Below are 115,343 nucleotides of genomic sequence, written 5' to 3'. Positions count from 1 at the left end.
GAACTGGATTTTTTTGGTTTAGCAGGATGGGGTAAGCATGTAATATCGATGGTTGGATTTAAAACGCCTTACCCTCAGGAATCAATCGAACAATGCGTCGCGCCAGCTCATTATCCCCAGGAAGTAAAAGAGCAAGTACGGGCAACCAGTGCAAATATTATTTTATATTATAAGGGGTATGATACTTCACCTTTAGAGCAATATGTTGCGTTGGCTGTGGTTGCAGGTGCATTAAGTAACATGGGGGCTGTCGCTGTATTAAATGAATCGGCTCACACTTCATTACCTGCGGGGGTATTTAAGTCTCAGGAGTTGGGTAAGCATAGTCTGGAGATGTTGCGTGAAGGTTTCCCGCTGACCTCTCTATTTTGTGGATTTGTGAAATATGAAGTTGAGGATATCGAAGGCGTATGGATGCGTACCTATGGTGCTGATTGCTTTGGGCTACCAGATTTCGCAGCACACGCACAAGGTCATCACGAAGGGCAAAAATATTCTGATATTTTCAATAATGTTCTGCGTTACCTGCTTGAAAGTGGAGCAGAAATGGCTGCCGGGCATACCATGCAAGTCGGTAAAACGACATTTATGAAACTGCGCGATCCCCTTGACGATGAATATTACTTACAGGGGCCTGGAACCACATTAGTGGTTGAACTGATTGAAGAAGATGAGTGTAATGCTCATTGAGAAATCGGGGCAATTGCCCCGACTCTCGTTAAAGTGTAAACGGCACTTTATTTTCCAGCACCGCCTGAATCACATTCAGTGCGCCTTCATGATTATTATTATCGGTAGCGTAACGGGCGATTTATTTAATGTTTTCTGCGGCATTGTCCATCGCAAAGGAATAACGCGCCATTTTAAGCATCTCTGCGTCATTGCCGCTGTCGCCAATGGCGACGACATTCTGTGGCGACAGATCCCAGCGTTTCAGTAACCGCGAAATACCGTTTGCTTTATGCAGGCCGGGAATAATCAGATCGATAAAGTCAAAACCACTTGTGACGGGCTTCATAATGCCATCGAGCGTAACGTGTAGTTTTTCGATCACTAACGGGATTTGTTCATCCGGTAGGTTGAGCGAAAACTTGAACAGTACGTCATCAATCTCCTGATAATCTTTTACAGGTTTCAGGCGATGGTAGTGTTTTGCCATCAGGGTAACGAGTGCTTCTGGCGCATTTTCGCTGACATATGCACTTTGCAGACCGCAGGCGACAAAATTAAGTTGCTTATCTTTCAGCAACTCGCCAATAACAATCCGCGGGTCAGTTCGCCGTGGAACAGTTGCTTGCCATGTTCGTAAACCAGTGCGCCGTTTTCCGCGACAAAAGAGATCTCATCCTTTAGCTCAGGAAAGAGCGAAATAAGCTGGTAATACTGACGCTGGCGACAACGAACTCAATGCCGCGCTTTTTCAGTTCCTGAAATTACGCCGGAGCGCGTGGTGGACTTCAGCGGCAACTACGACGATTATTTGCGTAGTAAAGGGATTGAAAGCTAAACACTGACGCCCGGTGGCGCTGTGCTTACCGGGCCAACGTATCCTGGCGCGTCGGTTCGGTAAGACGGGTGCGCCCAGGTAAAGGGCACACCGCAGGTGAGCGGGCAGGGCGGTACGACCGTCAAACGTCCATACCTAATGCCCGCTTGCCGTGAATATTCAGATCGCGCAGCGTGAAGCGCCCTTCCCAGGTGGTTTCATAGTCCTCGCGCGGGAAATCGCCCGGTGATGCGCCTGTCTCCAGCGCAGCTTTCACCTTACGCGCATAGGCCAGATTCTTCTCACACATTGGCGCGGCAGGAATGTACATCACATTGCCCCAGCCCTGCTGATTTTCGACGGGGGCGACGGAGTGGATGACATCGCAATGCCACCACACGGAATCCCCGGCTTCCAGTGGCGGAATGCTGGTTAACGCCGCCATCAGTAAAGGATGCCACTGTTCAGAAATCGGCAGCACCCGGCCCGGCGCGACGCCGCATAATTCATCTTCCGGGACATCATCCAGCAGCGGGCGCAGCAGAATATACGCCATCGCCTCCGGGATAGGGACGACATGAAGCAACCCCTGACCGGGCAGCATATCGGAGAGCGCGGTCCAGCCCTGGAAGGTGCGAAATACCGAGCATTTTGTGGTGTTATCCACCGTATACTCTTCAACTTCGGTACGGTGCGCCGCATTCCACGGATCGTACTGCTCGACGTTGCCGTTAAACACGCTGGCGAATACCTGCTGATAGGCTGGCAGCAGCCAGCGTTCCAGCGCGCCGGAGTCGGTATGCGCTCCCAGTCCTTTGGATGTGGTGCCCGGCGGGCGGCGACGGATGCGATCCGGGTAAATGATGCTGATATCCGGATTAAACCATCGCTTGCCGTCGTGCTCTACCTGCCATAGACGGTTGAGGAACGACTGCGCCAGCGCCATCTCTTCACTTTGGCGGGCCTGCATTTGCGCCTGCGACCAGTAGACAGGATAGATTTCAGGCCGGGAGGCGCTCAGCGTACCGAAAAAATTATCCCCCGGTCCTTTATACACCTCGTCAAAATGGTTCTTGTCCAGATAGTCGAGCATCGACTGGTCCCATGCCAGCGCCTGTTCGCGTGGAAAATGACCTTTAATCACCGCGCACCCGCGGCGCTTAACCTCGGCGCGGGTGGCATCGCTAATGTTGCCCATCGCCAGTTCGCTAAAAGGGATAATTGGCCATACCGGCTGTCCCTGCGCCTTCAGATCGTTAATTTCCGCCACCCGGGCTGCTATGGTGGCGCTCAAACGGTCGAACACCGCCTGTACGTCGCCGATTTGCGCGCGTAGCGCCTGCTTCATCTGACGAATGGCCGCTTTTGGGTCGGCGGGTAGCGTTTCGTGGGTAAAAGGAGTCGTCATATCAACCTCATCATCTTTCGTTCGAAAGTAAAATTAGTTACATGTGATACTTTAAGTTAAAATAAGGTTAATTCAAGTTTAAAATATTGCAGGAGCGCACAAAGAGGGAAGCGAGAGGAAAACGTAAGGTGGCCAGGACGCCTTAATGTCTTATGCGGCTATTCCTTTCGTTCAGCCACTTTTCATTCGAAATAAATTTGTGGTTCTGCTCACATTGTTATTAAAATGTTTCTGGTCGCAGTTACAGCCAGGAGCTTAAGTATGACCGTTAACGTTGTCGTTACCGATATGGACGGCACTTTTCTCGACGATGCCAAGCAGTACGATCGTGTACGCTTCATGGCGCAATACCAGGAACTGAAAAAACGTAATATCGAATTTGTGGTCGCCAGCGGTAATCAGTACTACCAGTTGATCTCCTTCTTCCCCGAGCTGAAAGACGAAATTTCCTTCGTCGCAGAAAATGGCGCGCTGGTGTATGAACATGGCAAACAGTTGTTTCACGGGGAGCTAACCCGGCATGAATCGCGTATTGTGATTGGCGAACTGCTGAAGGATAAGCAGCTTAACTTCGTCGCCTGTGGTCTGAAAAGCGCTTACGTCAGCAAAAACGCTCCCGAGACTTTCGTGGCGCTGATGGCCAAACATTATCACCGCCTGCAGCCGGTAAACGATTATCACGACATTGACGATATCCTGTTTAAGTTCTCCCTGAATTTGCCCGATGAACAAATTCCGCTGGTTATCGACAAACTGCATGTATCTCTGGATGGCATCATGAAGCCCGTCACCAGCGGCTTCGGTTTTATCGACCTGATTATCCCGGGACTGCATAAAGCGAATGGCATCAGTCGTCTGTTAAAGCGCTGGAACAGGTCGCCACAGAATGTCGTCGCCATTGGCGACAGCGGTAATGATGCGGAAATGTTGAAAATGGCGCATTACTCTTTTGCCATGGGCAATGCCGCAGACAATATCAAAGCGCTTTCACGTTATCACACTGATGATAATAACCATCAAGGCGCGCTCAACGTCATTCAGGCCGTGCTTGACGGCACCGATCCCTTCTGATTAACAGGCCTGCGCAGGCCTGTTAAGCGTAGCGCCATCAGGCAGTTCGGACATATTGCCGATGGCGCCAGGGCAAATTACAGCATATGTTCGGTACGGGCGATGATATCGTCCTGCGCATCCGGCGACAGCGCGGTGAAGAAGGCGGAGTAGCCTGCCACACGCACGACCAGATCGCGGTACTGGTCCGGATGTTTTTTCGCATCCAACAGCGTTTCGCGTGACACGATGTTGTACTGAATATGCCAGCCTTTATGCACCTCAAAGAACGTCCGTAGCAGAACCATCAGTTTCTGTTTGTCGGATTCGTTTTCCAGCGTCGTTGGGTTCAGTTTCTGGTTGAGCAGCACGCCGCCGAGAATAGAACCGGTAGGTAATTTGCCTACGGAACCGATCACCGCCGTCGGGCCGAGATGATCCGTACCTGATGCAGGGCTTGCGCCTTCCGCCAGCGGCGTATGCGCTTTGCGACCATCCGGGGTAGCCATAGTCGCGGCGCCAAATGGCACGTTTGCTGAGATAGAGGACGTACCGGCGTAATAGTTGCCGCCCACAGGGCCACGACCGTAGCGCGGGTTATGGTATTGCTTCAGCTCATCAATATAGGTCTGATAAGCGCGCGCCAGCAGGGTATCGACACTGTCATCGTCGTTACCGTACTTCGGCGCGCCGTTAATCAGACGCTGGCGCAACTGCTCGTGAGTCAGGCCGTCGAAGTCATCTGCCAGCGCGGCGGCAAGCTGCTGTTGACCGATAACGCCCTGTTCGAAGACCAGTTTTTTCACGGCGGCGAGGCTGTTCCCCAGGTTGGCGATACCGACCTGAAGACCGGATACCCAGTCATATTTAGCGCCGCCTTGCTTGATACTCTTCGCGCGTTCAATACAGTCGTCTACCAGCGCTGAGCAGAGAATATCGTGGACGTTCTCTTCCAGCATGGTGTCGACCACATACTCAATTTCGATCGATTTGCGCGTGTAGTAGCGAATTTGGGTATCCCAGGCGGCCATCACTTCGTCAAAATTGTTAAAGTTGCCTGCGGAGAGCGCCTTTTCCTGCGGCAGAAATACCTTGCCGCTGGTGGCGTCGCGACCGCCTTCCAGCGCCGCCAGCATGACGCGGGCGAAGTTAATAAAGCTCATGCCGGTGCAGCGATAACCCCATTTCCCGCCGACGGCGGTTTCGATACAGCCGATCGCCGCGTAATCGTAAGCGTCCTGCGGTTCGATCCCCAACTTGATAAATTCCGGGATGACGATTTCATCATTGTTAAACGCCGGCATCCCAAAGCCGCAGCGGATGACCTGGACGCAGGCGTCAAGGAAATCGTTACTCATTCCGGCGTGATAACGCACACTGAGGTTGGGCTGGGTAGAACGCAAACGTCCGCAGGACTCCAGAATGGCGTAAGACAGCGGATTCACTGCGTCCACTGGCTGACCGTTGATGAGATTCTGACCGCCAATGGTGACGTTTTGATACAGCGGGCTGCCCGCGGAAGCTTTAGAGTGCGAACCGGAGCGGATCTTGTTGACTTCCAGCAGTTTCAGCCAGCAGCTGTGCAGCAGTTCAATGGCGTGCTCACGATCCAGCGTCTGGTTTAGTTCGACATCGCGACGATAATAGGGGTAAAGATACTGGTCCATACGACCAAATGACACCGAGTGACCGTTAGACTCAATTTGTAGAATCAGTTGGATGAAGTAGCACAATTGCAGTGCTTGCCAGAAGGTCTGCGGCGGTTGGTGGGCGATCACCTCGCAGTTTTCGGCGATGGTAAGTAGCTCTTTACGACGGCTTTCACGGGACTCTTCGCCCGCCATCTGGCGCGCCAGCGCGGCAAAGCGCGTGATGTGCTGGCTTACCGCGTCCAGCACAATATCAATCGCCTTCAGGAACTGCTCGCCATGCAGATCTTCCAGCACGGTCAGGTTGATGCGTGAGCGGCGCTCGGCGACTTTATCGCGCAGGCCATCAAGCCCTTTTTCCAGCAGCAGCGGGAAGTTCACCGCCAGGTGCGCGTCACCGGAAGTCATATTGCCTTCGGCTTTGATAATGCCAGTCGCCAGAAGCCCTTTTTGTTCATCGGTAAACATGCCGTAGCAGCGATCCTGGACGGTTTGACCGCGCCACCACGGACAGACGTCGTGCAGAATACGTTTGTTTTCTTCACTTACGGAAAAACCTGCGCCGGGCCGGTCCGCCAGGTCGTCGATCTCTTTTTCAATCCACGAGACGGTATATTCCGGGAAAATCGGCGCGGCGCGGACTTCACTTGCCTGGTTGCCGACGATCAGTTCATCGTGTTTTATCCAGATAGTGCGTTCCGCCAGGTGATGGGCCAGCGCCAGCGCGCGGCGTACCGGAATCGGTTTATCCAGATGCTGCTGATACATTTCGGTATAATGCTGCGCGCGTTCGGTACAGACCGGCGGTTTCACGATATGTACCAGCGCGGTTTTGTGCGCCTTAATGCGGTCACTGAGCGTGTCCAGTTTCAGTTGGGTCATGATAATTATCCTCGTAGGGTCGCGGTTAAACCTTTTTGGCAGGCGTACTTCTGGGCAAAATCAAGTAACGCCGGCGCATCCAGTGGTTTATCCGGGGCATGATAGGGCTGACTGAGTAAGTGGTATTTATTGATGCCCAGCGTGTGGTAGGGCAGAAAATGAATTTCCCCGACGTGCAGTTCATCGGCGGCAAAGTCGGTAATGGCTTTAATGGTCTCCTCATCGGCATTAAATCCCTGAATCAGCGGGACGCGAATCACCATTTTTTTGCCCGCGGCGGCGAGTTTCCTGAGATTTTCCAGCACCCGCGAGGCGCTACCATCGGTCCACTGCTTAAACGGCCCGTCGGCGACATGTTTCAAATCAGCCAGAAACAGATCGATATAAGGCAGTGAGGGCGCAATGTATTTCCATGGAACATGCAGACAGGTCTCAACCGCTGTATGAATACCGGCGTCATGGCTGGCTTTAAACAGCTCTGCCGCCAGTTCCGGCTGCATAAACGGTTCGCCGCCGGAAAGCGTAAGACCGCCGCCGCTGCGATCGTAAAAAGGTTTATCGCGCAGTACCGTCGCCATGATCTCATCCACGCTTTTTATTTCGCCGCACACGGTTAACGCCTGTGTGGGGCAGCAATGCGCCAGGACTGAAAAATGGGCGTCGGTCAGTTTTTCGCGATGGATGAGCAGGCCGTTTAGCGCGCGCTCAATGACGTCCGGCGCGGCTTGCGCGCACAGGTCGCATCCTTCGAGACACAGCCGCGCGTCGTATAACAGATCCTGAGCGCGGGCGCGGCTTTCCGGGTTCTGGCACCAGCGACAGCCCAACGAACAGCCTTTGAGAAATACTACGGTACGGATACCGGGGCCATCGTGGGTAGAATAGCGCTGAATATTGAAGATCATAAACGGCCTCTCTTATTTCATATAAAGATTAAATTACTTTCGAATGAAAGTTGTCTTGATGTGCGTCAACGAATGGAGAGGTTCTGACAAAGAGGCGTTAAATGAGGTACAACATCACGGTTTGAGGCTGTGATATGGCGTTTAAGATGATGCCGCGCTGCTTGAGCCGATCGTCAGTCGGAGCTTGGGTAAGCTGGCTTTGCGTCTGATGACAGTAATTATCTGTTGATACAGCACGGCCATAAACCGTGCTTTGGTATGTTTATCCGTAAAGTGGCTACTGTCCGCAGACTTCACAGCCGGGGTTGCGCATTAACTTCATTTCGCGGAACTGACAGGTCATCGCATCGTACATGACGATTTTTCCGCTGGCAGGCTGACCGTAATGCGCCAGCAGCTTAATGGCCTCCATTGCCTGTAGCGAACCGATCACGCCAATCAGCGGCGCCATCACCCCTGCCTCTACGCAGGTCAGAGCGTTTTCGCCAAACAGACGGCTCAGGCAGCGGTAACAGGGTTCGTTTTCCCGATACGTAAAGACGGTAACTTGTCCTTCCATACGAATTGCCGCGCCGGAGATTAGCGGCACTTTCGCGGTATAGCACCCGGCGTTAAGTTGATTACGTACGCTAACGTTATCAGTACAGTCCAGTACCAGCGAATGCCCGGCAATCAGGCTGGTCATAGCGTCGTCGTCCAGCCGCGCGTTAACGGGCGTAATGGTAATATGCGGGTTGATTCGCGCCAGCGCGTCGCGGGCGGATTCTACCTTTGGCTGCCCGACCGTGGCGTCGCTGTGCAAGGTTTGACGCTGGAGATTGGAAACGGAAACGGTATCAAAATCGAGTAGCGTCAGTTGCCCGACGCCAGCGCCGGCCAGATACTGCGTTGCCGCGCAGCCGAGTCCGCCCAGCCCGACCACTAATACCCGCGCATCTTTTAACGCTTCCTGCCCTTCAAAATCGAAGCCGCGCAGAATAATTTGTCGGTTATAGCGCAGCATCTCCTGGTCGCTAAGTTCCGCCATTACAGGCCTCCGAACAGAGCATTAAACGGCTCGACTTCCACCCATTCTCCCGGCTCAACATTGCCGCGTTCACGCTCCAGCACAATAAAGCAGTTGCCCAGACTAAACGAGCTGAAAATATGTGAGCCCTGATGTCCGGTGGTCGTGACCTCCAGTTCGCCGTTGGCGCTACGTTGCAGGATGCCGCGCTGGAAATCGAGACGCCCCGGCGTTTTCTTCAGGCGAGATGTTGTGCGTACACGCTGGCGCGGCGGTACAGCGCTTGCCGTATTGCCGCCAAGCTTCGCCAGTAAGGGTTGAACCAGTTGATAAAACGTGAGTGCCGCAGAGACTGGATTCCCCGGCAGGCCACAGAACCAGCTATTACTGAGTTTGCCGAAGGCAAACGGTTTGCCTGGCTTGATAGCCAGCTTCCAGAAGGCGATTTCGCCCAGCTCCTCAAGGATGGTTTTGGTATAGTCCGCTTCACCAACCGAGACGCCGCCGGAGCTTATCACTACGTCGGCCTGGCTGTCGGCGTCGATAAATGCGGCGCGAAGCTTACCGGGATCGTCAGGAATAATGCCTAAATTGATCACTTCGCAGCCAAGCTGTTGCAGCATCAAATGTATAGTTAGACGGTTAGTGTCATAAATTTGTCCCGCCTCCAGCGGCTGGCCCGGAAGCTGGAGCTCGTCGCCGGTCGAGAACAGCGCTACGCGCACTTTACGTACAACCTGCGCATCGGCAATTCCCAGCGACGCCAGCACTGGCAGTTCGGCAGTAGTCAGGCGCGTACCGGCCGGAAAGACCACCGCATCCTGGCGAATATCCTCGCCGCGGCGGCGGATGTTTTGTCCGCAACGAACATCGGCGGTAAAACGCACGCCGTCATCGGTTTGTTCCGTCTGCTCTTGCATGACTACCGCCTCGCAACCTGCCGGTACCGGGGCGCCGGTCATAATGCGAATGCAGGTTCCCGCAGGCCACTCTCCCTGGTAGGGCTGACCGGCAAATGCTTTGCCGGCGACGGGCAGCGGCTTATCGGCGGACAAATCCGCCACGCGTACCGCATAACCATCCATAGCTGAATTATCAAAGCCGGGGACATCAAGGGGAGATACGATATCGGTCGCCAGGATGCGGCCAAAGCAGTTCACCAGCGGCAACGTTTCTACGGCGGTGAGCGGGGTAATACGTGAAAGCATCTGGGTCAGCGCCGTTTCAAGCGGCATCAATCCGGCGGAAAATTCCATGAACATACTCCTGCGAGGCAAAATCGAATCCGGCTATTATGTCAGAAAACAGTGGCGGGCAGTATGCTACCTCGGTCTTAGAGACGGCCTTGCGCCTTTACATACCTTACGCATCTTTCTATATTCAAAAATCGAATGAATAACTCACAACAATTCTGATAGTTATAGTAAAAGTTGTATGCCACCGTTAATGGACCCTAAAAATGAATAAAGCAGTGATTGCGATTCACGGCGGCGCAGGCGCGATTGCTCGCGCGCAAATGAGCCATGAGCAGGAGCTACGCTATATCCAGGCGCTGTCAGAGATTGTCGAAAGCGGGCAAAAGATGCTGGAAGCAGGTGACAGCGCGCTTGATGTAGTGACGGAAGCGGTGCGTCTGCTGGAAGCGTGTCCGCTCTTCAATGCGGGTATCGGCGCGGTCTATACCCGAGACGGAACTCATGAACTGGATGCCTGCGTGATGGACGGCAATACCCTGAAAGCCGGAGCCGTCGCGGGCGTGAGTCATGTTCGTCATCCTGTGCTCGCCGCCAGACTGGTGATGGAGCGCAGCCCGCATGTACTCATGGTGGGGGAAGGGGCGGAAAACTTTGCCTTTTCACAGGGGATGGCGCGCGTTTCGCCGGATATCTTTTCCACCCCGGCGCGTTACGAGCAATTGCTGGCGGCGCGTGCGGCGGGCGAAATGGCGCTCGATCACAGCGGCGCGCCGCTGGACGAAACGAAAAAAATGGGTACAGTCGGCGCGGTGGCGCGGGATAAATTCGGCAATCTGGCGGCGGCAACGTCTACCGGCGGGATGACCAATAAATTGCCCGGGCGCGTCGGCGACAGCCCGCTGGTCGGCGCCGGGTGTTATGCCAACAACGCCAGCGTCGCCGTTTCCTGTACCGGAACGGGAGAGGTCTTTATTCGCACGCTCGCGGCTTACGATATCGCCGCATTGATGGAATATGGCGGACTCAGCCTTGCCGACGCCTGTGAGCGCGTGGTGATGGAAAAATTACCGGCGCTGGGCGGCAGCGGTGGATTAATCGCCGTTGATCACGAAGGTAATGTCGCGTTGCCGTTTAACAGCGAAGGGATGTATCGCGCCTGGGGATATGCCGGGGATACGCCTACCACAGGAATTTACCGGGAATAAGGAGCCGCAGGTGCCGCACAGCGATGAACTGGATAGCCGCGATGTTCTGTCCGTCAGTGGCCTGAATATCGCGTTTCACCACGAAGGGCAACAGGTAGACGCCGTGCGTAATGTGTCATTACGCCTGAAGCGTGGAGAGACTCTGGCGATTGTCGGCGAGTCGGGCTCGGGAAAATCGGTGACGGCGCTGGCGTTAATGCGGCTGATTGAGCAGTCGGGCGCGAACGTGCGCTGCGGCGAAATGCTGTTGCGTCGGCGTAATCGCCAGGTGATTGAGCTGTCTGAGCAGAGTGACGCGCAGATGCGGCGTGTGCGCGGCGCGGATATCGCCATGATTTTCCAGGAGCCAATGACCTCGCTCAACCCGGTATTTACCGTTGGCGAGCAAATTGCCGAATCTATTCGTTTGCATCAGGGCGCCAGCCACGAAGAGGCGCTGGCGGAAGCGAAACGTATGCTCGATCAGGTACGGATCCCGGAGTCGCAGGCGATTTTATCGCGTTATCCGCATCAGCTTTCCGGCGGGATGCGCCAGCGAGTCATGATCGCGATGGCGCTATCCTGCCGTCCGGCGGTATTGATTGCCGATGAACCCACCACGGCGCTGGATGTCACTATCCAGGCGCAAATTCTGCAACTTATCAAAGTGTTGCAGCAAGAGATGTCGATGGGCGTGATTTTTATCACCCACGACATGGGCGTCGTGGCGGATATCGCCGATCGCGTACTGGTGATGTATCAGGGCGAGGCCGTGGAAACCGGCAGCGTAGAGCAGATTTTCCATGCGCCGACGCATCCTTATACCCAAACGTTACTGGCCGCCGTCCCTCAGCTTGGCGCGATGCGCGGCCACTCGCTGCCACGCCGTTTCCCGTTGATTTCCGCTGACGAACCGGCCCTTTATGAATCGCAGATTGAGCAAGACACGGTGGTGGAAGGCGAGCCTATTCTCCAGGTTCGGGGGCTGGTGACGCGATTCCCGCTGCGTAGCGGTCTCTTTAACCGCGTTACGCGTGAAGTTCATGCCGTTGAGAATATCAGTTTCGATCTCTGGCCCGGCGAAACGCTATCGCTGGTGGGCGAGTCCGGTAGCGGAAAATCGACGACCGGACGCGCGCTGCTGCGGTTGGTTGAATCCCGGCAGGGGGAGATTATCTTTAACGGCCAGCGCATTGACACGCTGTCTGCGGGTAAACTCCAGCCGTTGCGCCGCGATATTCAGTGTATTTTCCAGGACCCTTACGCCTCGCTCGACCCGCGCCAGACCGTGGGGTATTCCATTATGGAACCTTTACGGATTCATGGTCTGGGGCAGGGGGACGCTGCAGCAAAGCGCGTGGCCTGGTTGCTTGAGCGTGTCGGATTACGTCCTGAACATGCCTGGCGTTATCCGCATGAGTTTTCCGGCGGTCAACGTCAGCGCATCTGCATTGCTCGCGCGTTGGCATTGAATCCTAAAGTGATTATTGCCGATGAGGCGGTCTCCGCGCTGGATGTTTCCGTTCGCGGGCAGATCATTAATTTACTGCTCGATTTACAACGGGAAATGGGGATCGCCTACCTGTTTATTTCGCATGATATGGCGGTCGTGGAGCGAATTAGCCATCGCGTGGCGGTGATGTATCTTGGTCAAATTGTTGAGATGGGGCCGCGGCGCGCCGTTTTTGAAAATCCGCAGCATCCTTATACGCGTAAATTGATGGCGGCGGTGCCGGTTGCCGATCCTTCCAGACACCGGCCGCGGCGCGTTCTGCTATCAGATGATATACCCAGCAATATTCATAAACGTGGCGAAGAGACGCCCGCCGTTTCATTACAGTTGGTCGGGCCGGGACATTATGTCGCGCGGCCGCTGCAGGATAATGCGCTCTCGCGCTTATAACATTCAGACAGGCAGGGTTTCAGGAGAACAACATGACGCAATTTATTACGCATAAATGGCTGGCGGCGCTGGGACTGGCCTCATCCATTGCGGCTTTTCCGGCCCTGGCGGCCAAAGATGTGGTGGTGGCGGTAGGGTCTAATTTCACCACGCTCGATCCGTATGACGCCAACGATACGCTCTCGCAGGCGGTGGCGAAGTCATTTTATCAGGGGCTGTTTGGCCTGGATAAAGACATGAAGGTAAAAAACGTCCTGGCGAAAGGCTATACCGTTTCTGATGACGGTCTGACCTACACCATTACCCTACGACAGGGGGTGAAATTTCAGGACGGCGCGGATTTTGATGCGGCGGCGGTGAAAGCGAATCTCGATCGCGCCAGCAATCCGGATAACCACCTCAAGCGTTATAACCTGTATAAAAATATCGCAAAAACGGAGGTTGTCGACCCGGCAACGGTAAAAATTACCCTGAAACAGCCGTTCTCCGCTTTCATTAATATTCTGGCGCACCCGGCGACGGCGATGATCTCGCCGCAAGCGCTGGAAAAATATGGCAAGGATATTGGTTTTCATCCGGTCGGTACCGGTCCATACCAGCTTGAAACCTGGAATCAGACCGACTTTGTCAAAGTGAAGAAGTTCGCCGGTTACTGGCAGCAGGGCTTACCCAAGCTGGATTCTATTACCTGGCGTCCGGTTACTGACAACAATACCCGCGCGGCGATGCTGCAAACCGGCGAAGCGCAATTTGCTTTTCCTATCCCTTATGAGCAGGCCGCGTTACTGGCGAAAAATAAAAACCTCGAACTGGTCGCCAGCCCGTCCATTATGCAGCGTTATATCAGTATGAATGTGACGCAGAAGCCGTTTGATAATCCTAAGGTGCGTGAGGCGTTGAATTACGCTATCAATCGTCAGGCGCTGGTTAAAGTGGCGTTTGCCGGATACGCCACGCCGGCGACGGGCGTGGTGCCGCCGTCGATAGCCTATGCGCAAAGCTATCAGCCGTGGCCCTATGATCCGGCTAAAGCGCGCGAACTGTTGAAAGAGGCGGGGTATCCAGACGGTTTCAGTACCACGCTGTGGTCATCGCACAACCATAGCACCGCGCAAAAAGTGTTGCAGTTTACCCAACAGCAACTGGCGCAGATTGGCATTAAAGCCCGGATAACCGCGATGGACGCCGGCCAGCGCGCCGCGGAAGTCGAGGGCAAAGGGCAAAAAGAGAGCGGCGTGCGAATGTTCTATACCGGCTGGTCGGCGTCGACGGGCGAAGCTGACTGGGCGTTATCGCCGCTCTTCGCATCACAAAACTGGCCGCCGACGCAGTTTAATACCGCTTTTTACAGCAACAAGCAGGTCGACAGCGATTTAGCGGCGGCCTTAAAAACCAACGATCCGCAGGAGAAAACACGATTGTACAAAGAGGCGCAGGATATTATCTGGAAAGAGTCGCCCTGGATACCGTTGGTGGTGGAGAAATTGGTTTCTGCGCACAGTAAAAATTTGACCGGTTTCTGGATTATGCCGGATACCGGTTTCAGCTTTGACGATGCGGATTTGAAGTAAGTAATGCGATGGGGCTGGATGGCGCGCGCGTTGTCCGCCATCCGGTAAAAGGTTCGTGTGATGCTTAACTATGTTCTCAAGCGCCTGCTGGGATTAATTCCTACGCTGTTGATTGTGGCAGTGCTGGTGTTTTTATTTGTTCATTTGTTGCCCGGCGACCCGGCGCGGCTGATAGCCGGACCGGAAGCCGACGCGCAGGTGATCGCGCTGGTTCGTCAGCAGCTGGGGCTTGATCAGCCGCTTCATGTCCAGTTTTGGCATTACATCACCCATGTTTTACAAGGCGATTTCGGGACGTCAATGGTTTCCCGCCGCCCGGTTTCTGAGGAGATCGCCAGCCGCTTTTTGCCGACGCTGTGGCTGACGATAACCAGTATGATATGGGCGGTGCTGTTTGGCATGGCGATCGGCATCGCCGCCGCCGTGTGGCGTAATCGCTGGCCTGACCGGGTAGGAATGACGCTTGCCGTGACCGGCATTTCTTTCCCGGCTTTTGCTCTGGGAATGTTGTTAATGCAGATTTTTTCCGTGGATCTGGGCTGGCTACCGACCGTGGGGGCGGATAGCTGGCAACATTATATTTTACCCTCCCTGACGCTTGGCGCGGCGGTGGCATCCGTCATGGCGCGTTTTACGCGCTCCTCGTTTGTCGATGTCCTGAGCGAGGATTACATGAGGACCGCGCGGGCGAAAGGCGTCAGTGAAACGTGGGTGGTGTTAAAACATGGCCTGCGCAATGCGATGATCCCGGTCGTCACCATGATGGGATTGCAATTTGGCTTTTTGCTTGGCGGATCGATCGTCGTCGAAAAAGTGTTTAACTGGCCGGGGCTTGGGCGATTACTGGTCGACTCCGTCGACATGCGCGACTACCCCGTGATTCAGGCGGAAGTGCTGCTGTTTTCTCTGGAATTTATTCTTATCAACTTAGTGGTGGATGTCCTCTATGCCGCCATTAATCCGGCTATCAGGTATAAGTAAGGATGCGATTATTTAACTGGCGCCGTCAGGCGATTTTACATGCTATGCCGGTGGTAAAACCCGACCAGATACGCACGCCGTGGCGGGAGTTCTGGCGTCGTTTTCGCCGCCAGCATGTCGCGTTGGTCGCCGGGGGATTCGTACTGGCGTTAATTCTGGTGGCGATTTTTGCCCGTTGGCTGACGCCCTACGATGCGGAAAACTATTTTGACTACGATAGCCTGAACAATGGCCCCTCTTTGCAGCACTGGTTTGGCGTTGACTCGCTGGGAAGAGACATCTTTAGCCGGGTTCTCGTTGGGGCGCAGATCTCACTGGCGGCGGGCGTGTTCGCGGTATTTATCGGTGCGATAATCGGTACGGTGTTGGGATTGCTGGCGGGATATTATGAAGGCTGGTGGGATCGTTTTATTATGCGCATTTGCGATGTGCTGTTCGCCTTCCCCGGCATTTTGCTGGCGATTGCCGTTGTGGCGGTGTTAGGCAGCGGTATTGCTAATGTGATCGTTGCGGTGGCGATTTTCTCTATTCCGGCGTTTGCTCGTCTGGTGCGCGGAAATACTCTGGTCTTAAAACAGCAGACGTTTATTGAGTCTGCCCGCAGTATCGGCGCCAGCGACACGACGATTTTGTTTAGCCATATCTTGCCGGGAACGGTCTCGTCAATTGTGGTTTTCTTTACGATGCGTATCGGTACGTCAATTATTTCCGCGGCAAGCCTGTCATTTCTCGGATTAGGCGCGCAGCCGCCAACGCCGGAGTGGGGAGCGATGCTCAATGAAGCGCGGGCGGATATGGTCATCGCGCCGCACGTAGCGCTCTTCCCGGCGGTGGCGATTTTCCTGACTGTGCTGGCGTTTAACCTGCTAGGCGACGGGTTGCGCGATGCGCTGGACCCGAAGATTAAGGGGTAAGCCAGCCCGGTGGCGTTGACGCCTGGCGGGCCTGGAACGGGCTCGTCAGGCGGGATAACACATCCGGCACCCGCGCCGGGGGAGGTGGCGTTAAACCCGACTGCCCCACAAATCATATTCGTCGGCGTTTTCCACTTTCACGCGCACGATATCGCCCGGCTTGACGTTGGTTTCGCCGTTCAAATAGACCGCGCCGTCAATTTCCGGCGCATCCGCCATGCTACGCCCGATAGCGCCTTCTTCGTCAACCTCATCGACGATCACCAGAATTTCGCGGCCCACTTTTTCCTGCAAGCGCTCAGCGGAGATTTGCTGTTGCAGTTGCATAAAGCGGTTCCAGCGCTCTTCTTTCACCTCTTCCGGCACCTGATCCGGCAGGTCATTCGCGCCTGCGCCTTCCACCGGGCTGTACTTGAAGCAGCCTACACGATCGAGGCGCGCCTCTTTCAGGAAGTCGAGCAGCATCTGGAAGTCTTCTTCCGTTTCGCCGGGGAAGCCGACAATAAAGGTGGAGCGTAAGGTCAGTTCCGGGCAGATTTCGCGCCACTGCTTAATGCGCGCCAGCTGGCGGTCAACGGAACCAGGACGTTTCATCAGTTTAAGAATCCGCGGGCTGGCATGTTGCAGCGGAATGTCCAGATAAGGCAGGATTTTGCCTTCTGCCATTAGCGGAATCACATCATCAACGTGTGGGTAGGGGTAGACGTAGTGCAGACGTGTCCAGACGCCCAGTTTTGATAACTGCTCGCACAGGCTCACCATACTGGTTTTCACCGGTTCGCCATTATGGAATCCGGTGCGGTGCTTCACATCTACGCCGTAGGCGGAGGTATCTTGCGAAATCACCAGAATCTCTTTGACCCCGGCATCAACCAGACGTTTCGCTTCGCTTAATACGTCGCCAATCGGACGGCTGACCAGATCCCCGCGCATCGACGGGATGATGCAGAACGTGCAGCGGTGATTACAGCCTTCAGAAATTTTCAGATACGCATAATGGCGCGGCGTCAGTTTTACACCCTGTTCCGGTACGAGGCTTAAAAATGGATTGTGTTTCGGCTTCGGTACGTAATGATGTACGTGCTGCAGAACTTGCTCATAGCTATGCGGCCCGGTGATTTCCAGTACTTTCGGATGCACTTCGCGGATCTGATCTTCTTTTGCGCCCAGGCAGCCGGTGACGATTACCTTACCGTTTTCGTTCAGCGCTTCGCCAATGGCTTCCAGTGACTCTTGTACCGCGCTGTCAATAAAGCCACAGGTATTAACGATAACCATATCCGCATCGTCATAGCGTGGCACAACGTCATAGCCTTCGGTACGCAGCTCAGTCAGGATGCGTTCCGAATCAACGAGGTTTTTCGGACAGCCCAGGGAAACGAAGCCGATCTTTGGCTGGTGGGTTACATTACTCATAGCTTAAAAAGTGTTCATTTATTGGAATGGTCAGGGCAGGGATTCTACAGATATCCGAACAAAAATTGTATCGCAATCTCATCAGGAGCGGCGGCATCAACCGTTGTGGTTATCAGCAAAAGGTGAAAAAGGGCAATTCTAAGAAAATTCTTGATCTCTGACACCCCTTTGTCTAAAAAACGACCATACTATTAAGTTGAACCCTGGTAGAAAAGAGGAGGAAAAAAGGTATGGTCGTTGACAGACTGAGAACCGATCTTCTCAACAAGCTGATAAACGCGCGTATCGATCTTGCCGCTTATCTGCAATTGCGAAAAGCGAAGGGGTATATGTCAGTCAGCGAAAGTGACACTCTGCGTGACAATTTTTTTGAACTGAATCGCGAGCTCCACGATCACGCTTTACGGCAGGGACTGCATCTTGATCAGGAAGAGTGGAACGCGCTGCGCCGTGCCGAAGGCGCGCTTGCAGCCGCCGCCGTTTGTTTAATGAGCGGACACCATGATTGTCCGACCTTTATTGCCGTCAACGCAGATAAACTTGAAAACTGTCTGACAACTTTGACGCTGAGTATTCAGAGTCTGAAAGCACATTCACCGCTTACACAGGTCTGAATAAGGGGGAGGCGACTCCCCCTTTTTACCGGACCGCGCCGTTTAATGTTTTGTAAAAATAAACCGACCTCTTGCGATGCTGACTACGCTTTAACGCAGAGCCCTGAAGGAGGCGGTATGCGTCGAATATTTCTCGCGATAGTTTCATTCTCTCTTTTCTCTTCATGGGCGAACGCCAATCTTGCGCCGGTGAACGTTGAGGTACTGCAAACCCGACTCGATCACCCGTGGTCGCTGGCTTTTTTGCCGGATAACCGTGGGATGCTCATTACCCTGAAAGGGGGACAACTGCGCCACTGGCAGACGGGGAAGGGACTTTCCGATCCGCTGGCTGGCGTACCGAAAGTGTGGGCAAACGGGCAGGGAGGTTTGCTGGACGTCGTGCTGGCGCCTGACTTTGCCCAGTCGCGCCGCGTCTGGTTGAGCTATGCTGAAGCTGACCGCGAAGGAAACGCCGGTACGGCAGTCGGTTTTGGACGGCTGAGCGACGATCTTCAGTGTCTGGAGCATTTTCGTACCGTGTTTCGCCAGATGCCTAAGCTGTCTACCGGCAACCATTTCGGCGGACGTATGGTATTCGATGCGCAAGGATCTCTTTTTATTGCCCTGGGTGAAAATAACCAGCGCGCTACCGCGCAGGATTTGGATAAATTACAGGGTAAGCTGGTGCGCCTGACCGGGCAGGGCGAAATTCCGCCGGATAATCCGTTTGTGCATCAGGCGAGCGCGCGTCCGGAAATCTGGTCTTACGGTATTCGTAATCCGCAGGGGCTGGCCATCAATCCCTGGAGCGGCGCGCTATGGCTGCATGAACACGGTCCGCGCGGCGGCGATGAAATTAACATCCCGGAAAAAGGCAAAAATTATGGCTGGCCGCTGGCCACATGGGGCGTCAACTATAGTGGTCTGAAAGTGCCGGAAGCCAAAGGTGAAATTGTCGAGGGAACGGAGCAACCGGTTTACTACTGGAAGGATTCTCCGGCGATCAGCGGGATGGCTTTTTATGCCAGCGACGTTTTTGCGCCGTGGCGGCACAAACTGTTTATCGGCGCGCTAAAAGATAAAGAGGTCATTGTGATGCGCGTCGATGGCAATACGGTGACGGAAGAAGGCCGTATTCTGGGTGACAGAAAGCAGCGTATTCGGGATGTGCGTGTCGGACCGGACGGCTACTTATATGTGTTAACCGATGAGTCCGACGGGCAGTTACTCAAGGTAAGTCCTGCAGCCACGCGTTAGGTCACCGGGATCATCACCACTTTGCGAAAAGCAGGGCGCTCGGTAAGCTGCTGATACCAGCGCTCCAGATTCGGGCGCGGCGTCCACTTCAGACCCACGTTCAACAGGTTATAGACGAAAGGCGCAATAGCGATATCGCCGGTGCCAAAGTTATCCCCGGAGAACCACGGCTGGTGGGCCAGAGCATCATCAAGAAGCGCAAACAGGCTGTCACACTTTTCGATACCGGCTTCAATTGCCGCCTGGTCGCGTTTTTCCGGCGGGGTTCTGACCAGTCCCATCAGGATCACGCGGTGCGCCGGGCTTAACGTTTGATTCGCCCAGTCCATCCATTTTTCGCCCTCCGCACGCCGCGCCGGATTATCAACCCATAGCCGGTTCTGGCCGTATTGCGCCGCCAGATAGCGGACAATGGCATTGGATTCCCACAATAACAGGTCGGTTTCATCATCTTTAAGCAGCGGCACCAGCCCATTAGGATTCATCGCCAGATAGTCGGCATCCTGGTTAACGCCGAATTTTCCGCCTGCCAGAATTTGATCGTATGGCAGTTCCAGCTCTTCAAGCGTCCACAACACTTTTTTAACATTAGTCGAGTTGTTCCGGCCCCACAGCGTAATCATATTAACCCCTTCCGTTTTATCAGGATGATGACAGTAATCGGCCTACCGTGAGATAAACCTAACATTTACACAATGGTCTGTAAAAAAATCGTTATGAAGGAAGCGTAACGGGATGTTATTGCATAAACTTTAAAAACTTTACCAAGTTACGGTTTCTTTAACGTCGTGAGTGCGTTATTACTCACCGCACTTATTACACGGTGGTGTGACGTGTGTTTTTGGAATGGATACTCGGGTGGTACTATGACGCAATACGCTTCTTCCCTTCGTAGCCTCGCGGCAGGTTCGGTTCTCTTATTCCTTTTCGCTTCGCCTGTAAAGGCAGAGGAACAAACGATCGCGCCGCCGGGCGTTGATGCGCGAGCCTGGATCTTAATGGATTACGCCAGCGGTAAAGTACTGGCGGAAGGCAACGCCGATGAGAAACTCGACCCTGCCAGTTTGACAAAAATTATGACCAGCTACGTGGTGGGCCAGGCGCTGAAGGCAGGGAAAATCAAGCTGACCGATATGGTGACGGTGGGCAAAGATGCCTGGGCGACGGGGAACCCGGCGCTACGTGGGTCGTCGGTGATGTTTCTGAAGCCAGGCGATCAGGTGTCGGTTGCGGATCTTAATAAAGGCATCATCATTCAGTCAGGTAATGATGCCTGTATCGCGCTTGCCGACTACGTCGCCGGAAGCCAGGAGTCCTTTATCGGCCTGATGAACGCCTATGCGAAACGACTGGGGTTAACCAATACAACCTTCCAGACGGTACACGGTCTTGATGCGCCAGGGCAGTTCAGTACCGCTCGCGATATGGCGTTGCTCGGCAAGGCCTTGATTCACGATGTGCCTGACGAATACGCCATTCATAAAGAGAAAGAATTTACTTTTAATAATATTCGTCAACCGAACCGCAACCGCCTGTTGTGGAGCACCAATCTGCATGTCGACGGCATGAAAACGGGGACAACGGCAGGGGCTGGATATAACCTTGTCGCCTCCGCCACCCAGGGCGATATGCGCCTGATCTCTGTCGTGCTGGGGGCGAAAACGGACCGTATTCGTTTTAATGAGTCAGAAAAACTGCTGACCTGGGGTTTCCGCTTCTTTGAAACGGTCACGCCGATTAAACCTGACGCGACATTCGTGACGCAACGGGTCTGGTTTGGCGATAAGCGTGAGGTCAATTTAGGGGCGGGCGATGCGGGGTCAGTGACGATTCCACGTGGGCAGCTTAAAAACCTGAAGGCCAGCTTTACGTTGAACGAACCACAGCTCACGGCGCCGTTGAAGAAAGGGCAGGTTGTCGGCACCATCGATTTCCAGCTTAACGGAAAATCCATTGAGCAACGCCCGTTAATGGTGATGGAAAACGTCGAGGAGGGGGGATTTTTCAGCCGGATGTGGGATTTTGTGCTGATGAAACTCCATCAGTGGTTTGGCAGTTGGTTCTCGTAAAATAACTCCGTTGCCGGGTGCGCGTCGCATCCGGCAACGGGCGGTTAATACATCAGAGTAATTTGTTGCGCTTTAGCGTAGGCCACAAAGGCCTCATCGGGACGGCGGTCGCTGATAATCGTATCAAAGCGTGATAATTCCCCCATCCGCGCCGGACGTACCTTGCCGAATTTACTGTGATCCACCACCAGTACATGGCACTGTGCCATTGTCATTGCCCAATGTTTTACCGGCAGCTCTTCCAGATTAAAGCAGGTAGCGCCTTTACTGGTATGAACGCCGGCGGCGGAATAAAACGCGATATCCGGACAAATATTGTTTAACGTTTCATGGAAATCAAGCGGCTTGAAAATGGCGTTGCTGGCGTGAAACTCCCCGCCGCTCAGGATGGCGCGGCAATGGGGTTTGTCCTGCAGCGCCAGAAAGGTATTAAGTGAATAGCACACCGCCGTAAAGGGAAGGTCATTATCAATGGCTTCAATGATCCACGGCGTGGTGGTGCCACAGTCAATAAATACCGTCTGATGGGCTTGTACCAGGCCCGCAGCCAACTGAGCGGCTCGGCGTTTTTCTTCCACCAGACGAGATTTTTGATCGCTTAACAGATAATGACTGGCGCTGCGGGGCTCCAGTACGATATAGCCGCCCAGCAACACGACAGGCGCGCTTTTATGGTTCAGGTCGCGACGAATGGTCATTTCAGAGACGCCCAACAGGGTCGCGGCTTCTTTAAGATGAAGTTTATCGCTGCGTTTTAAGGCCTGCAGCAATTGACCAATACGCTCGTCGCGTCGCGTTTCCATAGTTCCCCTGGAGAGTTAAATAAGCGCTCCGCACCATACAGAGCGCTTAATATTACTCTTTTTTTCGCTATTTAGTCACGTACCCAGCCTTTTCGAATGGGCAATGCGAAACAGAAACGGTAACAACGTTGCAGCGCCTGGTAGAGCGGCGCGCCGTACCATTGCCAGATCAGCTGTGCGCTCAGGCAGCCAAGCATCGCTACCAGCAGCGCGCCAATCATATCTAACGGCCAGTGTACGCCGAGATAGACGCGCGACCAGGCGATGGTCATGGCTATCGCCATCATCACGATGCCTGACCAGAGGCGGTGCCAGAACAAAAACGCCAGCGCAAAGGTAAAAATCACCGTACCGTGATCGCTGGGGAACGAGTCATCGGCGGCATGATGCAGGAAGTTATAGCCGATATGATCGACAAACGGACGGTCGTGCGGGAAAAGGTGTCCCATTGTCCAGGAGACCGCCAGACTGATAATCAGCGCGATGCCGATTTTAACGATCAGCTGACGCTGGGCGCAGACCCGATCGCGGGGACCCCACAGCCAGAGTACCACGGCTAAGAGCGGGACGATGTTGATGACATCTTTGGCGATAAAGATAGCGAGCGAAATCGTCCACTGCGCGGAATCAGGCGTGGCGTTAATAAAATAAAACAGCGAGTTGTTAAGGTTTTCCAGCATAACATCCAGGCTCGGAGCAATGAAATCAAAAGGGATAGCCAGCTCATCCCCGTGCAAACTGAGCATAAATGCAGCGTAACAGAGAGGAAAAGCAGTATTGTCTTATTTGGCGGCAACATGAAGAGATTTAAGACAATGGCATAAAATAATGTCGATGATAACGGCGCAAACTTAAATTAACCTTAAAGTACGCAAGCGCTAAGCGGCTTTCTGTAAAAATGTGCGCTATTTCCCTTGCAGCCTCATAATTCGCTATCTCAGTTCCCCGACTTTCATTACACTCTGCGCGGTTTTTATTGGCGAAGAGATGGTATGCAGAATCGTTTACAATCAGGCGGCAGGCTGGGACGTCAGGCGCTGCTTTTTCCTCTCTGTCTGGTGCTGTACGAATTTTCTACTTATATTGGCAACGACATGATCCAGCCGGGTATGCTGGCGGTGGTTGAGCAGTATCAGGCGGGTCTGGACTGGGTTCCGACGTCCATGACCGCTTATCTGGCGGGCGGTATGTTCTTACAATGGCTGCTTGGCCCGTTGTCTGACCGGATTGGCCGTCGTCCCGTGATGCTGGCGGGCGTCGTGTGGTTTATTGTCACCTGCCTGGCGACGTTACTGGCGAAAAACATCGAACAATTTACCTTCCTGCGTTTTTTGCAAGGGATTAGCCTGTGTTTTATCGGCGCTGTAGGGTATGCCGCTATTCAGGAATCCTTTGAGGAAGCGGTGTGTATAAAAATTACCGCGCTGATGGCGAACGTGGCGTTAATCGCGCCGCTACTGGGACCACTGGTTGGGGCGGCATGGGTGCATGTTCTGCCGTGGGAGGGGATGTTTATTTTATTTGCCGCACTGGCCGCTATCGCCTTTTTCGGGCTACAGCGCGCAATGCCGGAGACCGCCACGCGGCGGGGCGAAACGCTGTCATTTAAGGCGCTGGGCCGGGATTATCGACTGGTGATAAAAAACCGGCGGTTCGTCGCAGGGGCGTTAGCGCTGGGATTTGTCAGCCTGCCGCTGTTGGCCTGGATTGCGCAGTCGCCGATTATCATCATTAGCGGCGAACAGCTCAGCAGCTATGAATATGGTCTGCTGCAGGTGCCCGTTTTTGGCGCGCTCATTGCCGGTAATCTGGTGTTGGCGCGTTTAACCTCCCGACGTACGGTTCGCTCGCTGATCGTGATGGGCGGCTGGCCTATCGTCGCGGGGCTGATCATCGCCGCGGCGGCGACGGTGGTTTCATCCCATGCTTATTTATGGATGACGGCGGGATTAAGCGTATACGCTTTTGGCATTGGGCTGGCGAATGCCGGACTGGTGCGCCTGACGCTCTTCTCCAGCGATATGAGTAAAGGAACGGTCTCGGCGGCGATGGGAATGATACAAATGCTGATTTTTACCGTTGGCATTGAAGTCAGTAAACACGCCTGGTTAAGTGGCGGCAATGGTCTATTTAGCCTGTTTAATCTGGCAAACGGTATTCTTTGGCTACTGCTGATGCTGGTCTTCTTAAAAGATAAGCGGACGGGGAATTTGCAAACAGTCTGAGAGAGCGGCTACGCCTGATAAGCTTTCTGTTATCAGGCATAGAGAGGCATCCGCTAGATGTTAAACGGCGGCTCGTTGTTTAATACGCTGTCGATGATATCCAGCACGCCTTCCTGGTTGTTCGATCCGGCGCGGTATTTCGCCGCCGCCGCGACCGCTTCGCTGGCGTGCGACATGGCAAAACTAAACCCGGCCTGACGCAGCATCTCAATATCGTTGCCGCCGTCGCCGAATACCACCACTTCACTATCATGAATGCCCCAGCGCTGCTGTAACAGACGCAGGCCGTTGGCTTTATGCACGCCGGGAATTATTAAATCAATACTGCCATAGCCGGTATGAACGGGGACCATGATATCGCCAATGGCGTCGTGCAGTGCCGCCTGTACTTCCGGTATCCGTTCATCGGTAATATTAAGGCCGAATTTGAAAAAGACATCGTTGATGTTATTAAAATTATCCACAAACTCCAGACGATGATAATACATTGCCGCAACGGCTTTTAACGCATCGTTGTACCGTTTCAGCGTATAGGCGCTGTTTTTTCCACAGGCGATAATCTCCACATCGGCGCGTGTGAGCAGGTGTTCGACAACCGTCTGGAAGTCGGCTTTTGTCAGCTCGCCGTTAAAAATATCCTCTCCTTCGCTGACCACCCAACCGCCGTTTTCCGCGACAAAAGCGATTTCGTGCGCAATTTCCGGAAAGAACGAGATTAACTGGTAATACTGGTTGCCGCTGGCCACGACAAAGCGAATGCCTTGCCGCTTCATTTGTTGGTACTGCGCCATAAACCGGTCACGGTTATAGGTTTTTTGATCGCTCAGAAAAGTGCCGTCCATGTCGACGGCGATTAATTTGATACTCATGCGTTATGCTCCATCACCGGTTGCGGAGTCGATACAGGTTTGGCGACGGCCTTCGCCACCAGCGCCGCCAGAATAACCAGCGCCAGCACAACCATCATGGCGCTGCGTAATCCATAATGCTCTCCCAGATAGCCCAACAGCGGCGGCCCGACCAAAAACGCCAGATAGCCGGTCGTGGCGACAACGCTCACGCGCGTCGGCGCGTCGGGACCGGTATCGCTGGCGGCGGAAATGGTCAGCGGGAAGCCGAGCGAAGCGCCTAAGCCCCAAAGAATGACCGAGACGCCGGCGACCCAGTCGCTATCGACAAAAATAATCAGGCCAATGCCCAGCGCTCCCATCAACGCGCTGGCGCGAACAACCGTCACCCGGCTATAGCGGTCAATAAACCAGCCGCCGGTAAAGCGGCCAACGGTCATACCAAGCGTGAAACCGGCGTAGATCAGAGAGCCGGAGGTTGGGCTAAAACCGTGTCCGTCTACCATCAGTAGCGGCAGCCAGTCATTCGCAGAGCCTTCGGCGAATGCCATTGCCAGCACCACCACGCCAATAAGCAAAAGCTGGATGTCCCGATAAAAAGGTAATCCTTTTTCCTGAAGGTGAGCATCTTCCGATGCGTTTTTACCCGTACCGTCAGGGATCGCCCGAATGGCGATAAAAATGGGCGCGATCGCCACGGCAGCCGCGAGGATGATATGGATGTTAGCCGGGACGCTTAATGCGGTTAACGCCATGCCGACACCAGCGCCCGCCAGCGTGCCGAAACTGTAGAAACCATGCATCATCGGCAGAACGGTTTTATTCAGCTCGCGTTCGACCGCCGCGCCTTCGACATTAATCGCCACTTCGGCGGCGCCAAAACTGGCGCCGAAAACGGCTAATCCAAGGGCAAAAATCAGCGGCGAGGCGCACCACAGCGCGACGCTAAGAATAACCATCCCGGTTACTGCGCAGGTCATCGTCGTGCGAATAACCTTCCGGGTGCCAAATCGTTTCACCAGCCAGGCGGAACAAAGAATACCGCTCATTGAACCGATAGAAAGCCCGAATAAGACCGCCCCCATTTCCGCGGTAGAGACGGAAAGAATATCCCGAATAGCAGGCGTTCGGGTTGCCCAGGAGGCCATCAGCAGTCCGGGTAAAAAGAAGAACATAAACAGCGCCCAGGTACGGCGTTTTAAGGCGTTACGTGAGGAGAGGACGGTCATAGCGTCAGGCCAGAAAATAGAAGCGAGAGGTAAACATTAGCAAGCTTGTGTACATTTGTACATATCATCGTCATACTTCATTGTGCAGACAGTTTTTACTGTCTGTTTTTTCAGCGTAAACGGCAGGCTACTATCGCCTGCATCCTGAATGAGATGTGGAACTCATCATGAAAGAAAATGCCGTAAGACGCGCCAATGATCCTAAGCGACGGGAAAAAATAATTCAGGCCACACTGGAAGCGGTAAAGACCTATGGCGTTCATGCCGTGACGCACCGGAAAATCGCCGCTATCGCTCAGGTGCCGCTTGGCTCGATGACCTACTATTTTGCCGGTATGGATGCGTTATTGAGTGAAGCTTTTACACTTTTCACCGAGAACATGTCGCGTCAATACCAGGATTTTTTTGCGCAGGTGACGGATGCGGAGGGGGCGTGCCAGGCGATAACGGAAATGATTTACGGCTCGCAGGTTACGACGCCGGATAATATGGCGTTAATGTATCAGTTATATGCCTATGCCAGCGATAAGCCAGCGTTAAAAATAGTCATGCAAAACTGGATGCAGCGTAGCCAGAATACGCTGGCGCAGTGGTTTGACGCGCAGACCGCCCGCGCGCTGGATGCGTTTATCGAGGGGATGACGCTGCATTTTGTAACGGATCGAACGCCGCTGGCGCGTGAAGCGATTTTACAGATGGTAAAGCGAATCGCCGGAGAGTCAATGTCGTGTCACTCTGCGTCAGGCAACAAAAAACCCACCAACCTTGAACCGAAATGGCGGGGTTGATGGGCTCCACAAAATGGGGACATCAAAGAAAAGCAGTGGCAATAGGTATGACTGATGCTTTAACGAAAAGTTCGACCTATTGGCAAAATTTTTTCACTTAAAGGCAAACTTCAGTTTTATCCTAACCCCGGCCAGATGATGACAATAAGCGTCCCCGCCAGCGTTAGCAGAACGTTGGCGATAGCGTAAGTCCCCGCATAACCCAGTGCTGGAATATTACTGCGCGCCGTATCGCTAATGATTTCCATCGCCGGGGCGCAGGTACGCGCGCCCATCATGGCGCCGAACAGCAGCGCCCGGTTCATGCGCAGCACATAAGCGCCAAACAAGAAGCAGATCACCACCGGTACCAGGCTGACGACAAGCCCGGCGATCAGCATTTGTCCGCCGACCGCGCCCAGACCGTTGCTGATACCGCTGCCAGCGCTTAAACCAACGCCTGCCATAAATACCATCAAGCCGAATTCTTTCACCATGTTAAGCGCGCCCTGCGGAATATAACCAAAGGTAGGATGGTTAGCGCGCAGGAAACCGAGCATGATCCCGGCGAACAGCAATCCGGCCGCGTTGCCGATGCCGAAACTAAAATTGCTGAACTGGAAGGTAATCATCCCGATCATTAACCCGATGATAAAAAAAGCGCAGAAGGCGAGCAGGTCCGTCACCTGACTATGGATCGAAATAAAACCAATGCGATCGGCGATGGTTTTTACGCGTCTGGCGTCGCCGCTCACCTGTAACACGTCGCCTTTATTCAGCACGACGTTATCGTCGATAGGCATTTCGATCTGGCTGCGGATGACGCGGTTAAGGAAGCAGCCATGATCGGTCAGCTTGAGCTGAGCGAGGCGGCGACCGACCGCATTGTGGTTTTTCACCACAATTTCTTCCGTCACGATGCGCATATCAAGCAGATCGCGATCAAACACTTCCTTACCATTACGGAAGCTGGGATCGAGCCTGGCGTGCGCGTCCGGATAGCCGACCAGCGCAATCTCATCGCCCATTTGCAGCACCGCATCGCCATCCGGGTTCGCCAGAATACCGTTACGGCGAATACGTTCGATATAGCAGCCTGTCTGGCGGTAAATACCCAGCTCGCGCAGGTTTTTACCATCAGTCCAGGCCACCAGTTCCGGGCCAACCCGATAGGCGCGGATAACCGGCAAATAAACCTTTCGATTAGCATCGGTATCCAGACCGCGCTCGCGAGCAATTTGCTGGGCGCTGGTTTGCAAATCCTGATGCTGCAGTTTAGGCAAGTAGCGCGCGCCCACGATCAGACTGACCAACCCAATCAGATAGGTCAGGGCATAGCCCAGGCTCAGATTATCAAGAGCGGAGGAGAGTTGGGTGCTGGCGATGCCGGAATGTCGCAGGGTATCGCCTGCGCCAACCAGCACGGGCGTGGATGTCATTGAGCCGGCCAGCATACCGGCCGTCAGGCCGATATCCCAGCCGAATAGCTTACCAAGGCCTAAGGCGATTAGCAGAGCGCTACCGACCATGACCAGGGCAAGCATCAGATAATTTTTACCGTCGCGAAAAAAAATCGAAAAAAAGTTGGGGCCAGCCTCGACGCCGACACAAAAAATAAACAGCATAAATCCCAGATTTAGCGCGTCGGTGTTAATACTGAAGTGTTGCTGCCCTAATAATAGAGAGACCACTAAAACGCCAATGGAATTACCAAGTTGGACTGAACCCAGACGTAACTTGCCAAGACACAGGCCAAGAGCCAGGACCACAAATAATAACAGGATGTAATTCCCATTTAACAAATCTGCGACGTTTATATTCACGGAGACTAACTTCTTGTTTACGAGTAAGCTGTTGAAAGAAATGGTAATTTACGCTACTGTTTTTATCATGAATTAAGGGTGCAATCGTATTGCATACAGCATCCAAATAAAAACAACACAACAATATATCCTGCTAGTTTAATCTTATTGCGTACTAACGGCTATAAGAATCGTGCAGGTGTGTTTTTGGCATGGAATGCCACATGACTTTATCTGACTGGATGCCTCACGGCGGAAAGCGTGTTCGATAGAGAGTGTCAGGAGGAACGATTGAAACATAAACACGGGTGGGCAAGCGTTGTCTGCTGCTTTGTACTCTTTATTGTGGTGTGTCTTTCATTAACTATGCATGTACAAGGCGCTTTTCGCGCGGCAGGGCATCCTGAGATTGGACTGTTATTTTTTACGTTGCCTGGTGCGGTGGCCAGTTTTTGTTCTCACCGACGCGAGGTGATCCGACCGCTGATCGGGGCGATGCTGGCGGCGCCGTTTTGCCTGGTGTTAATGCGCGTGGTATTTATGCCTACCCGATCGTTTTGGCAAGAACTGGCGTGGTTATTTAGCGCCGTATTCTGGTGTGCGTTAGGCGCGCTCTGCTATTTGTTTATTAGCAGCCTGTTTAGCCACCGGCGAAAAAAACGCCGATAGCGCCCTCCGGTAGAGGGCGTTGCCAGAGCAATCAGGCGAAAAGATTCAGATTTTCTTTTGCCCATGCTTCAAAATCCGTACAGCCGCCGATATGTTTTTGATCGACAAAAATCTGCGGTACGGTTTCTACAGGTTTACCTACGGTTTTTTCCAAATCCGCTTTAGTAATGCCTTCAGCATGGATATCAATATAGCGGTAGTTAAAATCGTCGCGTTCTTTGCTCAGTTTTTCCGCCAACTCTTTTGCACGCACGCAATAAGGGCACCCTGGGCGGCCAAAAATAACAGTAAACATATCTCTCCTCGAACATAAAGCCAGACGGCGAACAGGTGTTATCATGCCGCGATTTACGGCAGATGAAAAGCAGGTTACGCCTGTTCCTTTGATAACCCAGGGCTATATCTGTTAAGCACGCCGGACCAGAACGTTCTACACTGTGCGTCAGTTAACCGGGAGGCTTGATATGCGCACGATTGGCGTGTTACCCAAAAGCATACTGATACTGGAATGCCTCGGTATGATTTTGCTGGCGCTTGCTCTGCTATCGCTTAATCATTACCTTACGCTGCCCGCGCCGTTCAATACGTCGCTGGCTGGCGTATTGATGGTTTTCCTCGGCGTCGTGTTGATCCTCCCCGCCGCGGTGGCGATGATGTGGCGTATTGCGCAGTTACTGGCGCCGCAGTTGATGAAACGTCCACCCGACATTTCTTCCCGTTCAGATAGAGAAAAGCATAATGAGTCCGACCATTGAACTTCTTTGTGGCCATCGTTCTATTCGCCATTTCACCGATGAACCCGTGACTGACGCGCAGCGAGAGGCCATTATTGCCGCCGCGCGCAGCACGTCCAGTTCCAGTTTTTTACAGTGCAGCTCTATTATCCGTATTACCGATAGGGCGCTGCGCGAGGCGTTAGTGCCCCTGACGGGCGGGCAAAAGCATGTGGCGCAGGCCGCTGAGTTCTGGGTATTTTGCGCCGATTTTAATCGTCATTTGCAGATCTGCCCTGACGCGCAGTTGGGGCTTGCCGAGCAACTGCTGCTCGGTGTCGTCGATACGGCGATGATGGGGCAAAATGCGCTGACGGCGGCGGAATCACTGGGGTTAGGCGGCGTATATATCGGCGGCATCCGTAACAATATTGAATCTGTTACAGAACTGTTAAAATTGCCGAAGCATGTATTGCCGCTCTTTGGCCTGTGTTTGGGATGGCCTGCGGATAATCCGGATCTGAAACCGCGCCTGCCTGCCGAGCTTGTGGTTCATGAGAACCAGTACCAACCGCTTGATGAAAAGCTGCTGGCGCGCTATGACGAGCAGTTGGCTGAGTATTATCTGACCCGCGGCAGTAATACGCGACGCGATACCTGGAGCGATCATATCCGTCGCACCCTGATTAAAGAAAATCGCCCATTTATCCTTGAATATTTGCATAAACAGGGCTGGGCGACGCGCTAAAACCTGCGGGCCAGTGTATGATACGCGGGCTTTTCAGGGTTTTCAGCGAGGTGCAGGGTGAAAATTGCCATATTGTCCAGGGATGGAACGCTCTATTCTTGCAAACGTCTGCGCGAAGCGGCGATGCGGCGCGGCCATCTGGTCGAGATACTCGATCCTCTTTCCTGCTATATGAATATTAATCCGGCTGCGTCGTCGATCCATTACAAGGGGCGTCGTCTGCCCCATTTTGACGCCGTTATTCCCCGTATTGGTTCGGCCATTACCTTTTATGGTACCGCTGCGCTACGTCAGTTTGAGCTACTGGGTAGTTATCCGCTGAATGAATCCGTCGCCATTACCCGCGCGCGCGATAAGCTGCGATCGCTACAACTTCTGGCGCGCCAGGGGATCGATCTTCCCATTACCGGGATCGCCCATTCGCCGGATGATACCAGCGATCTTATTAAGATGGTTGGCGGGGCGCCGCTGGTCGTGAAGCTGGTAGAAGGCACGCAAGGGATCGGCGTGGTATTGGCGGAGACGCGTCAGGCTGCTGAAAGCGTTATTGATGCGTTTCGGGGGCTGAATGCCCATATCCTGGTTCAGGAATACATTGGCGAAGCTAAAGGATGCGATATTCGTTGTCTGGTCGTCGGCAATGAGGTTGTGGCGGCGATTGAGCGGTGCGCGAAAGCCGGTGATTTTCGCTCCAATCTTCATCGTGGCGGGGTGGCCAGCATCGCGACGATCACGCCCCGTGAACGGGATATCGCCATCAAAGCCGCACAGACGCTGGGGCTGGATGTGGCGGGTGTCGATATTTTACGCGCCGCGCGCGGGCCGCTGGTGATGGAGGTGAATGCCTCGCCGGGACTGGAAGGTATCGAAAAGACTACGGGCGTGGATATCGCGGGGCGAATGATTCAGTGGATAGAACGTCACGCTACGCCTGAATTTTGCCTTAAAATCGGCGGCTAATCGCAATCGTGGATTCCGCCGTAGTACGAAGCACGCTTTTTGCGTAAGCTGTGCCGGTAATTTTTTCATCGTCATCGTAAGAGGTAGCACATTATTATGATATCACTGGTCGTTCCCACTCTGGATACGTTGCGTCAATGGCTCGACGACCTGGGCATGAATTTCTTCGAATGTGATACCTGCCAGGCGCTGCATTTGCCGCATATGCAGAATTTTGACGGCGTCTACGATGCTAAAATCGATTTGGTGGACAACACCGTTCTTTTTTCCGCGATGGCGGAGGTCAGGCCTTCCGCGTTGCTGCCGCTGGCGGCCGATCTCTCTGCTATCAACGCCAGTTCGTTGACGGTAAAAGCCTTTCTCGATATGCAGGATGATAATCTGCCAAAACTGGTTGTGTGCCAGTCTTTATCCGTTATGCAAGGCGTCACCTACGAACAGTTCGAATGGTTTGTTCGCCAAAGTGAAGAGCAGATTTCTATGGTGATCCTTGAGGCCGGGGCGCATCAGCTTCTGTTTAACGCGGAAGAAGACGCGCAAAAAACCAGCGCGGTTGACCATTTTCTTCACTGATCCCTCCCGATAATCAGGCAGTCGCTGCCAGCGCGGCTGCTGTTTACGTTTTTTTATGCTGACGTTAACCTTTATTTAAAGAATTATTCACCTCCTTTCTGACCATTTCGCTTTATCACATAGACAAAACCTGCATAAAAAATTGATAAAAGGCGTTTTTTAATCTGGGCTATAGCCTCAAACCTTAGCTAAAGTTATTCTTGCGAAGCTTCTATAGCGAGCTTGATGGCAGGGAGGGCGACCTCTCTTCTTCATTTGTATCAAATGAAAAGGTATGCACATTTCAGGCATGTTTTAAACCACGCCTAATGGGTTCATTTGTTAACGGATTTCAGAAGGAAAGCGATGATGACCGCCTTAAAGAAAAAATGGCTATCGGGTCTGGTTGCGGGTGCTCTGATGGTCGTCTCTGTCGGCACGCTCGCTGCCGAACAAAAAACGCTGCACATTTATAACTGGTCAGATTATATCGCGCCGGACACGGTGGCGAACTTTGAAAAAGAGACCGGGATTAACGTTATCTATGATGTCTTTGACTCTAACGAAGTGCTGGAAGGCAAGTTAATGGCAGGCAGCACCGGGTTCGATCTGGTGGTGCCATCGGCCAGTTTTCTTGAGCGCCAGCTCACCGCGGGCGTTTTTCAGCCGCTGGATAAAAGCAAACTTCCCGGCTGGAAAAACCTCGATCCTGAACTGCTGAAACTGGTAGCGAAGCACGATCCTGACAACAAATACGCCATGCCCTATATGTGGGCCACGACGGGCATTGGCTATAACGTTGATAAAGTGAAAGCGGTGCTGGGGGATGATGCGCCAGTGAATAGCTGGGATTTAGTCCTCAAGCCGGAAAATCTGGAGAAGCTAAAAAGCTGCGGCGTCTCTTTCCTTGATGCGCCTGAAGAAATTTTTGCCACCGTGCTGAACTATCTGGGTAAAGATCCGAATAGCAGCAAAGCGGATGACTACACCGGCCCGGCAACCGATCTGTTGTTGAAGCTACGGCCAAACATTCGCTATTTCCACTCCTCGCAATACATTAACGATCTGGCTAATGGCGATACCTGTGTGGCCATCGGCTGGGCGGGCGATGTCTGGCAGGCCGCTAACCGGGCGAAAGAGGCGAAAAATGGCGTCAATATCTCTTTCTCGATCCCCAAAGAGGGGGCAATGGCGTTTTTTGATGTGTTTGCCATGCCGGCTGACGCCAAAAATAAAGACGAGGCCTACCAGTTCCTTAATTATCTGCTGCGCCCTGATGTGATTGCCCATATTTCCGATCACGTTTTCTACGCCAATGCGAATAAAGAGGCGACGGCGCTGGTCAGCCAGCAGGTGCGCGATAACCCGGGAATTTATCCGCCGGCGGATGTGCGGGACAAGTTGTTTACCCTGAAAGTGCAGGAGCCGAAGATTGATCGCGTCCGCACCCGCGCATGGACGAAGGTGAAAAGCGGTAAGTAATTTATTAACGGTATGGCCTGATAAGCGTGCGCTATCGGGCATTCCACCGTTTGTATCGTTTGATTGTGTTATGCCGGAGAGCGCCTTGTGAATGATGTCCCCCACCGCCCGCAGGTGAAAACCCGTAAAGCGCTGACGCCGCTTCTGGAAATTCGCAACCTGACGAAGTCATTCGACGGGCAACATGCTGTCGATGATGTCAGTCTGACTATCTATAAAGGCGAGATTTTTGCCCTGCTGGGCGCGTCAGGTTGTGGAAAATCGACTCTGCTACGGATGCTGGCAGGTTTTGAACCGCCGAGCAGCGGGCAAATTATGCTCGACGGCGTCGATCTGGCGCATGTTCCGCCGTATCAGCGTCCGATTAATATGATGTTTCAGTCCTATGCGTTGTTTCCGCATATGACGGTAGAGCAGAACATCGCTTTTGGTCTGAAGCAGGACAAACTGCCGAAGGCGGAGATTACCAGCCGCGTCAATGAGATGCTGGGTCTGGTGCACATGCAGGAGTTTGCGAAACGTAAGCCGCATCAGCTTTCCGGCGGTCAGCGTCAGCGCGTGGCCCTGGCGCGCAGCCTGGCGAAACGTCCTAAGCTGCTCTTGTTGGATGAACCGATGGGCGCGCTGGATAAAAAATTACGCGACCGGATGCAGCTTGAAGTGGTGGATATCCTTGAGCGCGTCGGCGTGACCTGCGTCATGGTGACGCACGATCAGGAAGAAGCGATGACGATGGCGGGGCGCATTGCCATCATGAACCGTGGAAAATTTGTGCAAATTGGCGAACCGGAGGAGATTTACGAGCATCCGACGACCCGCTACAGCGCCGAATTTATCGGATCGGTAAATGTTTTTGAGGGCTTACTGAAAGCGCGTGAAGAGGACGGTCTGGTCATTGACGCGCCCGGTTTGGTTCATCCGTTAAAAGTCGATGCAGATGCCTCTGTCGTTGATAATGTGCCGGTATATGTGGCGCTACGTCCGGAAAAAATCATGCTCTGTGAGTCGCCGCCTGCCGATGGCTATAATTTCGCCGTCGGCGAAGTGGCGCATATTGCGTATCTCGGCGATCTGTCTATTTATCATGTGCGGCTAAAAAGCGGGCAGATGATCAGCGCTCAACTGCAGAATGCGCACCGTTACCGGAAAGGGTTACCGACCTGGGGCGATGAAGTGCGTTTGTGCTGGGAAGCGGATAGCTGCGTGGTCCTGACGGTATAAGGGGGAAACATGAGCACACTTGAACCTCCGGCACGCATCAGTAAACCTGGCGGCGCGGCGCTATGGTTGGCGCGAATGCAAATGAAACATGGGCGTAAGCTGGTTATTGCTTTGCCTTATATCTGGCTCATTCTACTGTTTTTACTGCCGTTTCTTATCGTCTTTAAGATAAGTCTGGCGGAAATGGCGCGGGCGATCCCGCCGTATACCGATCTGCTGGAATGGGCTGACGGTCAGTTGTCGATTACGCTCAACCTCGGCAATTTTTTGCAACTGACCGACGATCCGCTCTATTTCGAAGCCTATCTGCAATCGTTACAAATTGCCGGTATTTCCACAATCTGCTGCCTGCTGCTGGGCTACCCGCTGGCGTGGGCGGTGGCGCATAGCAAGCCCTCCACGCGCAATATCCTGCTGCTGTTGGTGATCCTGCCCTCGTGGACGTCTTTTTTAATACGCGTCTATGCCTGGATGGGCATTTTGAAAAACAACGGTGTGCTGAACAATGTGTTGCTGTGGCTAGGGGTTATCGATCAGCCGCTGACGATCCTGCACACTAACCTGGCCGTCTATATCGGCATTGTTTATGCGTATCTGCCGTTTATGGTTCTGCCCATTTATACCGCATTAACGCGTATTGATTATTCGCTGGTGGAAGCGTCGCTGGATCTCGGCGCCCGACCGCTGAAAACATTTTTTAGCATCATTGTCCCGCTCACCAAAGGCGGAATCATCGCCGGCTCGATGCTGGTTTTTATCCCGGCAGTGGGCGAGTTCGTGATCCCGGAACTGCTTGGCGGGCCGGACAGTATCATGATTGGTCGCGTCCTGTGGCAGGAGTTTTTCAATAACCGCGACTGGCCGGTGGCTTCTGCGGTCGCCATTATTATGTTGCTGCTGCTGATAGTCCCGATCATGTGGTTCCATAAACATCAGCAAAAAAGTGTGGGGGAGCATGGATGAATAACTTACCGGTCGTTCGCTCGCCCTGGCGCATTCTGATTCTGGTGCTGGGGTTTACTTTTCTCTATGCGCCGATGTTAATGTTGGTGATTTACTCGTTTAACAGTTCGAAGCTGGTGACGGTGTGGGCGGGATGGTCGACGCGCTGGTATGGCGAGCTCTTTCGGGATACCGCCATGATGAGCGCAGTGGGACTAAGCCTGACAATTGCCGCCTGCGCGGCGACGATGGCGGTGGTGCTCGGTACTATCGCCGCGGTGGTGATGGTGCGATTTGGACGATTTCGCGGCGCAAACGGCTTTGCGTTTATGATCACCGCGCCGCTGGTGATGCCGGATGTGATTACCGGGCTGTCGCTGCTGCTGCTGTTTGTCGCGCTCGGTCATGCTATCGGCTGGCCCTCCGATCGCGGGATGCTGACCATCTGGTTGGCGCACGTCACGTTCTGTACCGCCTACGTGGCAGTGGTGATCGCTTCGCGATTACGCGAACTGGATCGTTCGATTGAAGAGGCGGCGATGGATCTTGGCGCGGCGCCGTTAAAGGTCTTTTTTGTCATTACGTTACCGATGATCATGCCCGCGGTGATCTCGGGCTGGCTGTTGGCCTTTACGCTTTCCCTTGACGATCTGGTGATTGCCAGCTTCGTTTCCGGTCCCGGCGCCACCACGCTACCGATGCTGGTTTTCTCCAGCGTGCGCATGGGCGTGAACCCGGAAATCAACGCGCTGGCGACGTTAATCCTCGGCGTGGTAGGAATCGTCGGATTTATTGCCTGGTACCTGATGGCGCGAGCGGAAAAACAGCGGATTCGCGATATCCAGCGTGCAAGACGCGGCTGAAGCCACTAAAATCTTCCACTATGGCAATGCGTTGCCGCGCGGGTCGCGGCATCATTTTCAGGGAAGACATTCATTGGGATTTATAAAGCAATCAACCTCATCACATGCCCGTTTAAATGTGCCTACGCTGGTGCAGGTTGCGGCTATGGCGATTATTTTGATTCGCGGTCTCGATGTGCTGATGATTATGAATACCCTCGGCATACGCGGGATGGGCGAGTTTATTCATCGCAGCGTGCAGACGTGGAGCTTAACCCTGGTCTTTCTGGCAAGCTTAGTGCTGGTCTTTATTGAAATTTATTGTGCGTTTTCGCTGGTGAAAGGCCGTAGCTGGGCGCGCTGGGTGTACCTGGCGACACAAATTATTGTGAGCGGATATCTGTGGGCGGCGTCGTTAGGCTACGGGTATCCGGAGTTGTTTAGCATCGCGGGAGAATCGAAGCGTGATATCCTGCATTCCCTGGTCATGCAAAAACTCCCCGATCTTTTAATTCTGTTTCTGCTGTTTATTCCCGCTCCCAGCCGTCGGTTCTTCCGGCTGCAATAATGTGTATAATCGTCGCCCCGGATAATATGAAGGTTTTTTGGTATGCAGTGCGCACTCTATGACGCGGGTCGCTGCCGTTCCTGTCAATGGATTACGCAGTCGGTTAACGAACAACTTTCCGCAAAAACAGCCGATTTACATCGTTTGCTGGCCGGGCTGCCTGTTGAACAGTGGTGCGCGCCGACTGGAGGCCCGGAACAGCGTTTCCGCAACAAAGCGAAAATGGTCGTGAGCGGTAGTGTAGAAAAACCGCTCTTCGGGATGCTGCATCGCGACGGTACGCCGGTCGATCTTTGCGGCTGCCCGCTGTATCCCGCCTCCTTTGCCCCCGTATTCAGCGCGCTAAAACCTTTTATTGCCCGTGCCGGACTCACGCCTTATAACGTGGCGCGAAAACGCGGCGAACTGAAATACCTGTTGCTGACGGAAAGTCAGTTCGATGGTGGCATGATGCTACGCTTCGTGTTGCGTTCAGAAAACAAACTTACGCAACTGCGCGCGGCGTTACCGTGGCTGCGCGCGCAACTGCCGCAGCTCAGAGTGATCACCGCAAATATCCAGCCGGTACATATGGCGATTATGGAAGGGGAGACGGAAATCTACCTGACGGATCAGCAGGCGCTGGCGGAACGTTTTAACGATGTGCCGCTATGGATTCGCCCGCAAAGTTTCTTTCAGACCAACCCTACGGTCGCCAGCCGATTATATGCGACGGCGCGCGACTGGGTAGGGCAACTGCCGGTACGCCATATGTGGGATCTTTTTTGCGGAGTGGGCGGATTCGGCCTGCACTGCGCGACGCCGCAGATGCAATTAACCGGTATTGAGATCGCGCCGGAGGCGATTGCCTGCGCGAAGCAATCCGCTGCCGAGCTGGGATTGACCCGCCTTCATTTCCAGGCGTTGGATTCCACCCAATTCGCCACCGCACAAGGTGAAACGCCCGACCTGGTGTTGGTGAATCCTCCCCGCCGCGGCATTGGCAAGCCGTTGTGCGATTACCTTGCACAAATGGCGCCGCGTTTTATTATTTATTCAAGCTGTAACGCGCAGACGATGGCGCAGGATATTCGTCATCTGCCGAACTACCGTATTCAACGTGTTCAGCTTTTCGATATGTTCCCGCATACCGCGCATTATGAAGTGTTAACACTGCTTTGCAGGCTGTAGCGCCAAAAGCCAGACATACAAAATATCTATATTAACTATCTAATTATCCATAAATAATAATAACCATGATCGATCGATAAAAAACTCCGATCGATCGTGGTTATATATTACCCTATTTTTGCAAATCAAATCACAAATAATCACTTTAAATCTTTTAATGACTAATTTTGATTATTACAGTGCGTGTAAGGCAAAATTAGACAAGGTGGTTTATCGGGTAACTTTCAATAGCATCAGCGAAGCAATACGTAACGTCAGTAAAGGGGTCAATCATGACAACGAATAGGCACGCTTATGGAGGGCGTTCAGACGATGTTTGCCAAATTTATAGATGTTATTCAAACGTTTTTAACTGAACCGGCAATATTAATTGGGATATTAGTCGGTGTTGGCTATGCGCTGGATAAAAAGACGCCTATAAAAATTATCACCGGTATGATCAGCGCGATGGTCGGTTTGATGATGGTGTTATTTGGCGGCTTTCAATTTTCAGCCACTTTTAAACCGGTTGCAGAGGCAGTCAGCAAAGCTTATGGCGTGCATGGATACTTAATGGATTCATATGCCATGAAAGCCGCGACGCAAATAGCGCTGGGCGATAATTTCGGCTATGTAGGATACGTTTTTGTACTGGCGTTTTTTACTAACCTGTTATTAGTTTTATTTGGCCGTTATACCGGCGCAAAAGGTATATTTCTTACCGGTAATACCGGGGTCTCTCATTCACAGGCGGTACTGTGGTTAATCGTCTTCTGGCTGGAGTTCGGTTGGGTACAATCCATTGTGATTGCCGGGGTATTGACCGGGGTCTTTTGGGCGTTTTCAACTACGCTTATTGTTAAACCCATCGCCAAAGTGACCAATAACGCCGGTTTTACCATTGCGCATAACCAGATGCTGGGACTGTGGTTTTTCTCGAAATTCGCGCATAAATTCGGCGATCCGGAAAAGCATGACGCCGAAAACCTGAAACTTCCCGGTTGGTTAGCCATTTTTAACCACAACGTGACGGCAATCGCCATTGTGATGACGCTCTTCGTTGGCGGTTTTCTATTGGCGACAGGGATCGATAACGTACAGTTAATGGCGAAAGGCAAACCCTGGTATATTTATATCATCAATCTGGGCCTGCAATTCTCTATGTATATGGTCATCTTGCTGCAGGGCGTGCGGATGATGGTAGGCGAAATTAACGGTTCGTTTAAAGGATGGCAGGATCGCTTTATTCCTAACGCTATACCGGCTGTGGATGTTGCTGCTTTATTACCTTTTTCGCCGAACGCGGCTACGCTGGGATTCGTCTTTTGTACCTTCGGCACGATTTTTTCCATGGGCATTCTGCTGCTCATCCATAGCCCTATTATGGTATTGCCTGGTTTTGTTCCGCTCTTCTTTTCCGGCGGTCCCATCGGCGTATTAGCCAACCGAATGGGGGGATATCGTTCCGTTATTATTTGTACTTTCCTGTTAGGGATTATTCAGACTTTCGGTACGGTATGGGCCATTCCTTTAACCGGGCTGGCAAAAGAAGGCGTGGGCTGGACGGGAATATTTGACTGGGCGACTCTGTGGCCTGCAATTTGTGAATTACTGAAATTTATTGCTTCAACGTTCCATCTTGGTCCTTATTCCATTTAATTGATTCGGTTTATATAAAGGATTTTATTATGAAAGATTCTGTAAATATTTTATTCGTATGCGGTTATGGTGTAGGCAGTAGCGTAATGTTACAGACTGTTGTTAAAAAAGCGTTAGCAAAATATGACTTCTCTTTTGATATGGAGCATACGGCAGCGGGAGAGGTCGGTGGATTTACCGACTGGGCAGATATTTATGCGATTTCGAAAAAATTGCTTGATGTTGTTAGCCTCGATCCTAAACACGGACAATATCTCATTCCCATTGAAAATATCATGGATGGCGAATCAATAGGTAAACAGATTTACGATGTGGTAGAGAAAAATTTTCCGCACCTGCTCAACAAATGAGGGTGAGTCATGAAAGCGATTATTCTGCTGTTTGACAGTCTGAATAAAAACTATTTGCCGCCCTATGGTGATTTGCTAACGAAAGCGCCTAACTTTCAACGCCTGGCGGCACATGCCGCCACCTTTGACAATAGTTATGTCGGCAGTATGCCCTGTATGCCAGCGCGTCGGGAACTGCACACCGGGCGCTATAACTTTCTGCATCGTGAGTGGGGGCCGCTGGAACCCTTTGATGATTCCATGCCGGAATTATTGAAAAAAGCGGGGATCTACACCCATCTTATCAGCGATCACCTGCATTACTGGGAAGACGGCGGCGGTAACTACCATAACCGCTATAGCTCCTGGGACGTAGTACGCGGTCAGGAGGGCGATCACTGGAAGGCGAGCGTTGGCGAGCCGCCCATTCCGGAAGTACTGCGCGTTCCACAAAAACAAACCGGAGGCGGCGTTTCCGGGCTATGGCGTCATGACTGGGCGAACCGCGAATACATCCAGCAGGAAGCCGATTTTCCCCAGACGAAAGTTTTTGACGCCGGGTGCGATTTTATCCATAAAAATCATGCCGAAGATAACTGGTTATTGCAGGTTGAGACGTTCGATCCGCATGAACCGTTTTATACCACCGAGGAATATTTATCGCTCTATGACGATGAGTGGCAAGGCCCGCATTATGACTGGCCGCGCGGCAAAGTCAGTGAAAGTGAGGAGGCGATAGCGCATATTCGCTGTCGTTATCGGGCCCTGGTTTCCATGTGCGACCGCAATCTGGGACGTATCCTTGATCTGATGGATGAACACGATCTCTGGCGCGATACGATGCTGATTGTCGGTACCGATCACGGCTTCTTGCTGGGGGAGCACGGTTGGTGGGCTAAAAATCAAATGCCCTATTATAACGAGGTGGCGAATAACCCGCTGTTTATCTGGGACCCGCGCAGCGCGGTATGCGGAGCGCGACGGCAGTCGCTGGTGCAGATGATTGACTGGGCGCCAACGCTACTGGATTATTTTCAGCAACCTATTCCCGCAGATATGCAGGGCCAACCGCTGGCGAAAGTCATTGCCAGTGATGAACCCGTCAGGGAAGGCGCGCTGTTTGGCGTGTTTAGCGGACATGTTAATGTTACCGACGGACGCTATGTTTATATGCGGGCCGCGCAGCCGGGGCGTGAGCATGACATTGCGAACTACACGTTAATGCCGATCAAGATGAATGCGCGTTATGACGTGGATGAACTGGGAAAATTATCTCTGGCACCTCCGTTTAACTTTACTAAAGGGCTTCAGGTATTACGTATTCCGGCCAGGGAAAAATATAAAGGTGTGAATAGCTTTGGTCATCTCTTGTTTGATCTCAGAGACGATCCGCAGCAGCTGCATCCTATTCATGATGAGGCCATCGAAGCAAGGATGATCAACTTACTTATCCGTTTGATGAAAGAAAATGATGCTCCGGCGGAGCAGTATCGCCGTCTGGGTCTGGATGTTATCTAAAACGTAACAATGTTGTAAGCCGGGTACGCGTTAGCGTCACCCGGCAAGTATTAGTCCGAATCGCCTGTTGATGCAGGCCTTTGAGACTGATGACAAACTGTAGAATGCTCAATGGCGCTGCGCTTATCAGGCCAGGATAGTTTCCGATGGCGGCCCGTGGGCTGAATAAGGTATTTATACTGCCATTTCGCAACACTGTGGGCTAACCACATACGTTTTACTGCGGGAACCACTGATCGCTGATTTTCTGATAAGTGCCGTCCGCTTTAATGGCGGCCAGCGCATTATTCAGTTTTTCCAGCAACGCCTTATTGTCCGGGCGCACCGCGATGCCAAGTCCGGTACCGAAGTATTGCGGATCGGTCACTTTCTCTGTTGCCGGACCCAGTTGCGGATTCGTTTTCAGCCACTCATTGACCACTGCGGTATCGCCAAAGACACCGTCAATACGGCCATTTTTCAGGTCGATAATCGCATTCTGGTAGCTGTCGTAGGCCACGGTTTTGACCTCCGGATGTTTATCCTGGAGATATTTTTGATGCGTGGTGCCATTTTCCATACCGATACGCTTACCTTTTAGATCGGTAAAGGTTTTATAGGTGTCTTTTTTGGCAATCACCAGCGCGGAGTTCGCATAATAGGGATTGCTAAAGGCGACCTGCTTACTGCGCTCCGGGGTAATGTCCATTCCGGAAATGACGGCATCATATTTTCTGAATTTCAGCGCCGGGATAAGACTATCGAAAGCATGATTGGTAAAAGTACATTCTGCCTGCATTTGCTTGCATAATGCGGTTGCCAGATCGATATCGAAGCCCACAATTTTATTACTCGCATCCAGGGATTCAAACGGGGGATAGGTGGCGGAAACCCCGAAATTGATTTTTTCAGCGGCGATGCTGCCAGTGGCGAAAGAGGCGAGTAATGCAGCCAGAACTAACTTTTTCATGATGTCACTCCCGTAATCTTATGATTATGCGCCGTGTCTGCGGCATAGATTTACAATGCCATTAATTGAATTTATATGCAATAAAAATGATTAAATATTTTAAAATGGATAAAAAAAGACGGACAGGTTAACCACTTGTCCGTCGGATTTATTCAATATTATGCATCGTAGGCTTGATAAGCGCAGCGCCATCTGACCATTGTCGAACGGCGGCGAGAATGCCTTATCCTGCCTGGTTAATTGCGCCGCTCAAACGCCAGGGCTTTACGCTCAATCAACCGCATCATCAGCGTCAATAGACCGTTGACGACCAGGTAAATTACGCCTGCCGCGCCAAATACCACCACATCGTAGGTACGACCATAGAGCAACTGACTGTACCCCATGACTTCCATCAAGGTGATGGTATAGGCCAGCGAGGTACTTTTGAAGACCAGTACCACCTCATTAGAATAGGAGGAGAGGGCGCGTTTAAACGCATAGGGCAACAAAATCGCCAGCGTATCTTTCTTACTCATCCCCAGCGCGCTACAGGACTGCCACTGACCTTCCGGAATCGCGCGAATCGCACCATAAAATAGCTGCGTCGTGTAAGCGGCGCTGTTTAGCGACAACGCGATCAGTGCGCACAGCCACGGTTCAGACAGTAGATGCCAGAGTAGCGGATACTCTTGCAGTGTCGGGAATTGACCGGGTCCGTAGTAGATCAGGAAAATTTGCACCAACAACGGCGTACCGGTAAACAACGTGATATAGCCGCGCACCAGCCACACCACGAACGGCGTTTTTAGTGTCAGGATAATGGTAAAAACTAACGCCAGCACCAAAGCGACGGCAATAGAAGCCACGGTCAGCGTCAGGCTGGTGTGTAGCCCTTTTAGCAGTTCAGGTAAATACTCAAGCATTAGTCCGGCCTCCGCTCAAAACGTGTCGCGCGCAGGTCTATGCGTTTGAGAATGTACTGACTGATCAGCGTAATGATCAGGTAAATAGCCGCCGCAATAATGTACCAGTTAAACGGTTCCTGGGTGCGTGTGGCAATACTTTTGGTCTGCAACATCAGATCGTTAACGCTGATAAGGCTGACCAGAGCCGTATCTTTTAGCAACACCAGCCACTGGTTACCCAGCCCTGGCAGGGCGTGACGCCACATCTGCGGCATCACCAGACGGAAAAAAATCGCCGTCTTTGATAATCCCAGTGCCTGACCCGACTCCCACTGACCAGACGGAACGGCTTTCAGCGCGCCGCGTAGCGTCTGCGACGCATAGGCCGCATACAGCAGGGACAACGCAATCACGCCGCACAGGAACGGACTGACGTCAAAGTTCTCAATCTCCATTTGCACCGGGATCTGCGTAAAGCCGAGATGGAGGGTAAACCCGTCAGACAGCGTAAGCAGGAGTTGCGAGGAGCCGAAATAGATAAACAGCACCACCAGAATTTCCGGCAGGCCGCGCAAAATAGTGACCAGCGCGGAGCCTATCCAGGCAATCGGGCGCCATTTTACGGACTCCCAGACGGCAAAGAACATGGCTAACGCGAGGCCAATGATCAGCGCGCAGACGGCAAGGCCGACGGTCATCCCGGCGGCGCTTGCTAAAGGAAAAAATTCGTTCATCAAAGATTACTTCTGGAACCATTTGTTATAGATGGTCTCGTAAGTCCCATCTTTCTTCACTTTTTCCAGCGCAGTATTGAATTTCTGCTGCAGCTCGGTGTTGCCCTGACGTACCGCGATACCCAGGCCGGTGCCGAAATAATCTTTATCGGTGACTTTATCGCCGACCGGCGCCAGCTTAGGATTGGCTTTCAGCCATTCGGTCACGACCGCCGTGTCGCCGAAAACAGCGTCGATACGGCCATTTTGTAGATCCAGCTTCGCGTTCTGATAGCTGTCATACGGTACGGTGGTGATTTCCGGATGCTTATCCATGATGAATTTCTGGTGCGTCGTACCGTTCTGTACGCCGACTTTCTTACCTTTCAGTTGATCGACGCTGGTGTATTTGCCCTGCTGACCCACGAACAGCGCGGAGTTGTCGTAATATGGCGTGGTAAACAGCACCTGCTTTTCACGTTCCGGCGTGATATCCATTCCCGCCATTACAGCGTCGAAGCGGCGGAATTTCAGGCTGGGGATCAGGCTGTCGAACGCCTGATTGGTAAAGGTACAGGAGGCGTCGATCTCTTTACATAGCGCGTTGGCCAGGTCGACGTCAAAGCCGACAATCTTGTTATTAGCATCCATCGATTCGAACGGCGGATAGGACGCTTCGGTCGCAAAACGAATGGTCTGGGCTGCTGTAGCGGAAAGGCTAAAGCCTGCAATTAGCGCGGCAATCAGAACTTTTTTCATTGTCATTGTCCCGAATCTTAGTGAGAGAGATAGTTTTTGAACGCTTCGGTCTGAGGGTGAGCAAAGCAACCCGCATCACCGTGCTCGACGATGTGACCATTTTCCATATAAATCACACGACTGGCGGTCTTACGCGCCACTTCGACTTCATGCGTAACGATCACCTGAGTAATGTTCGTTTCCGCCAGCTCATGAATAATGCTGACGATTTGAGCGGTAATTTCCGGGTCCAGCGCGGCGGTCGGTTCATCAAACAGCAGCACCTGCGGCTCCATCATCAGCGCGCGGGCAATCGCGACGCGCTGCTGCTGACCGCCGGAAAGGTGCAACGGATAACGATCGCTATATGGCTTCAGACGTAAACGCTCCAGCAGCTTTTCTGCGCGCGCCAGCGCCTGATCTTTTGTCAGACCCAGTACGCGGCAGGGCGCTTCAATCAGATTCTGCACAACGGTGAGATGCGGCCAAAGATTATATTGCTGAAAGACCATTCCGACATTTTGACGTAGCTCACGAATCGCCTTATCGGACGGCGTTTTCGTAAAGTCAAAATGGTTCCCGGCGATAGTCAGAGTGCCGGAGCGCGGCATCTCAAGCAGATTGAGTACACGCAGCAGCGAACTTTTACCCGCCCCGCTTGGGCCAAGCAACACCAGCGTTTCGCCTTCGGGGCAATCCAGCGTGATATCGAACAGCGCCTGATGCGCGCCGTAAAAGCAATTAATGCCGTTTAATTGAATACTCATTGACACTCGTATACAGGCAGTCTGATAGCTATTGAAGCCGCAGATAGTACCTTTCGCAGAATAGTTATGCAATATTTATGCGTTAAAAGTTAAATATATCCCACATTCTTCCCTAAACATAGCACAAAATAGCAGGAGGAATAGTAGGTAAGAAGAATTGTCGGCATCCCGGGCAGAATGCCAGACAATTTACGGGGTTATGGGTGCAAAAGCGGGGGAATACTGGCTGTTAACGGTTTTCTATCGACTGGCGCAGCGTACCGGCAGGGGCATGGACATCTCCGCCCAGATAGCGAACGTCGTCAATCACCCAGCATGAGCCTTCGTGAATCATAAGCACTTCATCCTGCCAGCTTTGATCGCCCTGTTTTAACGCCACCCGCAGAGGAATGTTGCGCGCATCTCGGTTCGGAATGGTTGATGCGCTGGCGACGTTGGCGCTATCCGGCAGCGTAGCGCGGCTGGCGAACAGATCGCCGCTCATCAACTGGCGGTGCTCCGTATCGCGGCTGGCGTCGGTCAACAATTTCGCCAGGTTATCACTCAAGTAGGGGCGAAGCGCGGCGATATCATTGCTGTGGTGTTGAATACGGTAGTCGTAAAATTGTTGAGCCACGCTGTCCGGGCCGCCTTCCACACACGCGCCGATACGCGGGCCATTATCTTTGTAGGCGGGAGTGACGGTCGTACAGGCGCTAAGCAGAAGCGCGCACGGGATGAGCAAAGAGAGTTTAGAATAGCGCATGATGATTTCCTTATAGGCGATCGAGCAAAAACCGATCTACGATAATCAATTATATCCTTTCAATGATAGCGTATCAGCTTGATAATGCGTTTGAGATCGTGTGCTTAGCTAACCCGGGAGATTCACTATGCAGTTTTCAACAACCCCAACGCTGGAAGGACAAAGCATCGTGGAGTATTGCGGTGTGGTGACGGGCGAAGCCATTTTAGGCGCCAATATTTTCCGCGATTTTTTCGCCGGCATTCGGGATATCGTCGGCGGACGTTCCGGCGCGTATGAGAAAGAGCTGCGTAAAGCGCGTGAAATTGCTTTTCAGGAACTTGGCGAGCAGGCTAAAGCGTTGGGCGCCGATGCGGTGGTAGGCATCGATATTGATTACGAAACTGTCGGCAAGGATGGCAGTATGCTGATGGTCAGCGTCAGCGGAACGGCGGTGAAAACGCGCCGATGAGAGCGCTACTGTGGCTGGTGGGTCTCGCGTTGCTGTTAACAGGCTGCGCGAGCGAAAAAGGAATTATCGATAAAGAGGGATATCAGCTTGATACCCGACATCGGGCGCAGGCGGCCTATCCGCGCATTAAAGTCCTGGTGATTCACTATACGGCGGAAAACTTTGACGTTTCGCTGGCGACGTTAACGGGCCGCAACGTCAGTTCGCATTACCTGATTCCCGCAACCCCGCCATTATATGGCGGTAAACCGCGCATCTGGCAACTGGTGCCGGAACAGGATCAGGCCTGGCATGCGGGCGTCAGTTTTTGGCGAGGCGCCACGCGTCTCAATGATACGTCTATTGGCATTGAGCTGGAAAATCGCGGCTGGCGAATGTCCGGCGGGGTGAAATCTTTCGCGCCGTTTGAATCCGCGCAAATTCAGGCATTGATTCCGTTAGCGAAGGATATTATCGCGCGCTATAACATCAAACCGCAGAATGTGGTGGCCCATGCGGATATCGCGCCGCAGCGTAAAGACGATCCCGGCCCGCGCTTCCCGTGGCGCGAGCTGGCGGCACAGGGGATTGGCGCCTGGCCTGACGCCCAGCGTGTGGCGTTTTATCTGGCTGGACGCGCGCCGTATACGCCAGTCGATATCGCAACGGTGCTTGCGTTACTCTCGCGCTATGGCTATGAAGTCAAAGCCGATATGACGGCGCGCGAGCAGCAGCGGGTGATTATGGCGTTCCAGATGCACTTCCGTCCGGCGCAATGGAACGGTATCGCAGATGCCGAAACGCAGGCGATTGCCGAAGCATTACTGGAGAAGTACGGCCAGGATTAACGCGGTAAATTTCCGTGATCGCGCAGCCAGGCGGCGGTGCGCTCAATGCCTTCGTCCAGCGTGACGATGGGCTGGTAGCCCAACTCGTCCTGCGCGCGAGTTGTATCGAGCGTAAAATCAAAATTCAGTTTTGACACGCCGTAATGCGTTAGCGGGGGCTCTTTGGCGGATTTTTTGCCGAAGCGCTCCATACTGCGGGCGATCATATCCAGCATCGGGTAAGGCACAGAGCGAATGCGGCAGTCGATAGACAGTTCATCAATTAACTTTTGTACGATGCTGCGTAAGGTGCGGTTTTCGCCGTTAGTGATGTTATAAGCGCGGCCAGAAGGCAGATGATCGCAGCCCGGCTGGCTGGCCAGCCACATGGCGTGGATCGCATTTTCATAGTAGGTCATATCGACCAGCGCGCTGCCCCCGTGCGGTAATAAGACGCTACCGTAATGGTGCATCATATGCGCCAGACGTGGGATAAATACTTTATCGTGCGGGCCAAACAGGCTTTGCGGACGTAACACCGTAAAACGTGTTTGCGGATTGGCCTGCGCCAGCAGATTAATCACCTCTTCGCCGGCGGCTTTACTGCGGGCGAACTCATTGGCAAACCGATGCGGACGGAAATCCTCTTTGATATCACGGTGATGGTGGTAATCAAAATAGAGTGAGGGAGAGGAGATATGAATAAAATTGCGCACGCCCCAGGCGACCGCCCATTCTCCCAGGCGGCGGGTGGCGCGAACATTCGCCAGATCGAAAGCTTGTTGGGTTCCCCAGGGCGAGGTAAAGCTGGAGCAGTGCCACAACGTGTCGATCCCGGCGAGCATCACTTTAGCCTGCGAGGAGACCAGTTCGGTTAAATCCGCATGGACGAATTCCGCGCCCATTTTTTCAAGCAGCTTGCCCATCGCTTCATTGCGACCCGTCGCTCTGACGCTGATGCCTTTATTGCGCAAAAATTCAACCGCGTTTCGACCTAAGCCGCTGGTGGCGCCGGTAACCAGTACCTTCATATCAATCCACTGTGTTTAATAAACCGTCGTGCGCATTCTTCCGTGAATTACGTCGGTATGCAATGGGAAACACGAAAGAATACAGCAACTTTTTCTCATTTTTCTGTGATTTGTTCTGCAAGTCGGGCAATACGCCTTGCCATTCCCCGGAAAATAAACAGGTGCGCCGGGATCATCAGTAGCCAGTAAATCAGGCCCGGCATTCCGTGTGGATGCCACCAGGCGCGCACGTCAATTTCGCGGTAGCGACCTTTATCGTGCAGCGTGAAGCTAAGCCGCCCCAGACCCGGCGCTTTCATGCCAAACAAGAGCGTGAGCTGTTTTTCTGGCTCGACAATGATCACTTTCCAGCTATCTACCGTATCGCCAGGCTTGAGCAAAGTATGCGACGGGCGGCCTTTCGCCAGTTTATGCCCCACCAGACGGTCCATCGCGGCGCGCGTCTGCCACAAAATATTGCCGAAAAAATAGCCCTCTTTGCCACCCAGCCGATTTACGACCTGCCAGAGCGCCGATAGGCTGGCCTGGGTCTGCGCGGTAAAGCCCGCCTGCTTTGGAAAATAGCCGTATTCGGGACGCCAGCGGGCGAAGGCCAGCGCGTCGTAGCCCCAGTCGCTGGAGTTCACCAGTTTTTCTTCTTCTTTCAGCGTGCGGCGAACGGCGTCGTCAAAGGTGATAAGCGTTTGGGGGATCAACTTTTTTAACGCGGCGTCATCGGCCAGCAAATCGTGCCTTAACCCCTGGATTAAGGCTTTTGCGGTAGTCGGCGGCACGGAGGTAATGACGTTTAAAAACCAGACCGAAATCCAGCGGGTCGGAAAAGGCACCGGGATCAGCGGACGCCGTTTACCGCTGACGGCCATAAAACGTTCAAACTGCTGCTGATAGCTTAATACCTGCGGCCCGGCGGCTTCCAGAATACGATGCTCGTGCGCAGGGTGGTCCAGCAAGCCGACCAGGTAGTAGAGTAAATTTTCCAGAGCGATGGGCGTGGTGCGCGAACGCACCCAGCGCGGCGGCGTGAGTATTGGCAGGTTGTAAACCATGTCACGCATGACTTCGAAGGCGGCGGAGCCTGCGCCGACGATGATCCCGGCGCGTAATTCCGTCACCGGCACGCCTGCGTCGCGCAGCGTGTCAGCCGTAAGCTGGCGGGCGCGCAGGTGATCGGATTGCTCATGCGTCGGCGCCTGCAATGAACTGAGGAAAATAAGTTGCTTAACCGGCGTCTGGCGCAGCGCGTCGCGCACGTTGAGCGCCGCCTGACGCTCATGGGCGATAAAATCGCCGCCTTCGCCCATACCGTGTACCAGATAGTAAACGGTATCAATGTCGCGAAGCAGCGCGGGTAAATTTTCCGGCCAGTGCAGATCGACCTTATGACAACTGACGTTGGCGAGGCGCTGTTTTTCCAGACGTTCCACGCGCCGCGCCGCCGCCCGCACCTGATGCCCTTGCTGACTTAGCGCAAAGACCAGGTGCTGGCCGATATAGCCGCTGGCGCCGAGAACCAGAATGCGTTGCGCCACGTTGCTCTCCTTAGCGGGCTAAAAAGGCGCGCCAGTGGGCGACGACATCGGCAAGCTGTTCGCGAGAGACATCCAGATGCGTCACCAGACGCACAATCGGCGCGGCGTTAATCAGGATATTCCGTTCCCGCAAATAGTCGCCAAGCGCGGCGGCCTGTGCTTCGCCAACGCGAACAAACAGCATATTCGTTTCGTGGCGCATGACCTCCGCGCCCGCTTCGCGAAGCTGCTGCGCCAGCCAGGCGGCGTTGTCATGATCCTCTTGCAGACGCGCCACGTTATGCTTCAGCGCATACAGTCCGGCCGCTGCCAGAATCCCGGCCTGACGCATTCCGCCGCCGACCATTTTACGCCAGCGCGTCGCGCGTTTAATGTAATCGCGGTTGCCGACCAGCAGCGAACCGACCGGCGTTCCGAGACCTTTTGACAGGCAGATGGTAAAAGAGTCGCAATACTGCGTAATCTCTTTTAACTCACAGCCGTAGGCAACCACCGCGTTAAAAATTCGGGCGCCGTCAACGTGCAGCGCCAGCCCACGTTCGCGGGTAAACGTCCAGGCGTCTTTCAGATACGCGCGCGGCAGCACTTTCCCGTTATGCGTATTTTCCAGACTGAGCAAGCGCGTGCGTGCGAAGTGGATGTCATCCGCTTTAATCTTCGCCGCCACGTTCTCCAGCGGCAGCGTACCGTCCGCGGCGGCGTCGATGGGCTGCGGCTGAATGCTGCCGAGCACCGCCGCGCCGCCAGCTTCATAGAGATAATTATGCGCGCCCTGACCGACGATATACTCTTCGCCGCGTTCACAATGGCTAAGCAGCGCGACCAGATTGGCCTGGGTGCCGGTGGGTAAAAAAAGCGCCGCTTCTTTACCGGAAAGGTCGGCGGCGTAGCGCTGAAGGGCGTTAACGGTAGGGTCATCGCCGTATACGTCGTCCCCGACCGGGGCGGTCATCATCGCCTCGAGCATGGCGCGGCCCGGTCGGGTAACGGTATCACTGCGTAAATCAATCATGGCACATCCCTGGATTTTAAAAGGTGATGTGCACTGTTTTACCTTAGCCAGTTCGTTTTCGCTAGTTCGATCACTTCATCGCCGCGGCCGCTAATAATGGCGCGCAGCATGTACAGGCTAAAGCCTTTCGCTTGTTCCAGTTTGATCTGCGGCGGGATCGCCAGCTCTTCTTTTGCCACGACCACGTCAACCAGTACCGGGCCATCGATGGAAAACGCGCGCTGTAGCGCTCCGTCCACGTCTGCGGCTTTTTCCACGCGAATACCGGTAATGCCGCAGGCTTCGGCGATACGCGCGAAATTGGTGTCGTGCAGTTCGGTACCGTCGGTAAGGTAGCCGCCGGCTTTCATTTCCATCGCCACAAAGCCCAGCACGCTGTTATTAAAGACGACGATTTTTATCGGCAGCTTCATCTGTACCACCGAGAGAAAATCGCCCATCAGCATACTGAAGCCGCCATCACCGCACATCGCGATAACCTGACGACCCGGCGCGGTGGCCTGAGCGCCGAGCGCCTGCGGCATGGCGTTGGCCATTGACCCGTGGTTAAACGAACCCAGCAGGCGGCGCTTGCCGTTCATTTTTAGATAGCGGGCCGCCCAGACGGTCGGCGTGCCGACATCGCAGGTAAAAATAGCGTCGTCAGCGGCGAAATGGCTAATTTGTTGCGCCAGATATTGTGGATGGATGGCTTTATCGCTGAGTTTGGCTAAGTCATCAAGTCCCTTACGGGCGTCCCGATAGTGCTCCAGAGCTTTATCGAGGAATTTACGATTGCTTTTTTCTTCCACCAGCGGCAGCAGGGCGCGAAGCGTGGCTTTAATATCGCCCACCAGCGCCATGTCGACTTTGCTGTGCGCGCCAATACTGCCCGGGTTGATGTCAATCTGAATGATTTTGGCATCGCTCGGATAAAAGGCGCGGTAGGGGAACTGGGTGCCGAGCAGGATCAGCGTATCGGCGTTCATCATGGTGTGGAAGCCAGAAGAGAAGCCAATCAGGCCGGTCATTCCCACATCATAAGGGTTATCGTACTCAACGTGCTCTTTGCCGCGCAGGGCATGAACGATTGGCGCTTTTAGTTTTGCCGCCAACGCGACCAACTCCTCATGCGCGCCCGCGCAGCCGCTACCGCACATCAATGCGATATTGCTGGAGTAGCGCAGCAGTTGCGCCAGTTTTTTCAGCTCTTCCTCCGCCGGAGTGACGACGGGGTGCGGGGCATGGTACCAATGAGTGACGGCGTTTTCAGGCGCAGGTTTCAGCGCTACGTCACCAGGAAGTACGACCACGGAGACGCCGCGGTTTAGCACCGCTTTGCGCATGGCGATGGCGAGTACCTGCGGGATCTGCTCCGGGCTGGAAACCAACTCGCAATAGTGGCTGCATTCACGGAACAACTCCTGCGGGTGGGTCTCCTGGAAATAACCGCTACCGATTTCACTGGACGGAATATGGGCGGCGATCGCCAGAACAGGGACGTGGTTACGGTGGCAATCAAACAGGCCATTGATCAGGTGCAGGTTGCCCGGTCCGCATGAACCGGCGCACACTGCCAGCTCGCCGGTAAGCTGCGCTTGTGCGCCGGCGGCGAAAGCGGCGACCTCTTCGTGGCGGGTTGGCATCCATTCAATGGTTCCCATACGATTAAGACTATCGCTCAGGCCGTTCAGGGAGTCGCCAGTGACGCCCCAGATTCGTTTTACGCCAGCCTGTTCCAGCGTTTTGGCGATGAAAGCAGCAACGGTTTGTTTCATGGTTCTCCATCTCCTTAAATGTGATAACGGTTACAAGTTTAGTTGAAGATGACGATGACGTTTTTCTTTGACGGAGAGAGGGGCGAAAGGATGAAGCGAGCGGCAAATCGCCCGGTGGCGCTAACGCTTACCGGGCCTACAATGGAACGTTTACCGATTATGCGAGAACAAGATCGCCCTGCGGATGGCAGGAGCAGGCCAGTACGTAACCTTCGGCAATCTCCGCCTCGCTCAGCGTCATGGTGCTGCTCACCGTATAGTCGCCGGAAACGACTTTGGTTTTACAGCAGCCGCAAACACCTGCCCGACAGGCAGCGGCAACCGGTACTTTATTACTCTCCAGCGCCTCCAGCAGCGTCGTACCGATCGGGGCATAAAATTCCTGCGCTGGCTGTAGCTTGGTGAATTTCAGGCCGCTGGTTGCCGTTTCCGCCACCGGCGTGAAGAACTTCTCTTTAAAGAAGCGCGTTACGCCAAGCGCTTTCACGCCCTGTTCTACGAAATCCATATAGGGCGCCGGGCCGCAGGTCATGATGGTGCGCGATGCCAAATCCGGTACGCGCTGTAATAATTCCGTGGTCAGACGGCCCGCGACAAAACCTTCCGTGGCATGATTTTCCGCCACTAGCGTGACCGGATACTGTTGCCACTCGTCGGCAAAAATCACATCATCCGGCGAACGGACGTTAAAGATGACCTGCACGTCGGCCTGCGGGCGGTATTTCGCCAGCCAGCGACGCATCGACATGATTGGCGTTACGCCACAACCGGCGGCGAGCAGCAGAAACTTATCTTCTGTTTTATCGTCACAGGTAAAATCGCCCATTGCATCAGACAGCCAGATGTAATCGCCGCGCTTGATGTCATGGGTCAACCACTGTGAACCCGTGCCATCGTCAATCCGACGAACGGTCAGCGTAATATATTCACTGACGCCCGGCGTAGACGAAAGGGTGTAGGCGCGCAGCGTTTCCGCTGAATTACGCACGCTCACCAGCGCATACTGCCCGGCGCGGTAAGGGTAGTAGTCATGGCATAATAGCGCAATTGTCCATACATCCGGCGTCTCCTGACGGATGTGATGCACCTGCATTCGCCAGGGACATTGTGAGGTTGGCATCGTCATCATTGACCTCCTTACGCGCTCAGCAATTGCTTCATGTCTTCTTCAACGGTGGTCACGGAGCGCAGACCGAACTTCTCGTTGAGGATAGCCAGCAGATCCGGCGTGAAGAAGCCCGGCGCGGTCGGCCCGGTGACAATATTTTTTACGCCTAATGACAGCAGCGTCAGCAGAATCACGATCGCTTTCTGCTCAAACCAGGAGAGCACCAGCGATAGCGGCAGATCGTTGACGCCGCAGCCCAGTTTTTCCGCCAGCGTCACCGCCAGAATAATCGCGGAGTAAGCATCATTACACTGACCGGCATCGACCAGACGCGGCAGCCCTTCGATGTCGCCGAACTCCAGTTTGTTGAAACGATATTTACCGCACGCCAGGGTCAGGATCAGGCAGTCATCCGGTACGCTGGTGGCGAAATCGGTAAAGTAGTTACGCTCGCCGCGCGCGCCGTCACAGCCGCCGACCAGGAAGATGTGGCGCAGTTTTTCACGGCTGACCAGATCGATGAGCGTATCGGCAGCGCCGAGCAGGGTCTGACGGCCAAAACCGACGGTGATGAGATGCGGAATTTCGCTATACGGGAAGCCCGCCATTTGCTGCGCCTGGGCAATGACCGGCCCGAAGTCATCGCCTTCAAGATGGCTAACGCCCGGCCAGCCGACGATGCTACGGGTCCAGATACGGTCGTCATAGCTGCCCACGGTCGGGTCGATAATGCAGTTAGAAGTCATCACGATTGGGCCAGGGAAGCGGGCGAACTCGACCTGCTGATTCTGCCAGCCGCTGCCGTAGTTACCGACCAGATGCTTGAATTTACGCAGTTCCGGATAGCCATGTGCGGGCAGCATTTCACCGTGAGTGTAGACATTAACGCCGGTGCCTTCGGTCTGCTCCAGCAGGTTGTAGAGATCTTTCAGATCGTGACCGGAGATCAGAATGCACTTGCCTTCAGTCGCTTTGACGTTGACCTGAGTCGGCGTTGGGTGACCGTATTTGGTGGTTTCACCGGCATCCAGAATGCTCATCACTTTGAAGTTCATCTGGCCGATTTCCATTGCGCACTCCAGCAGCGCGTTCATGTCAGCAGGCCAGGTGCCCAGCCAGGCCATGATTTTGTGGTACTGCGCGTAAATGTCGTTGTCGTATTGACCGAGAACGTGCGCGTGTTCCATGTACGCCGCCGCGCCTTTCAGACCGTACAGGCACAGCAGACGCAGGCCGAGGATGTTCTCGCCAATGGCGGCTTTGTCTTTGTTCGGGGTAAATTCCGCCGCCTGACGTTGCAGTTCGCCCAGATCGTCGCTGACCAGTTGCAGATCGGCCATCGGATTGTCGCAATGCGCATTAGCATCCACGCTCAGGCACTGGGCTTTCAACGCTTCACGCATAGCAATCGCTTCACGGGCGTAGCCGACGATACGCGGAGAGTCGAAGTTAACGTTGGTCAGCGTGGAGAAAAACGCGCGCGGCGCAAAGTTATCAACGTCGTGATTAATGATGCCATATTCACGGGCCTTCACCGCCCAGGCAGACAAACCTTGCAAAGCCGCAATCAGCAGATCCTGCAGATCGGACGTTTCAGCCGTTTTACCGCACATTCCCTGCGCGTAGGAGCAGCCGTTTCCGGCTGGTGTACGGATGGTTTGTTCACATTGCACACAAAACATGGTCACACCTTTTAAAGTTATATTTAATATACATGTTTAAGATTATGCCTGTGAACAAAGGGATAAAAGGGATTTCTGCCATAATGTGCAAGGAGATTGATTTAGCGCAATTTTGGCGGCAGATGCCTACCGCCAAAGAGGTATCAGGCCGAGAAGAACGCCATTAAGAGGGGAACCAGCAGGCTGAGGATAAAGCCATGTACAATAGCCGCCGGAACAATCTCTACGCCGCCGGAGCGCTGTAATACCGGCAACGTAAAGTCCATTGAGGTCGCTCCGCACAGGCCCAACGCCGTTGAACGGCTGCGGCGAACCAGACCGGGAATAAGCATAATGGCTAAGAGCTCGCGGGCCAGATCGTTAAAAAATGCCGCGCTGCCGATAACCGGTCCAAACGACTCCGTCAGCAAAATACCGGAAAGAGAGTACCAGCCGAAACCTGACGCCATCGCCAGGGCGGTTTTTAGCGGTAAGTCCAGGATAAACGCATTAATCACGCCGCCCAGTAATGAGCTTGCCACGACAACGACCGCGACCATCATTCCCCGACGGTTAAGCACAATTTGCTTTAAGGTCATGCCGCTATTTCGTAGCTGAATCCCTACCAGGAACAATAAAAAGATCAGCGTATATTCACTGGCTTCGGTGGCGTGCTGTAAAATAGAGAGTCCGCTCAGGCCGATAACAAACCCCAATACCACTACGCCGCACAGTTGTAGCGACTCCAGCGCCATGGCAATACGCGAAGGCAGTTTTTCCTGCTGATGATGGTGACGCCACGGGAGGATACGTTCCAGCCACAATAAGGCGGCGATATTACACAATAAAATAATCGTAATACTGACGGCGGAATAATGAAAAATCGCCACCAGATTACTGGCGAGGTTATCCAAAAACGCCAGGCTTATTCCCATAAAAAAGAGAATAAGATACACGATCCAGCTCAGTAGCCGGTTAATGAGTTGTAATGCGGCTTTATGTCGCAGTGGAATGAGATAGCCCACAATCAGTGGAACCAGAATGATTAAAAGTCCTGAAAACATGAACAGCCGGGCCCTTTTTTATTGTTTGAATAGCGTACATGACACTACCGAATTCCAGACTATCAGTAAAGCGACACCGTCAGCCGTACATTTATCAGACATTTGCCCCAGGCAAAGGGGGGGAATATCACGCCAGGCGGACGCATTTGCCGTTATACTGCGGTGAATTTTATGGAGTGATGACGTTTTTCTGGAGGAAGCATGATTCTCGAACGCGTTGAAATAGTAGGATTTCGCGGTATCAACCGACTGTCGTTGATGCTGGAGCAAAACAACGTGCTGATTGGGGAAAACGCCTGGGGAAAATCCAGCCTGCTGGATGCGCTGACTCTGTTATTGTCGCCGGAACTCGATCTTTACCATTTTGTCCGTGAGGATTTCTGGTTTCCGCCTGGCGACATAAAAGGACGCGAGCATCACCTACATATTATTCTGACTTTTCGCGAAACGCAGCCAGGGCGGCATCGGGTACGTCGTTATCGAGCGCTGGAAGCATGCTGGTCGCCTTGCGAGGATGATTTTCACCGTATTTTTTATCGGCTAGAGGGCGAATGCGGCGCCGATGGCAGCGTGATGACGCTGCGCAGTTTTCTCAATAGCGATGGGCAGCCATTACTGGTGGAAAATATTAACGATCAGGTGCGCCACCTGGTTCGTCTGATGCCAGTGCTACGTTTGCGCGATGCGCGCTTTATGCGACGTATTCGCAACGGTACGGTGCCCAATGTGCCGGATGTTGAAGTCACGGCCCGGCAACTGGATTTTCTGGCGCGTGAGCTGGCGACCCGGCCGCAAAATTTAACCGACGGGCAGATTCGCCAGGGACTGTCCGCGATGGTGCAACTGCTTGAACACTATTTCTCAGAGCAGGGCGCAGGACAGGCGCGTCACCGACTCATGCGCCGACGTTCGCAAAATGAGCAACGTAGCTGGCGCTATCTGGATATTATTAATCGGATGATCGACAAACCGGGCAGCCGGTCGCATCGGGTGATCCTGCTGGGGCTTTTCTCCACGCTGTTACAGGCGAAAGGGACGCTGCGGTTACATAAAGACGCGCGACCATTACTGCTGGTGGAAGATCCGGAAACCCGTTTACATCCCATTATGCTTTCAGTCGCCTGGCAATTGCTCAATCTGTTACCGCTACAGCGGATAGCGACAACCAACTCAGGCGAATTGCTCTCGCTAACGCCGGTGGAGCATGTCGTACGGCTGGTGCGCGAATCTTCCCGCGTCGCCGCCTGGCGTCTGGGCCCGGGCGGGTTAAGCGCGGAAGATGGACGGCGCATCGCCTTTCATATCCGCTTTAATCGCGCGTCGTCGCTGTTTGCGCGTTGCTGGCTACTGGTGGAAGGCGAGACGGAAACCTGGGTTATTAATGAGCTGGCGCGTCAGTGTGGACATCATTTTGATGCGGAGGGCATTAAAGTCATTGAGTTTGCTCAGTCTGGCCTGAAACCGCTGGTGAAGTTCGCCCGCCGTATGGGAATCGAGTGGCATGTCCTGGTGGATGGCGACGAAGCGGGGAAAAAATATGCCGCGACGGTCCGCAGTCTGCTTAATAACGATCGGGAAGAAGAACGCGAACATCTCACGGCGCTGCCTGCGCTGGATATGGAACATTTTATGTATCGTCAGGGCTTTGCCGATGTTTTTCACCGGGTTGCGCAGCTTCCGCCTAATGTGCCGATGAATACCCGGAAAATTATCACTAAAGCTATCCACCGCTCGTCAAAGCCGGATTTGGCGATTGAAGTCGCGATGGAAGCCGGGCGGCGGGGAATTGACGCCGTGCCGCCGCTGTTCAGAAAGATGTTCTCGCGCGTGGTTTGGCTGGCGCGGGGCCGGGCGGATTAGCGTTTGAATGTGGCCGGAACCTGTTCGACAACGCTATCGAGTAAAGCATAGCGGCGGCGATACTCGGCCCGTTTTTTACTGGCGATCTCCGCTTCGCTTTTTCGGGCGATCGCCAGCGGCAGCGCATAGTAATTCCCTTTAATTCTTTCACCGCCTAACGATTCCCAAAACGCGTCATAGTCGGCATGCATTTGCGTCTTTTTATCCATGTATCGCCAGCTACGGTAAACGTGCGCATCGTTACTCACAGCTATAATCTTTTCTGCCTGAAAGACTTGCGCAAACTGACAGAGAGCCTCCATCACGATGCGTTTGGGAAAAAGACCATGGCAGGCTTTGGTCGCCTGCTGGATAATTTCGTGAGGGACGTCGTTTGCCGCGCCCTGTAATCCGCCGATAAATAGTGTGCGTTGTTGGTTAAAGCGACACAGAGTAAATGTGATCTCTGCCAGAATACGTAACTGTGCGTCGCGAACAACAATAGTGCTTTCACCTTCTTTATCCAGTGAGACCAGACTGACTAAATCAAGTTGAAACAACTCGCCGGTTTTAGTTTCAAATTTAGCAAGATTCAGGCCATACTGACTTAAATAGCTAACTTGTTGTTCCCGCGATAAAAGTTGGCGCATCTGTTGATAATGAAAACACAGCGCATCTAAGGCGAAATCGCGTTTAATATTTACAGCCATATAAGGACGATGTAGCCGAATAGGCAAACGCGGCTGACGAGCAAGTAACGTATTTAACTCCGGCCATTGGGTGAGATTGGTCAGTAATTGGCTGGTCGCACGCGGCATGACTAATGAGCGGATTAAAAACTTGCGACGAAAGCTGGCTTTACGCCAGAATTTTCCTGGCTGTAATTGCCCGCGCGTCAGACGAATAAATAATTGTAAAGGAGAGATGTAATCTGAAGTGTACCAGGTATTATCTGTAAGCTGTGTCATGATCGTAATCCGCGACATAAGATTGTCGAGATTGAACCACAGGAAACATTAACCAATCGTCAATACAGCCGACGCTATCTTTATTGTGTCAGGTTTGTTTAGATACGGTTTACTTTCTGGTTAAAATTTTGCCGTCAGGGTTTCTATGCGTGCTAAGGGAAAGAAATTTAAAAAGCGTTATCTGGTCATTATTTTAATTCTTTTAGTGGGGGGGATGGCTGGCTGGCGAATGCTAAATGCGCCGCTGCCAACTTATCAGACATTAATCGTGCGGCCAGGCGATCTTGAACAGAGTGTACTGGCGACTGGAAAACTGGACGCGTTGCGTAAAGTGGATGTCGGCGCGCAGGTGAGCGGCCAGTTGAAAACGCTGCTGGTCTCCATTGGCGATAACGTTAAAAAAGATCAGCTACTCGGCGTGATTGATCCGGATCAGGCGGAGAACCAGATAAAAGAGGTCGAGGCCACCCTGATGGAGCTGAACGCAGAGCGTCAGCAGGCAGCCGCTGAGTTAAAGCTGGCGCGGGTTACGCTGGCGCGCCAGCAGCAGTTAGCTAAGACTCAGGCGGTATCGCAACAGGATCTGGATACCGCGGCGACGGAGATGGCGGTTAAACAGGCGCGTATTGGCACCATAGATGCCCAGATCAAACGTAATCGGGCCTCGTTGGACACCGCGAAAACCAACCTGGAATATACCCGTATTGTTGCTCCCATGGCGGGGGAAGTGACGCAAATCACTACCCTGCAAGGACAAACGGTGATTGCAGCTCAGCAGGCGCCCAATATTCTGACGCTGGCGGATATGAGCACCATGCTGGTAAAAGCGCAGGTCTCGGAAGCGGACGTGATTCATCTTCGGGCGGGGCAGAAAGCATGGTTCACCATTGCAGGCGATCCGCAAACGCGCTATGAAGGCGTTTTAAAAGATATTCTGCCGACGCCGGAAAAGATCAACGATGCTATTTTTTATTACGCCCGGTTTGAAGTGCCGAATCCCAAAAGAATCTTGCGTCTTGATATGACCGCACAGGTTTATATTCAACTCATGGATGTCAAAAATGTGCTGATTATTCCTCTCGCCGCGCTTGGCGAACCGGTGGGCGGCAATCGTTATAAAGTGGCGCTGTTGCGTAACGGCGAAAAACGTGAGCGCGAAGTGATCATTGGCGAGCGTAACGATACAGACGTGGAAGTGATTAAAGGTCTGGAAGCGGGCGATGAGGTGATCATCGGCGAGAGCAGGCCAGGAGCGACGCCATGACGGCATTGCTTGAACTGCGCAATGTGAGTCGCAGCTACCCCTCCGGGGAAGAGCAGGTGGCGGTGTTGAAAGATATCTCCCTGCAAATCCACGCCGGGGAGATGGTGGCGATCGTCGGCGTTTCCGGTTCTGGAAAATCAACGCTGATGAATATCCTCGGGTGCCTGGATAAACCGACCAGCGGCACTTATCGGGTGGCGGGGCGGGACGTCTCGACGCTGGACCCGGACGCGCTGGCGCAGCTGCGGCGTGAGCATTTTGGCTTTATCTTTCAGCGCTACCATCTGTTGTCGCATTTAACGGCAGCGCAAAATGCTGAAATCCCCGCCGTCTACGCCGGCATTGAACGCAAAAAACGCCAGGCGCGCGCCAGAGAGTTGCTTTTGCGGCTGGGATTAAGCGATCGCGTCGATTACCCGCCTTCACAGCTTTCTGGCGGACAGCAGCAGCGTGTCAGTATTGCCCGCGCGCTGATGAACGGCGGACAGGTGATTCTGGCGGATGAGCCGACCGGCGCGCTGGATAGTCATTCCGGCGAAGAGGTGATGGCGATTTTGCGCCAACTGCGCGATCGCGGACATACGGTGATCATTGTGACGCACGATCCGCTGATTGCCGCCCAGGCGGAGCGGATTATTGAAATTCACGATGGCAAGATTGTCCATAATCCGCCCGCGCAGGAAAAGAAACGCGAACAGGGCGTTGACGCTGCCGTAGTTAATACGGCTCCCGGCTGGCGGCAATTTGCCAGCAGCTTTCGCGAAGCGCTGTCAATGGCGTGGTTAGCGATGGCCGCTAACAAAATGCGTACTTTACTGACTATGCTGGGAATTATTATCGGTATTGCGTCGGTGGTGTCGATTGTGGTGGTCGGCGACGCTGCAAAACAGATGGTACTGGCGGATATCCGCGCGATGGGCACTAACACGATTGATATTCATCCAGGCAAAGATTTTGGCGACGACAATCCGCAGTATCGACAGGCGCTGAAATATGACGATCTGGTGGCTATTCAGAAACAGCCGTGGGTTAACTCTGCGACGCCCAGCGTTTCAAAGAGCTTACGTCTTCGCTATGGCAATATTGATATTGCCGTAAATGCTAATGGCGTCAGTGGCGATTATTTTAACGTTTACGGCATGTCCTTTAGGGAGGGGAACACCTTCAATGCTGTACAGCAACAGGATCGCGCGCAGGTGGTGGTGCTGGATGCCAACACGCGACGCCAGCTATTTCCAAATAAAGCGAATGTCGTAGGGGAAGTGGTGCTGGTGGGTAATATGCCGGTTATTGTTATTGGCGTGGCGGAAGAGAAACCGTCCATGTACGGCAATAGCAATCTGTTGCAAGTTTGGTTGCCCTATAGCACGATGTCAGATCGCATAATGGGTCAGTCATGGCTTAACTCGATCACCGTTCGTGTGAAAGATGGCGTTGATAGCGATCAGGCTGAACAGCAGCTTACCCGCCTGCTCACCTTACGCCACGGTAAAAAAGACTTCTTCACCTGGAATATGGACAGCGTCCTGAAAACGGCTGAAAAAACCACCTATACTCTTCAGTTATTTCTGACGCTGGTGGCCGTCATTTCGCTGGTTGTCGGCGGCATCGGCGTTATGAATATTATGCTGGTTTCCGTCACCGAGCGAACGCGTGAAATCGGCATCCGTATGGCGGTAGGCGCGCGCGCCAGCGATGTGCTACAGCAGTTTCTTATTGAAGCGGTGCTGGTTTGCCTGGTTGGTGGAGCGCTGGGGATTAGCTTGTCGATGTTCATCGCATTTATGCTACAGCTTTTCCTGCCCGGCTGGGAGATCGGTTTTTCACTGACTGCGCTGGCGAGCGCGTTTTTATGTTCGACGTTTACCGGGATACTGTTTGGCTGGCTACCGGCGAGAAACGCGGCGCGACTGGACCCGGTGGATGCGCTGGCAAGGGAGTAATCTTGCTGACGTCATTTGTCGGCCTGATAAGATGCAACAGTGTTGCTATCAGGAACTGGCGTTAAATAAAAATGCCAGCCGATCGGGCTGGCATTTTGCCTCCTGGATGTACACAATGAGACAGAGGAGCTATGCAACGGCCTCTGCTTCGATGGGCACGATGACGCTGGCGTGATTGCCTTTTGGCCCCTGGTGGACATCAAACCGGACAGACTGTCCGGCTTTAAGCGTTCTGTAACCATCCATTTGAATGGTGGAATAATGGGCGAAAATATCCTCGCCGCCGCCTTCAGGGCAGATGAAACCAAACCCTTTGGCATTGTTGAACCACTTTACAGTACCCGTTTCCATGCTTCGACATCCTTCGTAAATCTTATATAAGTAAGATGGAATGAACCGGTGACGGAGTGGGGGCTGTTCAAAACCTCACCAACTCTCGACATTACAATTTAGAGAAATCAGGCGAGGCGTCAAGCATCAGGCAGGGGGGATCGGGTAAAAATGAATCAAAAATTTGAAGCAGTTAACGCTATTGCCGGGAATGTGACAGATGTCGCGGATGGTACTGATAGATGTTAGTTATCTATCAATTGAGGTAGATTGATTGTGTGCATAGACTCTGGTCAGCGGCAGATTTTCCTGCCGACAACCGTAACCGATAATGACGACTGACAATGGGTAAGACGAACGATTGGCTGGATTTTGACCAGTTGGTGGAAGATAGCGTGCGCGACGCGCTAAAACCGCCATCTATGTATAAAGTGATATTAGTCAATGATGACTACACTCCGATGGAGTTTGTTATTGACGTGTTACAAAAATTCTTTTCTTATGATGTAGAACGTGCAACGCAATTGATGCTTGCAGTTCACTATCAAGGCAAAGCTATCTGCGGCGTGTTTACCGCCGAGGTGGCGGAAACCAAAGTGGCGATGGTGAACAAGTATGCAAGGGAGAACGAGCATCCGTTGCTGTGTACGCTGGAAAAAGCCTGAATGCAGGTATAAAAATTGGGGGAGGTGCCTATGCTCAATCAAGAACTGGAACTCAGTTTAAACATGGCTTTCGCCAGAGCGCGCGAGCACCGTCATGAGTTTATGACCGTCGAGCATCTGTTGCTGGCGCTGCTCAGCAACCCATCGGCTCGCGAAGCGCTGGAAGCATGCTCCGTGGATCTGGTGGCGCTCCGTCAGGAACTCGAAGCCTTCATTGAACAAACCACACCCGTACTGCCTGCCAGTGAAGAAGAGCGTGATACGCAGCCGACGTTAAGTTTCCAGCGTGTCCTGCAACGTGCCGTCTTCCACGTTCAGTCTTCCGGGCGTAGTGAAGTGACTGGCGCGAATGTGCTGGTGGCTATCTTTAGCGAACAGGAATCACAGGCGGCTTATCTGCTGCGCAAGCATGAAGTGAGCCGTCTGGATATCGTGAACTTTATTTCTCACGGGACGCGAAAAGACGAACCGAGCCAATCTTCCGATCTCGGCAATCAGCCAACTGGCGACGAACAAGCTGGCGGGGAGGAACGTATGGAAAACTTCACGACGAATCTTAACCAACTTGCTCGCGTGGGCGGCATCGATCCGCTGATTGGTCGTGAAAAAGAACTGGAGCGCGCGATCCAGGTCTTGTGTCGTCGCCGTAAAAATAACCCGTTGCTGGTAGGGGAATCCGGTGTTGGCAAAACGGCGATTGCCGAAGGGCTGGCCTGGCGTATCGTGCAGGGCGATGTGCCGGAAGTGATGGCCGATTGCACCATTTACTCTCTGGATATCGGTTCGCTGCTGGCGGGCACCAAATACCGCGGCGATTTTGAAAAACGGTTTAAGGCGTTGCTGAAACAGCTTGAGCAGGATACCAACAGCATCCTGTTTATCGATGAAATCCATACCATTATCGGCGCTGGCGCGGCGTCGGGCGGACAGGTGGATGCGGCAAATCTGATTAAACCGCTGCTTTCCAGCGGTAAGATCCGGGTGATCGGCTCAACGACCTATCAGGAATTCAGCAATATTTTTGAGAAAGACCGCGCATTAGCGCGCCGTTTCCAGAAAATTGATATTACCGAGCCTTCGGTGGAAGAGACGGTGCAAATTATCAACGGCTTGAAACCTAAGTACGAAGCGCACCACGACGTGCGTTATACCGCGAAAGCGGTGCGTGCGGCGGTCGAGCTGGCGGTAAAATATATCAATGACCGCCATCTGCCGGATAAAGCCATTGACGTGATTGACGAAGCGGGCGCGCGGGCGCGTCTGATGCCGGTGAGCAAACGTAAGAAAACGGTCAACGTGGCGGATATTGAGTCCGTAGTGGCGCGAATTGCGCGAATTCCTGAAAAGAGCGTCTCGCAGAGCGATCGCGATACGCTGAAGAACCTGGGCGATCGTCTGAAAATGCTGGTCTTCGGCCAGGATAACGCGATTGAGGCGCTGACCGAAGCTATTAAGATGAGTCGTGCGGGTCTGGGCCATGAGCATAAACCTGTCGGCTCATTCTTGTTCGCCGGGCCAACTGGCGTAGGGAAAACTGAAGTTACGGTACAGCTTTCAAAAGCGCTGGGTATTGAGCTGTTGCGCTTCGATATGTCCGAATATATGGAGCGCCATACGGTGAGCCGTTTGATCGGCGCGCCTCCGGGATACGTCGGTTTCGACCAGGGCGGGCTGCTGACGGATGCGGTGATTAAGCATCCTCATGCGGTGCTGTTGCTGGATGAGATCGAAAAAGCGCACCCGGATGTCTTTAACCTGCTGCTGCAGGTGATGGATAACGGTACGCTGACCGATAACAATGGCCGTAAGGCGGATTTCCGCAACGTGGTGCTGGTGATGACCACCAACGCCGGCGTGCGAGAAACCGAACGTAAATCTATTGGTCTTATTCATCAGGACAACAGTACCGATGCGATGGGCGAGATCAAGAAAGTGTTTACGCCGGAGTTCCGTAACCGTCTCGACAACATTATTTGGTTCGATCATCTGTCTGGCGAGGTGATTCATCAGGTTGTCGATAAGTTTATCGTCGAGTTGCAGGCTCAGTTGGATCAGAAAGGCGTCTCCCTGGAAGTCAGTCAGGAAGCGCGCGACTGGCTGGCGGAAAAGGGCTATGACCGGGCGATGGGCGCACGACCAATGGCACGTGTGATTCAGGATAACCTGAAAAAACCGCTGGCCAATGAGTTGCTGTTTGGATCGCTGGTTGACGGCGGACAGGTCACCGTCGCGCTGGATAAAGAGAAAAATGCGTTGACGTATGGCTTCCAGAGTGCGCAAAAGCACAAGCCGGAAGCCGCGCATTAATCTTCGTTTCACTGCCGTACAAACCGGGCCTTAGCGCCCGGTTTTTTTATGCCGGCTAATAGTTAGCCTGATGGTGTTGTGCTCGCGGTAGGCGGATAAGGCGCTTGTAAATTGCGCCATCATCCGGTAATCGACGGGGGGTTAATGCGAAAAAAAGTCCGCCCCGCTGTGTGAAAAGGGATGCTGAAGCCGCTGTTACCAATGCCAAAAAACTAATCCTCTTCTCTGAAAAGAGTAGTCTTACACTTAGCACAAAGAATTCTTCTGTGATTATCCCATACCTGTATCAAACCAACATCGCTGAATTTCTCGTGACCACAACTGTAGCAGGATATTTTACTCATATTGTGTTTTTTAATATATTCATCTTTGGTTGGAAGTTGCTTCCAGTAGCCTATCAGTCCGGGCATAACCTCTCCTTGAGTGGTTTATGTAATTTGCAAACCATGATAATAATTATATAAGAAATAGTTCATTATGAAATTATTGCTTATCACATTTTCGAAAGCGAATGCTATTAGCATCACACTTTCTACATTGTTATCAACGATAATGCTTTCGTACAGGTAGCTTAGCTGTTGGCAGTGTTATACCCCGTCCAATCATCCATCAACGCCACCCGTTTAGGCCATAACATCCCACGCTGATACGCTGCTTCAGCCTTATCTGCCAACTGGTGCGCCAACGCATGTTCAATAACCTCACGTTGATAGCCCGTTGTTTCACTAGCCCACTCACGGAAAGTAGAACGGAAGCCATGTTGCGTTAAGTTGGTATATCCCATTCGTTTCAATACAGCCAATAACGACATATCAGAAAGTGTTTCAGCGCGAGGGGCAGGGAATACATGATTGTTATTTTTCAAACGCGGTAAGCCTTCTAATAAAGCAACGGCAGCATCAGACAGAGGAACTCGGTGCTTTTTTACTACCGAGAGATACTTATGCAAACTTTTCTAAAGCGTTTCAGGTAGGGGAGTGGGGCTGTTTTACACAATCTATAGTAAGTTTAGTGTAGCAACCAAAGGTCAAAAAACGAACCTTCATCAGGAAAATCACAGTAAAAACAAGAAGTTTAGATACAAAAGCCCGTACTTTCGTACGAGCTCTTTCTTGAATATGGCGGTGAGGGGGGGATTGACTCGCTGCGCTCGCCCTTCGGGGCCAGAGCAAGCTCTGTTCAAAAACGCTCCCGGCGTTTTTGTGTCGAACCCCGGTCGGGTGTTCTCATCCCCCCTTGGTTTGGGGGATACATATAAGCAAAAAGCCCGTACTTCTGTACAGGCTCTCAACTTAAATATGGCGGTGAGGGGGGGATTGACTCGCTTTGCTCGCCCCTTCGGGGCAGCCCGTTCGCTGTGCGCCCGGTCTGTCCAACTGGCTGCGCCAGTTGTCGAACCCCGGTCGGTGGTTCTCATCCCCCCTTAGTTTGGGGGATACATATAAGCAAAAAGCCCGTACTTCTGTACAGGCTTTCAACTTGAATATGGCGGTGAGGGGGGGATTCGAACCCCCGATACGTTGCCGTATACACACTTTCCAGGCGTGCTCCTTCAGCCACTCGGACACCTCACCATATTGTATTGCTGCCTGACCACTTGGGGGGCAACGGGGCGCTATTATAGGGAGTTGCGCTAAAACGGTCAAGCAGAATTTACATATTCACTGTCGTTTGCTCATGCAATAGACATAATCCCCGCCCAAACTGGCGCGGGGAGGCAAATTAACGCTGTGAATCCAACATTTCGTTGTTTTTCACCACATCCTGCGCTTTGCTGTAGCTTTCGATCAGCAGTTGATAGGCCGGGAATACCTGAGTATAAACGTCGGCCCACGCGGCGGCGTCTTCACGGTTCCAGGTGCCTTGCAACTCAGAGGCGACTGCGGCAGTATCCATCGGTACGACGCCAGCCTGTACGATACGCGCCAGGGTGATCTCCTGCGCCATCTTACTGTAGGTACCGGATGCGTCGATCACGGCAAATACCTTATAACCTTCCGCTACCGCGCTAATGGCCGGGAATGCCATACACACGCTGGTAATCGTCCCGGCAATGATCAGCGTCTTACGGCCCGTCGCTTTTACCGCCTTAACGAAATCTTCGTTATCCCAGGCGTTAATTTCACCTTTGCGCGCAATGTACTGCGCATGTGGCGCATTAGCGTGGATCTCCGGGATCAGCGGGCCGTTCGGACCTTGCGGTACGGATGCCGTGGTAATGACCGGCATTTTCGCTAACGTCGCCATCTTCGCCAACGCCGCGGCGCGAGCGCGTAATTCCGGCATTGGCATATCGCCTACGGTCTGGAAAAGACCGCTTTGATGATCGATTAAAAGCATCACGGAATCGTTAACATCAATTACCGGGCGCAAACCATTAAAATTAGCAGGACTTGACATCGTGTTCTCCTTCATGTTTTCAGATTTGGCCAAAACGGCCGGAGTTGAAATCGCGGACTGCTTCTGCGATCTCTTGTTTCGTGTTCATAACAAATGGGCCGTAACCCACAATCGGTTCATTCAGCGGCTCGCCTGATAACAGCAATACGCTGGCGTCGCTGCTGGCCTCAAGGTGCAGCGTTTTCCCTTGCTGGCTCAACACCACCAGTTGCGCTTCGTTGACCGGTGTCGTGCCGTTCACCGTGATATTGCCTTTCAGTACCACCAGCGCGGTGCTCCATCCTTCCGGCTGTGCCAATGTAAGCTGGCGATTTCGTTGCAGGCGCATATCCCAGACATTGAGCGGCGAGAAAGTGTGCGCCGGGCCTTTTGTCTCTTCATAACGCCCTGCAATGACCCGCACGACTCCGGCGTCATCCGGCAACGTAACGGTCGGGATAACATCGTGGGTAATGCTTTGATAACCCGGGGTGGTCATTTTGTCCTTCATTGGAAGGTTAACCCACAACTGCACCATTTCCAGTTCGCCGCCCCGACGGGTAAACGCGTCGGAATGGAACTCTTCATGCAAAATGCCTGCGCCTGCGGTCATCCACTGAACGTCGCCCGGGCCGATAACGCCGCCGCGACCGGTAGAGTCCCGATGCTCAACTTCGCCACTATAAACAATCGTCACGGTCTCGAAACCGCGGTGTGGATGCTCCCCAACACCGCGTTTTTCATTACCAGGCGTAAATGTGTGCGGCCCGGCATAATCCAGCAGCAGGAATGGACTCAACTGCTGCGCATGTGACTGATAAGAAAAGAGTGAACGAACCGGAAATCCATCGCCAACCCAGTGCGGGCGAGGTGCGGTATAGACGCCTGTAATCTGTTTCATGGTGTTCTCCTCAGTGGCGTTGTCTTGATGTGAATAAGCTTATATTCATGACAAAAGGTTCGGTAGTGGCTAAAATGGCTCATACCGTTCCATTAATAGGACAATGTAATGATAAAAACGGATCTCAATGATTTTGCGTGGTTTGTGCATGTGGTCGAAGAGGGTGGGTTTGCCGCGGCGGGGCGTGCGCTTGATGAACCAAAATCAAAACTGAGCCGGCGTATTGCGCAACTGGAGGAACGGCTGGGCGTGCGATTGATTCAGCGAACTACCCGGCAGTTTAACGTTACCGAAGTGGGACAAACATTCTATGAGCACTGTAAAGCGATGCTGGTGGAAGCTCAGGCGGCGCAGGATGCCATTGCCGCATTGCAGGTAGAGCCTCGCGGTATCGTGAAGTTGACCTGCCCGGTGACGCTGCTGCATGTACACATCGGCCCAATGCTGGCGAAATTTATGGCGCGTTATCCTGATGTTTCGCTACAGCTTGAAGCAACCAATCGTCGGGTGGACGTCGTAGGGGAGGGGGTGGATGTGGCGATTCGCGTCAGGCCGCGCCCGTTTGAAGATAGCGACCTGGTGATGCGCGTCCTGGCTGACAGAGGGCATCGCCTGTTTGCCAGCCCGGATCTTATCGCACGGATGGGAATCCCTTCCGCGCCGGCGGAGTTGAGCCATTGGCCAGGGCTAAGTCTTGCATCCGGCAAGCATATCCACCGCTGGGAACTTTACGGCCCGCAGGGCGCGCGTGCGGAAGTCCATTTTACCCCGCGTATGATTACCACCGACATGTTGGCGCTACGCGAGGCGGCGATGGCGGGCGTGGGGCTTGTGCAGCTACCTGTCTTAATGGTGAAAGAACAACTGGCCGCCGGTGAACTGGTCGCGGTGCTGGAAGAGTGGGAGCCCCGGCGGGAGGTTATTCATGCTGTGTTCCCATCCCGGCGAGGATTATTACCTTCCGTACGCGCGTTGGTCGATTTTTTGACGGAAGAGTATGCGCGGATGGTGGAAGAGTAACCTGCTCGTCATTCATCGACTTAATGGACGCAAAAAAGGCCGGTTAAACCGACCTTTTATCCAGCCGCCCTTCAGGGCGTGAGGAGACAATTAGCGACTACGGAAGACAATGCGGCCTTTGCTCAGGTCGTACGGGGTCAGCTCAACGGTCACTTTGTCGCCCGTCAGGATGCGGATGTAGTTCTTACGCATTTTACCGGAGATGTGTGCAGTAACCACGTGACCGTTTTCTAACTCTACGCGGAACATGGTATTAGGTAACGTTTCGAGAACGGTACCTTGCATTTCAATATTGTCTTCTTTGGCCATCTAATCCTCTGGGGTATCACTACCATAATTTGAACCGGCAAGATAATGCCGAACTTCTTTTGATAAGTAAAGATTTGTGCGTTTAAAACACAGCAAACCAGGTTTAGCACATGATTCCGCGACACACGACAACGCCGCGTTATACACCTTTTCCCTGATACTACCGCCTGATGTATCGACATAAGCGCAACATATAAGGGAACGGTGAAATAAACGATGGGCGTTACCTGACAACGGGCTGCGGGATAATGAGCTAAACCAATTCTGCGGCAGCAATTATAACACCCCAATAAAAAATGTGCCGAAAACATTCACTTCCGGGGCAAAAATAATGTCCGCGGCACCCAAAAACGGGAGGCCAGCGGCTGTTGGCGTAAGGCCGCGAGGTGATCGAGGTAGTCACGACGTGGAATTTCAATGGCGCCGAGCGAGGCGGTATGACTATTAAGTACCTGACAATCAATAAGTTTACCGCCGTGACGGGTAAATTCAGCGCAAAAAACCAGCAGTGCGGTTTTAGAGGCATTCTCCTGGCGGCTAAACATCGATTCGCCGCAAAACAGCGCCCCCTGCGAGACGCCATACATCCCGCCGACCAGTTCCCGATCGCGCCACACTTCAATGGAGTGCGCGTGGCCCAATTCATGTAATCGGCGATAGGCTTCCTCAATACCACGCGTTATCCAGGTGCCTTCGTCACGGTGATTGGCGCATCCATCAATGACCCGGTCGAAAGCGTAATTGAGCGTCACGCGGTAAGGGGATGCGTTGTGAAAGCGCTTCATGCTGCGACTAAGGTGAAACTTTTCAGGCCACAGCACGGCGCGCGGATCGGGCGACCACCACAGGATCGGGTCGCCCGGCGAAAACCACGGGAAAATCCCGTGCTGGTAGGCCATTAACAACCGGGCAGGGCTGAGATCGCCGCCCAGCGCCAGTAAACCGTTAGGCTCGCGTAAAGCGCCTTCCGGCGAAGGGAAAGCGATAGAATGTCGGGAAAGCTGAACCAGACGCATGACGGCGAAACTCCAGTACGCAAGTCGGATCGTTCAATAATAGCTTACAGACGTTGTTTAAACTGATAATAGCGCCCTTGTCCGGCTAACAATTCTGCATGAGTGCCTTGCTCAATGATGCGCCCGTCGTCCATTACGATGATTTGATCAAAACGGGCCAGGCCGCGCAAACGGTGCGTCACCATCAGGACGGTTTTCTCGCGCATCACATCGGCAAGTAATTCCAGCATTTCGCTCTCGGTGGTCGCATCCAGCCCCTCAGTGGGCTCATCCAACAGCATTAACGGAGCATCATGCAACAGCGCGCGGGCGATGGCCAGACGACGAAGTTCGCCGCCGGATAGCAGGCGACCGCCTTCGCCGAGCCAGCTATTAAGCCCACTATCTTCGAGCAGATTTTCGAGGCCGACGCGACGCAGCATGTCGGAAAGGGCTTCGTCGCTGGCATTGGGCGCCGCCAGTAATAAATTATCACGCAGCGTGGCGCTGAACAGGTGGACACGCTGCGGCACCACGCTGATAGTCCGGCGTAAGGCGGATTCGCTCAGCGAGGATAGCGGAAGATCGTTGAGCAGAATTTCGCCTTGTTGCGGGTCCCAGGCGCGGGTGAGTAGCTGCAACAGCGTTGATTTTCCGCAGCCGGTACGCCCCAGAATAGCGACATGCTCGCCAGGATTAGCCTGTAATGAGAGGGCATTGAGCGCATTAATCGGCTGGTCGGGATAACGAAACGAAACGTCCCGCAGGGTGAGTGTGACCTTTTCCGGCGCGGGAGTTTCTGCCTGCGGAAAGGTCACCTCCGGTTTTTGCTCCGTTAATTCAGTGATACGAAGCGCAGAGGCGATAACCTGCCCCAGATGCTGGAATGCGCCGGTAACGGGCGCAAGCGCCTCGAAAGCCGCCAGCGCGCAGAAGACAAACAGCGCGATGAGCGCGCCGGGCTGCGTATTGCCGCCAACGCCGCCGGAGGCCATCCACAACATTAACATCACCGCCAGCGCGCCAATCAGCAGCATTAACGCCTGCGATAAGGCGGTCAGTTCAGACTGTCGGCGTTGGGCCTCATGCCATTGTAATTCGGTAGCTTCCATTTGCGCCCGATAGCGTTTGCTGGCGCCAAAAATGGTGAGTTCCGCCTGGCCCTGTAACCATGACGTGAGCTGTTGGCGATACTGACCTCGTAGATGCGTCAGATTTTGGCCGGTATTTTTGCCGGCGCGATAAAACACCGGCGGCATAATAAACAGCGTCAACAGCATAATGCCGCCCAGCGTGATCGCCAGCGTCACGTCGAGAACGCTAAGCCCCAGGGTGACAATCATAATCACTACAAAAGCGCCGACCAGCGGGGAGATGACGCGCAAATAGAGATGGTCCAGCGTGTCGACGTCGGCAACGATGCGGTTCAGCAGTTCACCTTGCTGATAACGCGCCAGACCCGCGGGGGAGAGCGGTAAAAGTTTGCTGAAGGTATAAATACGCAGATGTTGCAGCACGCGGAACGTGGCGTCATGACTTACCAGACGTTCAAAATAACGACCGGCGGTACGGGTAATGGCCGCGCCGCGCACGCCGGCCGCCGGGAGCATATAGTTAAAACTGTAAATTCCCGCGAAGCCTGCGATAGCGGACGCGGACAGGAACCAGCCGGAAAGCGTCAGCAGCCCGATACTGGCAAGCAGGGTCAGGATTGCCAGCGCAATTCCCAGCGTTAGCATCCATTTGTGGCGTTTATAAAGCGTCAGATAAGGGAGTAGCGCGCGCATTTAAATATCCTCCTGACGGTGAGCCAATAACGTCGCAAAAGCGCCGTTGGCGGCGCTGAGTTCGGCATAGCTGCCTTGTTCGACAATCGCGCCATCTTGCATAACCCAGATAGCGTCCCAGTCGGCGAGATCTTCCAACTGATGCGTCACCATTAATGTGGTCTGGCGTTTTGACGCCGCTTTTAACGCCTGCATGACGCGTTGCTCGCTGTGAGCGTCCAGGCTTGCCGCCGGTTCATCCAGCAGTAGCAGTTGACAGGGATTAAGTAGCGCGCGGGCGACCGCTACACGCTGTGCCTGGCCGACGGAAAGTCTGCTGGCATGATTGCCGAGCGGGGTGTCTACTCCCTGCGGCAGCAGCGGTAAAAACTCGCTTACCCATGCGGCGTCAAGCGCGGCATAAAGTTCCTGCTCGCTGGCGTCCGGGCGCGCCAGTAATACATTTTCGCGTAGCGTCGCTGCAGGTAATTGCGGGTTTTGTCCAACCCAGGAGAGATGCTGGCGCCAGGATTCCGGCGAGAGATCGCGAAGCTCGACACCGTTAATACGCAAAGAGCCCTGATAGGAGAGAAAACCGGATAATACATTCAACAGAGAGCTTTTACCGGAACCGCTGCGTCCTACCAGGACGGCGCGTTCTCCTGCCGCTAATGAGAAATTCAGCGGCCCGGCAAGCGTTTTGCCTTCTGGCGAGGTGATAATAAGATTGACTGCGTCAATGGTTACAGGCTCGTTTTCCGCCAGCTCAACTTCGCCGCGCGCCGGGTGGGCGAGGGGCGTTTCCAGAAACGTCTTCAGACTATCCGCCGCGCCAACCGCCTGCGCCTTAGCATGATAAAACGTGCCGAGGTCGCGTAATGGCTGGAAAAACTCCGGCGCAAGGATCAAGGCGAGGAACCCGGCGGCGAGCGTCACACCGGTACCGTAATGACCAAAGTTCAGCTCGCCCAGGTAAGAGAAGCCAAAATAAACGGCGACCAGTGCAATAGAAAGCGAGGTGAAAAACTCCAGCACGCCGGAAGATAAAAAGGCGAGGCGCAGTACTTCCATCGTGCGCTGACGAAAATCCTGCGATGCTGCGCGAATGCTCTCGGTTTCCGCTTCTCCACGACCGAAAATTCGCAGCGTTTCCATCCCGCGCAGACGGTCAAGAAAATGGCCGCTTAGCCGGGCAAGCGCCATGAAATTGCGGCGGTTGGCGTCAGCCGCGCCCATCCCCACCATCGCCATAAATAGGGGAATGAGCGGGGCAGTGCCCAGCAGAATCAGCGCCGCCGCCCAATTTGACGGGAAAATCGCCGCCACGATTAAGAGCGGTACGCAAACGGCAAGCGCCATTTGCGGCAGATAGCGCGCATAATAGTCATGCATATCGTCAATCTGTTCCAACACCAGCGTCGCCCAGCTACCGGCGGGCTTGCCCTGAATCCAGGCTGGGCCGGCTTGCTGCAGACGATCCAACACCTGACGGCGGATCTCAAAGCGAATATGTTGTCCGGCATGAAAACCGACGCGCTCGCGCAACCACACCACCCAGGCGCGGAGGACAAAGACCAGTATCAGCAGGATAAAAGGGAGCAACAGCGCTTCCCGTGGAATGTTCTCCATGATCATATGTTGCAGGATACGCGCCATGATCCAGGCCTGAGCGACAATTAATACGCCACTCATGAACCCCAACAGGCGGGAAATATTCAACCACCGTTGGGAGATTACGCTTTGCTGTTTTAACCAGCGGGTCAGCTCTTTTTGACGGGTTTTATTCATTGCACGCTTAGCAGGTGAGTTATTGGAATTTCAGGCAGGGCAATGTTACAACGACGCAAAAATAAAGGCGACTTATAGTCGCCTTTTTTACTTTTGTTACTGATTTGTAAAAACTATTTGCTCGCGTCGGCCAGACCATCGAGATAGCGTTCGGCATCCAGCGCCGCCATACAGCCCGTACCTGCAGAGGTGATCGCCTGACGGTAAATATGATCCATAACGTCACCCGCCGCGAATACGCCAGGGATGCTGGTTTGTGTGGCGTTGCCATGGGTGCCGGACTGAACTTTGATATAACCATTTTCCAGCTCAAGCTGGCCTTCGAAGAGCGCCGTGTTTGGGCTATGACCGATGGCTACGAAAAGTCCGGCGATGTCCAGCGTCTCGATATTATCGCTCTGCTGCGTGTCGCGAAGACGCAGACCGGTGACGCCCATCTGATCGCCGGTCACTTCTTCCAGCGTCCGGTTGGTGTGCAGAATGATATTGCCATTTTCGACTTTATCCATCAGGCGCTTAATGAGGATTTTTTCAGCGCGGAAACCGTCACGGCGATGGATAAGGTGCACTTCCGAAGCGATGTTGGACAGATAAAGCGCTTCTTCAACCGCGGTGTTGCCGCCGCCGATCACCGCCACTTTCTGATTGCGGTAGAAGAAACCGTCGCAGGTTGCGCAGGCGGAAACGCCGCGCCCTTTAAAGGCTTCTTCCGATGGCAGCCCCAGATAGCGCGCGGAAGCGCCGGTCGCAATGATCAACGCATCACAAGTGTACTCTGCGCTGTCACCTGTCAGACGGAACGGACGATTTTGCAGATCCACTTTGTTGATGTGATCAAAGATTATCTCGGTTTCAAATTTTGCCGCATGTTCATGCATGCGTTCCATTAGCAGCGGGCCGGTCAAATCGTTTGGATCGCCGGGCCAGTTTTCCACTTCCGTCGTGGTAGTCAGTTGACCGCCTTTTTCCATACCGGTAATAAGTACCGGCTGTAAATTTGCGCGTGCGGCATACACCGCCGCGGTATATCCCGCCGGTCCTGAGCCCAGAATAAGCAGCTTACTGTGTTTGGTCGTGCCCATGAGATCCCCATAGTTGTTGGCAGACAATGAGCAGAATTGTAGGGAATTTACAGACGTAAAAAAAGAGCATAACGATTTTGTTAACAATATGTGTAATAGCATGAACCGATGAACGACCGCGACAGCGGCGTTATCATCACAAACTTTAATTAAAATCGGTAACTTATAAGGTGACGAAATGACAGTTTACCGCCCTCTCTAATGAATAACTGGCATGTTGTACTAAAAATCGATGTTTTGCTTTGACAATCACCTGCTGTTTTGCGAAAACATTCGAGGAAGAAAAAAACTGTGTTATGTATGTGCTGCATAATCATGCATGTAAATACCATGTTTACCGGGCTAGTGAAATCTACGCATGGCGTGGACAGACGCCATTCGTGATGTCGATAGCTGCCGTGAGGCAACGGTCTTCTCACCATAGACCAGGCATTGCGCGCCGTTAATCCCTCTGGGTTTCGGTCTATTGTGATGGGCAGCGACTCTGAACAGTGATGTGAGTAGAGTCAGGCAGGAGTAGGGAAGGAATACAGAGAGACAATAATAATGGTAGATAGCAAGAAGCGCCCTGGCAAAGATCTCGACCGTATCGATCGTAACATTCTTAATGAACTGCAAAAGGATGGGCGTATTTCCAACGTCGAGCTTTCTAAACGAGTAGGACTTTCGCCGACACCTTGCCTTGAGCGTGTGCGTCGGCTGGAGCGACAGGGGTTTATCCAGGGCTATACGGCGCTGTTGAACCCGCATTATCTGGATGCGTCACTTTTGGTATTCGTTGAGATTACCTTAAATCGCGGCGCGCCGGATGTGTTTGAACAGTTTAATGCCGCCGTGCAAAAGCTTGAAGAGATTCAGGAGTGTCATTTGGTTTCCGGCGATTTCGACTACCTGTTGAAAACCCGTGTACCGGATATGTCAGCGTATCGAAAACTATTGGGAGAGACGTTGCTGCGCTTGCCAGGTGTGAACGACACCCGAACTTACGTAGTGATGGAAGAGGTAAAACAGAGTAATCGTCTGGTTATTAAGACACGCTAACACGGAACAGGTGCAAAATCGCTGTAGTTTGATTACACTCCTGTTAATCCATACAGCAACAGTGCCGGGGTAACCCGGTGCTGTTGTCCGTTTTAGCATCGGGCGGGAAAAGCCTGGAACCTGGAGAGCCTTTTTTGAGCCAGGAATATACTGAAGACAAAGACGTCACATTGACGAAGTTAAGCAGCGGGCGCCGACTTCTGGAAGCGTTGTTGATACTTATTGCCCTTTTTGCCGTCTGGTTGATGGCGGCCTTGTTGAGCTTTAACCCTTCGGACCCCAGTTGGTCGCAAACCGCCTGGCATGAACCCATCCATAATTTAGGCGGCGCGCCGGGCGCGTGGCTGGCCGATACACTGTTCTTTATTTTTGGCGTAATGGCCTACACCATCCCTGTCATTATTGTCGGCGGGTGCTGGTTTGCGTGGCGTCATCAGTCTACGGATGATTACATCGACTATTTTGCTGTGTCGCTACGCCTTATCGGCGTGCTAGCGCTGATTCTCACTTCCTGCGGTCTGGCGGCCATTAATGCCGACGATATCTGGTATTTCGCCTCCGGCGGCGTAATTGGTAGCCTGTTAAGCACCACGCTGCAGCCGTTGTTGCATAGTAGCGGCGGAACGATAATGCTTCTCTGTATTTGGGCTGCCGGGCTGACGCTCTTTACCGGCTGGTCCTGGGTCAGTATCGCCGAAAAATTAGGCGGCTGGCTGCTTAATATACTGACCTTCGCCAGCAACCGTACCCGGCGTGATGATACGTGGGTTGACGACGAAGAGTATGATGACGAATACGATGAAGAAACCGACGGCGTGCAGCGTGAATCTCGCCGGGCGCGTATTTTGCGCGGCGCGTTGGCGCGTCGTAAGCGGCTGGCTGAAAAATTCAGCAATCCACGGGGCCGTCAGACCGATGCCGCGCTCTTTTCCGGCAAACGGATGGATGATGACGAGGATGTTCAGTATAGCGCGCGCGGCGTCGCTGCCGATCCCGACGACGTTCTGTTTTCGGGCAACCGTGCGACGCAGCCGGAATATGATGAATATGATCCGCTGTTAAACGGTCATTCTGTCACCGAACCGGTCGCCGCCGCTGCGACTGCAACTGCCGTCACCCAGACGTGGGCAGCGTCCGCCGATCCCATAATGCAAACGCCGCCCATGCCGGGGGCTGAGACGGTTGTCGCGCAACCGACCGTGGAGTGGCAGCCCGTACCGGGGCCGCAAACCGGCGAACCGGTTATCGCGCCTGCGCCGGAGGGGTATCAGCCGCATCCGCAATATGCTCAACCGCAGGAGGCGCAAAGTGCGCCGTGGCAGCAACCTGTGCCTGTCGCTTCCGCGCCGCAATACGCCGCGACGCCAGCGACCGCAGCAGAATATGACTCTCTTGCGCCGCAGGAAACACAGCCGCAATGGCAGCCGGAGCCGACCCATCAGCCGACGCCGGTTTATCAGCCGGAGCCGATAGCGGCTGAACCTTCTCACATGCCGCCGCCGGTTATCGAACAGCCGGTTGCCACCGAGCCTGAACCTGACACAGAAGAGACCAGACCTGCCCGTCCTCCGCTTTACTATTTTGAAGAGGTGGAAGAGAAACGCGCCCGTGAGCGCGAACAACTGGCGGCATGGTATCAACCGATTCCGGAGCCGGTAAAAGAGAACGTGCCGGTCAAACCTACGGTATCTGTCGCGCCGTCCATACCGCCAGTGGAAGCGGTAGCCGCCGCCGCGTCGCTTGACGTAGGTATTAAGAGTGGCGCCCTGGCAGCAGGCGCCGCGGCCGCTGCGCCTGCATTTAGTCTGGCTACCGGCGGCGCGCCGCGTCCGCAGGTGAAAGAGGGGATTGGTCCGCAACTGCCGCGTCCGAACCGCGTTCGCGTGCCGACCCGACGGGAACTGGCGTCGTACGGTATTAAGCTGCCGTCACAGAGGATTGCAGAAGAAAAAGCCCGCGAGGCGGAGCGCAATCAGTACGAGACGGGCGCGCAGCTAACCGATGAAGAAATAGATGCAATGCATCAGGACGAGTTAGCCCGTCAGTTTGCGCAGTCGCAGCAGCATCGTTATGGTGAAACGTATCAGCATGATACGCAACAGGCAGAAGATGACGATACCGCTGCGGAAGCTGAATTAGCCCGCCAGTTTGCCGCTTCGCAACAGCAGCGCTATTCCGGCGAGCAACCCGCTGGCGCGCAGCCGTTCTCACTGGACGATCTGGATTTCTCGCCAATGAAAGTATTGGTTGATGAAGGTCCGCACGAACCGCTGTTCACGCCGGGTGTCATGCCCGAGTCAACGCCTGTTCAGCAACCGGTAGCGCCGCAGCCTCAGCCACAGTACCAGCAGCCGCAGCAGCCGGTAGCACCGCAGCCGCAGTATCAGCAGCCGCAGCAGCCGGTAGCACCGCAGCCGCAGTATCAGCAGCCGCAACAGCCGGTAGCGCCTCAGCCGCAGTATCAGCAGCCGCAACAGCCGGTAGCGCCGCAGCCGCAGTATCAGCAGCCGCAACAGCCGGTAGCGCCTCAGCCGCAGTATCAGCAGCCGCAACAGCCGGTAGCGCCGCAACCGCAGTATCAGCAGCCGCAGCAGCCGGTAGCGCCGCAGCCACAGTATCAGCAGCCGCAACAGCCGACAGCGCCGCAAGACAGCCTGATCCACCCGCTGTTGATGCGTAACGGCGACAGTCGTCCATTACAGCGTCCGACGACGCCGCTGCCTTCGTTAGATCTTCTGACGCCGCCGCCGAGCGAAGTTGAACCGGTAGATACCTTTGCGCTGGAACAAATGGCGCGTCTGGTTGAAGCGCGCCTGGCGGATTTTCGCATTAAAGCTGATGTGGTGAACTATTCGCCAGGCCCGGTCATTACTCGTTTTGAACTGAATCTGGCCCCGGGCGTTAAAGCAGCGCGTATCTCCAACCTTTCCCGGGATCTGGCGCGCTCATTGTCAACGGTAGCCGTACGCGTTGTGGAAGTCATTCCAGGCAAACCTTACGTAGGGTTGGAATTGCCGAACAAGAAACGGCAAACCGTTTATCTGCGCGAAGTGTTGGATAACGCCAAATTCCGCGAGAATCCGTCGCCGCTTACCGTGGTGTTAGGTAAGGATATCGCGGGCGATCCGGTAGTGGCGGATCTGGCGAAAATGCCTCACCTGCTGGTGGCCGGTACGACCGGTTCCGGTAAGTCGGTCGGGGTTAACGCCATGATCCTCAGTATGCTGTATAAAGCGCAGCCGGAAGACGTTCGCTTTATCATGATCGACCCGAAAATGTTAGAACTCTCGGTCTATGAAGGTATACCGCATCTGCTGACGGAAGTTGTTACCGACATGAAAGACGCGGCTAACGCGTTACGCTGGAGCGTCAATGAGATGGAGCGTCGCTATAAGCTGATGTCCGCGCTCGGCGTGCGTAATCTGGCTGGGTATAACGAGAAAATCGCCGAAGCGGCCCGCATGGGACGTCCGATTCCGGACCCGTACTGGAAGCCGGGCGACAGTATGGATGTTCAGCATCCGGTTCTGGAAAAACTGCCGTATATCGTGGTACTGGTTGATGAATTTGCCGACCTGATGATGACCGTCGGTAAAAAAGTTGAAGAGCTGATCGCGCGTCTGGCGCAGAAAGCGCGCGCCGCGGGGATTCACCTGGTACTGGCGACGCAGCGTCCGTCGGTCGATGTGATTACTGGTTTAATTAAAGCCAACATACCAACCCGTATCGCTTTTACCGTATCCAGTAAGATCGACTCCCGCACCATTCTTGATCAGGGTGGCGCTGAGTCGCTATTGGGAATGGGGGACATGCTCTATTCCGGACCAAACTCCACCATGCCGGTACGTGTCCATGGGGCGTTTGTGCGTGACCAGGAAGTCCATGCGGTGGTGCAGGACTGGAAAGCGCGCGGTCGTCCGCAATATGTGGATGGCATTACCTCCGACAGCGAAAGCGAAGGTGGCGGTGGCGGTTTTGACGGCGGCGAAGAATTAGATGCGCTATTCGATCAGGCCGTTAATTTCGTCACCCAGAAGCGTAAAGCGTCCATTTCCGGCGTTCAGCGTCAGTTCCGCATCGGCTATAACCGTGCGGCGCGTATTATCGAACAGATGGAAGCGCAGGGTATTGTCAGCGCTCAGGGGCATAACGGTAATCGTGAAGTGCTGGCTCCGCCGCCTTTTGAGTAAACCTGTAAGCCGGATGGCGCTGTGCAGGCTGCCATCCGGCAACAAAATTCAGTATTTTCTTCTTTCCTCATGCTGATTTTTGGCCTGGAATAGAAAGCAAAAGGAGCTCCTGGTCGGGAGTGTAGAAACCTGAGGAATAATGATGAAAAAAATGGCAATCGCCTGTGCATTACTTTCAAGCGTTGTAGCCAGCAGCGTATGGGCTGACGCCGCCAGCTCTCTGAAAAGCCGTCTGGATAAAGTGAGCAGCTTTCATGCCACCTTTACTCAAAAAGTCACCGATGGCAGCGGTGCCGCGGTGCAGGAGGGACAGGGTGATTTATGGGTTAAGCGGCCAAATCTATTCAACTGGCATATGACGCAACCTGACGAGAGTATTCTGGTTTCTGACGGCAAAACGTTATGGTTCTATAACCCGTTTGTAGAACAGGCTACCGCCACGTGGTTGAAAGATGCCACCGGAAATACACCGTTTATGCTGATTGCCCGCAACCAGGCCAGCGACTGGCAGCAGTATAATATTAAGCAGGATGGCGATAATTTTGTGCTGACGCCGAAAGCCAGCAACGGCAATCTGAAACAGTTCACCATCAATGTGGGACGCGACGGGACTATCCACCAGTTTAGCGCCGTAGAACAAGACGATCAGCGTAGCGCCTATCAGCTAAAATCCCAGCAAAACGGCGCTGTTGATCCGTCAAAATTTACGTTTACTCCGCCGCAAGGGGTAACGATAGATGACCAACGTAAGTAGAGGCGATGAGTGAGCAATCTGTCGCTCGATTTTTCTGATAATACGTTTCAACCGCTGGCCGCGCGAATGCGGCCGGAAAATTTAGCACAGTATATCGGCCAGCAGCATTTGCTGGCCGCAGGTAAACCGTTGCCTCGCGCTATTGAGGCCGGGCATCTACACTCCATGATTTTATGGGGGCCGCCAGGGACGGGGAAAACCACGCTCGCTGAAGTGATCGCCCGCTACGCCAGCGCCGATGTCGAGCGTATTTCCGCCGTCACTTCTGGGGTAAAAGAGATTCGCGAAGCTATCGAGCGCGCCCGCCAGAATCGTAATGCCGGTCGCCGTACCATCCTGTTTGTCGATGAAGTGCATCGCTTTAACAAAAGCCAGCAGGACGCCTTTTTACCGCATATCGAAGATGGCACTATCACCTTTATCGGCGCGACCACGGAAAATCCCTCTTTTGAGCTGAACTCGGCGCTATTGTCGCGAGCGCGGGTCTATCTGCTGAAATCGTTAACCACTGACGATATTGAGCAAGTACTGGACCAGGCGATGCAGGACAAAACGCGTGGTTACGGCGATCAGGATATCGTGTTACCGGATGAGACACGGCGAGCAATTGCTGAGCTGGTCAATGGCGACGCGCGGCGCGCCTTAAATACGCTGGAAATGATGGCTGACATGGCGGAGGTGGATGACAGCGGCAAACGCGTTTTATTGCCCGCCTTGTTGACCGAGATCGCCGGCGAGCGCAGCGCGCGTTTTGATAACAAAGGCGATCGATTCTACGATCTTATTTCCGCCTTACATAAATCAGTGCGCGGCAGCGCGCCGGATGCCGCCCTCTATTGGTATGCCCGTATCATTACCGCGGGAGGCGATCCGCTGTACGTGGCGCGTCGCTGCCTGGCGATTGCCTCGGAAGATGTGGGTAATGCCGATCCGCGCGCGATGCAGGTCGCTATTGCCGCGTGGGATTGTTTCACCCGCGTCGGTCCGGCTGAAGGCGAAAGGGCAATCGCGCAGGCTATCGTTTATCTCGCCTGCGCGCCGAAGAGCAACGCCGTCTATACCGCCTTTAAGGCTGCGCTGGCCGACGCGCGCGAACGTCCTGATTATGACGTTCCTGTCCATCTGCGTAATGCGCCAACCAAACTGATGAAAGAGATGGGCTATGGCCAGGAATACCGCTATGCCCACGATGAGCCCAATGCCTATGCTGCGGGTGAAGTGTACTTCCCGCCGGAAATCGCGCAAACGCGCTATTATCATCCGACAAATCGTGGTCTGGAAGGCAAGATTGGCGAAAAGCTCGCCTGGCTGGCTGAACAGGATCAAAATAGCCCCACAAAACGCTACCGCTAGTGTAAACGTTGCGGTAAGGTTATCTCTAAATATGATGCTCCAGGTATCATGGCGTTGATGATGAATCTCGTTATGCCTGATAGCACGTTGCTTATGAGGTCCGCGGGTATAGCGCAATGGATGCGTTGTTGCTGTCGTCGGTCAGGTCGAAAACGTCGCTATTACGTAAACGCGGTTTACGTTCATCAATACAATCAGAGGCGATCATCAATTGATCGCGTTTCCTTTTATTATTCGATAAGCACAGGATAAGCATGCTCGATCCCAATCTGCTGCGTAATGAGCCAGACGCAGTCGCTGAAAAACTGGCACGCCGGGGCTTTAAGCTGGATGTAGATAAGCTGCGCGCTCTTGAAGAGCGTCGTAAAGTTTTGCAGGTCAACACGGAAAACCTGCAGGCGGAGCGTAATTCTCGATCGAAATCCATCGGCCAGGCGAAAGCGCGCGGGGAAGATATTGAGCCTTTACGCCTGGAAGTGAATAAACTGGGCGAAGAGCTGGATGCGGCGAAAGCCGAGCTGGATACCTTGCTGGCGGAGATCCGCGATATCGCGCTGACCATCCCAAACCTGCCTGCGGATGAAGTGCCGGTAGGTAAAGATGAAAACGACAACGTTGAAGTCAGCCGCTGGGGTACCCCGCGTGAGTTTGATTTTGAAATCCGCGATCACGTCACCTTAGGGGAAATGCACTCCGGCCTCGACTTTGCCGCCGCGGTTAAGCTGACCGGCTCCCGTTTTGTGGTGATGAAAGGACAGATTGCGCGTATGCATCGCGCATTGTCGCAGTTCATGTTGGATCTGCATACGGAACAGCACGGCTATAGCGAAAACTACGTGCCGTATCTGGTTAACCACGACACGCTGTATGGCACCGGTCAACTGCCGAAATTCGCAGGCGACTTGTTCCATACCCGTCCGCTGGAAGAAGAAGCAGACAGCAGCAACTATGCTTTGATCCCGACGGCGGAGGTTCCGCTGACCAATCTGGTACGCGATGAAATCATCGACGAAGATCAACTGCCGATTAAAATGACGGCGCATACGCCTTGTTTCCGTTCTGAAGCAGGTTCTTATGGTCGTGATACCCGTGGCCTGATTCGTATGCATCAGTTTGACAAAGTTGAGATGGTGCAGATCGTTCGCCCGGAAGATTCTATGGCTGCGTTGGAAGAGATGACCGGCCACGCGGAAAAAGTGCTCCAGCTACTGGGACTGCCGTACCGTAAAATCATTCTGTGCACTGGCGATATGGGCTTCGGCGCCTGCAAAACCTATGACCTCGAAGTCTGGGTTCCGGCGCAGAATACCTACCGCGAGATCTCTTCCTGCTCTAACGTCTGGGACTTCCAGGCGCGTCGTATGCAGGCACGCTGCCGCAGCAAGTCCGACAAAAAGACCCGTCTGGTCCATACCCTGAATGGTTCTGGTCTGGCGGTAGGTCGTACCCTGGTGGCCGTGATGGAAAACTATCAGCAGGCTGATGGCCGCATTGAAGTGCCGGAAGTATTACGTCCGTACATGAACGGACTGGAATATATCGGCTAATCCTCGCTTTCTCCTCTTCTAAAAAGCGCCTTCGGGCGCTTTTTTTATGCCAGTTTGATACCGGACAATAATCCCTACCCTATTAGGGGTAATACTGATTTCGAATGAAGGTCAGTTTTTAACACTATTTTTCTACTTTTTCGATATATATCAGACTTTATAGCGATGCTATCGCTATATAAAATTCTATACATCGTTTTATTGTTTTTTTTATTGTGAGCAGCAGAGTGAGCCCTTATGAAAACTAAGATCCCTGATGCCGTGCTGGCAGCCGAGGTGAGCCGTCGTGGTTTAGTCAAAACCACCGCGATAGGCGGCCTGGCGATGGCCAGTAGCGCATTTACCCTGCCATTTACCCGCATCGCTAACGCCGCAGAGGCGATAAGCCCGGCGAAAACCGGCGAGAAAGTCGTCTGGAGCGCCTGTACGGTAAACTGTGGCAGCCGTTGTCCGCTACGTATGCATGTTGTGGATGGCGAAATCAAATATGTAGAAACGGATAATACCGGAAACGATGATTACGATGGCCTGCACCAGGTTCGCGCCTGCCTGCGCGGTCGTTCTATGCGTCGTCGCGTCTATAACCCGGATCGGCTCAAGTATCCGATGAAGCGCGTCGGCGCGCGCGGCGAAGGTAAATTTGAGCGTATTAGCTGGGACGAAGCCTACGATATCATTGCCACCAATATGCAGCGTCTTATCAAAGAGTATGGCAACGAGTCCATTTATCTGAACTATGGCACGGGTACGCTGGGCGGCACTTTGACACGTTCATGGCCGCCGGGAAAAACGCTGGTCGCTCGTCTGATGAACTGCTGCGGCGGTTATCTTAACCACTACGGTGATTACTCTTCCGCGCAAATCGCAGCGGGTCTGAACTACACCTATGGCGGCTGGGCGGATGGCAATAGTCCATCCGACATTGAAAACAGTAAGCTGGTGGTGTTGTTTGGTAATAACCCTGGCGAAACCCGCATGAGCGGGGGCGGTGTAACCTATTATCTTGAACAGGCGCGGCAGAAATCAAACGCGCGGATGATCATTATCGATCCTCGTTACACCGACACTGGCGCTGGTCGTGAAGATGAGTGGATTCCGATTCGTCCAGGTACCGATGCGGCGCTGGTCAATGGTCTGGCATATGTCTTAATCACCGAGAACATGGTCGATCAGCCGTTCCTGGATAAATATTGCGTCGGTTATGACGAAAAAACCTTGCCTGCCAGCGCGCCGAAAAACGGTCACTACAAAGCCTATATTCTGGGCCAGGGTAAAGACGGTATCGCGAAGACGCCGGAGTGGGCGGCGCAAATTACCGGTATTCCGGCAGATCGCATTATTAAACTGGCGCGAGAAATCGGCAGCGCTAAACCCGCCTATATTTGCCAGGGGTGGGGGCCACAACGTCATGCTAATGGAGAAATCGCCACGCGCGCCATCTCGATGCTGGCGATCCTGACGGGTAATGTTGGGATTAACGGCGGTAACAGCGGCGCGCGCGAAGGGTCGTATGCCCTGCCATTTGAACGTATGCCCACGTTGGAAAATCCGGTTGAAACCAGCATCTCCATGTTTATGTGGACCGATGCCATTGAACGCGGCCCGGAAATGACGGCGTTGCGTGATGGCGTGCGGGGGAAAGATAAGCTGGACGTGCCGATCAAAATGATCTGGAACTATGCTGGCAACTGTTTGATTAACCAGCACTCTGAGATTAATCGCACCCACGAAATCCTGCAGGATGACAAGAAATGCGAAATGATCGTCGTTATCGACTGTCATATGACTTCGTCGGCAAAATACGCCGATATTCTGTTGCCTGATTGCACTGCTTCTGAGCAGATGGACTTTGCGCTGGATGCCTCCTGCGGGAACATGTCTTACGTTATCTTCACTGACCAGGCGATTAAACCTCGTTTCGAGTGTAAGACGATTTATGAGATGACCAGCGAACTGGCGAAACGTCTTGGCGTGGAACAACAGTTTACCGAAGGACGGACGCAAGAAGAGTGGATGCGTCATCTGTACGAACAGTCGCGTAAATCCATTCCGAATCTGCCCACCTTTGAGGAGTTCCGTAAGCAAGGCATCTTCAAACAGCGTGACCCCGAAGGCCACCATGTCGCCTATAAAGACTTCCGCGAAGATCCGCAAGCGAATCCACTTACAACGCCATCGGGCAAGATTGAAATCTATTCACAGGCGTTGGCGGATATCGCCGCCACCTGGGAGCTGCCGGAAGGCGACGTGATCGATCCATTACCGATCTACACGCCAGGTTTTGAAAACTATAACGATCCGCTAACGGATAAATTCCCGCTGCAGTTGACGGGTTTCCACTATAAAGCGCGTGTGCATTCCACTTATGGCAACGTAGACGTACTGAAAGCCGCCTGTCGCCAGGAAATGTGGATTAACCCAATGGATGCGCAGAAACGCGGTATCAACAATGGCGACAAAGTCCGCATCTTCAACGATCGCGGCGAAGTACATATCGAGGCTAAAGTGACGCCGCGCATGATGCCGGGCGTGGTCGCCCTGGGAGAAGGCGCATGGTATGACCCGGATGCAAAACGCGTGGATCAGGGCGGATGTATTAACGTACTGACGACCCAACGTCCTTCTCCGCTGGCGAAGGGGAACCCGTCACATACGAACCTCGTTCAGGTTGAAAAGGCGTAAGGAGTAACCGATGACAACCCAGTATGGATTTTTTATTGATTCCAGCCGTTGCACCGGTTGCAAAACCTGCGAACTGGCCTGCAAGGACTACAAAGATTTGACCCCGGATGTCAGCTTCCGCCGCATTTATGAGTATGCAGGCGGCGACTGGCAGGAGGATAACGGCGTCTGGCACCAGAACGTCTTTGCCTACTATCTCTCCATCTCCTGTAACCACTGCGAAGACCCGGCCTGCACCAAAGTCTGCCCGAGCGGCGCGATGCACAAGCGCGATGACGGTTTTGTGGTGGTGAACGAAGAGGTCTGTATCGGCTGCCGCTACTGCCACATGGCCTGCCCGTACGGCGCGCCGCAGTACAACGCGGCCAAAGGTCATATGACCAAGTGCGACGGCTGTTACGACCGGGTGGCGGAAGGCAAAAAACCGATCTGCGTCGAATCCTGTCCGCTGCGGGCGCTGGACTTTGGTCCTATCGACGAACTGCGTAAAAAACACGGTGAGCTGGCTGCCGTCGCGCCGTTGCCGCGCGCGCATTTCACGAAGCCGAATATTGTGATTAAACCCAACGCTAACAGCCGCCCGACCGGGGACACTACCGGTTATCTGGCCAATCCGAAGGAGGTATAAGATGGGAAGTGGATGGCATGAATGGCCGTTGATGATCTTCACGGTCTTTGGTCAGTGCGTGGCCGGTGGTTTTATTGTTCTGGCTTTGGCGCTGATGAAGGGCGACCTGCGCGCGGAAACGCAGCAGCGGGTGATCGCCTGTATGTTTGGTCTGTGGGTGCTGATGGGGATTGGCTTTATCGCCTCGATGCTGCATCTGGGCTCGCCGATGCGCGCGTTTAACTCGCTTAACCGCGTGGGTGCTTCCGCACTGAGCAATGAAATTGCCAGCGGCTCGGTGTTTTTTGCGGTCGGCGGGATTGGCTGGCTGCTGGCGGTACTGAAAAAGCTGCCGCCGGCACTGCGCACACTCTGGCTGATTATCACGATGGTACTGGGCGTCGTCTTCGTTTGGATGATGGTACGCGTCTATAACAGCATCGATACAGTACCGACCTGGTATAGCGTCTGGACGCCGCTGGGCTTCTTCCTGACGCTCTTTATGGGTGGCCCGCTACTGGGTTATCTGCTGCTGCGCATCGCAGGCGTGAACGGTTGGGCGATGCGTTTGTTGCCTGCGGTGTCGGTGCTGGCGCTGGTGGTTATTGCCATTATGGTGGCCATGCAGGGCGCGGAACTGGCGACGATTCACAGTTCCATTCAGCAGGCGTCTGCTCTGGTGCCGGATTATGGTTCGCTGATGGCCTGGCGTATGGTGCTGCTTGCGGCGGCGTTGTGCTGCTGGATTGTGCCACAGTTAAAAGGGTATCAACCTGCGGTACCGTTGCTCTCTGTCGCCTTCATTCTGATGCTGGCGGGGGAATTGATTGGCCGCGGCGTATTCTATGGGCTGCATATGACCGTGGGCATGGCGGTAGCCAGCTAACGCGTTGACGCGAATTCGGCCTGCAGAACGTGCAGGCCGAATGCGCCTTTAGCCGCCATCAATTTAAGGAATATAACCGGGGCGGAGAAGGCGCATATAAATCCATAGAGAAGAAAACGAAGCTAAAGGAACCATGAAATTTTTCGACTGAACAAAACGCCGATTATGCGGGTTAGATCAATAAAAACAAGGGGATGAATTTTTAGCCTTTCAATATATTCACGTACAGAATAAGTAAATCAAATCGATAGTCTCAAAACTTGCGGATCGCCCATGCGGAGCCGATTGACAATGTTTTTGGCGATGGCATGATGCGCATGAAATTTGAACTTCCTCACGGTTTTTATTCATGTCCACCTATACCCGTCCCGTCATGCTTTTGCTGTGCGGGCTACTTTTGTTGACCCTGGCCATTGCGGTACTGAATACGCTTGTGCCGCTGTGGCTTGCTCAGGCAAACCTTCCGACCTGGCAGGTGGGGATGGTCAGCTCGTCTTATTTTACCGGCAATCTGGTCGGGACGTTATTTACCGGGTATTTAATTAAACGCATTGGGTTTAACCGTAGCTATTATCTTGCCTCGCTGATCTTCGCCGCGGGTTGTGTCGGGTTGGGGGTGATGGTGGGGTTCTGGAGCTGGATGAGCTGGCGTTTTATTGCCGGTATCGGCTGCGCCATGATTTGGGTGGTTGTCGAAAGCGCGTTGATGTGCAGCGGAACCTCGCATAATCGCGGGCGCCTGCTTGCTGCCTATATGATGGTCTATTACATGGGGACCTTCCTTGGACAATTATTGGTCAGTAAAGTATCTGGTGAATTGCTGCACGTCCTTCCCTGGGTGACCGGAATGATTCTGGCGGGAATTCTGCCGCTACTCTTTACCCGGATTGTAAATCAGCAAACGCAGGCACGTCATTCCACTTCTATTAGCGCCATGCTGAAGCTACGCCAGGCGCGTCTTGGCGTGAATGGTTGTATTATTTCCGGCATTGTTCTTGGTTCATTATATGGTCTGATGCCGTTATATCTGAAGCATCAGGGGATGGCTAACGCCAGCATCGGTTTCTGGATGGCGGTGCTGGTGAGCGCCGGTATTTTGGGGCAATGGCCAATGGGACGTCTGGCGGACAAATTTGGTCGCTTGCTGGTATTACGCGTACAGGTATTCGTTGTCATACTCGGTAGTATTGCCATGTTAACCCAGGCGGCGATGGCGCCAGCTCTGTTTATTCTGGGGGCGGCGGGTTTTACGCTTTATCCCGTCGCAATGGCCTGGGCCTGTGAAAAAGTCGAACATCACCAGCTTGTGGCAATGAACCAGGCGCTGTTGTTAAGTTATACGGTAGGGAGCCTGTTGGGGCCGTCTTTTGCTGCGATGTTAATGCAGAATTATTCAGATAATCTGCTGTTTATTATGATCGCCAGCGTATCGTTTATTTATCTGCTGATGCTGTTACGTAACGCCGGCCAGACGCCTAATCCTGTCGCCCACATCTGACTGTTCTCTGAATCGTATGCAGGACGTGAGTCTTGCATACTCTTTGTTTATGTTTTACGTAAAATAATTGACCTGCATAATTTTCTTGCTTTACTGAAAAATAAAATGTGCCGAAGGTTATAATTTTGCGCTCCTCTATTTTCTCTCTTCGTCTTTACCGCGCATAATCCCCCGCTTCATTTATAGTAATAGCATTGTGTTCATGAAGGATCGCGTTATGCCGAATGTGCAGGAAAAACAGTTGCGATGGTACAACATCGCCCTGATGTCGTTTATTACCGTTTGGGGATTCGGCAATGTTGTCAATAACTATGCTAACCAGGGGTTAGTGGTTGTCTTCTCCTGGGTGTTTATTTTTGCGCTCTATTTTATTCCTTATGCCTTAATCGTGGGGCAACTGGGCTCAACCTTCAAAGAGGGAAAAGGGGGCGTCAGTACCTGGATTAAGCATACGATGGGGCCGGGGTTGGCTTACCTTGCGGCATGGACCTATTGGGTCGTGCATATTCCCTACCTGGCGCAAAAGCCGCAGGCGATACTCATTGCATTGGGATGGGCTTTAAAAGGCGACGGCTCGTTGATAAAAGAATATACCGTCGTTGCCTTGCAGGGGCTGACGCTGGCATTGTTTGTTTTCTTTATGTGGGTTGCTTCCAGGGGGATGAAATCGCTAAAGGTTGTTGGGTCTGTGGCCGGGATTGCCATGTTTATCATGTCAATTTTATATGTTGTGATGGCAGTGACCGCGCCAGCAATTACAAACGTTGAAATTGCGACCACTAACATCACCTGGCAGTCATTTATTCCTCATATCGATTTTACCTATATCACCACCATCTCTATGTTGGTCTTTGCGGTTGGTGGGGCAGAGAAGATCTCGCCTTACGTTAACCAGACGCGGAATCCAGGAAAAGAATTTCCGAAGGGGATGCTCTTTTTAGCCGTCATGGTTGCGGTCTGCGCTATCCTCGGTTCGTTGGCGATGGGAATGATGTTTGATTCGCGGCATATACCTGACGATTTAATGACCAATGGGCAATATTATGCATTCCAGAAATTGGGTGAGTATTACCATATGGGTAATTCATTAATGGTGATTTATGCCATTGCCAATACTCTGGGGCAAATCGCCGCGCTGGTGTTTTCTATTGATGCGCCACTGAAAGTCTTACTGGGTGATGCAGACAGTAAATATATCCCGCAGCGCTTATGTCGTACTAACGCTTCAGGTACGCCAGTTAACGGTTATTTGCTGACATTAGTGTTGGTCGCTATCTTGATTATGTTGCCAACGCTTGGCATCGGCGATATGAACAACCTGTACAAATGGCTGCTTAATCTCAATTCAGTCGTTATGCCGCTGCGCTATCTGTGGGTATTTGTCGCCTTTATTGCCGTCATTCGACTGGCGCAAAAGTATAAACCTCAATATGTGTTTATTCGCAACCGGGCGTTGGCGTTAACTGTGGGGATATGGTGTTTTGCCTTCACCGCGTTTGCCTGCCTTACCGGTATTTTCCCCAAAATGGAGGCGTTCACACCGGAGTGGACATTCCAGCTGACGTTGAACATCGTGACGCCTTTTGTCCTGGTCGGGTTGGGATTAATTTTCCCACTGCTGGCGCGTAGAAACACATAACGACGCTCTTTTCCACGGCGCTCCTGTCAGGCGAGCGCCTTTTAAGGTTACAGGTGCCTGGGTTCCAGGCGGAGACCACGGTGTTAACAGGCGCCGGGGGCAGCAATAGTTGTCAGACCTTCAACCCAGCAGCAGATAAGCGACTCTGTATTTAATACCTGGTAAGCGCAATATTGTTAACCAGGCCTGTCTGATGGCGGGGTCGGGTATTTTAGCGGTAAGAGCGTTATCCAGACAGCAAAACGGCTACCGTCATGGGTAGCCGTTTAAAAGCGGGTAAGATAGCAGGCGATTAATACATTACTTTATGACCATACTGCTCAAGAATACCCTTTACACGCTCCATGGTCTCTTTTTTAGGCGGCTTCACGCCATCCAGTTTATATTCTTCGCCCATTGCCACCCATTTATGTTTGCCCAGCTCATGATAGGGCAGCAGTTCGATTTTTTCGACATTACCCATATCGCGGGTAAACTCACCCAGGCGATGCGCGGAATCATCGTCGTCAGACCAGCCGGGAACGACAACGTAACGGATCCAGACCTTCACATTTTTCTTTGATAAATACTGCGCAAATTCCAGCGTTCGGTGATTAGAGACACCGACCAGATTCTGGTGGATCTCATCATTCATCTGCTTGAGATCGAGCATCACCAGATCGGTAACGTCCAGCAGTTCATCAATCACCGGGTCATAACGGCGCACAAAGCCGTTGGTGTCGAGACAGGTGTGGATACCTTCTTTTTTACAGGCGCGAAACCAGTCGCGTACAAATTCTGCCTGCAAAATGGCCTCGCCGCCGGATGCCGTCACGCCGCCGCCAGAAGCATTCATAAAATGCCGATAGGTCACCACCTCTTTCATTAAGTCTTCAACGGTGATTTCTTTACCGCCATGCGTATCCCATGTGTCGCGGTTATGGCAATACAGGCAGCGCATCAGGCAGCCCTGGAAAAAGGTAATAAAGCGGATGCCTGGGCCATCAACGGTGCCACAGGATTCAAAGGAGTGAATGCGACCAATAACCGGCTTTTTATCAGCAGTTACTGCAACACTTTCATTTGTAATACAATCGGTTAAGTTACTCATATCGCTTCGGCTAGCTCTAAATAACATGGGGTTTATGGACACATTCCGGGCATGTTGAGCACCCTGGTAAGGGGGTTGCATCCTGTAAAAAAGCGGTACTGCGAGCGTAAATTTTGGACTACAGAATGTGTGGCTGTTCCAGAATGTGCTGCAATGGAGTTATTTTACCTCTATTCAGTATAAAATATACGGCAAATCTATGCTGCATAACTCGCACCGCCAGAAATTGTGGCTCATTCATCAGCCCGGTACCTCTGTTTAACGCCCGAACCGCAATACATACTGTAAGTGTATCATCCATAGCGTCCTGGTTTTGCTGTTTATGATCTGCCTCTTTTTTCAAAGGGTTGGCGCCGTTTTTTTGTAGTCAGTACGAAAATAATTCTCAACATAATTCAGATGTGTCCAAAGAACGTTATGCGCTGTACAGCGCCTGGCGTCGCATTCAACGTGTTATCAGGTGTAAATCTGATGTCATTTCTAAACCCAGGCTGATTCAATCTCTTAAATAGAGTGTGGTTTTAATCAAAAAATGAGAGCAACGGATTAAATTTTGCTTTTGCGGTAAATAATCAAGGGAGTTATTATGCCAGTTGCGTTAAGTTTTGGTAATCGTCATAACTATGAAGTTAATGCTTCACGGCTAGCCCGTTTGATGAGTCCTGATAAAGAAGAAGCGCTATACATGGGGTTATGGGATAGATTTAAGGACTACTTCAGAACACACAAAAAAAGAGAGGTGCTGGAGGTATTATATACACTCATCCATGGATGTGAACGTGAAAATCAAGCTGAACTTAATGTTGATACAATCGGCATGGAGAAGATATATGCCTTTGCACAATTAAAACAATATGCTAATCCATCTCAACAAGACCGCTTTGTTATGCGTTTTGATGTGAGTCAGACACAAGTTTTATTTGAGATTGATGGCAGGGTTATTGATAAATGTAATTTGCATCGTATCCTCAACGTTTCAGAAAACTGTATTTTTAAAGTGATGGAAGAAGATGAGGAAGAGTTGTTTTTTAAAGCATGTATTAAGTATGGAGAAAAAATTGCTTGCTATCCAGAATTATTAGAAAACTTTGCTTTTGACCTTAGGCAGAAAGTTAATGAGGATGATGAAATTAGGGATGAAGTTTATAAGCTTATGCGATCTGGAGAAAATCGAAAAATGGCATGTGTTGAATGGAATGGTACGCTTACTGAGGATGAGAAGAATAAACTACGTTGTCTTCAAATGGGGTCTTTTGAGATTTCTACCCAATTTTGTAAAATAGGTTACTGGGAATTAGAGGGAGAAGTCCTGTTTGATATGGTTCATCCAACACTTATCTATCTGCTACATGGATATATACCGTCATTGTCATGTGATTTTACAGAAGCTAACACCATGCTGTTTTCTGATGCATTAAATAAGGATTATGAGGAGTATCAAAATAATAAAAGAGAAATTGATGCTATTCTGAGAAGAATATATAGATCACATAATAACACTTTATTTATAAGTAAAAATTCTGGTTGTCGAAATATGCTTTTATAAAAATTAAAAAGGCCCCACTGACATGGAGCCTTTTTTTGTACGCTTTTTATGGCGTAATTTCAGTCAAACCCATTACATGGTCTGCGTGAAGGTACGAGTAATAACGTCCTGCTGCTGTTCTTTCGTCAGGGAGTTAAAACGTACTGCGTAACCAGATACACGGATGGTCAGCTGCGGATATTTTTCCGGATGTTCCATCGCGTCCAGCAGCATTTCACGGTTCATGACGTTGACGTTCAGGTGCTGACCGCCTTCGATGGACGCTTCGTGGTGGAAGTAACCATCCATCAGACCTGCCAGGTTAGTCTTACGAACTTCGTCGTCTTTACCCAGTGCGTTCGGAACGATAGAGAAGGTATAAGAAATACCATCTTTCGCGTAAGCAAACGGCAGTTTAGCAACGGAGGTCAGAGAAGCGACAGCGCCTTTCTGGTCACGACCGTGCATCGGGTTAGCACCTGGTCCGAACGGCGCGCCAGCGCGACGACCATCCGGGGTGTTACCGGTTTTCTTACCATACACAACGTTAGAAGTGATGGTCAGAACAGACTGCGTCGGGATAGCGCCACGGTAGGTGGTCAGTTTCTGAATTTTCTTCATGAAACGTTCTACCAGGTCAACCGCCATGTCATCTACACGAGCGTCGTTGTTACCAAACTGCGGGTATTCGCCTTCGATTTCGAAGTCGATAGCCAGCCCATCTTCGTCACGAATCGGTTTAACTTTCGCATATTTGATGGCAGACAGGGAGTCAGCCGCAACGGACAGACCTGCGATACCACACGCCATGGTGCGGATAACGTCACGGTCGTGCAACGCCATCAGAGAGGCTTCGTAGCTGTACTTGTCGTGCATGTAGTGGATAACGTTCAGCGCGGTGACATACTGTTTAGCCAGCCAGTCCATGAAGTGATCCATGCGATCCATCACTTCGTCGAAGTTCAGAACATCGCCTTTGATCGGTTCGGATTTCGGACCAACCTGCATTTTCAGTTTTTCATCAACGCCGCCGTTGATTGCGTACAGCATGGTTTTCGCCAGGTTTGCACGCGCACCGAAGAACTGCATTTGTTTACCAACGATCATCGGGCTTACGCAGCATGCGATAGCGTAGTCATCGTTGTTGAAGTCCGGACGCATCAGGTCATCGTTCTCGTACTGCAGAGAAGAGGTGTCGATGGAGACTTTAGCGGCGAATTTCTTGAAGTTCAGCGGCAGTTTTTCAGACCACAGAACGGTGATGTTCGGCTCCGGAGACGGCCCCATAGTGTACAGGGTGTTCAGGAAGCGGAAGCTGTTTTTGGTGACCAAAGTACGGCCATCAACGCCCATACCACCGATAGATTCAGTTGCCCAAATCGGGTCGCCGGAGAACAGTTCATCATATTCAGGAGTACGCAGGAAGCGAACCATACGCAGTTTCATGACCAGGTGGTCAATCATTTCCTGTGCGTCTTGCTCGGTGATTTTGCCTGCTTTCAGGTCACGTTCGATGTACGCATCCAGGAAGGTGGATACACGACCGAAGGACATTGCTGCGCCGTTCTGAGATTTAACCGCAGCCAGGTAACCGAAGTAAGTCCACTGGATTGCTTCCTGAGCGTTAGTCGCCGGACCAGAGATATCGCAGCCGTATTTAGCCGCCATTTCTTTGATCTGACCCAGAGCGCGGTGCTGTTCAGCGATTTCTTCACGCAGACGGATAGTCGCTTCCAGATTTACGCCGTTTTCCAGATCGGATTGCAGAGACGTAAACTGCGCGAATTTGTCTTTCATCAGGTAGTCGATACCGTACAGCGCTACGCGACGGTAGTCACCGATGATACGACCACGGCCATACGCATCCGGCAGACCGGTCAGAACGCCGGATTTACGGCAACGCAGGATGTCCGGAGTATAAACGTCGAATACGCCCTGGTTGTGGGTCTTACGGTATTCGGTGAAGATTTTTTTGATCATTGGGTCCAGCTCGCGATTGTACGCTTTGCAGGAACCTTCAACCATTTTGATGCCGCCGAACGGGATAATCGCACGCTTCAGCGGAGCTTCAGTCTGCAGACCAACAATTTTCTCAAGCGCTTTGTTGATGTAGCCAGCGTCGTGAGAAGTGATGGTGGAAGCAACGGAGGTGTCAAAGTCAACAGGCGCGTGAGTGCGGTTTTCCTGTTTAACGCCTTCCATTACGCTGTCCCACAGCTTGGTGGTCGCGTCAGTAGCGCCAGCCAGGAAGGACTCGTCACCCTCATACGGAGTGTAGTTTTTCTGAATGAAGTCACGGACGTTTACTTCATTCTGCCAGTCACCTTTGGTAAAACCTTCCCAGGCTGTGGCTAACTTTTCATTAAGCTCGGACATGTAACACCTACCTTCTTAAGTGGATTTTTTATTTACTGCGTGTAATGGGCATCAACAGATTAATGATGCTCGTTACCACGCAGGTAAATGACCCAGTATGTCAACCCGACCAACAAACCGCCGCCGATAATATTACCGATCGTGACCGGAATCAGGTTATCAGTGATGAAGCTCATCACGGTCAGGTGAGAAAAACTTTCCGGAGACGAACCAACCGCGGTCCAAAACTCCGGTGTAGCAAAATCGCGTATTACAATACCCATAGGAATCATAAACATGTTTGCGATACTGTGCTCAAAACCGCTGGCGACAAACATGGCGACGGGCAGTACCATGATGAACGCTTTGTCCATCAGGCTACGACCTGAGTAGCTCATCCACACGGCCAGACAAACCATCAGGTTCGCCAGAATACCGAGGCAGACAGCTTCAATAAAAGTGTGGTGCATTTTGTGGTCGGCGGTTTGCAGGACGTTAAGTCCCCATTGACCGTTGGCAGTCATATACTCGCCGGAAAGCCACATCAGTAACACGAAAAGCAGAGCGCCAATCAGGTTACCAAAATAGACGTTTAACCAGTTTTTAGCCAGTTGCCCCCAGGTGATGCGACCGCTAGCTTTAGCTACAACGATCAGAACAGTAGAGGTGAAAAGATCAGCGCCGCAAATAACACAGAGAATCAGTCCCAAAGAGAAACAGATACCCCCGATAAGTTTCGCCATACCATAAGGCATCGCGCCAGTACCGGTTGTCGCAGTAATATAAAAAACAAAGGCAATTGAAATGAATACGCCGGCGGTAATCGCCAGATAGAAAGTCTTAAGCGGATGTTTCGTTGCTTTATAGACGCCTGCTTCTTCAGCCACTTTGGCCATTGCTGCAGGGAGTAAAAGGTCAAAAGGGTTGTCAGCTTTCACACTAACTCTCTCTTTATTAAGTCGGCGACGAGATACTAACAAAGCATTATAGATGAGAATTTGATATAGATCATATCTCGCCTGGCTTATAGGCCCGTAAGTCGCATGGCTTTTATGCAATTACGGTGTAACTTTTTGATTATCCTAATAAAAATAAATTTTAAAAATTATAAATAGAGTTGAATTTTTTCCTGGCTCCTCCTGCTGTACGGTTAATTAATATGGAGTAATCAACAAATAAAGTAACATCACTATGTCAATTAATTTAATGTCAACAACCAATATTTAACCTTGTTATTACATTTTTCGTCGTTTAGTGAAAATAAATAAAACGGGGCCGCAAAGGCGCCCCGTAATATAACGCAGCCGAGAGGGTAAACCTACCCTAAGTCACTCATATGGCCTTATTTTGACCAGTATGCCGCTTTCGCGCGCTGTAATTTATCATACGCTTTTAACAAGGACTGATGCGCCGGGAACGCTTGTAGATCGTGGTCGACAGCCGGTAGTCCATAAAAAGCCGCTTCACCACTAAGCGCAGCGCTGGCGGCTTCTACAGCCTCCGCGCCATACATTTTTATAAAAGCATTGAGATATTGCAGTGGCTGGCGCGCATCTTCTTGCGACAGGAGCAGCAGCGTTTGCAGGCAACGGTAATAGTTTGCGCGTGCCGGACTAAAGACCGACGAATTGAACTCCATCGTCCATTCTGTCCAGATTAGCGCCTGCTCCAAATCGCCGCCCGCTAACGCTAACATTGCTTTTAATTCGCCGACGCGCAGTGTATACCAACCATTGTCCGCTCCGGTCGCCAGACCCAACAGCTCACGCACGCGGGTGAAATCGTCAAAACCTTCTTCATCCAATTGTTCAATCAGATTGAGATACTCTTCTTTATTCCAGACGCTACCGGGCAGCGAAAGCAGGGTCTCACGAAGATGGCTACCCATATTGTTGTTGGCCAGCCACAGATCTTCGGCAGGATAAATATCAGACATTCCCGGTACGATAATACGACAGGCGTATACGCCGAGATGCTCGTAATCGGCAATGTAAACTTCTTTATCTTCAGCAGCAAAGATGGCCATCAGCGTGGCGAATTCTTCTTCGGTAGTGCCGGAAAAACTCCAGTCCGTGAACGGGTAATCGGCGTCCTGTTTGAACAGATCCCAGGAAATCAGGCCGCTGGAGTCGATGAAGTGGGTCTCCAGATTAGTGTGCTCCGCGACTTCTTCATCATCGAACGTTGGCGGCGTGAAGACATCAAGATCTTTCAGACCGCGTCCCTGGAGTAGCTCGGTCACTGTACGTTCCAGCGCAACGCCAAAGTCAGGATGCGCGCCAAAAGAAGCAAAGCAGGTACCGTTAGCCGGGTTGAACAGCACGACGCAGATAACCGGATACTTACCGCCCAGCGAGCCGTCATAGGCGAAAATCGGGAAACCCTCGGCTTCCAGCGTGGCGATTGACTCCATTACCGCCGGATAACGCGCCATCACCTCTGCGGGAATCTCCGGCAGACTGATACTTTCCGCAATGATGCGATTTTTCACATAACGCTCGAAGACTTCCGACAGTCCCTGAACGCGGGCTTCATTACGCGTATTGCCGGCGGACATTCCGTTAGAGACGTACAGGTTGCCGATGATATTCATCGGAATATACACGGTCTGGTTATCAGATTGACGGGTAAACGGCAGGCCGCAGACGCCACGATCTTCATTACCGGATTGCAGGTCGATAAGCATGCTTCCGGTTAATTCGTTCTCTGGATCGTAAAACGCGCGCAGACGGGCATCAAGCAAGCCTTCCGGTACGTCGTCATTTTCAGTCAGCGGGAACCACTTTTCGTTCGGATAATGCACGAATGGCCCGTTGGCGATCGTTTCGCCAAGCCAGAAATCAGCAAAAAAGTAGTTGGTTGACAGACGCTCGAAGTATTCGCCCAGCGCCGAGGCCAGCGCCGCTTTTTTGGTCGCGCCTTTTCCGTTGGTAAAGCATAACGCGCACTCTTTATCGCGAATATGCACTGACCAGACGTTTGGCACCGGGTTCAGCCAGGAGGCCTCTTCGATGTGAAAGCCGAGGTCGAGTAACTTTTGCTGGAAGCGGGCGATGGAGTCTTCCAGCGCGGCGTCTTTGCCGGGAATAAATGTTTGCGTCATGAAAATCACTTTTGTCGTACGGAAAGCGCGCAATGATACGGGTTTTATGTGACGGGCGCTATCTCGCCGGGACATCGGCGGAAATAAAAGTATTGGCTATGCTTTTACACTGGAATTCACAGGAAGAGCATAAAAAATGAAAGCATTTGATTTGCAACGAATGGCGCTGGATAACGTGCCGGTAGCGTTTTTGGGGGAAGTGGCGCTGCGTAGCTTTTACACCTTTGTTCTGGTGTTTCTTTTCTTAAAGGTGACAGGACGACGCGGCGTACGGCAAATGTCGCTTTTTGAAGTGCTGATCATTTTGACATTGGGATCGGCGGCAGGCGACGTCGCGTTTTATGATGACGTTCCGATGCTCCCTGTTCTGGTGGTATTCATCACCCTGGCGCTGCTCTATCGCCTGGTCATGTGGCTGATGGCGCATAGTGAAAAGTTGGAAGATCTGCTGGAAGGCAAGTCGGTGGTCATTGTTGAAGACGGCGAACTGGCGTGGGAAAAACTGCAGCGCTCGAACATGACGGAGTTTGAATTTTTTATGGAGCTTCGCTTGAATGGCGTTGAGCAACTGGGGCAGGTCAGACTGGCCATCCTGGAGACAAACGGACAAATCAGCGTCTATTTCTTTGAAAATAAAGACGTTAAGCCGGGGTTAAGCATTCTTCCTGAGCACTGTACGCCACGCTTTATCGTGGCGCCGGAGGCTGGCGACTATGCCTGCGTACGTTGCAGTGAAGTGATACGCATGAATGTCGGGGAAAAGCAATTATGTCCGCGCTGCGCAAATCCAGAATGGACGAAGGCAAGCCGGGCTAAACGCATTGTTTAACAGCGAAAATATCGGATTTATACGGTTAATCCGGAAGATTCTGTTGTGTGACGCATGCCGCATTTTCTCCTCGCATTGTTTTACCCATTGCGGCGCGTGTCACTGAATGATAAAACCGATATTCACATGAATAACGTTTGCCTGATGTCTGTCAGGCAGGAAACAATGCAGCGTGGTGAGGGGAAATGGCTCAGGTCTTTAATTTTAGTTCAGGTCCGGCGATGCTACCGGCGGAAGTACTTAAACTGGCGCAACAGGAACTGCGTGACTGGCACGGTCTTGGTACGTCGGTAATGGAAATTAGCCATCGAGGCAAAGAGTTTATCCAGGTCGCTGAAGAGGCGGAGCAGGATTTTCGCGATCTCCTTAATATCCCCTCCAACTATAAAGTTTTATTTTGTCACGGCGGCGGTCGCGGGCAGTTTGCTGGCGTGCCGCTCAATCTGCTGGGCGATAAAACCACGGCGGATTATGTCGATGCTGGTTACTGGGCGGCGAGCGCCATCAAAGAAGCCAAAAAATACTGTGCGCCGCAGATTATCGACGCCAAAATCACCGTTGACGGCAAACGTGCCGTAAAACCGATGCGCGAGTGGCAGCTTTCCGATAACGCCGCTTATTTACACTATTGCCCGAATGAGACCATTGACGGCATCGCCATCGATGAAACGCCTGATTTTGGTCCGGAGGTGGTCGTCACGGCGGACTTTTCTTCTACCATCCTGTCTGCGCCGCTGGATGTCTCTCGCTATGGCGTAATTTATGCTGGCGCGCAGAAGAATATCGGTCCGGCAGGACTGACGCTGGTTATCGTCCGGGAGGATCTGTTAGGCAAGGCGCATGAGAGCTGCCCGTCCATCCTCGACTACACCGTCCTGAATGATAACGACTCGATGTTTAATACGCCGCCGACTTTCGCCTGGTATCTTTCCGGTCTGGTGTTCAAATGGTTGAAAGCGCAGGGCGGCGTGGCGGCGATGCACAAAATCAATCAGCAAAAAGCGGAGTTGCTGTACGGTGTGATTGATAACAGCGATTTCTACCGTAACGATGTCGCACAGGCCAATCGTTCGCGGATGAATGTTCCGTTCCAGTTAGCGGACAATGCGCTGGACAAGGTCTTTCTGGAAGAGTCTTTCGCCGCCGGTCTGCACGCCTTAAAAGGGCACCGTGTTGTTGGCGGGATGCGCGCCTCTATCTATAACGCCATGCCGATTGAAGGGGTAAAAGCGCTAACCGATTTCATGATCGATTTTGAGCGTCGCCACGGCTAATACGTTTCTTTTTTCATCCCCACGGCCAGTCTGTGGGGTTTTTATTTCTGTTTTTTGAGAGTTGAGTTTCATGGAATCCCTGACGTTACAACCCATCGCGCGGGTCGATGGCGCCATTAATTTACCTGGCTCCAAAAGTGTTTCAAACCGTGCTTTGCTCCTGGCGGCTTTAGCTTGTGGTAAAACCGTTCTGACGAATCTGCTGGATAGCGATGACGTCCGCCATATGCTCAATGCCCTGAGCGCGTTGGGGATCAATTACACCCTTTCTGCCGATCGCACCCGCTGTGATATCACGGGTAATGGCGGCCCATTACGCGCGTCAGGCGCTCTGGAACTGTTTCTCGGTAATGCCGGAACCGCGATGCGTCCGTTAGCGGCAGCGCTATGTCTGGGGCAAAATGAGATAGTGTTAACCGGCGAACCGCGTATGAAAGAGCGTCCGATAGGCCATCTGGTCGATTCGCTGCGTCAGGGCGGGGCGAATATTGATTACCTGGAGCAGGAAAACTATCCGCCCCTGCGTCTGCGCGGCGGTTTTACCGGCGGCGACATTGAGGTTGATGGTAGCGTTTCCAGCCAGTTCCTGACCGCTCTGCTGATGACGGCGCCGCTGGCGCCTGAAGACACAACTATTCGCGTTAAAGGCGAACTGGTATCAAAACCTTACATCGATATCACGCTAAATTTAATGAAAACCTTTGGCGTGGAGATAACGAACCATCACTACCAACAATTTGTCGTGAAGGGCGGTCAACAGTATCACTCTCCGGGTCGCTATCTGGTCGAGGGCGATGCCTCGTCAGCGTCCTATTTTCTCGCCGCCGGGGCGATAAAAGGCGGCACGGTAAAAGTGACCGGAATTGGCCGCAAAAGTATGCAGGGCGATATTCGTTTTGCCGATGTGCTGGAGAAAATGGGCGCGACCATTACCTGGGGCGATGATTTTATTGCCTGCACGCGCGGCGAATTGCACGCCATAGATATGGATATGAACCATATTCCGGATGCGGCGATGACGATTGCCACTACGGCGCTGTTTGCGAAAGGAACCACGACGTTGCGCAATATTTATAACTGGCGAGTGAAAGAAACCGATCGCCTGTTCGCGATGGCGACCGAGCTACGTAAAGTGGGCGCTGAAGTCGAAGAAGGGCACGACTATATTCGTATCACGCCGCCGGCGAAGCTCCAACACGCGGATATTGGCACGTACAACGACCACCGTATGGCGATGTGTTTCTCACTGGTCGCACTGTCCGATACGCCAGTCACGATCCTGGACCCTAAATGTACCGCAAAAACGTTCCCTGATTATTTCGAACAACTGGCGCGAATGAGTACGCCTGCCTAAGTCTTCTGTTGCGCCAGTCGACGGGCTGGCGCGCCGAGTCCGTATTCGCACTATTTTTATAATTATGACTAATGCTAATTTGTTGATGATTTAACACATTGATTTATGTGTTTTTTATAATAGTTATCAACGGAAGATTAGTATGAAAAATAAATCATTATTACTGGCGGTGGCGATTTCCGCTACGCTACTGGCAGGATGTAAAAATGGCGTGAATGGCAATTTAATCGCCAGTTCCGGCATGTCAGCCTACAAAGCCGCCACACTGTCCGATGCGGATGTTAAAGCATTATCTAATAATGCCTGTAAACAAATGGACAGCGAGAATCAACTGGCAGGTTCGAAAAGCAAATACACCAAACGTCTGAGCAAAATCGCCAAAGCGCTGGGTAACAACATTGACGGTACGCCGGTTAGCTATAAAGTCTATATGACCAGCGATATCAACGCATGGGCGATGGCGAACGGTTGCGTTCGCGTATACTCCGGCCTGATGGATCTGATGACCGATAATGAAATTGAAGGCGTACTGGGCCATGAACTGGGCCATGTCTCTTTAGGGCACTCCCGCAAGGCAATGCAGACCGCCTATGCCACGCTGGCGGCTCGCGATGCGATTTCCGCCACCAGCGGCGTCGCAGCGCAGCTTTCCCAGTCTCAATTGGGCGATCTGGCGGAAGGCGTCATCAATTCGGCGTTTTCTCGCAGTCAGGAGTCGGATGCGGATGACTTCTCTTACGATCTGCTGAAAAAACGCGGGATTAACACCCAGGGCTTAGTCACGGCATTCGATAAATTCGCCACAATGGACGCAGGTCATGCAAAATCATTGATGGACTCCCACCCGGCCTCAGCCGATCGCGCGCAGCATATGCGCGACAGAATTGCCGAAGATAAAAAGTAAATCATTGTCATCTTTCGGGCTGGTTTCTCGCCGGCCCGCTATAATTGCGCAATTATTCCGCATCTGATTACAGACAAAACTGGTTTTTGCACGCAACGTTAACGGTCGCGAGCGTTGGCGCGTATAATGCGCGGCGTTTACGTTAACGGTACGCCTGTTTAAGGAGATAAAGATGACGGCAATTGCCCCGGTAATAACCATTGATGGCCCAAGCGGTGCAGGTAAAGGCACCTTGTGCAAAGCAATGGCGGAAGCATTGCAATGGCATCTGCTGGATTCCGGCGCGATATACCGCGTACTGGCGCTGGCGGCATTGCACCACCATGTCGATCTCGCCTCTGAAGATGCGCTGGTGCCGCTGGCGTCCCATCTGGACGTGCGTTTCGTCTCAACGGACGGCAACCTGGAAGTTATCCTGGAAGGCGAGGACGTTAGCGGCGAAATTCGTACGCAGGAAGTCGCGAACGCGGCATCCCAGGTGGCGGCATTCCCACGCGTGCGTGAAGCGCTTCTTCGCCGCCAACGCGCATTCCGCGAAGCGCCTGGTTTAATCGCCGATGGACGCGATATGGGGACCGTGGTCTTCCCGGATGCGCCGGTAAAAATTTTCCTTGACGCCTCCTCGGAGGAACGTGCGCATCGACGTATGCTACAGTTGCAGGAGAATGGCTTTAGTGTTAACTTTGAACGCCTTTTGGCCGAGATCAAGGAACGCGACGATCGCGATCGTAATCGCGCTGTAGCGCCGTTAGTTCCTGCTGCTGATGCATTAGTTTTGGATTCTACCCGATTAAGCATTGAGCAAGTGATTGAAAAAGCGTTACAATATGCGCGCCAAAAATTGGCTCTCGCTTAAATGCGACCGAATTTGTAGTACCCCCGTTGCAAAGGATTGACAGCGGGTATGTTAAACAACCCCATCCGGCACGGAGCCAGGTGGACGTTAAATATGAAACCTGAAGATTAAACATGACTGAATCTTTTGCTCAACTCTTTGAAGAATCCTTAAAAGAAATCGAAACCCGCCCGGGTTCCATCGTTCGTGGTGTTGTTGTTGCTATTGACAAAGACGTAGTACTGGTTGACGCCGGTCTGAAATCTGAGTCTGCCATTCCGGCTGAGCAGTTCAAAAACGCCCAGGGCGAACTGGAAATCCAGGTTGGTGACGAAGTTGACGTTGCTCTGGATGCAGTAGAAGACGGCTTCGGTGAAACTCTGCTCTCTCGTGAGAAAGCTAAACGTCACGAAGCATGGATCACGCTGGAAAAAGCTTACGAAGATGCTGAAACTGTTACCGGTGTTATCAACGGCAAAGTTAAGGGTGGCTTCACTGTTGAGCTGAACGGTATTCGCGCGTTCCTGCCAGGTTCTCTGGTAGACGTTCGTCCGGTGCGTGACACTCTGCACCTGGAAGGCAAAGAGCTTGAATTCAAAGTAATCAAGCTGGACCAGAAACGTAACAACGTTGTGGTTTCTCGTCGTGCCGTTATCGAATCCGAAAACAGCGCAGAACGCGATCAGCTGCTGGAAAACCTGCAGGAAGGCATGGAAGTTAAAGGTATCGTTAAGAACCTCACTGACTACGGTGCATTCGTTGATCTGGGCGGCGTTGACGGCCTGCTGCACATCACTGATATGGCCTGGAAACGCGTTAAGCATCCGAGCGAAATCGTGAACGTTGGCGACGAAATCAACGTGAAAGTGCTGAAATTCGACCGCGAGCGTACCCGTGTATCTCTGGGCCTGAAACAGCTGGGCGAAGATCCGTGGGTTGCTATCGCTAAACGTTATCCGGAAGGTACCAAACTGACCGGTCGCGTGACCAACCTGACCGACTACGGCTGCTTCGTTGAAATCGAAGAAGGCGTTGAAGGCCTGGTTCACGTTTCCGAAATGGACTGGACCAACAAAAACATCCACCCGTCCAAAGTGGTTAACGTTGGCGACGTAGTGGAAGTGATGGTTCTGGATATCGACGAAGAACGTCGTCGTATCTCCTTAGGGTTGAAGCAGTGCAAATCTAACCCGTGGCAGCAGTTCGCAGAAACCCACAACAAGGGCGACCGCGTTGAAGGTAAAATCAAGTCTATCACTGACTTCGGTATCTTCATCGGCCTGGACGGCGGCATCGACGGCCTGGTTCACCTGTCTGACATCTCCTGGAACGTTGCAGGCGAAGAAGCAGTTCGTGAATACAAAAAAGGCGACGAAATCGCTGCAGTTGTTCTGCAGGTTGACGCAGAACGTGAACGTATCTCCCTGGGCGTTAAACAGCTCGCAGAAGATCCGTTCAACAACTGGGTTGCTCTGAACAAGAAAGGCGCTATCGTAACCGGTAAAGTCACTGCAGTTGACGCGAAAGGCGCAACCGTAGAACTGGCTGACGGCGTTGAAGGTTACCTGCGTGCTTCTGAAGCATCCCGTGACCGCGTTGAAGATGCGACTCTGGTTCTGAGCGTTGGCGACGACGTTGAAGCTAAATTCACCGGCGTTGATCGTAAAAACCGCGCAATCAGCCTGTCTGTTCGTGCGAAAGACGAAGCTGACGAGAAAGATGCCATCGCAACTGTTAACAAACAGGAAGATGCAAACTTCTCTAACAACGCAATGGCTGAAGCATTCAAAGCAGCTAAAGGCGAGTAATCCTCTGAAACTTCGGGCCTTTTAGTCCGAAGTATAACGAGATTACTTGACAGATTGCAGGTTTCGGCCTGTAATCAAGCACTAAGGGCGGCTACGGCCGCCCTTAATCAATCTCACGGCTGCAGCCAATTTGCCTTTAAGGAACCGGAGGAATTATGACCAAGTCAGAATTGATTGAAAGACTTGCAACCCAGCAATCTCACATTCCCGCTAAGGCGGTTGAAGACGCGGTAAAAGAGATGCTGGAGCATATGGCCTCGACTCTTGCGCAGGGCGAGCGTATTGAAATCCGCGGTTTCGGCAGTTTTTCTTTGCATTACCGCGCGCCTCGTACCGGACGTAACCCCAAGACCGGCGATAAAGTGGAACTGGAAGGAAAATACGTTCCTCACTTTAAACCGGGTAAAGAACTGCGCGATCGCGCCAATATTTACGGTTAAGTTTTAACGCAAAACTTGAACCCGAAAAAAGCACCGTCAGGGTGCTTTTTTCATTTATACGCCGTCAGGCGCAAACGCTATTCGACCGAAAACTGGAAAACGTTTCGCATTTTTTGCTGCGTCTTACATTTATCAGGTAAAAAACCTGGAATCCGCGCCGTATAGCACAAAATCCCCTCCAGACAATGGCGTCCTGAACCTGCACACTTTCCCGCACAGGGAGGTGTCTATGAAGATAACGACGGTCAGCGTATGCGTAGTATGCGGAATACTTCCGCTCATGATATTGCCAGTATTACCTGACACGTGGATTCTCGCGGTGCTGTTTTGTCTGTCATGTTTGCTTTGCCTCATACCCCATCACTATGCGCGCTACGCGGCATTAACTTTGCTCTTTTTCATGTGGGGGATATTTGCCGCCAGGCAGGCCATCTGGGCGGGAAACGTCCTGCCCGCCGCGACGCAGGAGGCGACAGTCGTCATTACTGCCACCGATCATATGACCACTCATTATGGGCGAATCACCCATTTGCGCGGAAAGCCGCTCTTTCCTGCTGTAGGGATTGTCCTGCATGGCCAGTACTTACCCACGGAAGTGTGTGCCGGACAACAGTGGGCGATGACGCTGAAGGTCAGAGCGGTACACGGACAGCTTAACGAAGGCGGTTTTGATAGCCAACGTTACGCGCTGGCGCAGCATCAACCGTTGACCGGGCGTTTTCTACAGGCTAAAGCGATTAACCCTGAGTGTAGCTTTCGAGGGCGCTATCTTGCTTCGCTTCGCGCTACGCTTGCGCCTTATCCGTGGCAGCAGGTTATTCTGGCGTTGGGAATGGGGGAGCGGGGAGCGGTGTCGCAGGAGGTGAAGGCCGTTATGCGCGATACGGGGACGGCCCATTTGATGGCGATTTCCGGCCTGCATATCGCTTTTGCCGCGTTATTGGCTGCCGGATTAATCCGTGGCGGACAATTCTTTTTGCCGGTCAGATGGATTCGTTGGCAGACGCCATTGCTGGGCGGCATTCTTTGCGCGATATGTTATGCCTGGCTTACCGGCTTACAACCGCCTGCGCTGCGCACGGTGGCGGCACTGAGCGTCTGGGGAGGATTAAAATTAAGCGGACGACAGTGGAGCGGCTGGCAAGTCTGGTGCTGCTGTCTGGCCGCGATTATTTTCGCCGATCCTGTGGCGGTTATATCACAAAGTCTTTGGCTGTCAGCATTTGCGGTTGCCGGCCTGTTATTCTGGTATCAGTGGTTTCCTGCGCCAAACGGAAATTTTCCACGGGGCTTACGCTGGTTGCTTAACCTGCTTCACCTACAGGCAGGCATTACACTTCTGCTTTTGCCTCTCCAGGTGGCGCTTTTTCATGGCATAAGCGTTACCGCAATGCTGGCGAATCTTTTTGCCGTACCCTGGGTCACATTTGTGACGGTTCCACTCATCCTGGCGGGAATGATTCTGCATTTAACCGGGCCGTTTTTTCTTGAAGAGTGGGTATGGTACCTGACCGATCGCGCGTTAGCCGCGCTATTTTACCTGTTGAATGCTTTACCGCAGGGCTGGGTGAATATTGATAACCGTTGGCAGTGGCTGACGCTTTTACCCTGGCTAACGCTTATCGCGTGGCGATTAAACGTCTGGCGTACCTGGCCGGCGGTCTGTTTATGCGGGTTATTGTTGATGAGCTGGCCACTCTGGCGGCCGATAAACGCCAGCGGATGGCAGGTGCATATGCTGGATGTCGGTCAGGGGCTGGCGATAGCGATCGTCAGGGGCGATAAAGTAATACTCTACGATACCGGTCGGGCATGGCCGGAGGGCGACAGCGGGCAACAGGTTATTATTCCCTGGTTGCGCTGGCATAATCTGACGCCGGAGGGCGTTATTTTGAGTCATGAGCATCTGGATCATCGGGGCGGGCTGCGTTCGCTACAGCAGGTCTGGCCGTCAATGTGGATTCGCAGCCCGTTAGGCTGGCAGGGACATTTGCCCTGTTTTCGCGGCGAGCAGTGGCAATGGCAGGGGCTAACGTTTCAGGCGCACTGGCCGTTACGCGAAAGTGCCGATCGAGGAAATAACCGCTCCTGTGTGGTCAAAGTAGATGATGGCGTACATAGCATCCTGCTCACGGGCGATATTGAAGCGGGCGCTGAACAAAAAATGCTAAGTCGTTACTGGCGACATCTTGCGGCGACGTTTATCCAGGTGCCGCATCATGGTAGTAATACGTCGTCGTCGCTACCATTTATTCAGCGCGTACATGGTGAAGCGGCGCTGGCGTCCGCATCGCGCTATAACGCATGGCGACTGCCGTCCCGCAAGGTAAAACAGCGCTACCAGCAACAGGCGTATCAGTGGTTTGATACACCCCACCAGGGGCAAATTTCGCTGCGGTTTTCTCCGCAGGGCTGGCGCATACAAGGCCTACGGGATCAAATTTTACCTCGCTGGTATCATCAGTGGTTTGGCGTGTCCGAGGATAACGGGTAGAATATGCGGCTATTTCAACAAATGCTGGTTTTTTGAATGCATAACGATAAAGATCTCTCTACGTGGCAGACCTTCCGCCGACTGTGGCCAACCATAGCGCCTTTTAAAGCAGGTCTGATCGTGGCGGGCATAGCGTTAATTCTCAACGCAGCCAGCGATACCTTCATGCTATCGCTCCTCAAGCCATTACTGGATGATGGTTTCGGTAAAACGGATCGCTCAGTGTTGCTGTGGATGCCGCTGGTGGTTATTGGGCTGATGATATTACGAGGCATCACTAGCTATATCTCCAGCTACTGTATTTCATGGGTGTCAGGCAAGGTGGTAATGACCATGCGCCGTCGCCTGTTTGGCCATATGATGGGAATGCCCGTCGCCTTCTTTGATAAACAGTCTACCGGTACGCTGCTGTCGCGTATTACATACGATTCAGAACAGGTTGCCTCTTCTTCATCTGGCGCACTGATTACCGTGGTGCGTGAAGGGGCATCGATCATCGGATTGTTTATCATGATGTTCTATTACAGCTGGCAGCTGTCGATCATCCTGGTTGTTTTAGCGCCGATTGTGTCGATTGCGATTCGCGTTGTCTCAAAGCGGTTCCGCAGCATCAGTAAAAATATGCAGAACACGATGGGACAAGTGACTACCAGCGCTGAACAAATGCTGAAAGGACACAAAGAGGTACTGATTTTTGGCGGTCAGGAAGTCGAAACTAAACGCTTTGATAAAGTCAGCAATAAGATGCGACTGCAAGGCATGAAAATGGTCTCTGCCTCGTCAATTTCCGATCCTATCATTCAGCTCATTGCCTCGCTGGCGCTGGCGTTTGTCCTCTATGCTGCGAGCTTCCCAAGCGTAATGGATAGCCTGACGGCAGGGACCATCACCGTGGTGTTCTCCTCCATGATCGCGCTGATGCGTCCATTAAAATCGCTGACAAACGTTAACGCGCAGTTCCAGCGTGGGATGGCGGCTTGTCAGACGTTGTTTGCGATTCTGGACAGCGAACAGGAGAAAGATGAAGGTAAACGTGTCATTGACCGCGCGACCGGCGATCTCGAATTCCGCAATGTGACGTTTACTTACCCGGGCCGTGAAGTGCCGGCATTGCGTAACATCAATTTGAAAATTCCTGCCGGGAAAACCGTGGCGCTGGTGGGGCGTTCCGGATCGGGTAAATCAACTATCGCCAGTCTGATCACCCGTTTCTACGATATTGATGAAGGACACATCCTGATGGATGGTCACGATCTACGCGAATACACTCTGGCCTCTCTACGTAATCAGGTGGCGCTGGTTTCGCAAAACGTGCATCTGTTTAACGATACGGTCGCCAATAACATTGCTTATGCCCGGACGGAAGAATATAGCCGCGAGCAGATTGAAGAGGCGGCGCGCATGGCCTATGCCATGGACTTTATCAACAAGATGGATAATGGCCTGGATACCATCATCGGCGAAAACGGCGTACTGCTTTCCGGCGGTCAGCGCCAGCGTATCGCGATTGCCCGCGCCTTACTGCGCGACAGCCCGATTCTGATCCTTGATGAAGCTACGTCCGCGCTGGATACCGAATCTGAACGTGCGATTCAGGCCGCGTTGGATGAGCTGCAGAAAAACCGTACCTCTCTGGTGATTGCACACCGTCTCTCCACCATCGAACAGGCGGATGAGATCGTTGTGGTCGAAGACGGCATTATCGTTGAGCGCGGCACTCATAGCGAGCTGCTGGCGCAACACGGCGTTTACGCCCAGCTACATAAGATGCAATTTGGCCAATGATTGCGCGTATCTGGTCGGGTGAATCCCCGCTATGGCGGTTACTGTTGCCGCTCTCCTGGCTGTATGGCCTGGTGAGCGGGGCGATTCGTCTGAGCTATAAGCTTGGTTTTAAACGCGCCTGGCGAGCGCCGGTACCGGTGGTTGTGGTAGGGAATCTTACGGCTGGCGGTAACGGTAAAACCCCCGTAGTCATTTGGCTGGTGGAAAAGCTGCAACAGCGTGGCGTGCGCGTGGGGGTCGTTTCCCGCGGCTACGGCGGGAAAGCTGCCGCTTATCCGCTGCTCCTGACGCCGGAGACGACAACCGCAGAAGCGGGAGATGAACCGGTATTGATTTATCAACGGACCGGCGCGCCTGTCGCGGTAGCGCCTGAACGCGCCGCGGCGGTGAAAGCGATTCTGGCGGCGCATAATGTGCAGATTATTATCACCGACGATGGGTTGCAGCATTACCGACTCGCGCGAGATATTGAAATTGTGGTGATTGACGGCGTGCGCCGTTTTGGCAACGGCTGGTGGCTTCCTGCCGGTCCTATGCGCGAACGCGCCAGTCGCCTGAAAACCGTAGACGCCGCTATCGTGAATGGCGGCGTCGCCCGGGCGGGCGAAATCCCCATGCAGCTAGCGCCTGGACTGGCGGTGAACTTACGTACGGGAGCGCGTTGCGATGTGGCGCAACTGAGCAATATTGTGGCGATGGCGGGCATCGGTCATCCGCCGCGCTTTTTCGCCACGCTGGAAGCCTGTGGCGCGCATCCGCAAAAGTGCGTCCCGCTGGCCGATCATCAAACGCTCGCCCCTGCTGACGTTCAGGCGTTGGTCGGTGAAGGGCAGACCCTGGTAATGACGGAAAAAGACGCGGTGAAATGCCGTGCTTTTGCCGAAGATAACTGGTGGTTCTTACCGGTTGATGCGCGTTTGTCCGGTGAGCAGCCTGATAAGTTGCTTCAACATATCACCTCGCTGGTTCGCTAGCGTCCCCCAATGCAGCGGCAGTGATGAATTTATGGAGTCATGAATGTCATTGCCGTACCTTTCTCTTTCCCAGGCCCGTTGTCTTCACCTTGCTGCGCAGGGGCTATTGAAAAAGCCGCGCCGTAACGCGCTGCCTGGCGATGTTCTTGTCGCCATCTCACGCATGGCGTTGCTGCAAATTGATACCATCAATGTTGTCGCACGTAGCCCCTATCTGGTGCTGTTTAGCCGTCTCGGTTCGTACCCGCAGGCCTGGCTGGATGAGGCGCTGCGACGCGGCGAGTTAATGGAATACTGGGCGCATGAGGCCTGTTTCTTACCACGCCGCGACTTTAAACTTATCCGCCATCGTATGCTGTCGCCGGAAAAGATGGGCTGGAAATATCGCGCGGCATGGATGCATGAGCACGCGGAAGAAATAGAACAGCTAGTGCGGCATATTCAGGAGCACGGTCCAGTGCGTTCTGCCGATTTTGAACATGCGCGGAAAGGCGTCAGCGGCTGGTGGGAATGGAAACCACATAAACGCCACCTTGAGGGTTTATTTACCGCCGGAAAAGTCATGGTTGTTGAGCGGCGTAATTTTCAACGTGTCTATGATTTAACGCCCCGTGTGATGCCGCACTGGGATGATGAACGCGATGGACTGTCACAGCTGCAGGCGGAAAGCCTGATGCTGGATAATAGCGCGCGCAGTCTGGGGATTTTCCGTGAACAGTGGCTGGCGGATTACTACCGCCTGAAACGTCCTGACCTTAAGGGATGGCGGGAGAGCCGGGCGGAACAGCAGCAGATTATTCCGGTCGAGGTGGAAACGTTGGGGCGGATGTGGCTTCATGCCGATCTTCTTTCGCAGCTGGAACCGGCGCTGAATAACGCCTTAAAGGCGACCCATAGCGCAGTGCTGTCGCCTTTCGATCCTGTGGTATGGGATCGCAAGCGGGCAGCGCAGCTTTTCGGATTTAACTATCGGCTGGAATGTTATACGCCTGCGGCGAAGCGCCAGTACGGTTATTTTGTGCTGCCGCTATTATACCAGGGCCGTTTAGTCGGGCGAATGGATGCCAAAATGCACCGTAAAACGGGGGTGCTTGAGGTTATCT

At 52.9% G+C, this 115,343-nt stretch carries 98 protein-coding genes, 1 tRNA gene, 1 other RNA gene and 3 pseudogenes (2 of these 103 only partly in view); 57 read left to right on the top strand and 46 right to left on the bottom strand.

All coding sequences use genetic code 11. The features are described from left to right. Positions 1-690: the 3' portion of a DUF4261 domain-containing protein gene (locus tag QEN32_RS14365; RefSeq protein WP_010988985.1), read on the top strand. 54 nt of this gene lie to the left of the window's left edge; only the last 690 of its 744 coding nucleotides appear in the window; its start codon lies off the left edge, out of view; it ends in the stop codon at positions 688-690. A 28-nt stretch (positions 691-718) separates the two neighbouring features. Here the strand turns inward: QEN32_RS14365 and QEN32_RS14360 are convergent. Together QEN32_RS14360 and QEN32_RS14355 are read right to left on the bottom strand one after the other, a co-directional pair. Further along, positions 719-1,511 (bottom strand): annotated as a pseudogene (locus QEN32_RS14360) (Cof-type HAD-IIB family hydrolase). A gap of 117 nt (positions 1,512-1,628) precedes the next feature. Continuing rightward, complete coding sequence (locus QEN32_RS14355; RefSeq protein ID WP_001586229.1) at positions 1,629-2,894, bottom strand: DUF1479 domain-containing protein; 1,266 nt, start codon at positions 2,892-2,894, stop codon at positions 1,629-1,631. Positions 2,895-3,155: 261 nt separating this feature from the next. Between QEN32_RS14355 and QEN32_RS14350 the strand changes: the two genes are divergently transcribed. Beyond that, on the top strand, positions 3,156-3,965 hold the full coding sequence (locus QEN32_RS14350; protein ID WP_000217910.1) for a Cof-type HAD-IIB family hydrolase: 810 nt from the start codon (positions 3,156-3,158) through the stop codon (positions 3,963-3,965). Positions 3,966-4,042: 77 nt separating this feature from the next. On the opposite strand, the gene QEN32_RS14345 is transcribed toward QEN32_RS14350, so the two are convergent. The 4 genes from QEN32_RS14345 to moeA form a co-directional block, all read right to left on the bottom strand. Next, complete coding sequence (locus tag QEN32_RS14345) at positions 4,043-6,475, bottom strand: glycyl radical protein (RefSeq protein WP_000192667.1); 2,433 nt, start codon at positions 6,473-6,475, stop codon at positions 4,043-4,045. Positions 6,476-6,480: 5 nt separating this feature from the next. Continuing rightward, complete coding sequence (locus tag QEN32_RS14340; RefSeq protein ID WP_000576954.1) at positions 6,481-7,380, bottom strand: glycyl-radical enzyme activating protein; 900 nt, start codon at positions 7,378-7,380, stop codon at positions 6,481-6,483. Between the two features lie 277 nt (positions 7,381-7,657). Then, a complete protein-coding gene (moeB, locus tag QEN32_RS14335; RefSeq protein WP_000829280.1) occupies positions 7,658-8,407 on the bottom strand; it encodes a molybdopterin-synthase adenylyltransferase MoeB in 750 nt (249 codons plus the stop codon). Then, complete coding sequence (gene moeA, locus QEN32_RS14330) at positions 8,407-9,642, bottom strand: molybdopterin molybdotransferase MoeA (protein ID WP_000395792.1); 1,236 nt, start codon at positions 9,640-9,642, stop codon at positions 8,407-8,409. Before moeA ends, moeB begins: the two co-directional genes overlap by 1 nt. 203 nt (positions 9,643-9,845) lie before the next feature. Here moeA and iaaA point away from each other — a divergent pair, with 203 nt between their 5' ends. From iaaA to gsiD, 5 genes are read left to right on the top strand one after another with little or no spacing between them, the layout of a single operon-like run. Further along, positions 9,846-10,787 carry a beta-aspartyl-peptidase gene (gene iaaA, locus QEN32_RS14325; protein WP_001030503.1) on the top strand — a complete coding sequence of 314 codons (942 nt, stop codon included), beginning with the start codon at positions 9,846-9,848 and terminating at the stop codon, positions 10,785-10,787. Positions 10,788-10,797: 10 nt separating this feature from the next. Then, positions 10,798-12,669, top strand: a complete 1,872-nt coding sequence (gsiA, locus tag QEN32_RS14320; RefSeq protein ID WP_001120598.1) for a glutathione ABC transporter ATP-binding protein GsiA — start codon at positions 10,798-10,800, stop codon at positions 12,667-12,669. 32 nt (positions 12,670-12,701) lie between these two features. Continuing rightward, the gene (gsiB, locus tag QEN32_RS14315) at positions 12,702-14,240 is read left to right on the top strand and encodes a glutathione ABC transporter substrate-binding protein GsiB (RefSeq protein ID WP_000191439.1); all 1,539 of its coding nucleotides are present in this window, start codon (positions 12,702-12,704) and stop codon (positions 14,238-14,240) included. 60 nt (positions 14,241-14,300) lie between these two features. Beyond that, a complete protein-coding gene (gene gsiC, locus QEN32_RS14310; protein WP_000936066.1) occupies positions 14,301-15,221 on the top strand; it encodes a glutathione ABC transporter permease GsiC in 921 nt (306 codons plus the stop codon). 2 nt (positions 15,222-15,223) lie between these two features. Continuing rightward, positions 15,224-16,135, top strand: a complete 912-nt coding sequence (gsiD, locus tag QEN32_RS14305) for a glutathione ABC transporter permease GsiD (RefSeq protein WP_001236024.1) — start codon at positions 15,224-15,226, stop codon at positions 16,133-16,135. A gap of 90 nt (positions 16,136-16,225) precedes the next feature. On the opposite strand, the gene rimO is transcribed toward gsiD, so the two are convergent. Further along, positions 16,226-17,551, bottom strand: a complete 1,326-nt coding sequence (rimO, locus tag QEN32_RS14300; protein WP_000073314.1) for a 30S ribosomal protein S12 methylthiotransferase RimO — start codon at positions 17,549-17,551, stop codon at positions 16,226-16,228. A gap of 230 nt (positions 17,552-17,781) precedes the next feature. On the opposite strand from rimO, the gene bssR reads away from it, so the two are divergent. After that, positions 17,782-18,165 (top strand): biofilm formation regulator BssR, encoded by a 384-nt coding sequence (bssR, locus tag QEN32_RS14295; protein ID WP_000259651.1) that lies wholly within the window; start codon positions 17,782-17,784, stop codon positions 18,163-18,165. 117 nt (positions 18,166-18,282) lie between these two features. Further along, positions 18,283-19,404: a PQQ-dependent sugar dehydrogenase gene (locus tag QEN32_RS14290; protein WP_280144432.1), complete on the top strand. Its 1,122-nt coding sequence runs from the start codon at positions 18,283-18,285 to the stop codon at positions 19,402-19,404. Here the strand turns inward: QEN32_RS14290 and QEN32_RS14285 are convergent. Further along, a complete protein-coding gene (locus QEN32_RS14285) occupies positions 19,401-20,027 on the bottom strand; it encodes a glutathione S-transferase family protein (RefSeq protein WP_000631907.1) in 627 nt (208 codons plus the stop codon). The genes QEN32_RS14290 and QEN32_RS14285 overlap by 4 nt on opposite strands. Positions 20,028-20,270: 243 nt before the next feature. On the opposite strand from QEN32_RS14285, the gene dacC reads away from it, so the two are divergent. After that, entirely contained in the window at positions 20,271-21,473 is a 1,203-nt protein-coding gene (gene dacC / locus QEN32_RS14280; protein ID WP_000195712.1) for a serine-type D-Ala-D-Ala carboxypeptidase, read from the top strand. Between the two features lie 44 nt (positions 21,474-21,517). Here the strand turns inward: dacC and deoR are convergent, their stop codons facing one another. Then, a complete protein-coding gene (gene deoR, locus QEN32_RS14275) occupies positions 21,518-22,276 on the bottom strand; it encodes a DNA-binding transcriptional repressor DeoR (protein ID WP_000450103.1) in 759 nt (252 codons plus the stop codon). Between the two features lie 71 nt (positions 22,277-22,347). Then, positions 22,348-22,956, bottom strand: a complete 609-nt coding sequence (gene ybjG, locus QEN32_RS14270) for an undecaprenyl-diphosphate phosphatase (protein WP_023181381.1) — start codon at positions 22,954-22,956, stop codon at positions 22,348-22,350. Positions 22,957-23,268: 312 nt separating this feature from the next. Between ybjG and QEN32_RS14265 the strand changes: the two genes are divergently transcribed. After that, the gene (locus tag QEN32_RS14265; protein ID WP_197397562.1) at positions 23,269-24,501 is read left to right on the top strand and encodes an MFS transporter; all 1,233 of its coding nucleotides are present in this window, start codon (positions 23,269-23,271) and stop codon (positions 24,499-24,501) included. A 53-nt stretch (positions 24,502-24,554) separates the two neighbouring features. On the opposite strand, the gene QEN32_RS14260 is transcribed toward QEN32_RS14265, so the two are convergent. Next, entirely contained in the window at positions 24,555-25,370 is an 816-nt protein-coding gene (locus tag QEN32_RS14260; RefSeq protein ID WP_000023553.1) for a Cof-type HAD-IIB family hydrolase, read from the bottom strand. Beyond that, a complete protein-coding gene (locus QEN32_RS14255) occupies positions 25,367-26,578 on the bottom strand; it encodes an MFS transporter (RefSeq protein WP_000217430.1) in 1,212 nt (403 codons plus the stop codon). Before QEN32_RS14255 ends, QEN32_RS14260 begins: the two co-directional genes overlap by 4 nt. A gap of 167 nt (positions 26,579-26,745) precedes the next feature. Here QEN32_RS14255 and QEN32_RS14250 point away from each other — a divergent pair, with 167 nt between their 5' ends. Then, positions 26,746-27,366 carry a TetR/AcrR family transcriptional regulator gene (locus QEN32_RS14250; protein ID WP_000661873.1) on the top strand — a complete coding sequence of 207 codons (621 nt, stop codon included), beginning with the start codon at positions 26,746-26,748 and terminating at the stop codon, positions 27,364-27,366. Between the two features lie 116 nt (positions 27,367-27,482). Here the strand turns inward: QEN32_RS14250 and QEN32_RS14245 are convergent, their stop codons facing one another. Next, a complete protein-coding gene (locus QEN32_RS14245; protein WP_001024853.1) occupies positions 27,483-29,168 on the bottom strand; it encodes an aspartate:alanine antiporter in 1,686 nt (561 codons plus the stop codon). 270 nt (positions 29,169-29,438) lie between these two features. On the opposite strand from QEN32_RS14245, the gene QEN32_RS14240 reads away from it, so the two are divergent. After that, on the top strand, positions 29,439-29,816 hold the full coding sequence (locus QEN32_RS14240) for an inner membrane protein YbjM (protein ID WP_000680850.1): 378 nt from the start codon (positions 29,439-29,441) through the stop codon (positions 29,814-29,816). 31 nt (positions 29,817-29,847) lie between these two features. Here QEN32_RS14240 and QEN32_RS14235 read toward each other — a convergent pair whose 3' ends face one another. Continuing rightward, positions 29,848-30,111, bottom strand: a complete 264-nt coding sequence (locus QEN32_RS14235; protein WP_000495513.1) for a GrxA family glutaredoxin — start codon at positions 30,109-30,111, stop codon at positions 29,848-29,850. 169 nt (positions 30,112-30,280) lie between these two features. On the opposite strand from QEN32_RS14235, the gene QEN32_RS14230 reads away from it, so the two are divergent. The 13 genes from QEN32_RS14230 (at position 30,281) to QEN32_RS14170 (ending at position 42,499) form a co-directional block, all read left to right on the top strand. Further along, positions 30,281-30,571, top strand: a complete 291-nt coding sequence (locus QEN32_RS14230; RefSeq protein WP_023138442.1) for a YbjC family protein — start codon at positions 30,281-30,283, stop codon at positions 30,569-30,571. Further along, the gene (nfsA, locus tag QEN32_RS14225; RefSeq protein ID WP_000075300.1) at positions 30,555-31,277 is read left to right on the top strand and encodes a nitroreductase NfsA; all 723 of its coding nucleotides are present in this window, start codon (positions 30,555-30,557) and stop codon (positions 31,275-31,277) included. The genes QEN32_RS14230 and nfsA overlap by 17 nt, the downstream gene beginning before the upstream one ends. A 57-nt stretch (positions 31,278-31,334) precedes the next feature. Beyond that, positions 31,335-32,237 carry a 30S ribosomal protein S6--L-glutamate ligase gene (gene rimK / locus QEN32_RS14220; RefSeq protein ID WP_126524166.1) on the top strand — a complete coding sequence of 301 codons (903 nt, stop codon included), beginning with the start codon at positions 31,335-31,337 and terminating at the stop codon, positions 32,235-32,237. 96 nt (positions 32,238-32,333) lie between these two features. Continuing rightward, the gene (locus QEN32_RS14215) at positions 32,334-32,810 is read left to right on the top strand and encodes a YbjN domain-containing protein (protein WP_000624814.1); all 477 of its coding nucleotides are present in this window, start codon (positions 32,334-32,336) and stop codon (positions 32,808-32,810) included. Between the two features lie 348 nt (positions 32,811-33,158). Further along, a complete protein-coding gene (gene potF, locus QEN32_RS14210) occupies positions 33,159-34,271 on the top strand; it encodes a spermidine/putrescine ABC transporter substrate-binding protein PotF (protein ID WP_023138441.1) in 1,113 nt (370 codons plus the stop codon). 87 nt (positions 34,272-34,358) lie between these two features. Beyond that, on the top strand, positions 34,359-35,492 hold the full coding sequence (gene potG / locus QEN32_RS14205; protein WP_001000698.1) for a putrescine ABC transporter ATP-binding subunit PotG: 1,134 nt from the start codon (positions 34,359-34,361) through the stop codon (positions 35,490-35,492). A 9-nt stretch (positions 35,493-35,501) separates the two neighbouring features. Continuing rightward, on the top strand, positions 35,502-36,455 hold the full coding sequence (gene potH, locus QEN32_RS14200) for a putrescine ABC transporter permease PotH (protein ID WP_000105453.1): 954 nt from the start codon (positions 35,502-35,504) through the stop codon (positions 36,453-36,455). Next, on the top strand, positions 36,452-37,297 hold the full coding sequence (gene potI / locus QEN32_RS14195; protein WP_001061629.1) for a putrescine ABC transporter permease PotI: 846 nt from the start codon (positions 36,452-36,454) through the stop codon (positions 37,295-37,297). Before potH ends, potI begins: the two co-directional genes overlap by 4 nt. A 73-nt stretch (positions 37,298-37,370) precedes the next feature. Then, positions 37,371-37,844 carry a YbjO family protein gene (locus QEN32_RS14190; RefSeq protein ID WP_001668047.1) on the top strand — a complete coding sequence of 158 codons (474 nt, stop codon included), beginning with the start codon at positions 37,371-37,373 and terminating at the stop codon, positions 37,842-37,844. 42 nt (positions 37,845-37,886) lie between these two features. Next, positions 37,887-39,014, top strand: a complete 1,128-nt coding sequence (rlmC, locus tag QEN32_RS14185) for a 23S rRNA (uracil(747)-C(5))-methyltransferase RlmC (protein WP_265322344.1) — start codon at positions 37,887-37,889, stop codon at positions 39,012-39,014. 294 nt (positions 39,015-39,308) lie between these two features. Then, a complete protein-coding gene (locus tag QEN32_RS14180; protein ID WP_265322343.1) occupies positions 39,309-40,652 on the top strand; it encodes a PTS sugar transporter subunit IIC in 1,344 nt (447 codons plus the stop codon). A 29-nt stretch (positions 40,653-40,681) separates the two neighbouring features. Beyond that, positions 40,682-41,002: a PTS sugar transporter subunit IIB gene (locus QEN32_RS14175; RefSeq protein ID WP_000655399.1), complete on the top strand. Its 321-nt coding sequence runs from the start codon at positions 40,682-40,684 to the stop codon at positions 41,000-41,002. Between the two features lie 9 nt (positions 41,003-41,011). Further along, positions 41,012-42,499 (top strand): sulfatase, encoded by a 1,488-nt coding sequence (locus tag QEN32_RS14170; RefSeq protein ID WP_080213151.1) that lies wholly within the window; start codon positions 41,012-41,014, stop codon positions 42,497-42,499. 217 nt (positions 42,500-42,716) lie between these two features. On the opposite strand, the gene artJ is transcribed toward QEN32_RS14170, so the two are convergent. The 6 genes from artJ to QEN32_RS14140 all read right to left on the bottom strand — a co-directional run bounded on the left by artJ (position 42,717) and on the right by QEN32_RS14140 (position 47,298). Then, the gene (gene artJ / locus QEN32_RS14165; RefSeq protein ID WP_000737538.1) at positions 42,717-43,448 is read right to left on the bottom strand and encodes an arginine ABC transporter substrate-binding protein ArtJ; all 732 of its coding nucleotides are present in this window, start codon (positions 43,446-43,448) and stop codon (positions 42,717-42,719) included. Between the two features lie 236 nt (positions 43,449-43,684). Next, positions 43,685-44,353: an arginine ABC transporter permease ArtM gene (gene artM / locus QEN32_RS14160; protein WP_000895397.1), complete on the bottom strand. Its 669-nt coding sequence runs from the start codon at positions 44,351-44,353 to the stop codon at positions 43,685-43,687. Then, positions 44,353-45,069 carry an arginine ABC transporter permease ArtQ gene (gene artQ, locus QEN32_RS14155; RefSeq protein WP_057464587.1) on the bottom strand — a complete coding sequence of 239 codons (717 nt, stop codon included), beginning with the start codon at positions 45,067-45,069 and terminating at the stop codon, positions 44,353-44,355. Before artQ ends, artM begins: the two co-directional genes overlap by 1 nt. 6 nt (positions 45,070-45,075) lie before the next feature. Then, positions 45,076-45,807: an arginine ABC transporter substrate-binding protein ArtI gene (gene artI / locus QEN32_RS14150; protein ID WP_000756586.1), complete on the bottom strand. Its 732-nt coding sequence runs from the start codon at positions 45,805-45,807 to the stop codon at positions 45,076-45,078. 17 nt (positions 45,808-45,824) lie between these two features. After that, positions 45,825-46,553, bottom strand: a complete 729-nt coding sequence (gene artP, locus QEN32_RS14145) for an arginine ABC transporter ATP-binding protein ArtP (protein WP_000027186.1) — start codon at positions 46,551-46,553, stop codon at positions 45,825-45,827. Between the two features lie 229 nt (positions 46,554-46,782). After that, positions 46,783-47,298 carry a lipoprotein gene (locus QEN32_RS14140; protein ID WP_265322342.1) on the bottom strand — a complete coding sequence of 172 codons (516 nt, stop codon included), beginning with the start codon at positions 47,296-47,298 and terminating at the stop codon, positions 46,783-46,785. Between the two features lie 127 nt (positions 47,299-47,425). Between QEN32_RS14140 and QEN32_RS14135 the strand changes: the two genes are divergently transcribed. Together QEN32_RS14135 and QEN32_RS14130 are read left to right on the top strand one after the other, a co-directional pair. Then, complete coding sequence (locus QEN32_RS14135; RefSeq protein ID WP_001160725.1) at positions 47,426-47,749, top strand: heavy metal-binding domain-containing protein; 324 nt, start codon at positions 47,426-47,428, stop codon at positions 47,747-47,749. Further along, a complete protein-coding gene (locus QEN32_RS14130) occupies positions 47,746-48,576 on the top strand; it encodes an N-acetylmuramoyl-L-alanine amidase (RefSeq protein ID WP_265322341.1) in 831 nt (276 codons plus the stop codon). The genes QEN32_RS14135 and QEN32_RS14130 overlap by 4 nt, the downstream gene beginning before the upstream one ends. Here the strand turns inward: QEN32_RS14130 and QEN32_RS14125 are convergent. The 7 genes from QEN32_RS14125 to QEN32_RS14095 all read right to left on the bottom strand — a co-directional run bounded on the left by QEN32_RS14125 (position 48,573) and on the right by QEN32_RS14095 (position 57,717). Beyond that, positions 48,573-49,586, bottom strand: coding sequence for an NAD(P)-dependent oxidoreductase (locus QEN32_RS14125; RefSeq protein ID WP_000866903.1), 1,014 nt, complete (start codon positions 49,584-49,586; stop codon positions 48,573-48,575). The two genes, QEN32_RS14130 and QEN32_RS14125, sit on opposite strands and share 4 nt — an antisense overlap. Positions 49,587-49,681: 95 nt before the next feature. After that, positions 49,682-51,115 carry an SDR family oxidoreductase gene (locus QEN32_RS14120; RefSeq protein ID WP_197391927.1) on the bottom strand — a complete coding sequence of 478 codons (1,434 nt, stop codon included), beginning with the start codon at positions 51,113-51,115 and terminating at the stop codon, positions 49,682-49,684. Positions 51,116-51,125: 10 nt separating this feature from the next. Further along, positions 51,126-52,127 carry a low-specificity L-threonine aldolase gene (ltaE, locus tag QEN32_RS14115; RefSeq protein WP_000566346.1) on the bottom strand — a complete coding sequence of 334 codons (1,002 nt, stop codon included), beginning with the start codon at positions 52,125-52,127 and terminating at the stop codon, positions 51,126-51,128. Between the two features lie 38 nt (positions 52,128-52,165). Further along, on the bottom strand, positions 52,166-53,884 hold the full coding sequence (poxB, locus tag QEN32_RS14110; RefSeq protein WP_000815324.1) for a ubiquinone-dependent pyruvate dehydrogenase: 1,719 nt from the start codon (positions 53,882-53,884) through the stop codon (positions 52,166-52,168). Between the two features lie 157 nt (positions 53,885-54,041). Then, a complete protein-coding gene (hcr, locus tag QEN32_RS14105) occupies positions 54,042-55,010 on the bottom strand; it encodes an NADH oxidoreductase (RefSeq protein WP_133308366.1) in 969 nt (322 codons plus the stop codon). Positions 55,011-55,021: 11 nt separating this feature from the next. Beyond that, complete coding sequence (gene hcp / locus QEN32_RS14100; protein ID WP_000458794.1) at positions 55,022-56,674, bottom strand: hydroxylamine reductase; 1,653 nt, start codon at positions 56,672-56,674, stop codon at positions 55,022-55,024. Between the two features lie 143 nt (positions 56,675-56,817). Further along, positions 56,818-57,717: a lysine exporter LysO family protein gene (locus QEN32_RS14095; protein ID WP_079954594.1), complete on the bottom strand. Its 900-nt coding sequence runs from the start codon at positions 57,715-57,717 to the stop codon at positions 56,818-56,820. A gap of 201 nt (positions 57,718-57,918) precedes the next feature. Here QEN32_RS14095 and QEN32_RS14090 point away from each other — a divergent pair, with 201 nt between their 5' ends. After that, the gene (locus QEN32_RS14090) at positions 57,919-59,577 is read left to right on the top strand and encodes an ATP-dependent endonuclease (RefSeq protein ID WP_000599765.1); all 1,659 of its coding nucleotides are present in this window, start codon (positions 57,919-57,921) and stop codon (positions 59,575-59,577) included. Here the strand turns inward: QEN32_RS14090 and QEN32_RS14085 are convergent. Beyond that, entirely contained in the window at positions 59,574-60,524 is a 951-nt protein-coding gene (locus QEN32_RS14085; protein ID WP_001537300.1) for a VirK/YbjX family protein, read from the bottom strand. The two genes, QEN32_RS14090 and QEN32_RS14085, sit on opposite strands and share 4 nt — an antisense overlap. A 145-nt stretch (positions 60,525-60,669) precedes the next feature. Here QEN32_RS14085 and macA point away from each other — a divergent pair, with 145 nt between their 5' ends. Together macA and macB are read left to right on the top strand one after the other, a co-directional pair. Further along, on the top strand, positions 60,670-61,788 hold the full coding sequence (gene macA / locus QEN32_RS14080; RefSeq protein WP_080178613.1) for a macrolide transporter subunit MacA: 1,119 nt from the start codon (positions 60,670-60,672) through the stop codon (positions 61,786-61,788). Next, entirely contained in the window at positions 61,785-63,731 is a 1,947-nt protein-coding gene (macB, locus tag QEN32_RS14075; protein ID WP_265322340.1) for a macrolide ABC transporter ATP-binding protein/permease MacB, read from the top strand. Before macA ends, macB begins: the two co-directional genes overlap by 4 nt. A gap of 129 nt (positions 63,732-63,860) precedes the next feature. Here macB and cspD read toward each other — a convergent pair whose 3' ends face one another. After that, the gene (gene cspD, locus QEN32_RS14070) at positions 63,861-64,082 is read right to left on the bottom strand and encodes a cold shock-like protein CspD (RefSeq protein ID WP_000447499.1); all 222 of its coding nucleotides are present in this window, start codon (positions 64,080-64,082) and stop codon (positions 63,861-63,863) included. A 150-nt stretch (positions 64,083-64,232) separates the two neighbouring features. On the opposite strand from cspD, the gene QEN32_RS14065 reads away from it, so the two are divergent. The 3 genes from QEN32_RS14065 (at position 64,233) to clpA (ending at position 67,033) form a co-directional block, all read left to right on the top strand. Beyond that, a complete protein-coding gene (locus QEN32_RS14065; protein WP_212742690.1) occupies positions 64,233-64,310 on the top strand; it encodes a hypothetical protein in 78 nt (25 codons plus the stop codon). Between the two features lie 95 nt (positions 64,311-64,405). Continuing rightward, on the top strand, positions 64,406-64,726 hold the full coding sequence (clpS, locus tag QEN32_RS14060; RefSeq protein WP_000520789.1) for an ATP-dependent Clp protease adapter ClpS: 321 nt from the start codon (positions 64,406-64,408) through the stop codon (positions 64,724-64,726). A 30-nt stretch (positions 64,727-64,756) separates the two neighbouring features. Continuing rightward, entirely contained in the window at positions 64,757-67,033 is a 2,277-nt protein-coding gene (clpA, locus tag QEN32_RS14055) for an ATP-dependent Clp protease ATP-binding subunit ClpA (RefSeq protein ID WP_000934064.1), read from the top strand. A 212-nt stretch (positions 67,034-67,245) separates the two neighbouring features. Here clpA and QEN32_RS14050 read toward each other — a convergent pair whose 3' ends face one another. The 6 genes and pseudogenes from QEN32_RS14050 to QEN32_RS14025 form a co-directional block, all read right to left on the bottom strand. Further along, complete coding sequence (locus QEN32_RS14050) at positions 67,246-67,443, bottom strand: hypothetical protein (RefSeq protein WP_001117984.1); 198 nt, start codon at positions 67,441-67,443, stop codon at positions 67,246-67,248. Positions 67,444-67,604: 161 nt separating this feature from the next. Beyond that, positions 67,605-67,958 (bottom strand): annotated as a pseudogene (locus QEN32_RS14045) (integrase); the annotation flags it as partial. 194 nt (positions 67,959-68,152) lie between these two features. Continuing rightward, positions 68,153-68,284: non-coding RNA, RtT sRNA (locus QEN32_RS14040), on the bottom strand. Positions 68,285-68,519: 235 nt separating this feature from the next. Then, positions 68,520-68,607, bottom strand: a tRNA-Ser gene (locus tag QEN32_RS14035). A gap of 148 nt (positions 68,608-68,755) precedes the next feature. Then, positions 68,756-69,433 (bottom strand): hydrolase, encoded by a 678-nt coding sequence (locus QEN32_RS14030; RefSeq protein ID WP_000097893.1) that lies wholly within the window; start codon positions 69,431-69,433, stop codon positions 68,756-68,758. 19 nt (positions 69,434-69,452) lie between these two features. Further along, entirely contained in the window at positions 69,453-70,313 is an 861-nt protein-coding gene (locus QEN32_RS14025) for a pirin family protein (protein ID WP_000809969.1), read from the bottom strand. Positions 70,314-70,421: 108 nt separating this feature from the next. Between QEN32_RS14025 and QEN32_RS14020 the strand changes: the two genes are divergently transcribed. Then, positions 70,422-71,333: a LysR family transcriptional regulator gene (locus QEN32_RS14020; protein WP_000597928.1), complete on the top strand. Its 912-nt coding sequence runs from the start codon at positions 70,422-70,424 to the stop codon at positions 71,331-71,333. A gap of 90 nt (positions 71,334-71,423) precedes the next feature. On the opposite strand, the gene infA is transcribed toward QEN32_RS14020, so the two are convergent. The 6 genes from infA to trxB all read right to left on the bottom strand — a co-directional run bounded on the left by infA (position 71,424) and on the right by trxB (position 77,273). Next, on the bottom strand, positions 71,424-71,642 hold the full coding sequence (gene infA / locus QEN32_RS14015; RefSeq protein WP_001040187.1) for a translation initiation factor IF-1: 219 nt from the start codon (positions 71,640-71,642) through the stop codon (positions 71,424-71,426). Continuing rightward, entirely contained in the window at positions 71,570-71,953 is a 384-nt protein-coding gene (locus QEN32_RS14010; RefSeq protein WP_001539595.1) for a membrane protein, read from the bottom strand. Before QEN32_RS14010 ends, infA begins: the two co-directional genes overlap by 73 nt. Continuing rightward, complete coding sequence (gene aat / locus QEN32_RS14005) at positions 71,954-72,658, bottom strand: leucyl/phenylalanyl-tRNA--protein transferase (RefSeq protein ID WP_001241650.1); 705 nt, start codon at positions 72,656-72,658, stop codon at positions 71,954-71,956. Positions 72,659-72,702: 44 nt separating this feature from the next. After that, positions 72,703-74,424, bottom strand: coding sequence for a cysteine/glutathione ABC transporter ATP-binding protein/permease CydC (gene cydC, locus QEN32_RS14000; protein ID WP_001202256.1), 1,722 nt, complete (start codon positions 74,422-74,424; stop codon positions 72,703-72,705). Then, positions 74,425-76,191, bottom strand: coding sequence for a cysteine/glutathione ABC transporter permease/ATP-binding protein CydD (gene cydD, locus QEN32_RS13995; RefSeq protein ID WP_265322339.1), 1,767 nt, complete (start codon positions 76,189-76,191; stop codon positions 74,425-74,427). A 113-nt stretch (positions 76,192-76,304) separates the two neighbouring features. After that, the gene (gene trxB, locus QEN32_RS13990; protein WP_000537406.1) at positions 76,305-77,273 is read right to left on the bottom strand and encodes a thioredoxin-disulfide reductase; all 969 of its coding nucleotides are present in this window, start codon (positions 77,271-77,273) and stop codon (positions 76,305-76,307) included. A 546-nt stretch (positions 77,274-77,819) separates the two neighbouring features. Here trxB and lrp point away from each other — a divergent pair. The 10 genes from lrp (at position 77,820) to QEN32_RS13940 (ending at position 93,470) form a co-directional block, all read left to right on the top strand. Beyond that, positions 77,820-78,314: a leucine-responsive transcriptional regulator Lrp gene (gene lrp, locus QEN32_RS13985; protein WP_000228469.1), complete on the top strand. Its 495-nt coding sequence runs from the start codon at positions 77,820-77,822 to the stop codon at positions 78,312-78,314. A gap of 134 nt (positions 78,315-78,448) precedes the next feature. Further along, positions 78,449-82,504: a DNA translocase FtsK gene (ftsK, locus tag QEN32_RS13980; protein ID WP_265322338.1), complete on the top strand. Its 4,056-nt coding sequence runs from the start codon at positions 78,449-78,451 to the stop codon at positions 82,502-82,504. Between the two features lie 142 nt (positions 82,505-82,646). Continuing rightward, on the top strand, positions 82,647-83,258 hold the full coding sequence (gene lolA / locus QEN32_RS13975; protein ID WP_001519746.1) for an outer membrane lipoprotein chaperone LolA: 612 nt from the start codon (positions 82,647-82,649) through the stop codon (positions 83,256-83,258). A 9-nt stretch (positions 83,259-83,267) separates the two neighbouring features. Beyond that, complete coding sequence (gene rarA, locus QEN32_RS13970; protein ID WP_000067789.1) at positions 83,268-84,611, top strand: replication-associated recombination protein RarA; 1,344 nt, start codon at positions 83,268-83,270, stop codon at positions 84,609-84,611. Between the two features lie 254 nt (positions 84,612-84,865). Then, the gene (gene serS, locus QEN32_RS13965) at positions 84,866-86,158 is read left to right on the top strand and encodes a serine--tRNA ligase (RefSeq protein ID WP_000886697.1); all 1,293 of its coding nucleotides are present in this window, start codon (positions 84,866-84,868) and stop codon (positions 86,156-86,158) included. 237 nt (positions 86,159-86,395) lie between these two features. Continuing rightward, positions 86,396-88,840, top strand: coding sequence for a dimethylsulfoxide reductase subunit A (dmsA, locus tag QEN32_RS13960; protein WP_000850250.1), 2,445 nt, complete (start codon positions 86,396-86,398; stop codon positions 88,838-88,840). 10 nt (positions 88,841-88,850) lie between these two features. Then, positions 88,851-89,468 carry a dimethylsulfoxide reductase iron-sulfur subunit DmsB gene (dmsB, locus tag QEN32_RS13955; RefSeq protein WP_000213069.1) on the top strand — a complete coding sequence of 206 codons (618 nt, stop codon included), beginning with the start codon at positions 88,851-88,853 and terminating at the stop codon, positions 89,466-89,468. Between the two features lies 1 nt (position 89,469). Beyond that, positions 89,470-90,333, top strand: coding sequence for a dimethyl sulfoxide reductase anchor subunit family protein (locus tag QEN32_RS13950; RefSeq protein WP_000534681.1), 864 nt, complete (start codon positions 89,470-89,472; stop codon positions 90,331-90,333). A 349-nt stretch (positions 90,334-90,682) separates the two neighbouring features. Continuing rightward, positions 90,683-91,831 (top strand): MFS transporter, encoded by a 1,149-nt coding sequence (locus QEN32_RS13945; protein WP_001727823.1) that lies wholly within the window; start codon positions 90,683-90,685, stop codon positions 91,829-91,831. Positions 91,832-92,048: 217 nt separating this feature from the next. After that, complete coding sequence (locus QEN32_RS13940) at positions 92,049-93,470, top strand: amino acid permease (protein WP_265322337.1); 1,422 nt, start codon at positions 92,049-92,051, stop codon at positions 93,468-93,470. Between the two features lie 292 nt (positions 93,471-93,762). Here the strand turns inward: QEN32_RS13940 and pflA are convergent, their stop codons facing one another. Further along, complete coding sequence (pflA, locus tag QEN32_RS13935) at positions 93,763-94,560, bottom strand: pyruvate formate lyase 1-activating protein (protein WP_000067928.1); 798 nt, start codon at positions 94,558-94,560, stop codon at positions 93,763-93,765. A gap of 118 nt (positions 94,561-94,678) precedes the next feature. After that, a pseudogene (locus tag QEN32_RS13930) lies at positions 94,679-94,959 on the bottom strand (cytoplasmic protein). 187 nt (positions 94,960-95,146) lie between these two features. Here QEN32_RS13930 and sopD2 point away from each other — a divergent pair. Then, positions 95,147-96,106, top strand: coding sequence for a type III secretion system effector SopD2 (sopD2, locus tag QEN32_RS13925; RefSeq protein WP_265322336.1), 960 nt, complete (start codon positions 95,147-95,149; stop codon positions 96,104-96,106). 72 nt (positions 96,107-96,178) lie between these two features. On the opposite strand, the gene pflB is transcribed toward sopD2, so the two are convergent. The 3 genes from pflB to ycaO all read right to left on the bottom strand — a co-directional run bounded on the left by pflB (position 96,179) and on the right by ycaO (position 101,543). After that, positions 96,179-98,461, bottom strand: coding sequence for a formate C-acetyltransferase (gene pflB / locus QEN32_RS13920; protein WP_001292799.1), 2,283 nt, complete (start codon positions 98,459-98,461; stop codon positions 96,179-96,181). A 59-nt stretch (positions 98,462-98,520) separates the two neighbouring features. Beyond that, positions 98,521-99,378: a formate transporter FocA gene (focA, locus tag QEN32_RS13915; protein WP_000642539.1), complete on the bottom strand. Its 858-nt coding sequence runs from the start codon at positions 99,376-99,378 to the stop codon at positions 98,521-98,523. 404 nt (positions 99,379-99,782) lie between these two features. Continuing rightward, complete coding sequence (ycaO, locus tag QEN32_RS13910; RefSeq protein ID WP_265322335.1) at positions 99,783-101,543, bottom strand: 30S ribosomal protein S12 methylthiotransferase accessory factor YcaO; 1,761 nt, start codon at positions 101,541-101,543, stop codon at positions 99,783-99,785. A 136-nt stretch (positions 101,544-101,679) separates the two neighbouring features. Between ycaO and QEN32_RS13905 the strand changes: the two genes are divergently transcribed. From QEN32_RS13905 to QEN32_RS13855, 11 genes are all read left to right on the top strand, one after another. Further along, positions 101,680-102,372 carry a DUF421 domain-containing protein gene (locus QEN32_RS13905; RefSeq protein ID WP_265322334.1) on the top strand — a complete coding sequence of 231 codons (693 nt, stop codon included), beginning with the start codon at positions 101,680-101,682 and terminating at the stop codon, positions 102,370-102,372. A gap of 185 nt (positions 102,373-102,557) precedes the next feature. Next, entirely contained in the window at positions 102,558-103,646 is a 1,089-nt protein-coding gene (gene serC, locus QEN32_RS13900) for a 3-phosphoserine/phosphohydroxythreonine transaminase (protein WP_000079590.1), read from the top strand. A gap of 70 nt (positions 103,647-103,716) precedes the next feature. Further along, complete coding sequence (aroA, locus tag QEN32_RS13895) at positions 103,717-105,000, top strand: 3-phosphoshikimate 1-carboxyvinyltransferase (protein WP_023207375.1); 1,284 nt, start codon at positions 103,717-103,719, stop codon at positions 104,998-105,000. Positions 105,001-105,142: 142 nt separating this feature from the next. Then, on the top strand, positions 105,143-105,904 hold the full coding sequence (locus tag QEN32_RS13890; protein WP_000792301.1) for a M48 family metallopeptidase: 762 nt from the start codon (positions 105,143-105,145) through the stop codon (positions 105,902-105,904). A 172-nt stretch (positions 105,905-106,076) separates the two neighbouring features. Continuing rightward, positions 106,077-106,760: a (d)CMP kinase gene (cmk, locus tag QEN32_RS13885; protein ID WP_000125007.1), complete on the top strand. Its 684-nt coding sequence runs from the start codon at positions 106,077-106,079 to the stop codon at positions 106,758-106,760. 113 nt (positions 106,761-106,873) lie between these two features. Next, complete coding sequence (rpsA, locus tag QEN32_RS13880; RefSeq protein WP_000140324.1) at positions 106,874-108,547, top strand: 30S ribosomal protein S1; 1,674 nt, start codon at positions 106,874-106,876, stop codon at positions 108,545-108,547. A gap of 155 nt (positions 108,548-108,702) precedes the next feature. Beyond that, complete coding sequence (ihfB, locus tag QEN32_RS13875) at positions 108,703-108,987, top strand: integration host factor subunit beta (protein ID WP_000167332.1); 285 nt, start codon at positions 108,703-108,705, stop codon at positions 108,985-108,987. 229 nt (positions 108,988-109,216) lie between these two features. After that, complete coding sequence (locus QEN32_RS13870) at positions 109,217-111,481, top strand: ComEC family protein (protein ID WP_265322333.1); 2,265 nt, start codon at positions 109,217-109,219, stop codon at positions 111,479-111,481. A 36-nt stretch (positions 111,482-111,517) separates the two neighbouring features. Continuing rightward, on the top strand, positions 111,518-113,266 hold the full coding sequence (gene msbA / locus QEN32_RS13865) for a lipid A ABC transporter ATP-binding protein/permease MsbA (RefSeq protein WP_000551246.1): 1,749 nt from the start codon (positions 111,518-111,520) through the stop codon (positions 113,264-113,266). After that, complete coding sequence (gene lpxK / locus QEN32_RS13860) at positions 113,263-114,240, top strand: tetraacyldisaccharide 4'-kinase (RefSeq protein ID WP_000561681.1); 978 nt, start codon at positions 113,263-113,265, stop codon at positions 114,238-114,240. The genes msbA and lpxK overlap by 4 nt, the downstream gene beginning before the upstream one ends. Positions 114,241-114,283: 43 nt before the next feature. Then, positions 114,284-115,343, top strand: the 5' portion of a protein-coding gene (locus tag QEN32_RS13855) for a winged helix-turn-helix domain-containing protein (RefSeq protein ID WP_265322332.1). It continues 173 nt past the right edge of the window; 1,060 of the gene's 1,233 nt are visible here — the first part of the coding sequence; it begins with the start codon at positions 114,284-114,286; its stop codon lies beyond the right edge, outside the window.

The organism is Salmonella sp. SA14318 (assembly GCF_029866905.1).
In the GTDB taxonomy this organism is placed as follows: Bacteria; Pseudomonadota; Gammaproteobacteria; order Enterobacterales; family Enterobacteriaceae; genus Salmonella; species Salmonella enterica.
The sequence above is the reverse complement of the archived record's forward strand: the minus strand, read 5'-3'. Positions and strand labels throughout refer to the sequence as shown.

Coding starts and splice junctions, on each gene's coding strand:
- QEN32_RS14085 (WP_001537300.1), bottom strand. CDS start 60,524: ATGACACAGCTTACAGATAATACCTGGTACACTTCAGATTACATCTCT.
- gsiB (WP_000191439.1), top strand. CDS start 12,702: ATGACGCAATTTATTACGCATAAATGGCTGGCGGCGCTGGGACTGGCC.
- macB (WP_265322340.1), top strand. CDS start 61,785: ATGACGGCATTGCTTGAACTGCGCAATGTGAGTCGCAGCTACCCCTCC.
- QEN32_RS14130 (WP_265322341.1), top strand. CDS start 47,746: ATGAGAGCGCTACTGTGGCTGGTGGGTCTCGCGTTGCTGTTAACAGGC.
- infA (WP_001040187.1), bottom strand. CDS start 71,642: ATGGCCAAAGAAGACAATATTGAAATGCAAGGTACCGTTCTCGAAACG.
- QEN32_RS14345 (WP_000192667.1), bottom strand. CDS start 6,475: ATGACCCAACTGAAACTGGACACGCTCAGTGACCGCATTAAGGCGCAC.
- QEN32_RS13940 (WP_265322337.1), top strand. CDS start 92,049: ATGCCGAATGTGCAGGAAAAACAGTTGCGATGGTACAACATCGCCCTG.
- QEN32_RS14340 (WP_000576954.1), bottom strand. CDS start 7,380: ATGATCTTCAATATTCAGCGCTATTCTACCCACGATGGCCCCGGTATC.
- QEN32_RS13945 (WP_001727823.1), top strand. CDS start 90,683: ATGTCCACCTATACCCGTCCCGTCATGCTTTTGCTGTGCGGGCTACTT.
- QEN32_RS14285 (WP_000631907.1), bottom strand. CDS start 20,027: ATGATTACGCTGTGGGGCCGGAACAACTCGACTAATGTTAAAAAAGTG.
- cydC (WP_001202256.1), bottom strand. CDS start 74,424: ATGCGCGCGCTACTCCCTTATCTGACGCTTTATAAACGCCACAAATGG.
- lpxK (WP_000561681.1), top strand. CDS start 113,263: ATGATTGCGCGTATCTGGTCGGGTGAATCCCCGCTATGGCGGTTACTG.
- sopD2 (WP_265322336.1), top strand. CDS start 95,147: ATGCCAGTTGCGTTAAGTTTTGGTAATCGTCATAACTATGAAGTTAAT.
- lrp (WP_000228469.1), top strand. CDS start 77,820: ATGGTAGATAGCAAGAAGCGCCCTGGCAAAGATCTCGACCGTATCGAT.
- artQ (WP_057464587.1), bottom strand. CDS start 45,069: ATGAACGAATTTTTTCCTTTAGCAAGCGCCGCCGGGATGACCGTCGGC.
- QEN32_RS14170 (WP_080213151.1), top strand. CDS start 41,012: ATGAAAGCGATTATTCTGCTGTTTGACAGTCTGAATAAAAACTATTTG.
- QEN32_RS14265 (WP_197397562.1), top strand. CDS start 23,269: ATGCAGAATCGTTTACAATCAGGCGGCAGGCTGGGACGTCAGGCGCTG.
- ihfB (WP_000167332.1), top strand. CDS start 108,703: ATGACCAAGTCAGAATTGATTGAAAGACTTGCAACCCAGCAATCTCAC.
- moeB (WP_000829280.1), bottom strand. CDS start 8,407: ATGGCGGAACTTAGCGACCAGGAGATGCTGCGCTATAACCGACAAATT.
- QEN32_RS14020 (WP_000597928.1), top strand. CDS start 70,422: ATGATAAAAACGGATCTCAATGATTTTGCGTGGTTTGTGCATGTGGTC.
- QEN32_RS14355 (WP_001586229.1), bottom strand. CDS start 2,894: ATGACGACTCCTTTTACCCACGAAACGCTACCCGCCGACCCAAAAGCG.
- nfsA (WP_000075300.1), top strand. CDS start 30,555: ATGAGTCCGACCATTGAACTTCTTTGTGGCCATCGTTCTATTCGCCAT.
- trxB (WP_000537406.1), bottom strand. CDS start 77,273: ATGGGCACGACCAAACACAGTAAGCTGCTTATTCTGGGCTCAGGACCG.
- hcp (WP_000458794.1), bottom strand. CDS start 56,674: ATGTTTTGTGTGCAATGTGAACAAACCATCCGTACACCAGCCGGAAAC.
- potI (WP_001061629.1), top strand. CDS start 36,452: ATGAATAACTTACCGGTCGTTCGCTCGCCCTGGCGCATTCTGATTCTG.
- QEN32_RS14140 (WP_265322342.1), bottom strand. CDS start 47,298: ATGCGCTATTCTAAACTCTCTTTGCTCATCCCGTGCGCGCTTCTGCTT.
- QEN32_RS14175 (WP_000655399.1), top strand. CDS start 40,682: ATGAAAGATTCTGTAAATATTTTATTCGTATGCGGTTATGGTGTAGGC.
- QEN32_RS13950 (WP_000534681.1), top strand. CDS start 89,470: ATGGGAAGTGGATGGCATGAATGGCCGTTGATGATCTTCACGGTCTTT.
- QEN32_RS14030 (WP_000097893.1), bottom strand. CDS start 69,433: ATGTCAAGTCCTGCTAATTTTAATGGTTTGCGCCCGGTAATTGATGTT.
- QEN32_RS13870 (WP_265322333.1), top strand. CDS start 109,217: ATGAAGATAACGACGGTCAGCGTATGCGTAGTATGCGGAATACTTCCG.
- QEN32_RS14350 (WP_000217910.1), top strand. CDS start 3,156: ATGACCGTTAACGTTGTCGTTACCGATATGGACGGCACTTTTCTCGAC.
- dmsB (WP_000213069.1), top strand. CDS start 88,851: ATGACAACCCAGTATGGATTTTTTATTGATTCCAGCCGTTGCACCGGT.
- aroA (WP_023207375.1), top strand. CDS start 103,717: ATGGAATCCCTGACGTTACAACCCATCGCGCGGGTCGATGGCGCCATT.
- msbA (WP_000551246.1), top strand. CDS start 111,518: ATGCATAACGATAAAGATCTCTCTACGTGGCAGACCTTCCGCCGACTG.
- aat (WP_001241650.1), bottom strand. CDS start 72,658: ATGCGTCTGGTTCAGCTTTCCCGACATTCTATCGCTTTCCCTTCGCCG.
- QEN32_RS14180 (WP_265322343.1), top strand. CDS start 39,309: ATGGAGGGCGTTCAGACGATGTTTGCCAAATTTATAGATGTTATTCAA.
- pflA (WP_000067928.1), bottom strand. CDS start 94,560: ATGAGTAACTTAACCGATTGTATTACAAATGAAAGTGTTGCAGTAACT.
- rpsA (WP_000140324.1), top strand. CDS start 106,874: ATGACTGAATCTTTTGCTCAACTCTTTGAAGAATCCTTAAAAGAAATC.
- gsiC (WP_000936066.1), top strand. CDS start 14,301: ATGCTTAACTATGTTCTCAAGCGCCTGCTGGGATTAATTCCTACGCTG.
- QEN32_RS14050 (WP_001117984.1), bottom strand. CDS start 67,443: ATGCCCGGACTGATAGGCTACTGGAAGCAACTTCCAACCAAAGATGAA.
- potF (WP_023138441.1), top strand. CDS start 33,159: ATGACCGCCTTAAAGAAAAAATGGCTATCGGGTCTGGTTGCGGGTGCT.
- QEN32_RS14095 (WP_079954594.1), bottom strand. CDS start 57,717: ATGTTTTCAGGACTTTTAATCATTCTGGTTCCACTGATTGTGGGCTAT.
- QEN32_RS14235 (WP_000495513.1), bottom strand. CDS start 30,111: ATGTTTACTGTTATTTTTGGCCGCCCAGGGTGCCCTTATTGCGTGCGT.
- QEN32_RS14250 (WP_000661873.1), top strand. CDS start 26,746: ATGAAAGAAAATGCCGTAAGACGCGCCAATGATCCTAAGCGACGGGAA.
- clpS (WP_000520789.1), top strand. CDS start 64,406: ATGGGTAAGACGAACGATTGGCTGGATTTTGACCAGTTGGTGGAAGAT.
- serS (WP_000886697.1), top strand. CDS start 84,866: ATGCTCGATCCCAATCTGCTGCGTAATGAGCCAGACGCAGTCGCTGAA.
- iaaA (WP_001030503.1), top strand. CDS start 9,846: ATGAATAAAGCAGTGATTGCGATTCACGGCGGCGCAGGCGCGATTGCT.
- QEN32_RS14125 (WP_000866903.1), bottom strand. CDS start 49,586: ATGAAGGTACTGGTTACCGGCGCCACCAGCGGCTTAGGTCGAAACGCG.
- lolA (WP_001519746.1), top strand. CDS start 82,647: ATGAAAAAAATGGCAATCGCCTGTGCATTACTTTCAAGCGTTGTAGCC.
- deoR (WP_000450103.1), bottom strand. CDS start 22,276: ATGGAAACGCGACGCGACGAGCGTATTGGTCAATTGCTGCAGGCCTTA.
- ybjG (WP_023181381.1), bottom strand. CDS start 22,956: ATGCTGGAAAACCTTAACAACTCGCTGTTTTATTTTATTAACGCCACG.
- moeA (WP_000395792.1), bottom strand. CDS start 9,642: ATGGAATTTTCCGCCGGATTGATGCCGCTTGAAACGGCGCTGACCCAG.
- cmk (WP_000125007.1), top strand. CDS start 106,077: ATGACGGCAATTGCCCCGGTAATAACCATTGATGGCCCAAGCGGTGCA.
- pflB (WP_001292799.1), bottom strand. CDS start 98,461: ATGTCCGAGCTTAATGAAAAGTTAGCCACAGCCTGGGAAGGTTTTACC.
- artJ (WP_000737538.1), bottom strand. CDS start 43,448: ATGAAAAAGTTAGTTCTGGCTGCATTACTCGCCTCTTTCGCCACTGGC.
- ltaE (WP_000566346.1), bottom strand. CDS start 52,127: ATGATTGATTTACGCAGTGATACCGTTACCCGACCGGGCCGCGCCATG.
- dmsA (WP_000850250.1), top strand. CDS start 86,396: ATGAAAACTAAGATCCCTGATGCCGTGCTGGCAGCCGAGGTGAGCCGT.
- QEN32_RS14230 (WP_023138442.1), top strand. CDS start 30,281: ATGCGCACGATTGGCGTGTTACCCAAAAGCATACTGATACTGGAATGC.
- cydD (WP_265322339.1), bottom strand. CDS start 76,191: ATGAATAAAACCCGTCAAAAAGAGCTGACCCGCTGGTTAAAACAGCAA.
- artM (WP_000895397.1), bottom strand. CDS start 44,353: ATGCTTGAGTATTTACCTGAACTGCTAAAAGGGCTACACACCAGCCTG.
- rlmC (WP_265322344.1), top strand. CDS start 37,887: ATGCAGTGCGCACTCTATGACGCGGGTCGCTGCCGTTCCTGTCAATGG.
- QEN32_RS14290 (WP_280144432.1), top strand. CDS start 18,283: ATGCGTCGAATATTTCTCGCGATAGTTTCATTCTCTCTTTTCTCTTCA.
- QEN32_RS14025 (WP_000809969.1), bottom strand. CDS start 70,313: ATGAAACAGATTACAGGCGTCTATACCGCACCTCGCCCGCACTGGGTT.
- rimO (WP_000073314.1), bottom strand. CDS start 17,551: ATGAGTAATGTAACCCACCAGCCAAAGATCGGCTTCGTTTCCCTGGGC.
- macA (WP_080178613.1), top strand. CDS start 60,670: ATGCGTGCTAAGGGAAAGAAATTTAAAAAGCGTTATCTGGTCATTATT.
- ycaO (WP_265322335.1), bottom strand. CDS start 101,543: ATGACGCAAACATTTATTCCCGGCAAAGACGCCGCGCTGGAAGACTCC.
- potH (WP_000105453.1), top strand. CDS start 35,502: ATGAGCACACTTGAACCTCCGGCACGCATCAGTAAACCTGGCGGCGCG.
- artP (WP_000027186.1), bottom strand. CDS start 46,553: ATGAGTATTCAATTAAACGGCATTAATTGCTTTTACGGCGCGCATCAG.
- QEN32_RS14135 (WP_001160725.1), top strand. CDS start 47,426: ATGCAGTTTTCAACAACCCCAACGCTGGAAGGACAAAGCATCGTGGAG.
- gsiD (WP_001236024.1), top strand. CDS start 15,224: ATGCGATTATTTAACTGGCGCCGTCAGGCGATTTTACATGCTATGCCG.
- QEN32_RS14010 (WP_001539595.1), bottom strand. CDS start 71,953: ATGTTTTCGGCACATTTTTTATTGGGGTGTTATAATTGCTGCCGCAGA.
- QEN32_RS13890 (WP_000792301.1), top strand. CDS start 105,143: ATGAAAAATAAATCATTATTACTGGCGGTGGCGATTTCCGCTACGCTA.
- QEN32_RS14255 (WP_000217430.1), bottom strand. CDS start 26,578: ATGACCGTCCTCTCCTCACGTAACGCCTTAAAACGCCGTACCTGGGCG.
- QEN32_RS14260 (WP_000023553.1), bottom strand. CDS start 25,370: ATGAGTATCAAATTAATCGCCGTCGACATGGACGGCACTTTTCTGAGC.
- bssR (WP_000259651.1), top strand. CDS start 17,782: ATGGTCGTTGACAGACTGAGAACCGATCTTCTCAACAAGCTGATAAAC.
- QEN32_RS14065 (WP_212742690.1), top strand. CDS start 64,233: ATGAATCAAAAATTTGAAGCAGTTAACGCTATTGCCGGGAATGTGACA.
- QEN32_RS14215 (WP_000624814.1), top strand. CDS start 32,334: ATGATATCACTGGTCGTTCCCACTCTGGATACGTTGCGTCAATGGCTC.
- QEN32_RS13905 (WP_265322334.1), top strand. CDS start 101,680: ATGAAAGCATTTGATTTGCAACGAATGGCGCTGGATAACGTGCCGGTA.
- QEN32_RS14090 (WP_000599765.1), top strand. CDS start 57,919: ATGATTCTCGAACGCGTTGAAATAGTAGGATTTCGCGGTATCAACCGA.
- dacC (WP_000195712.1), top strand. CDS start 20,271: ATGACGCAATACGCTTCTTCCCTTCGTAGCCTCGCGGCAGGTTCGGTT.
- hcr (WP_133308366.1), bottom strand. CDS start 55,010: ATGACGATGCCAACCTCACAATGTCCCTGGCGAATGCAGGTGCATCAC.
- poxB (WP_000815324.1), bottom strand. CDS start 53,884: ATGAAACAAACCGTTGCTGCTTTCATCGCCAAAACGCTGGAACAGGCT.
- clpA (WP_000934064.1), top strand. CDS start 64,757: ATGCTCAATCAAGAACTGGAACTCAGTTTAAACATGGCTTTCGCCAGA.
- serC (WP_000079590.1), top strand. CDS start 102,558: ATGGCTCAGGTCTTTAATTTTAGTTCAGGTCCGGCGATGCTACCGGCG.
- cspD (WP_000447499.1), bottom strand. CDS start 64,082: ATGGAAACGGGTACTGTAAAGTGGTTCAACAATGCCAAAGGGTTTGGT.
- artI (WP_000756586.1), bottom strand. CDS start 45,807: ATGAAAAAAGTTCTGATTGCCGCGCTAATTGCAGGCTTTAGCCTTTCC.